Source organism: Pseudomonas sp. NBRC 100443 (assembly GCF_030268185.1).
GTDB classification, from domain to species: Bacteria; Pseudomonadota; Gammaproteobacteria; order Pseudomonadales; family Pseudomonadaceae; genus Pseudomonas; species Pseudomonas citronellolis.
In genome coordinates, this window is sequence record NZ_BSQE01000014.1 from 1 (window position 1) to 111324 (window position 111324).

Here is a 111324-nt window from a genome sequence, read left to right on the forward strand (position 1 = left end):
CGCGAACCCAGGGTTCGCGTTCTCGGGAATGACGAGAGGAGGTAGGCGTTCCGGGATGACTCCGAACTCCCCGCACGCTCCGAACAGCCCCCTCTCCCTTTGGGAGAGGGCTGGGGTGAGGGAGCGAGGCCAGGCTGGCGCACCTTCGCTGAACCACCACATATCGCTTAAGTGAACAGCATTACGCTCCTACGGAGGCCATGCTTCACAGCCGCTGGAACCGTCCTTCCGCAAGCTGCTCCAACGCCGCCTGCCGCTGCGCCGCGGGCAACGCGCCGAGCTTCTCGACCCGCGCATAGAACGCCGGCCAGTTGCCGCCGACCTGGCGCAGCAGGGTGGCGAAGGCCGGCACCCACTGGTCGTAGAGGCCGAAGGGCAGCAGCTTGGCATTGTTCAGCGGGCCGTTCACCCAGGCGTCGTAGGGGCACTTGCCGGCCCATTCGCGCTGGCACAGCTCGCGGTAGTCGCGGCGCAGGCGCTCGAACTCGGCGGCCTTGGCGGCGCGCTTGTCGGCCTCGGGCAGGTCGCGGGCGTAGAGTTCCTTCAGGCGCTCGCGGGTGTCCAGCACCAGGCGGGTGAAGCCTTCGCGCTGGCGCACGCGGCTGGCCTGCTCCGGCGGCAGGCCGCGGAAGGCGCGCCAGCGGCGGCCGCCCTCCTGCTCGACGAAGCTGGCGTAGGACTCGTTGAAGGCGGTGTCGCCCGGCAGGTAGAAGCGCTGGTGGGCCAGCTCGTGGAACAGCGTTTCGGCCAGGCGCTGGTCGTCCCAGCGCAGCATGCTGCTGATGATCGGGTCGTCGAACCAGCCGAGGGTGGAATAGGCCTCCACGCCGCCGACGTAGACGTCCCAGCCCTGCGCCTTCAGGCGCTGCGCCTCGGCCTTGGCGCCGGCCTCGGCGTAGTAGCCGCGGTAGGCCACGCAGCCGGCGATGGGGAAGCAGTGGGTGAGCGGCTGCAGCGACAGCTCCGGCGTGGCGAACACGTTCCACACCACGTAGGGCCGGTGGATGTCGCTGTACAGCCGGTAGCTGCGGTTGTCCGGCAAGGCCAGCTCGGCGCTGGCGAAGGCGCGGGCTTCCTGGGACAGCGCCAGGCGCTGGCGCAGCCTGGCGTCGCGGGCGGGGTCGGCGACCACCTCGGCCACCGGCTCGCGGGCCGCCAGCAACTGCAACTGGCCGTTGCCCAGTTGGCTGTAATAGCCGGCCGTGGAACAACCGCCCAGCAGGAAGAACGCCAGGCAGGGAACCCAGCGGGGCAATCGGCGGTCGAGAAACGCAATACACAGGCGGGCGGGCATGCGCGGCACATTAGCACAGGCCCCTAACCGCCGCTGCCGACACAACAAGACCACCCTGGAGTGTACCCATGCGCCCGCTGCTGCTCGCCACCGGCCTGCTCGTCCTGAGCGGTTGCTCGCTGATCCTGCCGCAACCCGACCCCAACCGTGCCTGGATCGACCTCGACACCAACGGCCAGAGCGACCTCTCGGCCCTGCAGGTGGACGACCAGCCCTGGCACAGCACCCGCTACTTCGAGGTCGACCCCGGCCAGCACGAGCTGCGCGTGCGCTACCAGTTCCAGGTCGAGCCGCAGAACATCGGCTCCGAGGCCGCGGTGTCCGAGGCGATGTGGCGCGACTGCCAGCTGACCCTCAAGTACAAGGACTTCGGCGCCGGCCAGCGCTACCGCCTGGAGACCGGCAGCATCGGTTTCTACCCCTGGGCGCGGCTGTACGACCAGCAGGCCAACGAAATCGCCCGTGGCCGCACCGGGCGCTGCGAGAAGGTCTGAGCGAACGCGCCGCGGCGCCGCCCAGGGCGTATGCTGGGAGGATTCCCCGCTTCGAGCGACACCGCCATGGGCAAACTCCGGCTGCTGTTCCTGCCGGCCCTGCTGAGCGCCTGCGCCGGCCCGCTGCCGGCCCACGACCCGCAGCTGGCCTGGGTCGACCTCTACACCCAGCCGGCCAACACCCTGCTCGCCGAGCGCCTGGACAAGCAGGTGCTGCGCGACGGCCGCTTCTTCCAGGTGCCGCCGGGCAAGCACGAGCTGGAAGTGCGCTACCAGTACGAGATTCCCGGGGGTGGCGGCGGCGGCCTGGCGATGAGCGACAACACCACGCAGATCACCTGCCGCGTATGGCTGACCTACGACAACTTCGCCCCCGGCCAGCGCTACCGCCTGGAAGTGCGCCCGCAACTGCGCAAGGCCCTGGCCCTGCTCACCGATGCCAACGGCCAGCTGGTGGCCAAGACCGATTTCCAGGGGCGGATGGACTGCGGGCTGTTCTGAGCCGGGCGGCTCAGTCGTCGTTCTTCTGGTAGATGATCTTGCGCGTGCCGCCCTCGCAGCTGCCGACCACCATGCTCGGGTCCTTCACCTCGGCGTTGGTGACTATCTCCAGGGTGTAGGCGGTCACCCCGGCGGACTGGATCTTGGTCTCGATCTCCGCCTTGAGTTCCTCGCACGGCTTGGTCTTCGCCTGGGCGGCGCCCGCGCAGGCCAGGGCCAGCATCAGCACGGCGAACTTGCTCACGGTCATGGCATTCCCTCGTCAGCCCCACCACGGGGCGCCCTATCCTAACGAGAGACAGCGCGGCGGCGACAGAGTGCCCAACGACGAAGGGGCGCCAATGGCGCCCCTTCGCGGTCCCGCGGCGGCTTCAGTGCCGCGAATAGACGATCTCCTTGCTGCCGCCCTCGCAGGTGCCGACCACCTGACGAGCGCCACCCGCGCCCTTGTCGACGATCTCCAGGGTATAGCCCGAGACGCCCTTGGCCTGGAGTTTCGCGTCGATCTCGGCCTTGAGCTCCTCGCACGGCTTGCCGGCGGCCAGGGCACTACCCGCCATGGCCAGCAGGCCGGCGGCCAACAACAGGTTCTTCATGGCTGATGCTCTCCGTTGAACGAATGGACGAAGGGCCCCGCTGGGCCCGTGAAACGGCCGCCCCGCGGCGGCCCCCGAAAGCCCCCGGCGCCCCGGCCCGCGGGCGCGCGGCGGCGAATGCCGGTCAGCTGTCGGCGATCTTGAAGCCGACCTTCAGCGTCACCTGGTAATGCCCCACCGCACCGTTCTCGATATGCCCGCGGGTGTCCACCACCTCGAACCATTCCAGGTTCTTCAACGACTTCGAGGCCTCGGCCAGGGCGTTGTTGATGGCGTCCTCGATGCTGGTGCGCGAAGACCCGACCAGCTCGATCTTCTTGTAGGTGTGATGGTTCGACATCGGCTTCTCCTTGGGCGCGCCCGGCGGCGCGCAGTGCTGAATGTCCTCGTAGGACACTAGCCGAGCCCTGGAAGTGCAGCAAATTGCCGCCAGGGGCAACCCTCAGCGCGCGGTCAGTTCCGTTCGCAACCAGCGGGCCAGGCGTTCGGCGCGGGCGTCGCCGCGCCGGGCCGGCACCCACAGCGCCAGGCGCGCGGCGGTTTCGGCGAAGCCCCAGGGCGCGGCGAGGCGGCCGGCGGCGAGGTCGTCGGCCACCAGCGCCTGGGGGGCGATGGCCACGCCCAGGCCGGCCACCGCCGCTTCCAGCAGGTAGTACAGGTGCTCGAAGCCCTGGCCCAGGTGCAGGGCGCCGGCGTCCAGGCCCTGGGCGAGCGCCCATTGCGGCCAGGCCTGGGGCCGCGAGGCGGTGTGCAGCAGCGCCTCGCCCAGCAGCGCCCGGGGCTCGGCCCGCTGCAGTTCGGCGAAGCGCGGGTGGCGCGGGCTGAGCACCGGGCCGATGCGCTCGGCGGCCAGTTCGAACACCTGCATGTCGGCCGGCCATGGCGGCTCGGCGAACAGCAGGGTGGCGTCGACGCCGCCGCGGCGTGGGTCCAGTTCGCCCTCGCTGGCCGACAGCTGCAGGCGCAGTTCCGGCAGCTCGCGGTTGAGGCGGTCCAGGCGCGGGATGAACCAGCGGGCCAGCAGGCTTCCCGGGCAACCGAGCACGAAGGGCGCCTCGCCGCCGGCCTGGCGCAGTTCGGCGCAGACACGGCGCAGGCGCTCGAAGGCGTCGCCGCTGGCCTCGCCCAGGCGGCGCCCGGCATCGGTGAGTTTTACGCCGCGCCCGTCCTTGGCCAGCAGGGCCACGCCGAGGTCTTCCTCCAGTTGCCGCAGCTGCCGGCTCACCGCGCCGTGGGTGACGTGCAGCTCGGCCGCCGCCTGGCTCACGCCGCCGAGACGGGCGACGGCATCGAAGGCGCGCAGGGCGTTGAGCGGGGGAAGGTCGCGGCTCATGGCGTTCAACCTGTGAGTTTTCCTGACATGTCCAGGCGATCTTATCGCTTTTCCCGCCCGGCCGGCAGTCGTATCCTCGGCACATTCCGTAGGAGCAACGGCCTTGCGCCGAGGTGCTCTTCGTAGGATGGGTTGAGCTTGCGAAACCCATGCGGTTGCGCTGATGGGTATCGCTTCGCTCAACGCCATCCTACGAAAAGCCGTGCTTCCCTGGAGGTGTCTCGCCCCCAGGGGCGCTCCTGCCTACCGACACCAGAGGAGCCTTCCCATGTCCACATTGCGCACCGGTCCCGACGCCAAGGGCCTGTTCGGCAGCTTCGGCGGCCAGTACGTCGCCGAGACCCTGATGCCGCTGATCCACGACCTGGCCCGCGAGTACGACAAGGCCAAGGACGATCCGGAGTTCCACAAGGAACTGGCCTACTTCCAGCGCGACTACGTCGGCCGCCCGAGCCCGCTGTACTTCGCCGAGCGCCTGACCGAGCACTGCGGCGGGGCGAAGATCTACCTCAAGCGCGAAGAGCTGAACCACACCGGCGCGCACAAGATCAACAACTGCATCGGCCAGATCCTCCTGGCCAGGCGCATGGGCAAGCAGCGCATCATCGCCGAGACCGGCGCCGGCATGCACGGCGTGGCCACCGCCACCGTGGCGGCGCGCTTCGGCATGAAGTGCGTGGTCTACATGGGCACCACCGACATCGACCGCCAGCAGGCCAACGTCTTCCGCATGCGCCTGCTGGGCGCCGAGGTGATCCCGGTCACCGCCGGCACCGGCACCCTCAAGGACGCCATGAACGAAGCCCTGCGCGACTGGGTGACCAACGTCCACGACACCTTCTACCTGATCGGCACCGTGGCCGGCCCGCACCCCTACCCGGCGATGGTCCGCGACTTCCAGGCGGTGATCGGCAAGGAGACCCGCGAGCAGCTGGCCGAGAAGGAAGGGCGCCTGCCCGACTCGCTGGTCGCCTGCATCGGCGGCGGCTCCAACGCCATGGGCCTGTTCCACCCGTTCCTGGATGACGCCGGGGTGAAGATCATCGGCGTGGAAGCCGCCGGCCACGGCATCGAGACCGGCAAGCACGCGGCCAGCCTGAACGGCGGCGTGCCCGGCGTGCTGCACGGCAACCGCACCTTCCTGCTGCAGGACGAGGACGGCCAGATCATCGACGCCCACTCCATTTCCGCCGGCCTGGACTACCCCGGCATCGGCCCGGAACACGCGTGGCTGCACGACATCGGCCGCGTCGAGTACACCTCGATCACCGACCACGAGGCGCTGCAGGCCTTCCACACCTGCTGCCGCCTGGAAGGCATCATCCCGGCGCTGGAGTCCTCCCACGCCCTGGCCGAGGTGTTCAAGCGCGCGCCCAACCTGCCCAAGGACCACATCATGGTGGTGAACCTGTCCGGTCGTGGCGACAAGGACATGCAGACCGTCATGCACCACATGCAACAGGAGCAGCAAGCATGAGCCGCCTGCAGACCCGCTTCGCCGAACTGAAACAGCAGAACCGTGCCGCTCTGGTGACCTTCATCACCGCCGGCGACCCGGGCTACTCCACCTCGCTGGACATCCTCAAGGGCCTGCCCGAGGCCGGCGCCGACGTGATCGAGCTGGGCATGCCGTTCACCGACCCCATGGCCGACGGCCCGGCGATCCAGCTGGCCAACATCCGCGCCCTGGGCAACGGCCAGAACCTGGCCAGGACGCTGAAGATGGTCCGCGAATTCCGCGCCGGCAACGACAGCACCCCGCTGGTGCTGATGGGCTACTTCAACCCCATCCACTACTACGGCGTCGAGCGCTTCGTCGCCGATGCCAAGGAAGCCGGCGTCGACGGCCTGATCATCGTCGACCTGCCGCCGGAGCATAACGAGGACCTGTGCCAGCCGGCCCAGGCCGCCGGGCTGGACTTCATCCGCCTGACCACCCCGACCACCGACGACGCGCGCCTGCCCACGGTGCTCGCGGGCAGCTCTGGCTTCGTCTACTACGTCTCGGTAGCCGGCGTGACCGGCGCAGGAGCCGCGACCCTGGAGCACGTCGAGCAGGCCGTGGCGCGCCTGCGCCGCCACACCGACCTGCCGGTGGCCATCGGCTTCGGCATCCGCACCCCGGAACACGCCGCCAGCGTCGCGCGCCTGGCCGACGGCGTGGTGGTGGGCTCGGCGCTGGTGGACAAGATCGCCAACGCGGGAAGCTCCGCCGAAGCCGTGCAGGGCGTGCTGGGCCTGTGCCGCGAACTGGCCGAGGGCGTGCGCAAGGCGCGCTGAGGACCGGGTGGACGAGCGAGGCGATATCCAGCGATGGGTATCGCTTCGCTCAACGCCATCCTACGGGGGGGCGGTGGGCAGGCTGCATAATGGGTCGGGTGTTTTTCCGCAGCGGCCCCAGCTCATGAACCTGCACGGCCTCCATCACGTTGCCCTGATCTGCTCCGATTACCCGCGTTCGAAACGCTTCTACACCGAGGTGCTGGGGCTGCGGGTGATCGCCGAGACCTACCGCGCCGAACGCGATTCCTGGAAGCTAGACCTGGCCCTGGGCGAGGTGCAGCTGGAGCTGTTCTCCTTCCCCGACGCGCCGCCGCGGCCGTCCTATCCCGAGGCCCAGGGGCTGCGCCACCTGGCCTTCGCCGTGGAGGACCTGGAAGCGGCGGTGGCCGAGCTGGAAGGCCAGGGCGTGCGTTGCGAGCCGATCCGTTGCGATGGGCTGACCGGCAAGCGCTTTACGTTCTTTGCCGATCCGGATGGGTTGCCGTTGGAGTTGTACGAGCGTTGATGGATAGGCCGCCGGCCTGTCAGGCGGAATCGCGGATGAATCCGCTCCTACCTTACAGGCAGGCACGGCTCCTACGCCCCCCGGCAAACACCGTGCCTCGTAGGATGGCGTTGAGCAAAGCGATACCCATCGCCATGCCGCGAGGCTCGGTCAAGGTCAAGCCGGCATCGCCGCATCGCCCAGGGCGTTGCGCAGGCTGGCCAGGTCGCGCAGCGGCGGGGCGCCGAACAGGCGGCTGTATTCGCGGCTGAACTGCGAGGGGCTCTCGTAGCCCACGCGGTGGCCTGCCACCGCCACTTCCAGGCCCTCGGAGAGCATCAGCCGGCGCGCCTCCTGCAGGCGCAGCTGCTTCTGGTACTGCAGCGGGCTGAGCGCGGTGACTTCCTTGAAGCGGTGGTGCAGGGTCGAGGGGCTGAGGTTGACCTCGCGGGCCAGGTCGTCGATGCGCAGGGCCTTGTCGAAGTTGCGGTTGAGCCATTCGATGGCGCGGGTCACCCGGTGCGTCTGGCTGTCGGTCATCGCCAGGTCGTGCAACAGGTGGCCCTGGGGCCCGCGCAGCAGGCGGTAGAGAATCTCGCGGATGTACAGCGGCGCCAGCATGGCGATGTCGCGCGGGCTGTCGAGCAGGCGCATCAGCCGCAGCAGGGCGTCGAGCACCGAGGTGTCCAGGCGCTGCAGGTAGATGCCGCGGCTGGCCGGGCGCGGGGTGCTGCCGGCCAGGCCGGCGTCGGCGATCAGCCGCGTCAGTTCGCCCGGGTCGATGTCCAGGCGCAGCGACAGGTAGGGCTTGTCCGCCGAGGCGTCGACCACCTGGCCGCACACCGGCAGGGTCACCGAGACCACCAGCAGGTTGAGTTCGTCGTAGCGGTAGATTTCCGGGCCGACGCGGATTTCCTTGCTGCCCTGGGCGATGACGCACAGCGCCGGGCGGTACAGGGTGGGCATGCGGCCTTCGCTGGGCTGCTCCAGGCGCGCCAGCGACAGCGATTCGACGGCGGTGTCGTGGACGCCGGAGACGCCATTGCAGTGGCGCTCGATGATGTCGGCCAGTTCCTGGCGGCTGGCGGCGACGGGGTCGTGGGGTTGCGACATACGGGGGCCTCCGAGAGTGGCGGCGTCCAGCTTACGCCCGGGCACACGCGGGAAGTGTGACAGGGCGACGGACGCTGGAGGATCGGGCAAGCAATCGGCAGGATCGTACAAGCCAATCGCCACGGGAAGCCCCCATCATGCCAGCCAGGCCAGGGAATCCGCCGCTTCGGGCATGGCGGCGCGAATGCCGCAGGATCAGGCAAGAAGCCGGCAGCATCCGTCTACCGCCCGCAGGCGCCCGTCTCCTACTCTGGCACAACCGGGCCGAGCCCCCCTTCCAGCGCCCGGGACAGGAGGAGATCTTTCATGGCCATTCGACAACCGTTCGAACACCACCTGCTGATCCGCTCACGCCCCGGCCACGAGGCCGAGCTGGCGCAGCTGCTCGACCGCCTGATCAGCGCCGCGCACCAGTTGCCCGGCTGCCAGTCCTACGAGGTGCTGCTGCCGGCCACCCGCAGCGACGTCTGGCGCCTGCGCGGCCGCTGGGCCGATGCGCAAAGCCTGCAGGCCTACCTGGAACTGCCGCTGCAACAACTGCTGGGGGAAATCCTCCAGCATCACGCCCTCAGCCTGCACACCCACCTGGACGCGCCGCGCGAGGAATCCCGCGCGGCCTGAGCCCCCTCAGTACTCCATGCGCCAGCCCAGGGTGAAGGTGCGCCCGCGGCCCTGGTAGTCGTACAGGTAGGCCGGCCCGTAGGTCGGCGAATAGAACAGCGTCGCCCGCTGCCCCCACACGGTGCTGTACTCGCGGTCCAGCAGGTTCTGGATGCCCGCGCTGAAGGTGCCGAAACCCGTCTTGCGTTCCCCCATCAGGTCGAAGGTGGTGTAGCCGTCGATCTCGTGGTCGGCGTCGTCCTTCAGGCTCATGGCGTGGTTGGCCTGCAGCCGCGCGCTGTTCAGCTCGTCGTTCCAGCCGACGAAGGCGGTGGCCTTGGACAGCGAGGCGTAGCGCGCGTCGCGCTTGATCCAGTCGCCGTCGGCATCCTCTTCCTCGGAGCGCACCAGGTGCAGGGTGGTGCCGCCCTGCCAGCCGTTCTGGAAGTAGCGCGTCAGCGCGCCCTCGAAGCCGAAGTCGCGGCTCTTCTGGTCGACCACGTCGATGGTCAGGGTGGCCTGGTCGGTGGTGATCATCTTGTTCGACCAGATGTAGTACACCGCCGTCTGCGCCTGCCAGTCCATGTCCGCGTAGCGCCAGCCCAGCTCGACCTGACGGCTCTTGATGCCGGCCAGCGGGTTGTCGTCCACCGAGAGGCCGGGCTTGCCGTAGTACTTGGCCGGGTCGGGCAGGTCGAAGCCTTCGCTGTAGTTGCCCCACAGCTGGTGGCCGTTGTGGAAGTCGTAGATGGCGCCGAGGTTGAACAGGTTGACCTGGTAGTCGTTGTTGCCGCCGGGCACGCCCTTGAAGTCGTCGACCTCGACGTCCATCTTCTGGTGCCGCGCGCCGCCGGAGAGGGTCAGGGCGTCGGTCAGCTTGTAGTCCAGCTGGCCGTAGAACGACAGGCCGTCGACCACGTAGCTGGGGTAGCGCGGCGCGCTGCTGGCGGTGCTCAGGTCGAGGCCGCCGCTTTCCGAGGAGACCAGCTGGTCGAAGGTCTTCTGCTCGGCGTTGAAGCGCTCGTGGTCCAGGTCCACGCCGTAGGTGAGCTTCAGCTTGTCCCACTGCTTGCTGAACAGGCCCTTGAGGCCGCTGACCTCGAAGTTCTGCTGCGAGGCGGCGAAGTACACGCCGGTGCTGCCGGCCGGCTTGCCGGCGTTGTAGTAGGGGAAGGGGTAGAAGTTGTCGTCTTCCTTGCGGTAGTAGGCCTGCAGGTAGAAGTCCTGGTCCAGCAGGTTGGCGTGGTGGTAGTTGGCGTTGAGCAGCAGGCGGCGCGTCTGCGGCTCGAGGTCGGTGTCCATGCCGCTGCGGATCTGCGCGTCATCCAGGTCCGACGGGGCCTTGTAGTTCAGGTGCGGAAAGTAGAGGCCGGTGCTGCCGTCGTTGCCCGAGTCGTAGTACTGGGCCAGCAGGTCCAGGCTCTGCTCGTCGGTGAACTGCGCGGTGAGGTTGCCCATGACGTCGATGGTGCGGTTGTACTGCAGGTCGGTCTGGGTGTTGTCGATGAAGATCTGGTTGCCGGCGCCGTCGTAGAAGGCTTCGTTCTTCTCGGCGGCAACGCCCAGGCGCCCGCTCAGGCGGTCGGTGCCGCCGCTGACCGACTGGGCCAGGCGGGTGGAGAGGTCGTCGCTGTTGTTGAAGCCGCTGCTGGCGCCCAGCTGGCTTTCGAAGCGGGCATCGCCGGGCGCACCCTTCTTGGTGATGATGTTGATGATGCCGCCGGTGGCGCCGCCGCCGTAGATGGCGCTGGCGCCGGAGAGCACTTCGATGCGCTCGACATTGAACGGCGAGATGCTGTCGAACTGCCGCGACAGGCCGCGGGAGCTGTTCTGGCTGACGCCGTCGATCATCACCAGCACGTTGCGCCCGCGCATGTTCTGGCCGTAGTTGGTGCGGCCTTCCGGGGCCAGGTCGAGGCCGGGGACCAGCTTGCCCACCGCTTCCTTGAGGCTGACGCCGGTGTCCAGCTGTTCGCGCAGCTGCGCCTGGTCCACCACCCAGACGGTGCCGGGGATGGAGCTGATGTCGGTGGGCGTGCGCGCGGCCACGCTGATCTGCGTCGGCGCCATGCTCAGCGGCTCGCCGCCGGCGGCCTTCTCGCGCTGCAGCACCACGGTGCGCTCGTCGCTGAAGCTCCAGCGCATGCCGCTGCCGGAAAGCAGCTTGTCCAGCGCCTCCTCGCGGCTGTAGCGGCCGTCCAGGCCGGGGCTCTTCAGGCCCTGGACGTCCTCGGAGTTGAACAGCAGGTGCAGCCCGGCCTGGTCGGCGAACTGCGTCAGGGCGCTGTCCAGGCTGCGCGGCGCGATGTGCAGCTCGACGTCCTCGGCAGCCAGGGCCAGGGGGCTGGCGCCGCCGAGCAGGGCGGCGAGGGCCAGGGCGCGGTACAGCGGGGAGAGGCGGTGATGCATGCGGGGGTTTCCGTTCTTGTGGGCAGGGCGCGTTTGTTGGGAATTCTTCGCGTTCATGCCTACGACGAAACGGGGTGGGGGATCTTGCAGTGGGGGAGGTAAAAATTTTTGCGCGGGGTCTGGTTTTGTATTTTGGAGCGAGCTTGCTCGCGAACGGCGCTTGCCGGCAGCTTCGGTGTGTTGGTTTGACGCCGTTCCCTCTCCCCAGCCCTCTCCCTGAAGGGAGAGGGGGCTTGTCCGTGCCGAGAAAGGATCTGGTGTTAGCCGGATGCTCGGTACCAGCCGGCTAACGCCGAAACATCAGCGCATGCCGAACGGTCCCCTCTCCCTTCAGGGAGAGGGTTAGGGAGAGGGCGCTCTTCAGGACGTGCACCGAACCCAACCGGCACAACCTCACCCCTACGAAGAAACCGGCCTAACCACCACCAACCAGGGCAACCGCGTCACCTGCACCGGCTGCAACCGCTGCAACGTCTGCAACAACGCATCGGGATCGTCCAGATCGAACACCCCGCTCACCTTGTGCCGCCGCAAGCTGGCATCGGTCAGCAGGATGCGCCCCGGCAGGTAGCGCTCCAGTTCCGCCAGCACCTCGCCCAGCGGACGCTGGTTGAAGATCAGCTTGCCGCGCTGCCAGGCGCTGGCGCTGTCCAGGTCCAGGGGTTGCACCGGGCCGGGGGCGGCTTCCCCGCGATAGGCCAGGCGTTCGCCGGCGGCCAGGCGCACCGCCGGTTTGCCGCCGGCCTCCACCCGCACCACGCCCTCGCTGACCGCTACCTGCACTTCCGGGCCGCGGCTGTCGACGTCGAAGCGGGTGCCCACGGCGGTGACTTCGCCGTCGCCAGCATGCACCACGAAGGGCCGTTGCGCGTCCTTGGCCACTTCGAACAGCGCCTCGCCGCCATACAGATGCAGGCTCCGGCGGCTGGCGGAAAAGTTCACCGACAGCGCGCTGGCGCTGTTCAGCCAGACGCGGCTGCCGTCGGCCAGTTCGATCATCCGCCGCTCGCCGGTGCGGGTGGCGTAGTCGGCATACAGGCCCGCCACCGGCGTGGGCAGCGCCAGCGCCACGGCCAGCGCGGCGACGCAGGCGGCCGCCGCCACAGCGGCCAGGCGGCGCGGGCGCAGCAGGCGGTGGCGGCGCGCCGTGCGGGTGGCCGGCAGGGCGCCCCACAGCGCCTCGGCGCTGCGCGCGGCGCTTTCGTGCTCAGGGCTCTGCGCGCGCCACTGGGCGAACGCGCTGCGGCGGCCGGCCTCGACGCGGCCGGAATGCAGTTCCACCAGCCAGTCGATGGCCTGGTTCTCCAAGTCCTGGCGGCTCATGGCTGCGCCTCCCGCTGTTGCAGGTGGTCGCGGCAATGGCGCATGGCCTGGACGATGTACTTGCCCACCATGCTTTCGGAAACGCCGAGGCGGCGGGCGATCTGCGCGTGGGTCAGGCCGTCCAGGCGGTTCATCAGCAGCGCCTGGCGGGCCTTGGGCGGCAGTTGGTCGAGGGCGGCGTCGAGCTGTTCCAGGGCCTCGCGGGCCAGCAGGTTGCGCTCCAGGCCGGCGCCGGGGTCGCTGACCTCGTTGGCCGCCGTCTCCTCCACGTGCAGCTCGGCCAACCGGCCCTCGCGGCGCAGGTTGTCGATGGCCAGGTTGCCGGCCACGCGGAACAGGTAGGCACGCGGGTCCTGCACTTCGGCCTCCGGGGCCTGGTCGGCCAGGCGCAGCCAGGTGTCCTGGGCGACGTCGGCGGCGCGCTGGTTGTCGCCCAGGCGGCGGGCGAGGAAGCGCAGCAGGTCCGCATAGTGCGCCTGGAAGCTCTGCAGGAGGTGGGAGGAGGCGAAACGCCGCATGATGACCGCGATACCCTGGAATACCGGCCCGCCGTGGGCGGGCCGCCGGTAAAGCGGGCAAGCATACACCGAATCGAGAATCATTATCGAATTCAACCGAACAGCGACAGGTCCAGCGGCCGCACCGCTCCCATCCAGATGGCGTGGTCACGGTGGTCGCGCAGGTCGTCGCCGGTGTCCGGGTGGATGAACACCACCAGGCCATCGCGGTGCAGCGCCAGCCAGGGCACCACGGCGGCGAAGGCGTCGTTGCCGAAGGCCAGCTGGCAGCTCCAGTCCGGGTGCGGGCCGACCGGGCGCTGGTGCATGCGGCCCATCTTCACGCCGAACAGGCGCACCGCCTCCTCGCACAGCTGGCGGGCCTGTTCCAGGCTGTCGGCATCGTAGTAGACGTGGGCGTGGTAGCCGTGGATCTCGTTCATGGGTCCTGTTCCAGTTCGGCGCGCAGCCAGTCGACGAAGGGCTGCAGCAGGCGGGCGCGGCGCTTGCGCTCGGGCAGCACGGCGTAATAGCCGTAGCGCGAGGCGGCGCTCTCGCGGATGGGTCGGCACAGTAACCCCTGCTCCAGCAGTTCGTCGACCAGGTGGCGCCAGCCGATGGCCACGCCCTGGCCGGCGATGGCCGCCTGCACCAGCAGCGTGTAGTTGTCGAAGCGTAGCCCGGAAGCCTCTGGCGGGCGCGGCAGCTCCAGGGCGCGGAACAGCCCCGGCCAGTCGAACCAGCGGCTGTGGGCCTCGGGCTTCAGGTGCAGCAGCGGCAGGCGCTGCAGCTCTTCCAGCGGCAGCGGCGCCTGGCGCTCGCCCAGCAGGCGCGGGCTGCACACCGGGAAGACTTCCTCGCCGAACAGCAGCAGCGGCTCGCCATGCTTGAAGCGCCCGTCGCCGAAGGCGATGGCCACGTCCACGTCGCTGCGCAGGCTGCTGGGGCTGCGCTCGCTGCTCAGCAGGCTGACATCCAGTTCCGGGTGCAGTTGGCGGAAGCGCGGCAGGCGCGGCATCAGCCAATAGGCGGCGAAGGCGAAGTCGGTGGCTACCTGCAGCACCTCCTGGGTGCGCCGCGCGCTGACCGCCTCGACCCCGGCCTCCAGCTCCGCCAGCCCGGCCTGCACGTGGCGCAGCAGCAACTGGCCGCTTTCCGTCAGAACGATCCCGCGGTGCACCCGGTCGAACAGACGTGCGCCGAGCAGCTTCTCCAGGCGCTTGATCTGCTGGCTCACCGCCGGCTGGCTGCTGCCCAGTTCGGCGGCCGCCGCGGTGAAGCCCTGCTCGCGGGCCGCGCACTCGAACACGCGGAGCAGCTCCAGGGGCAGGCTCATGGGTTCGCCACCCATAAGCTGGTGTTATCCGAAGCATGTATGGCCATGCGGTTTACCCCCTGTCGGCGCGGCGTGACACTGCTGTCACGCACTATTCCATAACAACCGTGCATAGGATAAGCCTCGCCATGCCACGTCCGAACATTCTCTTCATCATGGCCGACCAGATGGCCGCGCCCCTGCTGCCCCTGCACGACGCCGCCTCGCCGATCCGCATGCCCAACCTGATGCGCCTGGCCGAACAGGCCGTGGTGTTCGATTCGGCCTACTGCAACAGCCCGCTGTGCGCGCCCTCGCGCTTCACCCTGGTCAGCGGCCAGCTGCCGACGAAGATCGGCGCCTGGGACAACGCCGCCGACTTCGCCGCCGACGTCCCCACCTACGCCCACCACCTGCGCCGCCTGGGCTACCGCACGGCACTGTCGGGCAAGATGCACTTCTGCGGCCCGGACCAGCTGCACGGCTACGAGGAACGCCTGACCAGCGACATCTACCCCGCCGACTACGGCTGGGCGGTGAACTGGGACGAGCCGGAAGTGCGCCCGAGCTGGTACCACAACATGTCCTCGGTGCTGCAGGCCGGGCCCTGCGTGCGCACCAACCAGCTGGATTTCGACGACGAAGTGGTGTTCAAGGCGCGCCAGTACCTCTACGACCACATCCGCGAGCACGCCGAGCAGCCGTTCTGCCTGACCGTCTCCATGACCCACCCCCACGACCCCTACACCATCCCCCGCGAGTTCTGGGACCTATACCGCGACGAGGACATCCCCATGCCCAGCGTGGAACTGGCGCAGCACGAGCAGGACCCGCACTCCCAGCGCCTGCTCAAGGTCATCGACCTGTGGGACAAGCCACTGCCGCCGGAGAAGATCCGCGACGCCCGCCGCGCCTACTTCGGCGCCTGCAGCTACGTCGACGCGCAGATCGGCGCGCTGCTCAGGACCCTGGAGGAATGCGACCTGGCCGAGAACACCCTGGTGGTGTTCTCCGGCGACCACGGCGACATGCTTGGCGAGCGCGGCCTCTGGTACAAGATGCATTGGTTCGAGATGGCCGCCCGCGTGCCCATGCTGATCCACGCCCCGGGCCGTTTCGCCGCGCGCCACGTGGCCGAGTCGGTGTCCACCCTCGACCTGCTGCCGACCCTGGTGGAACTGGCCGGCGGCGAGCTGCCGGCGGACCTGGAGCTGGACGGCCGCTCGCTGCTGCCGCACCTGCGGGGCGAGGGCGGGCACGACGAGGTGATCGGCGAGTACACCGCCGAGGGCACCCTCAGCCCGCTGATGATGATCCGCCGCGGCGACTACAAGTTCGTCTATTCCGAACAGGACCCGTGCCTGCTCTACGATCTGAAGAACGACCCGCGCGAGCTGGAGAACCTGGCCGGCTCCGCGGCGCACCGCGAGCTGTTCGACGCCTTCCTGGCCGAGGCCCGGCAGCGCTGGGACATCCCGGCGATCACCGCCCGCGTGCTGGCCAGCCAGCGCCGCCGGCGCTTCGTCGCCGACGCCTTGCAGCGCGGCAAGCTGACCAGCTGGGACCACCAGCCGTTCGTCGATGCCAGCCAGCAGTACATGCGCAACCACATCGACCTGGACGACCTGGAGCGCCGCGCCCGTTACCCCAGACCCTGACCATAAGCACAACCAGAAAAAGCCGAGGGGAGATAAGCATGACCAAGTTAAGTGCATTGCTGCTGGCCACCACCATGGCGCTGGCCGGCCAGGCCGCGCAGGCCGAGGACGAAGCCTGCGCCACGGTGAAACTGGCCGATCCGGGCTGGACCGACATCGCCGTGACCAACGGCGTCGCCAGCTTCCTGCTCGACAGCCTCGGCTACCAGGCCAAGGTCGACACCCTCTCGGTGCCGATCACCTACGGCGGCCTGCGCGACGGCCAGGTGGACGCCTTCCTCGGCAACTGGATGCCGGCGCAGCAGGGCTTCCACGACCAGTTCATCGCCAGCGGCCAGGTCACGCAACTGGCGAAGAACCTGGAGGGCACCGAGTTCACCCTCGCCGTGCCGACCTATGTCTATAACGCCGGGGTGAAGAACTTCGCCGACCTGCAGAAGCACGCCGACCAGTTCAACCACAAGGTCTACGGCATCGGCTCGGGCGCGCCGGCCAACCAGTCGATCCAGAAGATGATCGGCGGCAACGAGTTCGGCCTGGGCGACTGGAAGCTGGTGGAGTCCAGCGAACAGGCGATGCTCGCCGAGGTCGGCCGGGCGGTTAAGCGCGAGCGCTGGATCGTCTTCCTCGGCTGGACGCCGCACCCGATGAACGTGAAGTACGACATGAAGTACCTGGCCGGCGGCGAGAAGTACTTCGGCAGCACCGGCAGCGTCTACACCGTCACCCGCAACGGCTACGCCCAGCAGTGCCCGAACAGCGCGAAGCTGCTGGCCAACCTGAGCTTCGACCTGAAGATGGAGAACGCCATCATGGCCGAGGTGCTGGAGAAGAACGTGAAGAACGCCGACGCAGTGAAGGCCTGGATCAAGGCCAACCCGCAGGTCCTGGGCAAGTGGCTGGACGGGGTGAAGGCCCGCGACGGCGGCGATGCCCTGGCCGCCGTGCAGGCCAAGCTCTGACCGCCGATGGAGCGCCTGTATCGCCTGCTGCCGTTCCTCGCCTGGCTGCCGGGCCTCGGCCCGCGGGCGATGGCGCGGGAAGCCTGGGTCGGCCTGGCCGGCGCTGTGCTGGCCCTGCCGCAGTCCATCGCCTACGCGCTGATCGCCGGGCTGCCGCCGCAGTACGGCCTGTACGCGGCCATGCTGCCGGTGGTGGTGGCCTGCCTGTGGGGCTCATCCAGGCACATGGTCGGCGGGCCCACCGCGGCCATCTCGGTGGTGCTCTACGCCACGGTGGCGCCCCTGGCGCCGCCGGGCAGCGAGACGTTCATCCAGTACGTGCTGCTGCTGACCTTCCTCGCCGGCATCCTGCAATGGGCCCTGGGGGCGATGCGCGCCGGGGTGCTGCTGAACTTCGTCTCGCACTCGGTGATGCTCGGCTTCACCCTGGGCGCGGCGCTGGTCATCGCCCTGGGCCAGTTGCCGTATCTGCTCGGCGTGGAAGTGCACAGCCGCGGCAGCGCCCTGGACGGTACGCGCCTGCTGCTGGCGCGGCTGGGCGAGTGCGAACCGGCGTCCCTGGCCATCGGCCTGCTCAGCCTGGCGGCGAGCCTGCTGTGCCGCTGGCTGCGGCCGCGCTGGCCGGCGTTGATGTTCGGCCTGCTGGTGGCCAGCCTGACGGTCTGGGCGCTGCCCGGGTGGTTCGGCGGCGTGGCGCGGGTACAGGCCTTCGCCAGCGTGCTGCCGCCGCTCAGCCCATTGCAGGTCGACGCGGCCGGCATCGCCGCGCTGCTGCCCGGCGCCCTCGCCTGCGGCCTGCTCGGCCTGGTCACCAGCCTGTCCATCGCCCGCGCCCTGGCCGCGCGCAGCCAGCAGGTGCTGGACGCCAACCAGGAAATCCGCGCCCAGGGCCTGTCCAACCTGGTCGGCCCTTGGTTCTCCGGCAGCCTTTCGGCGGGCTCCTTCACCCGCTCCGGGCTCAACCTCGAAGCCGGCGCGCGCACACCGCTGGCCGGGGTCTTCTCCGCCGCCTGGGTCGCGGTGCTGGCAGTGGCCGGCGCCGGACTGATCACCCACATCCCGCTGCCGGCCATGGCCGGCGGCATCCTGCTGATCGCCTGGGGCCTGGTCGACCGCCCGGCCCTGCGCGCCCTCTGGCGCGGCAGCCGCAGCGAGTTCGCGGTGATGGCCCTGACCGCCGCGGCGACCCTGCTGCTACCGTTGCAGAACGCCATCTACCTGGGCGTGCTGGCCTCGCTGCTGCTCTACCTGCGGCGCACCTCGCAGCCGCGGGTGGAACGCTGGCAGGCCAGCGAGGAAGAAGTGCTGCGGGTGGAAGGCTCGATCTTCTTCGGCGCCTGCGACTACCTGCAACGCCTGATCCAGGCCAGCCAGGGCCGGCGCCTGGTGCTGGATGCCAGGCACGTGAATTTCATCGACTTCGCCGGGGCGCACATGTTGCAGCAGGAAGCCCGCCGGCTGGCCGGCGAGGGCCGCCACCTGGTGCTGCGCCACGCGCGGCCGAGGGTGCGTGAGGAGCTGGCGAAGCAGATCGGTGAAGGCGCGGTATTGCAGGTGGAGTAGGGCGCATAACGCCTAGGGCGTTATCCGCCGATTGGCCGTGGCCCCAGAATGCGCCGGGTTCAGCCTCGGAGTGACGATGAGATCGGTCAAGCGGCGTATAACCGCGAACGGTTATACGCCCTACGTTACCGGTGCTTTTCGTAGGATGGGTTGAGCTTGCGAAACCCATGCGGCCATCGGTGATGGGTATCGCTTCGCTCAACCCATCCTACGGGGCTGCACACCGAAGCCCCTGGCAAGCACCGTTCGCGAGCAAGCTCGCTCCTACAAAAAAGCGGGAGTCAGCCGGCCAACTGCCGCCGCAACTCATCCAGCACCGGCCGCGAATCCGGCCGCACCCCGCGCCACAGCACGAAGGCCTCCGCCGCCTGCTCCACCAGCATGCCCAGGCCATCGATGCAGCGCGCCGCGCCATGCTCGGCGGCCCAGCGGTTGAAGGCGGTCGGCTCCTTGCCGTACATCATGTCGTAGCAGACGGTGTGCCCCGGGCGGATCAGCGCCGCGTCGATGGGCGGCAGCTCGCCGGCCAGGCTGGCCGAGGTGCCGTTGACGATCAGGTCGAAGGGTTCGTCGCGCAGGTCGAAGCCGCCGGCGCGCACCGTGCCCAGGTCGGCGAACTCGCGGGCCAGCTGCTCGGCCTTGGCCGCGGTGCGGTTGAGCACCACCAGCGCCGCCGGGCCCTCGGCCAGGAAGGGTTCGAGGATGCCGCGCACCGCGCCGCCGGCGCCCAGCACCAGCACGCGGCGGCCCTTGAGCGCCACGCCATTGTTCACCACCAGGTCGCGGGTCAGGCCGGTGCCATCGGTGTTGTCGCCCAGCAGGCGGCCGTCGTCGAGCTTCTTCAGCGTGTTCACCGCACCGGCGCGGCGGGCGCGCTCGGTTAGCTCACCGCACAGGCGGTAGGCGTCTTCCTTGAAGGGCACGGTGACGTTGGCGCCCAGGCCCTCGGCGAAGAACGCGCGGGCGGCCCCGGCGAAGTCGTCCAGCGGCGCCAGCTGGGCGTCGTAGATGAGCGCCTGGCCGGTCTGCTCGGCGAACAGGCGATGGATCAGCGGCGACTTGCTGTGGCCGATGGGGTTGCCGAAGACGCAATAACGATTCATAGGCTTTTTGAGCTGGAAGCTGGAAGCTGGAAGCTTGAGGCTTTTTTCTTCCGGCTTCCAGCTTCAGGCTTCCGGCTTCAACCCCAACCAATCACGGTCCTGGAGGAAATACTCGGTCAGCCGTGCCTCTTCGCTGCCCGGCTCGGGCTTCCAGTCGTAGCCCCAGCGCACCTGCGGCGGCAGCGACATGAGGATCGACTCGGTGCGCCCGCCGGACTGCAGGCCGAACAGGGTGCCGCGGTCGTAGACCAGGTTGAACTCCACGTAGCGGCCGCGGCGGAATTCCTGGAACTCGCGCTGCCGCTCGGTCCAGGCCTGGGCCTTGCGCTTGCGCACGATGGGCAGGTAGGCCTCGATGTAGGCGTCGCCTATGGCGCGCAGGAAGGCGAAGCTGGTGTCGAAGTCCCACTGGTTCAGGTCGTCGAAGAACAGGCCGCCGATGCCGCGCGGCTCGTTGCGGTGCTTGAGGTGGAAGTAGCGGTCGCACCACTCCTTGTAGCGCGGGTAGACGTCCTCGCCGAAGGGCGCGCAGGCCTCGCGGGCGACCTTGTGCCAGTGCACGCAGTCTTCCTCGTGGGCGTAGTAGGGCGTCAGGTCGAAGCCGCCGCCGAACCACCACACCGGCTCCTCGCCTTCCTTCTCGGCGATGAAAAAGCGCACGTTGGCGTGGGAGGTCGGCACGTGGGGGTTGCGCGGGTGGATCACCAGCGACACGCCCAGGGCCTGGAAGCCGCGCCCGGCCAGTTCCGGGCGGTGCGCGCTGGCCGATGGCGGCAGGCCGGCGCCGAACACGTGGGAGAAGTTCACCCCGCCCTTCTCGATCAGCGCGCCATCGCCGATCACCCGGGTGCGGCCACCGCCGCCGGCCGGACGCTCCCAGGCATCCTCGATGAAGCGGGCGCCGCCGTCCTCGGCTTCGAGGGCGGAGCAGATGCGGTCTTGCAGGTCGAGCAGGTAGGCCTTCACGGCCTGGATAGGGTCGGTCACGGGATCACCTTGGAGCGGGAAAGCCTTGCGGCGCTTGGGCTGCAGGCCGGGAGAGGAGCGCAAGCATAGCATTCCCGGCCGCCATGCCATGCTTGACGGCGGTCAACAAGGCGGCTTGGATGAAAGACTTTTCCCAACGCGGCGCCGACCCCTCCGGCGCCGCCAGCAGCAGGAGATCGACATGGCCAAGCGCATCCAGTTCGCCCGCACCGGCGGCCCCGAAGTCCTCGAATACCTCGACTACACCCCCGCCGAACCGGGCCCGAAGGAAGTCCGCGTGCGCAACCGCGCCATCGGCCTGAACTTCATCGACAACTACTTCCGCAGCGGCCTCTATCCCGCCCCGGCGCTGCCCTCCGGGCTGGGCACCGAGGGCGCCGGCGAGGTGGAGGCGGTGGGCAGCGAGGTGAGCAACGTCAAGGTCGGCGACCGCGTCGGCTACGCCACCGGCCCGCTGGGCGCCTACAGCGAACTGCACGTGCTGCCGGCGGCCAACGTGGTGAAACTGCCCGACGCCATCGATTTCGAGACCGCCGCCGCGGTGATGCTCAAGGGCCTGACCGTGCAGTACCTGCTGCGTCAGACCTACAACGCCCAGCCCGGCCAGACCGTGCTCTGGCACGCGGCCGCCGGCGGCGTGGGGCTGATCGCCTGCCAGTGGGCCAAGGCCCTGGGGGTGAAGCTGATCGGTACCGTCGGCTCGGCCGCCAAGGCGGAACTGGCCAAGGCCCACGGCGCCTGGGCGACCATCGACTACAGCCAGGAAAACGTGGCGGAGCGCGTGCTGCAGCTCACCGACGGCAAGAAGTGCCCGGTGGTCTACGACTCGGTGGGCAAGGACACCTGGCCGATCTCCCTGGACTGCGCCGCCCCGCGCGGGCTGATCGTCAGCTTCGGCAACGCCTCGGGCCCGGTGGACGGCGTCAACCTGGGCATCCTGGCGCAGAAGGGCTCGCTGTTCGTCACCCGGCCCACGCTGTTCGGCTACGCCAACACCCCGGAGCGCCTGCAGGCGATGGCCGAGGACCTGTTCGGCATGCTCGTCTCGGGCAAGGTCAAGGTGGAGATCAACCAGCGCTACGCCCTGGCCGACGCGGCCAAGGCGCAGACCGAACTGGCGGCGCGGCGGACCACCGGGTCGACCATTCTGTTGCCTTGAGGGAAAGGGCACGGCTTCTCGTAGGAGCGAGCTTGCTCGCGAACCGGATTTGCCGGGGACAGCGGATGTTGGCGTTCAGAGCGCCCCCTCCCTAACCCTCCCCCGCAAGCGGGAGAGGGGACCGTTCGGTGTGCCTGGATGTTCTGGAGTCAGCCGGCAACGCCAAAAGCTACCGGCTGAAACCCTTCCTTCTCTCGGCACGGACAGCCCCCTCTCCCTTCAGGGAGAGGGTTGGGGAGAGGGGACGGAGCCAAACTAAAACACCGAAGTCACAGCTGAGCACTGTTCGCGAGCAAGAGCTAGGCGCCCCCCTCGCTCCTACGAAGAGCCTCTCAGGCCGGGCGCACGGTCCGGCCGGTAACCAGGTCGCGGATCACGCTGGGGTTGCGCCGGCCGCCGAGCTTGCCGTCGAGCACGCCGTCCAGTTCGCCGCGGAAATACTGCTCCACCCGCAGCCGCGAGCGCGCCGCCGGGCGCCCGGCGGGGTTGGCCGAGGTGGACACCAGCGGGCCGGTCAGCGCGCAGAGTTCGCGCACCAGCGGGTGTTCGCTGACGCGCAGGGCCACGCTGTCGTGCTGGCCGGTGATCCACTCCGGCAGGCGCCCCTGGTGCGGCACCAGCCAGGTGTTCGGGCCCGGCCAGGTGGCGCCCAGGCGGTCCTGCCATTCCTGCGGCAGGTCGGCGAGCAGGAAGTCGAACTGGCGGATGTTGTCGGCCACCAGGATCAGGCCCTTCTCCACCGGCCGCGCCTTGATGGCCAGCAGGCGGTAGACGGCATCCTCGTTCCAGGGGTCGCAGCCCAGGCCCCAGACGGCTTCGGTCGGGTAGGCGATGACGCCGCCCTCGCGCACTATCCTGGCCACACGCTGCACACGCCAGCTGCTGATCATCGGCAAACTCCGGGGAAATAACGATTGCGCGGCAGTTTACGTGCTCAGCCGCCGCGATGCACCCAGACGCCGGCCTCGCAGGCCACCTTGCCCTCCAGTTCCAGCTCGGTCAGCGCCGCCAGCACCTGCGGCAGCGCCCAGCCACTGCCGGCGGCCAGCGCCTCGCTGCCCTGCGGGGCGGCGCGCAGCAGGTCCAGCAACGGGTGCGCCTGTGGCAGCGGGGCCGGTTCGCTGACGGGTGCTTCGGCGGTCCAGCCGCTCAGGCCTTCGAGGATGTCGTCGATGCGCTCCACCAGGGTGGCGCCCTGGCGGATCAGCTCGTGGCAGCCGCGGGCGCCGGGATGGTGGATGGAACCGGGAATGGCATAGACCTCGCGGCCCTGCTCGGCGGCCAGCCGCGCGGTGATCAGCGAGCCGCTGGCCGGGCTGGCTTCCACCACCAGCACGCCCAGGGACAGGCCGCTGATGATGCGGTTGCGCCGCGGGAAGTTGTCCGGCCGCGGCGGGCAATCCAGCGGCAGTTCGGACAGCAGCGCGCCGCCGCCCTCGACGATGCGCCGCGCCAGCCCCAGATGCCGCCGCGGGTACAGGCATTGCAGGCCAGTGCCGAGCACCGCCAGGGTGGCGCCACCGGCCTCCAGCGCGCCTTCGTGGGCGGCGCCGTCGATGCCCAGGGCCAGCCCGCTGGTGATGGCGAAGCCGCCGCCGGCCAAGCTGCGGGCGAAGGCACGGGCGGTGTCCAGCCCCGGGCGGCTGGCGCGCCGGCTGCCGACCACCGCCAGTTGCGGCCGCCCCAGGGCCGCGCGGGCGCCCTCGACGAACAGCAGCGGCGGCGCATCGCTCAGCTCCGCCAGCAGCGCGGGGTAGTCCTCGGCGTCCCACATCAGCAGGTGCCGCCCGGGCCCCTCCAGCCAGCGCAGAGCCTCGGCCGCTGCCTGGCGTGTCGTTTCGCTGCGCCGCGCCTCGGCGCTGGCCGCCGGCAGGCCAAGGGAACGCCAGGCCGCGGCGGGCGCGCTGAGGGCGGCGGAGGCGCTACCGAAGGCCGCCAGCAGGGCGGCGAAGCGCCGCGGCCCCAGTTCGGGCAGGGCGTGCAGGCGCAGGCGGGCTTCCAGTTCGGCGGGGGAGAGTTGGCGGGGCATGGCGGCAGTCCTTGGCGCGTTGGCGGGAACCCCGACTATGCCGCGTCCGCCGGCTGACGCCTGCCGGACGCTTCGGAAGATACGGCCGGCAGAAACGAAGAACCCCGCCGTGGCGGGGTTCTTCATACAGGCGCGCCGATCAGGGATTGCGCACCTTGTCCTGCACTTCCAGCGAACGGTTGGCGGTAAGCACCAGGCCGTAGCTGAGACGGTTGTAGGTACGGAAGATCATCACCAGCCCGGAGCGCTCGTCGGGGATCTTCACCAGATCACCGCTGACACGATCCCGCACCGTCTCGCCGAGCTTGTAGATGGCCAGTACGTTGCCTTCCTCCAGACCATCGCGGCTGCCCTTGTCGATGGTCACCACATCGTACTTGCCGATCTGGGTGACGCCGCGCGGCACGTCGATGATGCTGCCCTTGATCGGCGTCTTCGGCTCGCTGGGCATGAAGATCGAGGTCACCGCGCGTTCCTCGGTGGGGAACAGGCGGTCGCCCGGCCGCACTTCCTGGGTGGTGCGCGTCAGGTTGAGGGTGGCGATGTCGTCTTCCTTGGCGATCACCCGGGCGCTGCCGACGTCCATGGCGTCGACGCCGAGGACTTCCTTGGTGTCCGGGTCGGAGTAGATCTTGCCCTGGCGGAAGATGCCGTAGCTGCCTTCCTCGGCCAGGGAGTCGCCGCGGGCGTAGGCGCGGTCGCCGGCGCCGCTGACCACGCGCTCGGCATCGCCGGCGACCATGTAGGGGGCGTTGCTGAAGTCACCCTCGCTGTCGACGATGCGGTTGGACAGCAGGAAGGCGTTGATCTTGTCCAGCGGGATGGTCGGCACCGCCTCGGCCATAGGCGTGCTGCGCACCTTGGGCGACAGCTTGATGGTGCCGTGGGAGGCACCGCGGTTGAGCACCAGGCGCGGCTGGCCGTCGATGTACACCAGGCTGAGGACGTCGCCGGGGTAGATCAGGTGCGGGTTGCGAATCTGCGGATTCACCTGCCAGATCTCCGGCCACTTCCAGGGCTTGCTCAGGAACTTGCCGGAGATGTCCCAGAGGGTGTCGCCCTTGACCACCGTATAGCGGTCCGGGTGGCCGTCCCTGAGTTCCACGGCACCCTGCGCCATGCTTCCTGCCGCCAGCAGCAGCACGGCGAGTAGTGTTTTCCTCATGCGGTGAATCCCTTTATTATGTATACACATGAAACGCTGGAAAGCCGCCCCTACCGGGCCTTCCAGGGTTTTTCGATGCTGCTCGGCATATTAGCAGCCGATTTTTACTTTATTCCACAAGTGCATCACAAACGCATATGGCCATTCTGAACATCCTCGAATTCCCCGATCCGCGCCTGCGCACGATCGCCAAGCCTGTCGAGGTGGTCGACGATAGCGTGCGCCAACTGGTCGACGACATGTTCGAAACCATGTACGAGGCGCCCGGCATCGGCCTGGCCGCCACCCAGGTGAACGTACACAAGCGCGTGGTGGTGATGGACCTGTCCGAGGACAAGTCCGAGCCGCGCGTGTTCATCAACCCGGAACTGGAGCCGCTCACGCAAGAGATGGGCGAATACCAGGAGGGTTGCCTGTCGGTGCCCGGCTTCTACGAGAACGTCGACCGCCCGCTGCGGGTGCGCGTCAAGGCGCTGGACCGCGACGGCAAGGCCTTCGAGGAAATCGCCGAGGGCCTGCTGGCGGTGTGCATCCAGCATGAGTGCGACCACCTGAACGGCAAGCTGTTCGTCGACTACCTGTCCAACCTCAAGCGCGACCGGATCAAGAAGAAGCTGGAAAAGCAGCACCGCCAGCGCGCCTGACACCCTCCTCCCCAAAGGCTTGCCCCGGCAAGCCTTTTTTCTTTAAGCGAGCCTACGCATGAGCCAAGCATTGCGCATCGTCTTCGCCGGGACCCCGGAATTCGCCGCCGAGCACCTCAAGGCCCTGCTCGATACGCCGCACCAGATCGTCGCCGTCTACACCCAGCCGGACCGCCCGGCCGGCCGCGGCCAGAAGCTGATGCCCAGCCCGGTCAAGCAGCTCGCCGTGCAACATGGCCTGCCGGTGCTGCAGCCGCCGACCCTGCGCGCACCCGAAGCCCAGGCCGAACTGGCGGCGCTGCAGCCGGACCTGATGGTGGTGGTCGCCTACGGCCTGATCCTGCCCCAGGCGGTGCTGGACATCCCGCGCCTGGGCTGCATCAACAGCCATGCCTCGCTGCTGCCGCGCTGGCGCGGCGCCGCGCCCATCCAGCGCGCAGTGCAGGCCGGCGATGCGGAAAGCGGCGTAACCGTGATGCAGATGGAAGCGGGCCTGGATACCGGGCCGATGCTGCTCAAGGTCGCCACCCCGATCAGTCCCGAAGACACCGGCGGCAGCCTGCACGACCGCCTGGCGCGCCTGGGCCCGCCGGCGGTGGTCGAGGCCATCGCCGGCCTGGCCGCCGGCACGCTCAAGGGCGAGGTGCAGGACGACGCCCTGGCCACCTACGCGCACAAGCTCAGCAAGGACGAGGCGAAGCTCGACTGGAGCCGCCCGGCCGTGGAGCTGGAGCGCGCCGTGCGCGCCTTCGATCCCTGGCCGGTGTGCCACACCACCCTGAACGGCGAGCCGCTGAAGGTCTGGGCCGCGCGCCTGGGCGAGGGCAAGGGCGAGCCGGGGAAAATCCTCGATGCCAGCCGTGACGGCCTGCTGGTGGGCTGCGGCGAAGGCAGCCTGCTGCTGACCCGCGTGCAGTTGCCCGGCGGCAAGCCGCTGGCCTTCGCCGACCTGTTCAACAGCCGCCGCGAGCAGTTCGCCAGCGGCCTGGTGCTCGGCCAATGAGCCTCAGCCCGCGCCTCGCCGCGGCCCGCGCGCTGGCCGCCGTGCTCGCCGGCCGCGCCTCGCTGGGCGGCTCGCTGCCGCCGCAGCTGGAGCTGGTCGCCCCGCGCGACCGCGGCCTGACCCAGGAGCTGGCCTTCGGCGCCGCGCGCTGGCAGCCGCGCCTGGCGGCCCTGGCCGCGCGCCTGCTGCAGAAGCCGTTCAAGGCCGGCGACCGCGACGTCGAGGCGCTGCTGCTGGTCGGCCTGTACCAGTTGCTCTACACCCGCATTCCGCCCCACGCGGCCATCGGCGAGACCGTCGGCTGCGCCGACAAGCTGAAGAAATCCTGGGCCAAGGGCCTGCTCAACGCTGTGCTGCGCCGCGCCCAGCGCGAGGGCGAGGTGCTGCTGGCCGACGTCGACCGCGACCCGGCCGCGCGCCTGGCCCACCCGCGCTGGCTGCAGAAGGCGCTGAAGCAGGCCTGGCCGGAGCAGTTCGAAGCCGTCTGCGCGGCGAACAACGCCCACCCGCCAATGACCCTGCGGGTGAACCGCCGCCAGGGCAGCCGTGACGCCTACCTGGCGGAGCTGCAGGCCGCCGGCCTCGAGGCCGCGCCCTGCGCCTACAGCCGCGACGGCATCCAGCTGGCCCAGCCCTGCGACGTGCGCGAGCTGCCGGGCTTCGCCGAAGGCCGCGTGAGCGTGCAGGACGAGGCCGCGCAACTGGCCGCCGACCTGCTGGAACTGGCTCCCGGCCAGCGCGTGCTCGACGCCTGCTGCGCCCCCGGCGGCAAGACCTGCCACCTGCTGGAGGCCGAACCGGGCCTGGCCGGCGTGCTGGGCGTGGACCTGGAAGAAAGCCGCCTGGTGCGCGTACGGGAAAATCTGCAGCGCCTGCGGCTAGATGCCACGCTGGTCGCCGCTGATGGACGCGATACCGTCGCCTGGTGGGACGGCAAACCGTTCCAGCGCATCCTGCTGGACGCGCCCTGCTCGGCCACCGGGGTGATCCGCCGGCACCCGGACATCAAGCTGACCCGCGCCGCCGAGGACATCCCGGCCCTGGCGCAGTTGCAGGGCGAGCTGCTCGACGCGCTGTGGCCGACCCTGGAGGTGGGCGGCATCCTGCTCTACGCCACCTGCTCGGTGATGCCCCAGGAGAACCGCGAGTCCATCGCCGCCTTCCTCGCCCGCACCCCCGGCGCCCGCGAGCTGGACCTGGCCGGGCCCTGGGGCCTTAAGCAGGCCCACGGGCGCCAGCTGTTGCCGCAAGAGGGCGGGCACGACGGTTTCTACTATGCCAAGCTCATCAAGATCTCAGCCCGCTAGCACTGCACGGACGAGCGCGACCCCATGAAGATCATCATCCTCGGCGCCGGCCAGGTCGGCGGCACCCTGGCCGAGCACCTGGCCAGCGAAGCCAACGACATCACCGTGGTCGACACCGACGCCCAGCGCCTGCGCGACCTCAACGACCGCCTGGACATCCGCACCGTGCACGGCAAGGCCTCGTTCCCGACGGTGCTGCGCCAGGCCGGCGCCGACGACGCCGACATGCTGGTGGCGGTGACCAACAGCGACGAGGTGAACATGGTCGCCTGCCAGGTGGCCTACACCCTGTTCAACACGCCGACGCGCATCGCCCGGGTGCGCGAGGCGGCCTACCTGACGCGCACCGGCCTGTTCGACAACGAGGCCATCCCGGTGGACGTGCTGATCAGCCCCGAGCAGGTGGTGACCAACTACATCAAGCGCCTGGTCGAGTACCCCGGCTCCCTGCAGGTGATCGACTTCGCCGAGGGCAAGGCCCAGCTGGTGGGCATCAAGGCCCACTACGGCGGCCCGCTGGTGGGTCAGGAGTTGCGCCAGCTGCGCGAGCACATGCCCAACGCGGACACTCGCGTGGCGGCGATCTACCGGCGCAACCGGCCGATCATCCCCCAGGGCGACACCGTCATCGAGGCCGACGACGAGGTGTTCTTCATCGCCGCCAAGGCCCACATCCGCGCGGTGATGGGCGAGATGCGCCGGCTGGAGGAGAACTACAAGCGGATCATCATCGCCGGCGGCGGCAACATCGGCGAACGCCTGGCCGAGGCCATCGAGAACCGCTACCAGGTGAAGATCATCGAGATGAACCCGGCGCGCTGCCGGCACCTGTCGGACAACCTCGACAGCACCATCGTGCTCCAGGGCAGCGCCTCGGACCGCGACCTGCTGCTGGAAGAGAACATCAACGAGACCGACCTGTTCCTGGCCCTGACCAACGACGACGAGGCCAACATCATGTCCTCGCTGCTGGCCAAGCGCCTGGGCGCGCGCAAGGTGATGACGCTGATCAACAACCCGGCCTACGTCGACCTGGTGCAGGGCGGCGAGATCGACATCGCCATCAGCCCGCAGCTGGCCACCATCGGCACCCTGCTGACCCACGTGCGCCGCGGCGACATCGAGAGCGTGCACTCGCTGCGCCGCGGCGCGGCCGAGGCCATCGAGGTGGTGGCCCACGGCGACGCCAAGTCGAGCAAGGTGATCGGCAAGCGCATCGGCGAGGTGCACCTGCCGCCGGGCACCACCATAGGCGCGGTGATCCGCGACGAGGAAGTGCTGATCGCCCACGGCGACACCGTGGTGGAATCCGGCGACCACGTGATCCTCTTCGTGGTCGACAAGAAGCGAATCCGTGACGTCGAGCGGCTGTTCCAGGCCGGGTTGACGTTCTTCTAGGCTGTAGGCTGTAGGCTGTAGGCTGTAGGCTGTAGGCTGTAGGCTGTAGGCTGTAGGCTGTAGGCTGTAGGCTGTAGGCTGTAGGCAAGAGCTTGACATACCACGACGGCACCGCATGCTGTTCGCTTCCAGCTTCCAGCTTCCAGCTTCCAGCTTCCAGCTTCCAGCTTCCAGCCCCCAGCCCCCAGCCCTATGACCGATCCTCAATCCCTCGAAAAACTCCTCGCCAAAGGCATGGACAACCCGCTGCTGCGCTTCGGCCTGGGCAAGGGCTACCTGGACGCCGGCGATGCGGCGAAGGCCGCCGAGCACCTGCGCCGCTGCGTGGAGCAGGACGCAAAGTACTCCGCCGCCTGGAAGCTGCTGGGCAAGGCCCTGCAGGCCCAGGGCGACCTGGACGGCGCCCGCGCCGCCTGGACCGACGGCCTGGCCGCGGCCCAGGCCCATGGCGACAAGCAGGCGGAGAAGGAAATGACCGTGTTCCTGCGCAAGCTGGACAAGGCCAAGGGCGGCTGAATCCGCGACACCTTGTAGGAGCGGGCCCTGCCCGCGATTCGCGCGCAGGGCGCGCTCCTACAGGTGAGGTCAGAGGTGGGCATGGTGTAGGAGCGAGCTTGCTCGCGAACGGTGCCTACCGGCGGCTTCAGTGCAATGGCTTGACTCCGCTCCCTCTCCCCAACCCTCGGCTGCGCGCCCCGCCCTGAAGGGAGAGGGGGCCGTCCGGCACGAACGGGAAGTTCGACATCACCCTGTAGGAGCGGGCCCTGCCCGCGATTCGCGCGCAGGGCGCGCTCCTACAGGTGCAGACGAAACGCCATCGTAGGATGGGTTGAGCGAAGCGATACCCATCACCCCGGCCCGATGGGTTTCGCAAGCTCAACCCATCCTACGAAAAGCAGCTGAGCGTAGGGCGTACAACCGTTCGCGGTTGTACGCCATTGCCATGGCCTCAGAGCACCTCCGCCGCCACCGCGTCCACCGCGGCCTTGGCGATGCCCACCACCTCGTCCGCCTCGGCGCGGCTCAGCACCAGCGGCGGGGCGAAGCCGAGGATATCGCCGTGGGGCATGGCGCGGGCGATCATGCCGCGCTCCAGGCATGCCGCCGAGACCTTCGGGCCCACCTTCAGCGCCGGGTCGAAGGGCGTGCGCGCCTCGCGGTCGGCCATGAACTCCAGCGCCGCCAGCATGCCGTCGCCGCGCACCTCGCCCACCAGCGGGTGGCCCTCGAAGGCCTGGCGCAGCTGCTGGTTGAGATAGCCGCCGACGTCCGCCGCGTTGGCGGTGATGTTCTCGCGCTCGAGGATGTCCAGGTTGGCCAGCGCCGCCGCCGCGCAGATCGGGTGGCCGGAGTAGGTCCAGCCGTGGCCCATGGCGCCTTCGCGGGTGGAGGCGCTGTCGATCACGTCCCAGACCTTTTCGCCGACGATCACCGCGGACAGCGGCGCGTAGGCGCTGGTCAGGCCCTTGGCGGTGGTGATCAGGTCCGGGCGCATGGCATGGCGCTGGCTGCCCATCTTGTCGCCGAGGCGGCCGAAGGCGCAGACCACCTCGTCGGCGATCAGCAGCACGTCGTACTTCGCCAGCACCGCCTGGATCGCCTCCCAGTAGCCCTTGGGCGGGACGATGATGCCGCCGGTGCCCATCACCGGCTCGCCGATGAAGGCCGCCACGGTGTCCGGGCCCTCGGCGAGGATCAGGTTCTCCAGCTCCTGGGCGCAGTGGCGCACGAAGGCCGCCTCGTCCATGCCCGCCGGGGCCTTGTAGAAGTGCGGGCAGAGGGTGTGCTTGACGCCTTCCACCGGCAGGTCGAAGTGCTGGTGGAAGCTGGCCAGGCCGGTGAGGCTGCCGGTGACGATGCCCGAGCCGTGGTAGCCGCGCTGGCGCGAGATGATCTTCTTCTTCTGCGGGCGGCCCAGCACGTTGTTGTAGTAGCGCACCAGCTTGACCTGGGTTTCGTTGGCGTCGGAGCCGGAGAGGCCGTAGTAGACCTTCTTCATGCCCGCCGGCGCCCAGTCGCGGATGATCCGCGCGGACAGCTCGATGATCGCCTCGGACGCGTGGCCGACGTAGGTGTGGTAGTAGGCCAGTTGCTTGGCCTGCTCATGGATGGCGTCGGCCACCTCAAGGCGGCCGTAGCCGATGTTCACGCAGTACAGCCCGGCGAAGGCATCCAGCAGCTCGCGGCCCTGGTGGTCGCGGATGCGCACGCCCGAAGCGCCGGTGATGATGCGCCCAGGCAGGGCGCCGCTGGCGTGGTCGTGGGCGTGGGTGGAGGGGTGCATGAAGTGCGCACGGTCTTCTTCGAACAGCTTGGCGTAGTCGGTCATGGCGGTGTTCTCCTCAGATGGCGCCGTGGTGCAGGCAGAAGTACTTGGTCTCGACGAAGGGCTCGAAGCCCTCGCTGCCGCCCTCGCGGCCCAGGCCCGAGGCCTTCATGCCGCCGAAGGGGATGGGGTGGCCGGTGAACCTGGCGCCGTTCACCGCGACCATGGCGAACTCCAGGCGGCGCATCAGCGGCCACATCTGGTCGAGGCGCTGCCCACAAATGTAGGCGGCCAGGCCGTATTCGCTATCGTTGGCCAGTTCGACGGCCTGCTCCAGGTCGTCGTAGGCCATCACCCCGGCGATGGGCGCGAAGTTCTCCTCGCGCCAGATGCGCATGGCCGGGGTGACGTCGGCCAGCAGCGTCGGCTGGTGGAACCAGCCGCCCAGGGCATGGGGTTCGCCGCCGGCCAGCAGGCGCGCGCCGCGGTCGATGGCGTCGCGCACGCGCTCGCAGGTGGCGTCGAAGGCCGCCTGGTGCATCAGCGGGCCGATGTCGCTGCGCGGGTCGCTGGCCGGGCCCACGCGCAGTTCGCGCACGGCGGCGGCGAAGCGTTTGAGGAAGGGCTCGTAGAGTTCGCGGGCGACCAGCAGGCGGTTGGCCGCGCAGCAGTCCTGGCCGGAGGTCTGGAACTTGGCGTCGACGGCGAATTTCACCGCCTGCTCCAGGTCGGCATCGGGCAGCACGATGAAGGGCGCGTTGCCGCCCAGCTCCAGCGCCACCTTCTTCACGTCCTGGGCGGCGGCCTGCAGCACCAGCTTGCCGACGCGGGTCGAGCCGGTAAAGCTCACCGCGCGCACGCGGCTGTCCCGCACCAGGGTTTCCATGGCCATCTGCGGTTCGCCCAGCACCACGTTGAAGGCGCCGGCGGGCAGCCCGGCCTCCTCGGCCAGCTGGGCCAGGGCGAAGGCCGAGTAGGGCGTCTCGTGGGCCGGCTTGACCACCACCGTGCAGCCGGCGGCCAGGGCGGCGGCGGCCTTGCGGGTGATCATCGCCGAGGGGAAGTTCCAGGGCGTCAGCAGCACGGCCACGCCCACCGGCTCCATCACCGTGCCCAGGTGGGCGCCGGGGATGTGGCTGGGGATGTTGCGGCCGTCCAGGCGCCGGGCCTGTTCGGCGAACCAGGGGATGAAGCTGGCGGCGTAGTCGATCTCGCCGCGGGCCTCGGCCAGGGGCTTGCCCTGTTCCAGGGAAAGGATCTGCGCCAGGTCCTCGCGGTGCTGGCGGATCAGCTCGGCCCAGCGCAGCAGGGGCGCGGCGCGCCGGTCCAGGGACAGCTTGCGCCAGGCCGGGAAGGCTGCGGCGGCGGCATCCACCGCGGCGACTATCTGCTCGCGTTCGAGCAGCGGCACGTGGCCGATGATTTCGCGGTTGGCCGGGTTCTCCACGGCGATGCTGGCGCCGCTGGCGCTGTGCAGCCACTGGCCGTTGACGTAGCACAGCGACTTGAAGAGCAGGGGATGGGCGTAGGACATGACGGCGTCTCCTCGCAGGTGGCATGGGGACCATCCTAGGGGGAGCGCCGTGGCGGTTTTTTCCTAAGGGCGGGGCGGCGGCGGCAATTCTTTCCGCAGATGCGCCGCCGGCTTCGGGTTTTTCGCCCGCCTCAGCAGGCGCTGGCGGAGCGCCGGCCCAGGCCCTGGAGGATGGCGCGCAGCAGCACGCCGTAGAGCGGCACGAAGAGGATCAGCATGACCGCCAGCTTGACGCCGTAGTCCACCGTGGCGATCTCCACCCAGTGCTGCGCCATGAAGGGGTTGTCGCTGCGCCAGAAGGCGATGGAGAAGAAGGCGAAGGTGTCCAGCAGATTGCCGAACAGCGTCGACACCACCGGGGCGATCCACCACTGGCGCAGCCGGCGCAGGCGGTCGAACACCTGGATGTCGAGGAACTGGCCGAGCACGTAGGCCAGGAAGCTGGCCAGGGCGATGCGCGCGACGAAGGTGTTGAACTCGCCCAGCGCGGCGAAGCCGCGGTAGCCGCCATCCTGGAACAGCACCGAGACCCCGTAGGAAGCCAGCAGCGCCGGCAGCATCACCCGGGCGATGACGCGCCGCGCCGGGCTCTTGCCGAGCAGGCGCACGGTGAGGTCGGTGGCCAGGAAGATGAACGGGAAGCTGAATGCGCCCCAGGTGGTCTGCCAGCCGAACAGGGTCATGGGCAGTTGCACCAGGTAGTTGCTGGCGATGATGACGAGGAGGTGGAAGACGACCAGGCCGGCCAATGCGCCGCGCCGAGCCGCCGGGGAAGGCGCCGACATGCTGGATCCTTTTTCGTCGATGGGGTGAGGGAACCCATGCCCGGCCCTGTGCCGAGCGGGGCGCATTCTATAGGAGATTGAACCTGGAGTCAGGTTTTTTTGGGTGTTTTTTGTGCAGGGGGATGGGGGGTTGGTGTAGGAGCGAGCTTGCTCGCGAATGGAGTTTTGCCGGGAGTCGTGGGTGCTGGGATTGAGAACGCCCTCTCCCTAACCCTCTCCCTGAAGGGAGAGGGGACCGTTGGGCAGAAACGGCTGTTCTGGAGTTAGCCGGCAAGCACGTAGTTCAAGGTTGGAACCCTGACCTGTCTCGGCACGGACTAGCCCCCTCTCCCTTCAGGGAGAGGGTTGGGGAGAGGGGACGGAGCCAAGCCATTACACCGAATCCACCGGTAGGCACCCGTTCGCGAGCAAGCTCGCTCCTACGAAAAGAAAACAGCGCAGCATCAGGCGCCTTCCAGCGCCTCCGCCGGCACCGCCGTATCCAACGTCTTGATCACCTTGGTAACGATGTAGGTGAAATACCGCTCGATCCCCAGGTCCTCCAGCAGCAGCTGGTCGATGAAGCGCTGGTAATGATCGATGTCGCGGGCCTGGATCATCGCGATGTAGTCCACCCCGCCGCCGGTGGCGTAGCAGAAGCCCACTTCCGGCGCCTGCTGCAGGCGCTGTTCGAAGCGGCGCATGTCCTGGGCCGTGTGGCGGCCCAGGGTGATTTCCACCAGCACCTGCTGCTGGCGGAACAATGCCGGCCAGTCGATCTGCGCGCGGTAGCCCTTGATCAGGCCGGCCTCCTCCAGCTTGCGCACGCGCTCCCAGGCCGGGCTGACCGAGAGGTTGATGGCCTCGGCCAGGCTGGACTTGGTGATGCGCCCGTCGCCGGCGAGGATGCGCAGGATCTTCAGGTCGTAGCGGTCGAGCTTGGTCATCGCCACCTCCGGCGCCGTGGCGCGCGCATCAGTCCAGGACCTCGGCGACCACCGCCAGGGTGTCGCCGCTCTGCACCAGGCCGGGGAAGTGCCGCGCGGCGAGGATGCCGCTGCGCCTGGCGCGGTACTCCACCGGCGCGGCGCCGGTGCGCAGCAGGTCGTGCACCCGCGCCAGCACCTCGCCGCGCTCCACGCGCTCGCCCAGGTCGCGGCACATCTCCAGCAGGCCGTTGTGTTCGCTGGCGACGAAGCAGTCGCCGTCGGGCATGCCGAGCATCACCGAGGGCGCGTGCTCGACCTCGCCGCGCAGGATGCCGGCCTGCACCAGCACGTTGCGCACGCCGCGGCGGGCGATGGCCACGCTGCGCGCGGTGCTGCTGCCGCCGCCGCCCAGTTCGGTGGTGACGAACAGCTTGCCCTGCTCCTCGGCGGCGCTGTCGTACATGCCCACCGCGTCCAGCTCCAGCATGCGCATGGCGTAGGGCGCGGAAAACGCCCGCATCAGCGCCTCGCAGCCTTCCTGCTGGGCCTTGTCCGGCAGCACGTGGCAGGCGGCGAAGGGCAGGAAGTCGAGGGTGCGGCCGCCGGAGTGGATGTCCAGCACCACGTCGGCCAGCGGCAGCAGGGTGCGCTGGAAGTAGTCGGCGATCTTCTGCGTCACCGTGCCGTCCGGGCGGCCGGGGAAGCTGCGGTTGAGGTTGCCGGCGTCGATCGGCGAGGTGCGCTTGCCGGCGAGGAAGGCCGGGGTGTTCATGAAGGGCACGATGATCACCCGGCCGCGGATGTCCTCGGCGCGCAGTTCCTGGGCCAGGCGGCTGAGCGCCACCGGGCCTTCGTACTCGTCGCCGTGGTTGCCGCCGGTGAGCAGCGCGGTGGGGCCCGCGCCATTCTTCACCACGCAGACGGGGATCATCACCGCGCCCCAGGCCGAGTCGTCGCGGGAGTAGGGCAGCTTGAGGTGGCCGTGCTGCACGCCGTCGCGCTCGAAGTCGACGCTGGCGGCGATGGGGTTGTCGCGCAGCCCTTTATCCAGTGGCAGTGTCATCGCCTCACTCCTTGACGAACAGCTGGCGCGGGTAGTCGCAGAGGGTCTGCACGCCGCCGTCGGTGATCAGGATGCTTTCGGTGATCTCCAGGCCCCAGTCGTCCATCCACAGGCCGGGCATGAAGTGGAAGGTCATGCCCGGTTGCAGCACGCTCTCGTCGCTGGGGCGCAGGCTCATGGTGCGTTCGCCCCAGTCCGGCGGATAGCTGATGCCGATGGGGTAGCCGCAGCGGCTGTCCTTGTGGATGCCGAACTTCTGCAGCACGCCGAAGAAGGCGCGGGCGATGTCGCCGGTGGTGTTGCCCGGCTTGGCCGCCTCCAGCCCCGCGGCTATGCCTTCGACCACGGCCTTTTCCGCGTCGAGGAAGTGCTGCGGCGGCTTGCCCAGGTAGACGGTGCGCGACAGCGGGCAGTGGTAGCGCTTGTAGCAGCCGGCGATCTCGAAGAAGGTGCCGGCGCCGCGCTGGAAGGGCGTGTCGTCCCAGGTCAGGTGCGGCGCGCTGGCGTCGGCGCCGGTGGGCAGCAGCGGGACGATGGCCGGGTAGTCGCCGCCGTGGCCGTCGGCGCCGAGGATGCCGGTGCTGTAGATCTCCGCCACCAGCTCGTTCTTGCGCATGCCCGGCTCGATGCGCTCGAGGATGTGCGCGTGCATCTTCTCGACGATGCGCGCGGCGATGCGCATGTACTCGATCTCGCGCGGGGACTTCAGCGCGCGCTGCCAGTTGACCAGCGCGGTGGCGTCGACGAAGCGCGCCTGCGGCAGGTGGGCCTGCAGCGAGCGGAAGGCGGCGGCGCTGAAGTAGTAGTTGTCCATCTCCACGCCGATGGCCAGCGCGTCCCAGCCCCGCGCGGCGATGACCTCGCGGGCCAGGTAGTCCATCGGGTGGCGCTCGGTGGACTGCACGTAGTGGTCGGGGTAGCCGACGATGTTGTCGGCCTGCATGAACACGGTGCGCCGCGCGCCGTTGGCGTCCTGGCCGCGGCCGAACCACACCGGCTCGCCGTCCAGCGCCAGCAGCACGCACTGGTGCACGTAGAAGGACCAGCCATCGTAGCCGGTGAGCCAGGCCATGTTCGACGGGTCGCTGACCAGCAGCAGCTCGATACCGCGCTGCTGCATGCTGGCGCGGACCTTGGCCAGGCGCTGGGCGTATTCCTCCCGCGCGAAGGGGAGGTTGACGACGATTTCGGGCATGCGGAAATCCTCTGGGTGAAGTCATTGTCGGGCCCTCTCCGGAGAGCCCGTGCCTGTGTTTCCCCCTCACCCCAGCCCTCTCCGGGGGGAGAGGGGGCAGTCCGAGCCGGCTGACGCCATGGCTTCATCCTGCACCGAAGGGTCCCCTCTCCCGCTTGCGGGAGAGGGTTAGGGTGAGGGTGCTCTTCAACTGCTGAAGCGGAACCCCTTGCCCATGCGCTGCGCGCGCTGGAAGGCCAGGCCGGCGATGGCGGTGTCCTGGGCGCCGGTGCCGGTAAGGTCGCAGAGGGTCACGTCCCGGGCGCTGCGGCGGCCCGGGCGCTGGCCGGCGATGACCTGGCCGAGTTCGGCGAAGTCGGTGCCCGCCTCCACCAGCCCGGCTTCGATGGCGTGGTGCAGTTCGCCGAGCACGCGGGTCTGGCTCAGGCGGTCGGCGACGTAGCAGTCCAGCGCCGCCAACGCGTCGGCGGCGATCTCGTTCTTGTGCTCGGCGTCCGAGCCCATGGCGGTGATGTGCAGGCCCGGGCGCAGGTGGCGCTTCCGGATCAGCGGCTCGCGGCTGGGCGTGGTGGTGATGGCGATGTCCGCGCCTTCCAGGGCTTCGTCGACGCTGGAACAGGCGACCACCGGGATGCCCAGGGCGGTGCTCAGTTCGGCGGCGCACTGGCGCGCCTTGGCCGCGTCGCGGGCCCAGAGGCTGGCGCCCTCGATCGGCCGCACCAGGCACAGCGCCTTGAGCTGCAGGCGCGCCTGCTCGCCGGCGCCGAGGATGGCCACCCGGCGGGCGTCCTCGCGGGCCAGCCACTTGGCGGCCACGGCGCCGGCGCAGGCGGTGCGCACGGCGGTGAGGTAGCCGTTGTCCAGCAGCAGGGCGTCGAGCAGGCCGGTGTGCGCCGACAGCAGCATCATCATGCCGTTGAGGCTGGGCAGGCCGAGCTTCGGGTTGTCGAAGAAGCCCGGGCTGACCTTGATGGCGAAGCGCGGCAGGCCCGGCAGGTAGGCGGTCTTCACGTCCACTTCGCCGTTGTGCTCGGGGATGTCCAGGCGCAGGATCGGCGGCATCGCCACCGCCGCCGTGGCCAGCAGGCGGAAGGCCTGCTCGACGGCGTCGAGGCTTTCATGGTCCAGCGCCACGCAGGCGCGCAGGTCGGCTTCGCTGAGCAGGGTGACGTCAGCCATGCAGGTCTTCCTCGATGATGCGTTGATGTTGTTCGATGGCGATGTTGCGGCCGCTGACGACCACCACCACCGGCCCTTCGGCGGCGATGCGGCCTTCCAGCAGCGCGGCGATGCCCACCGCCGCGGCGCCTTCCACCACTTGGCGTTCCTCGCGGTAGGCGTGGCGGATGCCGGCGGCGATGGCGGGCTCGTCGAGCAGGTGCAGCTCGTCGCAGTGGGCGCGGGCGAGGGCGAAGGTGTAGCGGTTGTCCAGGCCGATGCCGCCGCCGAGGGAGTCGGCGAGGGTCGGCAGTTCTTCCACTTCCACGGGCTGGCCGGCTTCCAGGCTGGCGGCCATGGCCGCGCCGCGGCGCATGCTGATGCCGTGCAGGCGGATCGACGGGTCGGCCGCCTTCAGCGCCACAGCCACGCCGCCGAACAATCCGCCGCCGGACAGCGGCACCAGCACCTGGCGCACCTGCGGCAGCTGTTCGAGGATTTCCAGGCCCAGGGTGCCCTGGCCGGCGACGATCTGCGGGTGGTCGAAGGGCGGCAGCAGCGCCGCGCCCTGCTCGCGGGCGATGCGCTCGGCCTCGGCCTGGGCGTCGTCCTGGCTGTTGCCGACGATGCGCACCTCGGCGCCGAGGGCGCGGATCGCCTCGACCTTGTTCGCCGGCACCAACTGTGACAGGCAGATGGTGGCCGGCACGCCCAGCACGCGGGCGGCATGGGCGAGGGCGCGGCCGTGGTTGCCGGTGGAGGCGGCGACCACCCCGCGGGCCTTCCGGGCGTCGTCCAGCTGGGCGATGGCGTTGCTGGCGCCGCGCAACTTGAAGCTGCCGGTAATCTGCTGCGACTCCAGCTTCAGGTACACCGGCGCGCCCAGCAGCGCGGAGAGGCTGGGCGAATGCTCCAGCGGCGTCTGCCGCACCAGGCCGCGGATGCGCTGGCGGGCGCGGTACAGCTCGATCAGGGGGATCTCGTTGGCCATGGCGGCCTCCCGACAATGCAGTCGGGCCGAGTGTATGAGCGGGAAATTGTCGCGATGAATGTACTAGGACGATGTCGTGGAGATTGTCATTCGTCGTGGTAATGGGCGATGGGTATCGCTTCGCTCGACCCATCCTACGGGGCCTCGAACCCACCTACCACCTATAGGAGCGGATCCCATCCGCGAATCGCGCCGGGACGTCCGGCTATCGCGGACAAGGTCCGCTCCTACGGGTAATTTGTAGGAGCGGGCCCTGCCCGCGATTCGCGCGCAGGGCGCGCTCCTACAAGGGGACGGGGCGGCGGCCCGTTCAGAAATCGTGGATCTTCGGGTACTGCTCGAACAGCTCGCGCATGTCGTCCAGGGCCTGGGCCATGCGTTCGTCGCTGCATTCGGCGCCCATGCACAGGCGCACCGCGCGCGGCCGCGGCGTGCCGCGGACCATGAAGGGGTCCGGCGAGGTTACGGCGATGTGCCGGTGGCGCAGCTCGCGCACCAGGCTGTCCAGCTCCCAGTGCTCGGGAATGCCCATCCAGCAGCTCAGGGCCTGCGGCGCATGGCCCAACAGGTGTTCGGCGAAGCGCTCGGCCACCAGCGCCTGGCGCGCCGCCAGCAGGCGCCGCTGGCGCTCCACCAGGGCCTGGGCGTTGCCGTTGTGGATCCAGCGGGTGGCCACTTCGGCCAGCAGCGGCGCGGCCATCCAGCTGTTCACCCGCAGGATGCTCTCGGTGCGCAGGGCCAGGCGCCGCGGCACCACCAGGTAGCCGATGCGCAGGCCGGTGAGCACGCTCTTGGTGAAGCTGGTGCAGTAGAACGACAGCTCCGGCAGGTAGTGGCTCAGCGGCGGCGCGCGGTCCTCGCCCAGCAGCGGGCCGTAGACGTCGTCCTCGATGACGTAGACGCCGAAGCGCTGGGCGATGGCGGCGATCTCCCGGCGCCGGGTGTCGCTCATCAGGCTGGAGGTGGGGTTGTTCAGGTTGGGCGTGCACACCAGCGCGGTGATGCGCTCGTTGGCGCAGAGGTCCTCGAAGTGCTCGGGGTCGATGCCCTCGCGGTCGACCTCCACGCCCTTCAGGGTGAAGCCGAGCACCTGGGAATTGCCGATCACCCCGTGGTCGGTGAGCTGCTCGCAGAGCACCACGTCGTCCGGCCCGGCCAGGGAGGCGAGGGCGATGAAGATGGCGTGGGCGGCGCCGTTGGTGATCAGCAGGTCGTCGCGCTCGCAGCGTAGGCCCTGCTGCGCCAGCCACTGCGCCGCCGCCTCGCGGTGGCCGTCGAAGCCGGCGATCGGCCGGCAGGCGCGCATCCACGGCTGGTCCGTCTCCTGCGCCAGCTGGCGGCAGGTGTCCTGCCACAGGCGGTCGTGCTCGTCGGTGTGGACGATGCTGGCCATGGAGAAGTCCACCAGCGCGCGCTCGGGGTGGTCGAGCATGTAGCGCGACACGCCCTCGGTCATGCGCCGCGAGACGAAGCTGCCGCGGCCCACCTCGCAGCGCACCAGGCCCTGGCGCTCCAGTTCCTTGTAGGCGTTGGTCACCGTCTGCACGCTGATGCCCAGGCCGTCGGCCACCTGGCGCTGCGGCGGCAGGCGCTGGCCGTCGTGCAGGCGGCCCTGTTCGATTTCCGTGGCGATGGCCTGGACCAGCGTCTTGTACTTGGATTCGCCGACCCGCAGGCCGGCCAGCGCGTGGCGCCAGCTTTGCATGATGGGCATTCCCCTTCGACCTCGGCACAGGGTGATGGATCAGGGCATTTCCATGGATTGTCCTAGTGCAATTCCGGCGCCGGAAAGCCTTTTGTATGCTCGGGCCGACCAGCCGCTCATGCCGCCGCCCCCGCGGCACAAGGCCGGCGCAGAAAAAAGCCATGGATGGGCGCGTCGCGACAGGCGGTTTTTTCCGCCGCGACGGCGCCGATCGGGAACAGCCGCAAGGCCGGACGGCTTAGTCTGCAACGCAACCAATGCCCTCTGTCGGGGCAGTACTTCGGAAGGCCCGCCCGGCGGGTCCCAACATAAGAACAACAGTCGCACGACATCGCTACCTGCCATCCACCGCCGCGTCCCAACACCACAACAAGGCCGGCACGAGAAGATCAGGAGATCCGAAGATGAGTACCGCCCCCCGTTCCCTCCATCGCCTGGGCCTGGCCTGTACCCTGCTGGCGGGCCTTGCGGCCAGCTTCGCCAGCCAGGCCGAGACCACCCTGGAACGCATCCAGAGCACCGGCACGGTGCGCATCGGCTACGCCAACGAGGCGCCCTTCGCCTACACCGAGACCTCCGGCAAGGTCACCGGCGAGTCGCCGGAGATCGCCACCAAGGTGTTCACCGCCATGGGCGTGAAGAAGGTCGAACCGGTGCTCACCGAGTGGGGCGCGCTGATCCCCGGGCTGCGCGCCGGGCGCTTCGACGTGATCGCCGCGGGCATGTACATCACCCCGCCGCGCTGCCGGCAGGTGATCTTCACCGACCCGCACTACCAGATCCCCGACACCCTGCTGGTGAAGCGGGGCAACCCGAAGAACCTGCACAGCTACGCCGACGTTGCGAAGAACCCGGACGTGCGCCTGGCGATCATGTCCGGTACCGCCGAGCTGGGCTACGCCCGCGCCGAGGGGGTGAGCGACGAGCAGATCGTCCAGGTCCCGGACACCACCGCGCAGCTGCAGGCGGTGCGCGCCGGCCGCGCCGACGCCAGCGTCGGCACCGCGCTGACCATGAAGGGCCTGGCGGCGAAGGGCGGCGACAGCGTCGAGGCCATCGCCGACTTCAAGGACGACCCGGCGCACATCGGCTACGGCGCCCTGGCCTTCCGCCCGGAAGACAAGGACCTGCGCGACGCGGTGAACCAGCAGCTGAAGAAGTGGCTGGGCAGCGACGAGCACCTGCAGACGGTCAAGCCGTTCGGCTTCGACAAGTCCAACCTGACCGACAAGAGCGCCGCCGAGCTCTGCAAACAGTGACCGCAGGGGGCCCCGCCCCCTCGGCCGTTCCGTCGAACCTGTCGATACGGGATGCGCAACATGGGTGAATTGCTTCCACTGCTGCTGGAGGGCGCCTGGGTCACCGTCCAGGTCACCTTCTTCGGCTCGCTGCTGGCGGTGGCGCTGGCCATCGTCGCCGCCCTCGGCCGCCTGGCGCCGTGGCCGGCGGTGCGCTGGCTGGCCATCGGCTACATCGAGCTGTTCCGCGGCACCTCGCTGCTGGTGCAGCTGTTCTGGCTGTTCTTCGTACTGCCGCTGCCGCCGTTCAACCTGGAACTGGGCGCCTACACGGTGGCCATCCTCGGCCTGGGCCTGCACATCGGCGCCTATGGCGCGGAGGTGATGCGCGGGGCCATCGGCTCGGTGCCCAAGGGGCAGTACGAGGCCGCGCTGGCGCTGAACATGACGCCGTTCACGCGCTTTCGCCGGATCATCCTGCCGCAGGCGCTGCTGTGCGCCATACCGCCGGGCACCAACCTGCTGATCGAGCTGCTGAAGAACACCTCGCTGGTGTCGCTGATCACCCTCTCGGACCTGACCTTCCGCGCCCGCCAGCTGGACCAGGCGACCTTCGAGACGCTGAAGATCTTCACCCTGACCCTGGTGCTGTACTTCGCCATGGCCCAGGCCATCGTCTTCCTCATGCGCCGCCTGGAACGCCGGCTGGGGCATGGGCGCATCCGGGGAGGCCTGTGATGAAGTTGTTCGACTGGCAATTCGCCTGGCAGATCCTGCCGCAGCTACTGCACGCCTCGCTCAAGACCATCGGCATCACCCTGGTCGGCTTCGCCCTGGCGGTGGTCTTCGGCCTGCTCTTCGCCCTGGCCCGACGCAGCCGGCACTTCTGGCTATCGTGGCCGGCGGCCTGGCTGATCGAGTTCATCCGCAGCACGCCGCTGCTGATCCAGGTGTACTTCCTGTTCTACGTGCTGCCCAGCTACGGGCTGAACATGACCTCGCTGGTGGCCGGCACCCTGGGCATCGCCCTGCACTACGCCTGCTACACCGCCGAGGTCTATCGCGCCGGCCTGGAGTCGGTGCCGCGCGGGCAGTGGGAGGCGGTCACGGCGCTGAACTTCTCGCCGTGGCGGGCCTATCGCCAGGTGATCCTGCCCCAGGCCATCCGCCCGGTGCTGCCGGCCCTGGGCAACTACCTGATCGCCATGTTCAAGGACACACCGGTGCTCTCGGCGATCACCGTGGTGGAAATCATGCAGCAGGCCAAGAACATCGGTTCCGACAGCTTCCGCTACCTGGAGCCGATCACCCTGGTCGGGGTGTTCTTCCTGCTCATCAGCATCAGCCTGGCCGGCGTGGTCCGCCAGGTGGAAAAACGCACGGCACTGCCATGAAAGCGCCCACCGGAGGAAACCCCATGACCGTCCTGTCCATGACCACCCGGCCGCTGGCCGACGAGGCCCCGCGGGCACAGACCGCCCAGCCGATGGTGCGCTTCCGCGACGTGTGCAAGAGCTACGGCAGCTTCAGCGTGCTGAACCACCTGAACCTGGAGGTGGGCGCCAACGAGAAGGTCGCCATCATCGGCCCCAGCGGCTCGGGCAAGTCGACCCTGCTGCGCGCCCTGATGACCCTGGAGAGCATCGACAGCGGGGCGATCGAGGTGGATGGCGAGCCGCTCACCCACCAGCTGCGCAACGGCGAGCCGGTGCGCGCCTCGGAAGCCCACGTGCGCCGCGTGCGCGGCAAGATCGGCATGGTGTTCCAGAGCTTCAACCTGTTCCCGCACATGAGCGCGCTGAAGAACGTGATGGAAGCGCCGGTGCAGGTGCTGGGCATGCGCCGCGACGAGGCCCGCGAGCGCGCCGTGGAATTGCTGGAGATGGTCGGCCTGGGCAACAAGCTGGAGCACTACCCCTCGCAGCTCTCCGGCGGCCAGCAGCAGCGCGTGGCCATCGCCCGCGCCCTGGCCATGCGGCCGAAAGTGATGCTGTTCGACGAGGTGACCTCGGCGCTGGACCCGGAGCTGTGCGGCGAAGTGCTCAACGTGGTGCGCCGGCTCGGCACCGAGCACAACCTGACCATGCTGATGGTCACCCACCAGATGGGCTTCGCCCGCGAATTCGCCGACCGGGTATGCTTCTTCCACCAGGGCAGCATCCTGGAACAGGGGACGCCGGAGCAGCTGTTCGGACACCCGCAGCATGAGCGGACGCGGTGTTTCCTGAGCGCGGTGAACGAGGCGAGTTGAGGGGGGCCTGGTTTTTTGTAGGAGCGAGCTTGCTCGCGAACAGTGCTCAACTGTGATTTCGGTGTGTTGGCTTGGCTCCGCTCCCTCTCCCCAACCCTCTCCCTGAAGGGAGAGGGAGCTTGTCCGTGCCGAGAGAAGATTTGGTGTCAGCCGGCAGTCCCTGTGCTAGCCGGCTGACTCCATAACATCAGCGTCTGCCCAACGGTCCCCTCTCCCTTCAGGGAGAGGGTTAGGGAGAGGGCGTTCTTTGGACCCCTGCCAATTCCTGCCGGCGGAACACCCTTCGCGAGCAAGCTCGCTCCTACGAAAAGCCATGCCCATCCACACCGTAGGAGCGGACCTTGTCCGCGATAGCCGGCCGTCCCGGCGCGATTCGCGGATGAGATCCGCCCCTACGGTGTCAGAGAGCAGGTTCCCCAGCCCACCGCAGTAGCCACTATCAGTCGGAATCGACGAAACGCAGGCCGGCGCCTTCAGCGTCGGTGCGCATGACTTCCATCTCCAGCACCGGCGCTTCCATGGGCAGGTCTTGCACCTGGCCGTGCACGCGGGTGCCGGGAGCAAGCCCGGCCAGCGCCGCGTGGCGCACGTAGACGCCGCCGTCGGAGAGGTCACGGGTGTGGCCGATGACCTCGCCGAAGCTGGGGTGGACGATCTTGATCCTGCACTTCATCGGGGTACGCGGGTACTGCCTCTGATTCGCCATGCTCGGCATCCGTCCGGAATGTCAGCGACATAGTCGGCCCGATCCGCCGCCGCCGGTCAAGCGGCCAGTTGCCCCAGCAGCCAGAGGTTGGCGCCGCTGATGACCACGAAAAGCAGCCAGGCCAGCGCGCGGGTCGGCCAGCGGTTGGCGAATTCGCCCATCAGCGCGCGGTCGCTGGTGAAGCGGATCAGCGGCCAGAGCGCGAAGGGCAGCTGCAGGCTGAGCACCACCTGGCTGAACACCAGCAGCTTGCCCACCGCCCTGTCGCCCATCAGCATCACCCCCAGCAGCGCCGGGATCAGCGCCAGGGCGCGGGTGATCAGGCGGCGCTGCCAGCAGGGAATCTTCATCTGCAGGAAGCCTTCCATGATCACCTGGCCGGCGATGGTGCCGGTGAAGGTGGAGCTCTGTCCGGAGGCGAGCAGGGCGACGCCGAAGAGGATGGCGGCCAGGCCGGCGCCGACCAGGGGTTCGAGCAGGCGGTAGGCGTCCTGGATCTCGGTGACGTCGGCGTGCCCGGTCTCGTGAAAGGCCGCGGCGGCGAGGATCAGGATGGCGGCGTTGATCAGCAGCGCCAGGCTCAGCGAGACCACGGTGTCCAGCCGCGCCAGGCGGATCGCCGAGGCCTTGCCCTGGCTGCCGGCCACCGCGCGGGTCTGCACGATGGAGGAGTGCAGGTAGAGGTTGTGCGGCATCACGGTGGCGCCGAGGATGCCGATGGCCAGGTACAGCGGCTCGCGCTGGCTGAGGGTGTCCAGGCTGGGCACGAAGCCGGCGGCGACGTCCGGCCAGTACGGCTTGATCAGCACCAGCTCGACCACGTAGCAGGCGCTGATGGTGACGATCAGCCCCAGCATGATCGCCTCCAGGTGACGGAAGCGCTGGCCCTTGAGGCCGAGGACGATCAGGGTGTCGAGGGCGGTGAGGAGGATGCCGCCGGTGAGGTTCACGCCCAGCAGCAGGTGGAAGGCCAGGGCGCAGCCGAGCACCTCGGCCAGGTCCGTGGCGATGATCGACAGCTCCGCCAGCAGCCACTGGACCTTGGCCATGGCCGGGCTGTAGCGCTGCCGCGAGAGCTGCGCCAGGTCCTGCCCGGTGACGATGCCCAGGCGCATGGCCAGGCACTGCAGGACCATGCCGGCGAGGCTGGACAGCAGCACCACGTAGAGCAGCTGGTAGCCGAAGCCGGAACCGGCCTCGATGGCCGTGGCCCAGTTGCCCGGGTCCATGTAGCCGATGGAGACCAGCAGGCCCGGCCCGGCGAACTGCAGGATGCGCTTCCACAGCGGCGCGCTGGGCGAAACGACGACGCTGCCCCTGACCTCAGAAGGGCAGAAGGGCGCGGTGGCGGTAGTCGGCAATCCCCACATGTCAGTTCAATACCACCTGGCTTCGCCTTCCGGGCGCTTCTTGAAGCGCTTCATGGTCCACATGTACTGGCTCGGGTAGTCGCGCACGTAGCGGGCCAGCTCGCGGCTCAGGGCGGCGACCGAGACTTCCATGTCCTTGTCGTACATGTCCGCCGGCGCGGCTTCGAGGATCACCTTGTAGCCGCTGCCGTCGGGCAGGCGCACCGCGTGGAAGAACACCCCGCGCGCCTTGCCGCGCGACAGCAGCGAGGGCACGAACTTGCTGGTCAGCGCGGTGGTGCCCAGGTAGGGCACGAACAGCCCCGAGCCCAGGTCCGGCTCCGGGTCGCACGGGATGCCGACGCAGCCGCCGCGCCGCACTTCCTTGATCACGCTGATGATGCCTTCCGGGGTCGACGGCGCCACGCGGTTGCCCAGCTGCACGCGCTGCTTCTTCAGCAGCTCGTCCACCGCCTTCAGCTTCGGCGGGCGGTAGAAGATGATCGGCTTGGCGTAGGAGCAGTAGAAGTGGTTGAGCACTTCCCAGTTGCCCAGGTGGCTGGTGATGCCCACCAGGCCGTCGCCGGAGGCCAGGGCCTCTTCCAGCACCTCCATGCCCTCGACCTCGCGGATGTACTGCAGCGACTTCTGCGGCGGCCAGATCCAGGCGCAGGCGCTCTCGGTGAGGGTCCTGCCGATGTCCATCAGGCTCTGGCCCAGCAGCTTGTCCAGCTCCGCGGCGGACAGCTCGGGGAAGCAATGCGAGATATTGATGCGCGCCACCTCGCGGGAGCGGTTGGGCAGCTTCCACATCAGCCAGCCGATGGCGGCCCCCAGCCCCTGCACCGCCCGCCAGGGCAGCATGGCGAACAGGCGCAGCCCACCCACCACCAAGGCACCTTTGAATTTCTCCACGGAATGCTCCTTCAGCCGAATGCGCACATTCTAACCAGCGGGCATGGGCGAAGGCGAAAGGCGCTCGGCAATGGGGGCGATAGAAACAGCCTGAATTCACGCACCGGGTGATCCGGCCATGCCCTTTTCTTTCCATGTAGGAGCGGGCCCTGCGCGCGAATCGCGGGCAGGGCCCGCTCACGATCGTAGGATGGGTGGAGCGAAGCGATACCCATCGCCATGGCCGCATGGGTTTCGCCGAGGCTCAACCCATCCTACGAAGAGCGCGTCGAAGCGAATTCCGTCCGCAGTCAGGACAGCTCGGCGTAGCGGTCGCAATCGGTGGTGTGGTCCATCACCATCCCCGTGGCCTGCATGAAGGCGTAGCAGATGGTCGGCCCAACGAAGGTGAAGCCGGCCTTCTTCAGCGCGCGGCTCATGGCCTCTGCCTCGGGCGTCACCGCCGGGACGTCGCCGCGGCCGCTGAAATGGTTGACCTTCGGCTGGCCGCCGACGAAGGACCAGAGGAATTCCACCGGCTCGGGCAGTTCCAGCCAGGCCCGGGCGTTCTGCCGCGCGGCCTTGAGCTTGGCCAGGTTGCGGATGATGCCCGCATCCTGCATGCGCTGCTCGATCTCCTCGTCGCTCATGCGCGCCAGGCGTTCGGGGTCGAAGCCGAACAGCACCTCGCGGTAGCGCTCGCGCTTGCGCAGCACGGTGATCCACGACAGCCCGGCCTGGGCGCCTTCGAGCACCAGCATTTCGAACAGCGCCTGCGGGTCTCTCTGCGGCACGCCCCACTCGGTGTCGTGGTAGGCGATGTACAGCGGGTCGTCGTTGCACCAGAAGCAGCGGGGCATGGCGGTCGTCCTGACGGGGCGAAGGGAGTCCCACTATAGCCGGAATACTGTATGAAGATACAGTCCAATCCCCGCTTCCCGGCGTTTGCGAATTCATCCGAAAACGTGCGCGCACCCCAAGCGGTGCGCGGCTTCGGGTATACTGCGGGGTTTTCGTCGCATACCCAGCACAGGTGAAATTCGTGAGTCAGACTACGCCCGCCGTGCGCACCTTCCAGGACCTGATCCTCGCCCTGCAACAGTACTGGGCCGACCAGGGCTGCGTGGTGCTGCAGCCCTACGACATGGAAGTTGGCGCCGGCACCTTCCATACCGCCACCTTCCTGCGCGCCATCGGCCCGGAGACCTGGAACGCCGCCTACGTGCAGCCCAGCCGCCGCCCCACCGACGGCCGCTACGGCGAGAACCCGAACCGCCTGCAGCACTACTACCAGTTCCAGGTGGTGCTCAAGCCCAACCCGGAGAACTTCCAGGAGCTCTACCTGGGCTCGCTGAAGGCCATCGGCATCGACCCGCTGGTGCACGACATCCGCTTCGTCGAGGACAACTGGGAATCGCCGACCCTCGGCGCCTGGGGCCTGGGCTGGGAAATCTGGCTGAACGGCATGGAAGTCACCCAGTTCACCTACTTCCAGCAGGTCGGCGGCATCGAGTGCTACCCGGTCACCGGCGAGATCACCTACGGCCTGGAACGCCTGGCCATGTACATCCAGGGCGTCGACTCGGTGTACGACCTGGTGTGGGCCGACGGCCCGTTCGGCAAGGTCACCTATGGCGACGTGTTCCACCAGAACGAGGTGGAGCAGTCGACCTACAACTTCGAGCACGCCAACGTCGAGAAGCTGTTCGAACTGTTCGACTTCTACGAAAGCGAAGCCAACCGCCTGATCGAGCTGCAGCTGCCGCTGCCGACCTACGAGATGGTCCTCAAGGCCTCGCACACCTTCAACCTGCTGGACGCGCGCCGCGCCATCTCGGTGACCGAGCGTCAGCGCTACATCCTGCGCGTGCGCACCCTGGCCCGTAACGTGGCGCAGAGCTACCTGCAGGCGCGCGCGCGCCTGGGCTTCCCGATGGCCACCCCCGCTCTTCGTGATGAAGTGCTGGCGCGTGACGAAGTACTGGCCAAGCTGAAGGAGGCCGAATAATGAGCGCGAAGGATTTCCTCGTCGAACTGGGCACCGAAGAGCTGCCCCCCAAGGCCCTGAAGAGCCTCGGTGAAGCCTTCCTGGCCGGCATCGAGAAGGGCCTTAAGGCCGCAGGCCTGACCTACTCGGCCGCCCGCTACTACGCCGCGCCGCGCCGCCTGGCCGTGCAGATCGACCAGCTCGCCGTGCAGCAGCCCGACCGCACCGTGAACCTTGACGGCCCGCCACTGCAGGCCGCCTTCGACGCCAGCGGCAACCCGACCCAGGCCGCCCTGGGCTTCGCCAAGAAGTGCGGCGTGGACCTGGCGCAGATCGACCAGAGCGGGCCCAAACTGAAGTTCAGCCAGACCATTGCCGGCCAGCCGGCCGTAGGCCTGCTGCCGGGCATCGTCGAAACCTCGCTGAACGACCTGCCGATTCCCAAGCGCATGCGCTGGGCCGCCCGCCGCGAAGAGTTCGTGCGTCCGACGCAGTGGCTGGTGATGCTGTTCGGCGACGAGGTGGTGGAGTGCGAGATCCTCACCCGCAAGGCCGGCCGTGAATCCCGTGGCCACCGCTTCCACAACCCGGACAACGTGCTGATCTCCAGCCCCGCCAACTACCTGGAAGACCTGCGCAGCGCCCACGTGCTGGCCGACTTCGCCGAGCGCCGCGAAATCATCGCCAAGCGCGTCGCCGAGCTTGCCGCCGAGCAGAAGGGCAGCGCCATCGTGCCGCCGGCCCTGCTCGACGAAGTGACCGCCCTGGTCGAATGGCCGGTGCCGCTGGTGTGCTCCTTCGAGGAACGCTTCCTCGCCGTGCCCCAGGAAGCGCTGATCACCACCATGCAGGACAACCAGAAGTACTTCTGCCTGCTGGACGCCAACGGCAAGCTGCTGCCGCGCTTCATCACCGTGGCCAACGTGCAGAGCAAGGCGCCCGAGCACATCGTCTCGGGCAACGAGAAGGTCGTGCGCCCACGCCTGACCGACGCCGAGTTCTTCTTCAAGCAGGACCAGAAGCAGCCGCTGGAGCGCTTCAACGAGCGCCTGAAGAACGTGGTGTTCCAGGCCCAGCTCGGCACCGTGTTCGACAAGGCCGAGCGCGTCTCCGCCCTGGCCGCCTTCATCGCCGAGCGCATTGGCGGTGACGCGAAGAACGCCGCCCGCGCCGGCATCCTCTCCAAGTGCGACCTGGCCACCGAGATGGTCGGCGAGTTCCCGGAGATGCAGGGCATCGCCGGCTACTACTACGCCACTGCCGGTGGTGAAGCCAACGACGTCGCCCTGGCGCTGAACGAGCAGTACATGCCGCGCGGCGCCGGCGCCGAGCTGCCAAGCACCCTGACCGGTGCCGCGGTGGCGGTGGCCGACAAGCTCGACACCCTGGTCGGCATCTTCGGCATCGGCATGCTGCCCACCGGCAGCAAGGACCCGTACGCCCTGCGCCGCGCCGCCCTTGGCGTGCTGCGCATCCTCATCGAGAAGCAGCTGGACCTCGACCTGGGCGAGGCCATCGCCTTCGCCGTCGGCCAGTACGGCGACAAGGTCAAGGCCGAGGGCCTGGCCGCCCAGGTCCAGGACTTCATCTTCGACCGCCTGCGCGCGCGCTACGAGGACGAAGGCGTAGACGTCGCCGTGTACCAGGCCGTGCGCGCCCTGACGCCGACCGCGCCGCTGGACTTCGACCAGCGCGTGCAGGCCGTGCAGGCCTTCCGCCAACTGCCCGAAGCCGAGGCCCTGGCCGCCGCCAACAAGCGCGTGTCCAACATCCTCGCCAAGGCCGAAGGAGAGGTGCCGCAGAGCGTGAATGCCGGCCTGCTCAACGAGGCCGCCGAGAAGGCCCTGGGCAGCGCCGTGGCGGCCGCCGAAGGCGAAGTGGCGCCGCTGGCCCGGGCGCGCGACTACCGCGCCGCCCTGGCCCGCCTGGCGGCACTGCGCGCACCGGTGGACGCCTTCTTCGAGGAAGTCCTGGTCAACGCCGACGACAGCGCCGTGCGCGCCAACCGCTACGCCCTGCTGGCGAAGCTGCGTGGGCTGTTCCTCGGCGTCGCCGATATCTCTCTGTTGGGGTAATGGAGCTGGAAGCTGGAAGCCTGAAGCTGGAATTTTTTCCCGCTTCAAGCTTCCGGCTTCAAGCCTCTGGCTAAAGCTATGAAGTTATTGATCGTCGACCGCGACGGCGTCATCAACCAGGACTCCGACGCGTACATCAAATCCCTCGACGAGTGGATTCCCATTCCCGGCGCCATCGCCGCCATCGCCCGCCTGAGCAAGGCCGGCTGGACGGTCGCGGTGGCCACCAACCAGTCCGGCATCGCCCGCGGCTACTACGACCTGGCGACACTGGAAAGCATGCACGCGCGGCTGCGCGAACTGGTGGCGGAACAGGGCGGCGAACTGGGGCTGATCGTCCATTGCCCCCATGGACCCGACGAAGGCTGCGAGTGCCGCAAGCCGAAGCCGGGTATGCTCAGGCAGATCGCCGCGCACTACGACGTTCCGCTCAAGGGCGTATGGTTCGTCGGCGACACCCGGGGTGACCTGGACGCCGCCCTGGCCGTCGACTGTCAGCCCGTGCTGGTGAAAACCGGCAAGGGCGAACGTACCCTGGCCAAACCGCTGCCCGAAGGCACGCTGGTCTTCGACGACCTGGCCGCCGTCGCCTCCCACCTCTTGCCCTAAGGACCCGCTGACCATGTCGACAGTGCAGGCCACCAGAACCGTTCTTTTCTACCTGCTGCTGTCCGCCAGCGCCTTCCTCTGGGGCACCCTCAGCCTGCTGATCGCGCCCTTCCTGCCGTTCCGCGCGCGCTACCGCTTCGTGGTCCAGCGCTGGTGCCGCTTCGCCGTCTGGCTGGCCTGGCACATGGTCGGCGTGCGCTACCGCCTGAGCGGCCTGGAGAACATCCCGCAGAAGCCCTGTGTGATCCTCTCCAAGCACCAGAGCACCTGGGAAACCTTCTTCCTCTCCGGCTACTTCGAGCCGCTGAGCCAGGTGCTCAAGCGCGAGCTGCTGTTCGTGCCCTTCTTCGGCTGGGCCCTGGCCCTGCTCAGGCCCATCGCCATCGACCGCAGCCAGCCCAAGCTGGCCCTCAAGCAGCTCGCCAAGCAAGGCCACGAGCGCCTGCAGCAGGGCGCCTGGGTGCTGATCTTCCCGGAAGGCACGCGCATCCCCACCGGCGAGCTGGGCAAGTTCTCCCGCGGCGGCGCGGCCCTGGCGGTGAACGCCGGCCTGCCGGTGCTGCCCATCGCCCACAACGCCGGCCACTGCTGGCCGAAGAACGGCTGGGCCAAGCACCCGGGCACCATCGAAGTGGTGTTCGGTCCGGCGATGCACGCCGAAGGCGAGGGCCCGCGCGCCATCGCCGAACTCAACCAGCGCGCCGAGGAATGGGTGGCGCGGACGCTGCGCGAGATGGGCGAGCTGCCGGCGCAGGCAACCCCCAAGGCCGACGTGGCCTGAGGCGGATAACCCAGCTGTAGCGAACAGGGCCCAAAGGGCCCTGTTTTCGCTTCTGGCGCACGATAAGGCGCTACGGCACCATCCCCTGGATTTTGTCCGATACGCCCTCCACGCGCGTCCCAGGCGGCCTATAAGCTCAAGGACAGGCCCCAGGGAAGAGCGCTCGCCATGCCTTCGATCGAACCGCGTCATGCTGCTGCGCAATCCCCAGGCGGCCTTCTGCGGCGGCACCCTGGTGTTCCCCGGCGGCAAGGTGGAACAGGCCGACGGCCATGCGCGGCTCCGTCAGCACTGCCTGGGCGCGGATGCCCTGGACGACGACGAACTGCGTTTCCGCGTGGCGAGGCTGCGCGAACTGTTCGAGGAGAGCGGCATCCTCCTGGCACGGCGCGCGGGTAGCGAGCAGCCTTGGCTGGAGGAAATTGGCGGCATCCGCCATCTGTGCATTCCCGAGGATGCAGGCTACCCCGAGGCGGTCTTTCCGCTAAGGCCTGGTGCGGGGTTCTGAATCCGTTTTCCGCATAAACGCCCTCCTTGGTCGGAGAGCGGCTTCGGAGCAAGCCCAACAATTGCCCTCATGGCGTTTCCTATAGGGAAGAGGCCCTCCGCCCCGACCTCGCCATATCCCGGCGTAGGGCGCATAACGCCTACGGCGTTATCCGCCGAATCACGAACGGAGTCCTACGGAGTCTCCTCGTAGGATGGGTTGAGCGAAGCGATACCCATCACCGCAACCGCATGGGTTTCGCAGGCTCAACCCATCCTACGAAGAGCACCTCGGCACGACCGGCAAGGTTGCTCCTACGGTTCAGGGAAGCACGGGCGTAGGAGCGGACTCCGTCCGCGATTGGCCTCACCAGCCCCGCCGAACGCCCCGGTGGCACGGCCAACGGCGGATAACCGCGAACGGTTATGCGCCCTACGCGCTCCTTCGCTCGCGAGAGTGACGGGGACGATCAGGCGCTTCAGGACGACGCCGAACTCTCCGACTGCTCCGAACAACCCCCTCTCCCTCTGGGAGAGGGCTGGGGTGAGGGAGCGGAACCAGAGCCAGGATGCCTTCGCTGAACCATGGCAGAGCCTAAAAACAGCATTACAACCACCGCTCGGCAATTTGGCTTTATGGTAATGATTTGCCGTCAGGCCCACGACCTGATGGCCGATGAGAGGTCGAAAGAAGGTCGTTTCATTGTGAAGGTCGATAAGGATCAGTTGGAACATTTGCGGGCGGAGAACGCTCGCTTGATCGAGCTACTGGAAGCCCATGGCATCGACTGGCGCCTGCCTGACGGGCGACCGAGCCGTCCCCCGACGCCAACCAAGCATCTCGATACGGACGCAAAGCTGGCGCTCTTCAAACGTCTTTTCCGCGGCAGGGCCGATGTGTTCCCCATACGCTGGGAAAGCAAGGCTGGCAAATCAGGCTACTCGCCTGCCTGTGCCAATGAATGGCGGCCGGGCATATGCCAGAAGCCTCGGATCAAATGCGGAGATTGCTCGCATCGCCAACTACTGCCACTCACCGACCAGGTGCTCTACAGGCATCTGGCCGGAGAGATCGTGATCGGCGTGTATCCACTGCTCCCGGATGACACCTGCCATTTCCTCGCAGTGGATTTTGACGAAGCCGATTGGCGAGACGATGCCCGGGCGTTCGTCCGCTCATGCCAAGAGCTGAACGTACCTGTTGCGTTGGAGGTTTCGCGCTCCGGCAATGGCGCCCACGCCTGGATATTCTTCGAACACAAGGTTCCCGCCCATGAGGCCCGGCAACTCGGCTCGGCCATCATCAGCCACACCTGCGACCGTACCCGCCAATTGACGCTGGCGTCCTACGATCGGTTGTTTCCGAATCAGGACAGCATGCCCAAGGGCGGCTTTGGCAACCTCATCGCCTTACCCCTGCAGAAGCAGGCTCGCGCGCATGGCGGGAGCGTCTTCGTCGACGAAGCACTGGCTCCCTATCCGGATCAATGGGCATTCCTGGCCAGCCTTCAGCCGATGCCCGTGCAAGCCATTGCCGCCACTACGCTACAGGCGACGGAGGGGCGTCATCCCCTGGATGTCATCGAGGTGACGGATGAGGATGAACGCAAACCCTGGCATGAGCCCTCGGCGACACCCAGGAAATTGAGCGTCCCTCTGCCAAGCTCGGTGAATGTGACGCTGGCCAACCAGATCTATTTCGAAAAGACGGAACTCCCTCAGCCGTTGGTCAACAAGCTGATCAGGTTGGCGGCCTTCCAGAACCCCGAGTTCTACAAGGCCCAGGCCATGCGCCTGCCAGTATGGAACAAGCCGCGGATCATCGGTTGCGCAGAGAACTTCCCTCGCCACATTGCCCTGCCTCGGGGCTGCCTCGATGAAGTACGGGCGCTGCTGCACGAGAATGCCATCAACCTCGTGGTTCAGGATGAGCGCTACGCAGGGCAGCCCATCGAAGTCGACTTCGCAGGCAAGCTACGTCCTGACCAGGAAGCCGCCCTCGAAGCCGTAACGCAATACGAGACGGGGGTTCTTTGTGCACCCACCGCATTCGGAAAAACCGTTACCGCCGCGGCCCTGATCGCCAGACGGCGAGTGAACACATTGATACTGGTGCACAGGACCGAACTACTGCAGCAGTGGAAAGAGCGCCTGCAGGCTTTCCTCGGCGTCGACAAGGCCGTTGTCGGCAGTATCGGAGGAGGCAAGGCAAGGCCCACGGGCATCATCGACGTCGCCTTGATGCAGTCGCTATCCCGCAAGGGCGAGGTCGACGAGCAAGTGAAGCGGTACGGGCAAATCATCGTGGATGAATGCCATCACCTGTCGGCCTTTTCGTTCGAGGCCATCCTGAAGAGCGCTCCTGCCAGGTATGTGCTGGGCCTGACAGCCACACCGATACGCCGGGATGGCCAGCAGCCGATTATCTTCATGCAGTGCGGGCCGATACGGCATACGGCGGCCAGGCCCGAAAGCGCCCCTGTCGATCTGCTCGTACTACCGCGGTGGTCGTCCAGGCCGATCGTTACGCAAGAAGGGGCGGGTATCCAGGAAGTCTTCCTGCTGATTGCCAGGGATACGGAGAGGACGGAGCGCATCGTTGCCGAGGTGGTTGCTGCCTTCAACCAGGGGAGGAAGATCCTGGTGCTGACGGAGCGAACGGACCATCTCAATGCGCTCGAGGAAAGATTGCCTGGGCAGATCAAGAATCTGTTCGCACTGCATGGCCGGCTTTCCAGGAAACAGCGTGCAGCCCTCATGGAGGGGTTGGCGGCCCTGCCTGCCGATGCACCCCGGGTAATCCTGGCCACCGGCAAGCTGGTGGGCGAAGGCTTCGATCATCCGCCCCTGGATACGCTCATACTGGCCATGCCGGTCTCCTGGAAGGGAACGCTTCAACAGTATGCGGGGCGGCTCCACCGTGAACATTCGAGCAAGGCTGACGTGCGCATCATCGACTTCGTCGACGCAGGGCACCCTGCCTTGCTTCGGATGTGGGGCAAGCGGGAGGCAGGTTATAGAGCGATGGGCTATCGCTTTGCGGAGGCATCCAGTTCCCTGGAGCTGTTCGGCCCGGCCATAGCCATCGACGACAATAGCGACTAGACAAGCCAAGGCTGCAGAAGCTCGGATGATTCACGCTCGATCACCGAGCAACGCCAATAGCAACCATTCTGGCGACCAGCCATAAAAAACCCCGGCTGACCTTTCGGAGAGCCGGGGTTTTCAAGAGCAGCAGGGCAGTTAACGTCTAGCAGGATATCCGTTCAACGTTGTCAGCCCCCACCCATCACACATCCAGGTTCGACACCGCCAGGGCGTTGCTTTCGATGAAGTCGCGGCGCGGCTCCACGGCATCGCCCATCAGGGTGTTGAAGATCTGGTCGGCGGCGATGGCGTCCTCGATGGTCACCTTCAGCATGCGGCGCACGTTCGGGTCCATGGTGGTTTCCCACAGCTGGTCCGGGTTCATCTCGCCGAGGCCTTTGTATCGCTGGATGCTGTGGCGCTTGGTGCCTTCGGCCATCAGCCATTCCAGGGCTTCCTTGAAGCTGGAGACCGGCCGCTTGCGCTCGCCCTTCTGCACGTAGGCGCCTTCTTCCATCAGGCTGTTCAGCTTGGCGCCCAGCTCGGTGACCGAGCGGTAGTCGTTGCTGGCGAAGAAGTCGCGGTTGAAGGTCACGTAGTTGGACAGGCCGTGGGCGACCATCTCCACCTCGGGCAGCCACAGGTGGCGCTCGCGGTCTTCGCGCAGGCTGGCGGTGTAGGTCAGGCCGGACTTCTCGGAAGTCTTCAGGCGCGCCTGGTACTGCTCCAGCCAGGCCTGCATGGCGGCCTGGTCGCCCAGCTGCTCGACGTCGATGCGCGGCAGGTAGACGAAGTGCTCGGTCAGGTCCTGCGGGTACAGGCGCGACAGGCGGGAGAGGGTACGCATGACGGTGCGGTACTCGTTGACCAGCTTCTCCAGCGCTTCGCCGGACAGGCCCGGGGCGCTTTCGTTGACGTGCACGCTGGCGTCTTCGAGGGCCGACTGGGTCATGTATTCCTCCATGGCCACGTCGTCCTTGATGTACTGCTCCTGCTTGCCTTTCTTCACCTTGTACAGCGGCGGCTGGGCGATGTAGATGTAGCCGCGCTCGACCAGCTCGGGCAGCTGGCGGAAGAAGAAGGTCAGCAGCAGGGTACGGATGTGCGAACCGTCGACGTCAGCATCGGTCATGATGATGATGTTGTGGTAGCGCAGCTTGTCGATGTTGTACTCCTCGCGCCCGATGCCGCAGCCCAGCGCGGTGATCAGGGTGCCGACCTCCTGGGAGGACAGCATCTTGTCGAAGCGAGCCTTCTCGACGTTGAGGATCTTGCCCTTGAGCGGCAGGATCGCCTGGGTCTTGCGGTTACGGCCCTGCTTGGCAGAACCGCCCGCGGAGTCACCTTCCACGATGTACAGCTCGGAGAGGGCGGGGTCCTTCTCCTGGCAGTCGGCGAGCTTGCCCGGCAGGCCGGCGATGTCCAGCGCGCCCTTGCGGCGCGTCATCTCGCGGGCCTTGCGCGCGGCCTCGCGGGCGCGGGCGGCGTCGATCATCTTGCCGACCACGGCCTTGGCCTCGTTGGGGTTCTCCAGCAGGAAGTCGGCGAAGTACTTGCCCATTTCCTGTTCCACCGCGGTCTTCACCTCGGAGGACACCAGCTTGTCCTTGGTCTGCGAGCTGAACTTCGGATCCGGCACCTTCACCGAAATGATCGCGGTCAGGCCTTCACGGGCGTCGTCGCCGGTGGTGGCGATCTTGTATTTCTTCGCCAGGCCTTCCTGCTCGATGTAGTTGTTCAGGTGGCGGGTGAGGGCAGAGCGGAAGCCCGCCAGGTGGGTACCGCCGTCACGCTGCGGAATGTTGTTGGTGAAGCAGAGGATGTTCTCGTTGAAGCTGTCGTTCCACTGCAGGGCGACTTCCACGCCAACGCCGTCTTCTTCGCGCTGGGTGTTGAAGTGGAACACCTGGTTGACGATGTTCTTGTTGGTGTTCAGATACTCGACGAAGGCGCGCAGGCCGCCCTCGTACTTGAACAGCTCTTCCTTGCCGGTGCGTTCGTCGCGCAGCAGGATGCCCACGCCGGAGTTGAGGAAGGACAGCTCGCGGATGCGCTTGGCCAGGATGTCCCAGCTGAAATGGATGCTGGTGAAGGTCTCGTTGGAGGCCTTGAAGTGCACCTCGGTACCCGAGCCATCGGTCTCGCCCACCGGGCGCAGCGGGAACTGCGGCACGCCGTGACGGTAGATCTGCTCCCAGACCTTGCCTTCGCGGCGGATGGTCAGGCGCAGCTCCTCGGAGAGCGCGTTCACCACGGACACACCCACACCGTGCAAGCCACCGGAAACCTTGTAGGAGTTGTCGTCGAACTTACCGCCGGCGTGCAGCACGGTCATGATGACCTCGGCCGCGGAAACCCCTTCTTCCTTGTGGATATCGACCGGAATGCCACGGCCGTTGTCGCGGACGGTGATCGACTCATCGGTGTGGATGGTGACGCTGATCTCGCTGCAGTAGCCAGCCAGGGCCTCGTCGATCGAGTTGTCCAGCACCTCGAACACCATGTGGTGCAGGCCGGTGCCGTCGTCCGTGTCGCCGATGTACATACCAGGACGCTTGCGTACCGCGTCCAGCCCCTTCAGCACCTTGATGCTGTTAGAGTCGTACGTGTTGTTCTCGCTCATTCTTCACTCCCGAGGGTGGTCTGAGAGACATGCCCATGTTCCACGTGGAACATCGCAACCGGCGTATCCGTTCGCCAGCCGTCCTTCAATGGTTCAGGGTCGACGCAGGTGATGAATACCTGGCAACCCAAGTCTTCAAGCAACCGGCACAACGAACGCCGGTGCTTTTCGTCGAGTTCCGAGGGCAGGTCGTCCACCAGGTAGACGCACTGTCCTCGCTTGGCCTGATTGATCAGGTGCCCCTGGGCAATACGCAGGGCGCAGACCACCAGTTTCTGCTGCCCCCGCGACAGGATCTCCGCCGCGTTATGCCCGCCCAGGCGAATTCGTAGATCGGCCCGTTGCGGTCCAGCCTGGGTATGCCCCATCTGCTGGTCGCGCAACAAGCTGCCGTTCAATACCTCGCTCAGCTCGCGATCCTTGTCCCAGCCGCGGTAATAGCTAAGGGTGAGCTGGTCCAACTGGATCAACTCTCCCAGCGTCTGTTCGAAGACCGGTTTGAGGGCCTGGATATAGGACCGCCGATAGCCATCGATTTCGTCGCTGGCAGTACACAATTCGCGATCCCAGGCAGCCTGCGAAGCACCGTCCAGTCTACCATGTCGGAGCCACGAGTTCCGCTGGCGCAGCGCCTTCTGCAGCCGCTGCCAGGCGACCATGAAGCGTTGTTCCACGTGGAACACTCCCCAGTCGAGGAACTGCCGGCGAATCTTCGGCGCGCCTTCCAGCAGGCGGAAGCTGTCCGGGTTGATCAACTGCAACGGCAAGGTTTCCGCCAGCTGCGCAGTGCTGCGCGCATTCTGGCCATCGATGCGAATCTGGAACTCGCCCTGGCGCTCCCGGGAAATACCCAGGTTGCTGGTCATGCCATTGGCAAGCTGAACCTGGCCGAAGACGGTGCAGGCGGCCTGTTCGTACTGGATGACCGGTTGCAGGCGCTGGCTACGGAAGGAGCGGGCGAGGCCGAGCAGGTGGACGGCTTCGAGCACGCTGGTCTTGCCGCTGCCGTTTTCGCCGTAGAGGATGTTGATGCGAGGGGAGGGGGAGAAGGTCACCGGGTGCAGGTTGCGCACCGCGGTGACCGAGACGCGGGTCAGTGACATTCAGTGAAGGTCAGAGACGCATCGGCATGACGACATAGGCGGAGTCGTCGTTGTCGGCTTCCTGCAGCAGGGCGCTGCTGTTGGCGTCGGAGAGGATCATGCGAACCTGCTCGGTGCCCATCACGCCCAGTACGTCCAGCAGGTAGCTGACGTTGAAGCCGATTTCCAGGCTGCTGCCGTTGTAGTCGACCTGCACTTCTTCCTCCGCTTCCTCCTGCTCCGGGTTGTTCGCCTGGATCTTCAGCAGGCCGGAGGTCAGTTGCAGGCGAATGCCGCGGTACTTCTCGTTGGAGAGGATCGCGGTACGGCTGAAGGCCTCGCGCAGCAGTTGGCGGTCGCCGATCACCAGCTTGTCGCCGCCCTTGGGCAGCACGCGCTCATAGTCGGGGAACTTGCCGTCCACCAGCTTGGAAGTGAAGGTGAATTCGCCGGTGGTGGCGCGGATGTGGTGCTGGCCGAGGACGATGTCCACCTGGCCGTCCTGCTCGGTGAGCAGGCGCGCCAGTTCCAGGATGCCCTTGCGCGGCACGATGACCTGGTGGCGGTCCTGGGCTTCCGGCACGCCGCCGGTGAAGGAGCACATGGCCAGGCGATGGCCGTCGGTGGCCACGGCGCGCAGAGTGCCGCTGGAGACTTCCAGCAGCATGCCGTTGAGGTAATAGCGCACGTCCTGCTGGGCCATGGCGAAGCTGGTGCGGTCGATCAGGCGGCGCAGCTTGCTCTGCACCAGGCTGAAGGTCAGCGAGCCCGGGCCTTCCTCCACGGAGGGGAAGTCGTTGGCCGGCAGCGTCGACAGGGAGAAGCGGCTACGGCCGGCCTTCACCAGCAGCTTCTGCTCGTCGACGCGGATGTCGATCAGCGCGTCGCTGGGCAGGCTCTTGCAGATGTCCATGAGCTTGCGCGCCGGAACGGTGATCTCGCCCGGTTCGGCCGGCTCTTCCAGGGTGACGCGGCCAATCAGTTCGACCTCGAGGTCGGTACCGGTCAGCGACAGCTGCTGGCCCTGGACCACCAGCAGTACGTTGGACAGAACCGGCAGCGTCTGGCGGCGTTCGACCACACCAGCGACCAGTTGCAGGGGTTTCAACAGAGCTTCGCGTTGAATGGTGAAATGCATGGTCTAATCCCTTGCCTCGTGGGGCTGCAGCTTGGCCTCAGGTGGTCAGCGTACGCAGCAGGTTCTTGTAGTCCTCGCGGATGTCCGCGTCGGATTCCTTCAGTTGAGCGATCTTACGACAGGCGTGCAGCACCGTGGTGTGGTCCCGACCACCGAAAGCCACGCCGATCTCCGGCAGGCTGTGGTTGGTCAGTTCCTTGGACAGGGCCATGGCCACCTGGCGCGGACGCGCCACCGAGCGCGAACGGCGCTTGGACAGCAGGTCGGCGATCTTGATCTTGTAGTACTCGGCGACGGTGCGCTGGATGTTGTCGATGCTGACCAGCTTATCCTGCAGGGCCAGCAGGTCCTTCAGCGACTCGCGGATCAGCTCGATGGTGATCGGCCGGCCCATGAAGTGGGAGTGGGCGATCACCCTTTTCAGGGCCCCCTCAAGCTCGCGCACGTTGGAGCGGATGCGCTGGGCGATGAAGAAGGCCGCGTCGTGCGGCAACTCCACCTTCGCCTGCTCGGCCTTCTTCATCAGGATGGCCACGCGGGTTTCCAGTTCCGGCGGCTCCACCGCCACCGTCAGGCCCCAGCCGAAGCGCGATTTCAGGCGCTCTTCCAGGCCTTCGATCTCCTTCGGGTAGCGGTCGCTGGTGAGGATCACCTGCTGGCCGCCTTCCAGGAGGGCGTTGAAGGTATGGAAGAACTCTTCCTGGGAACGCTCCTTGCGGGCGAAGAACTGGATGTCGTCGATCAGCAGGGCGTCCACCGAGCGGTAGAAGCGCTTGAACTCGTTGATGGCGTTCAGCTGCAGGGCCTTGACCATGTCCGCGACGAAGCGCTCCGAATGCAGGTACACGACCTTGGCGTTCGGGTTCTTCTTCAGCAGGTGGTTGCCCACGGCGTGCATCAGGTGCGTCTTGCCCAGGCCCACGCCCCCATAAAGGAAGAGCGGGTTGTAGCCGTGCTTGAGGTTGTCCGCCACCTGCCAGGCCGCGGCGCGGGCCAGTTGGTTGGACTTGCCCTCGACGAAGTTCTCGAAGGTGAAGGTGCGGTTCAGATAGCTGGTGTGCTTGAGCGCGCCCTCCACCTGCACGTTGCGCTCGGTGCGTACCGCCGGCGCCGCAGGCATGGCCGCTGCGGCGGCCAGCGGGTCGATGCTCGGGCTGGACTCGTCGATGTCGGGCATCGGCTCCTGCACGTTGAGCTGCATCTGTTGCACGCGGCTGGCCGCTTCGGCCTGGGCCGGTGCCTCGGCCTGGTAGGCCTGGGCCTTGGCTGCGCGCACCTGCGCCGGCGAGGGCGGCGGGGTGATGGTCGGCGCGGGCATCGCGTGGCTCTGCGGCATCAGCGCAGGACGCGGGGCCCGGCTGCGGCGGCTGCCGATGAGCAGCGAGAGGGCGGGAATCTGCCCATTGCCACGCTCACCCAGCAGTTCGAGCAGACGCCCCATGTATTTTTCGTTGACCCAGTCCAACACGAAGCGGTTCGGTGCGTAGACACGCAGCTCCTCGCCCTCGGCCTCGACCTGCAGCGGCCGGATCCAGGTGTTGAATTGCTGGGATGGCAGCTCGTCGCGGAGCAATTCCACGCACTGCTGCCAGAGTTCCACGGACACGGGTATCCCCCAGGAGATTGGAAAGGAATGGAACGAAAAGGAAAGCGCAATTGTAGCCGTGCGCTAGCGACTTATCCACATGAGAAATCAACAAGTGGGCAAGCAAAATCAAGGCCTTAATGATGGCACATGGCAACAGCCGGCGCACCCTGAAAGTTGTGGATAACCCCTGCGCCGATGGGGGATGAACCAGGCTGGAAAGCTGTTGAGAACTTCCGCTGTGGACAAACCGGTCTTTCTTCCCCAGATTATCCACTGCCGCCGCACAGGAGGGTCACCGCTTCTCGACACCTTCGTCAAATCCGCCGTACCGCGGAAACAGTGGCCGGAATTGACTTATCCACAGATCGGACGCTATCTAGTAACAATCGCTTTCACCATCTTTTAAGAAACCTTTTCCTTGCTTTCTATTTCTGCAGAAAGCCGCTGGGCAATTACCGGCTGGTTGGAAATTGACCTGCACCGGTGTTTTCACTAGAATCGCCGGTCTCTTTAAACGGGGTCCCTGCGACCTCAGGTCATCAATCCAGGTACCGAACAATGAAACGTACTTTCCAACCCAGCACTCTCAAGCGCGCTCGCGTCCACGGTTTCCGCGCTCGCATGGCCACCAAGAACGGCCGTCAGGTTCTGTCGCGTCGTCGCGCCAAGGGCCGCAAGCGTCTGACCGTCTGATTCGCCCGGCACAGGTGGTGAGTCGAGGATTCGACCGGGAAAAGCGTCTTCTGACAGCCCGGCACTTCACAGCGGTCTTCGACTCCCCCAGCGCCAAGGTTTCCGGTAAGCACGTCCTGCTGCTGGCGCGCGAAAACGCTCTGGATCACCCCCGCCTCGGCCTAGTGATCGGCAAGAAGAACGTCAAGCTCGCCGTCGAGCGCAACCGCCTCAAACGCCTGATCCGCGAATCGTTCCGGCACAACCAGGAAGCCCTGGCTGGCCTGGACATCGTGGTCATTGCGCGCAAGGGGTTGGGTGAATTGCAGAACCCCGAACTGCACCAGCAATTCGGCAAGCTCTTCAAACGCCTGCTGCGCAACCGACCCCGGCCGGAAAGCGCAACCGAACCTCCGGGGGTCGCCGACAGTTCCCATGCGTAGACTGGCGCTGCTTCTCATCCAGTTTTACCGCTACGCCATCAGCCCCTTGATGGCCAGTCACTGTCGCTTTCACCCCAGCTGCTCCTGCTACGCGTACGAAGCCATCGAACACCATGGCTTCCTGCGCGGCGGCTGGCTGGCCCTGCGTCGCCTGGGCCGCTGCCATCCCTGGCATCCCGGTGGCTATGATCCCGTGCCGCCCGCCACTTCCAAGCACCGCCCATCCTCGACGGCCGAGTAACCATGGACATCAAACGCTCGATCCTCATCGTCGCCCTGGCTATCGTGTCCTATGCGCTGGTTCTCCAGTGGAACAAGGACTACGGTCAGCCTGAACTGCCGGCCCAGACCGCGTCGTTCAATCAGCAGCCCCAAGGCCTTCCGGACACTTCCGTGCCGGCCGGCGGCACTGCCAGCGCCGACGTACCGACCGCCCAGAGCGGCGAAACCGGGCTGCCCAGCGCCCAGCAACCGGCAGCCGCCAACGGCCAGCTGATCCAGGTGAAGACCGACGTCCTCGACCTGGCCATCGACCCGCGCGGTGGCGACGTGGTGCAACTGGGCCTGACCCAGTACCCGATGCGCCAGGATCGCCCGGACCTGCCTTTCGCCCTGTTCGAGCATGGCCAGCGCACCTACCTGGCGCAGAGCGGCCTGACCGGCACCGACGGTCCGGACGCCGCCGTCGCCGGCCGCCCGCTGTACAGCAGCGCCAAGCCCCAGTACCAGCTGGCCGACGGCCAGGACCAACTGGTGGTCGACCTGAACTTCGCCCGCGACGGTGTCAGCTACATCAAGCGCTTCACCTTCCACCGCGGCCTGAAGACCGACTGCAGCGACAAGGAAAAGGCGCAGAAGAAGCTCGACTGCATCAACCCGAACGCCTACCAGATCGACGTCACCTACCTGATCGACAACCAGAGCGCCAAGCCCTGGAGCGCCTCGCTGTTCGCCCAGCTCAAGCGTGACGCCAGCGCCGATCCGTCGTCCACCACCGCCACCGGCGTGTCCACCTACCTGGGCGCCGCGGTCTGGACCCCGGAGAAGCCCTACGTGAAAGTGTCCATGAAGGACATGGACAAGGAGCCCTTCAAGCAGACCCTGCAGGGCGGCTGGGTAGCCTGGCTGCAGCACTACTTCGTCACCGCCTGGGTGCCCGCCAAGGGCGACACCCACAACGTGATGACGCGCAAGGACGCCCAGGGCAACTACATCGTCGGCTTCACCGGCCCGACCCTCAGCGTGCCCGCCGGCGCCAAGGGCGAGACCAGCCTGACCCTGTATGCCGGTCCCAAGCTGCAGAAGTACCTGGGCGAGCTGTCCCCGGGTCTGGAGCTGACCGTCGACTACGGCCCGCTGTGGTTCATCGCCCAGCCGATCTTCTGGCTGCTGCAACATATCCACGGCCTGGTCGGCAACTGGGGCTGGTCGATCATCCTGCTGACCATCGTCATCAAGCTGGCCTTCTTCCCGCTGTCCGCCGCCAGCTACAAGTCGATGGCGCGCATGCGTGCCGTCTCGCCGAAGATGGCCGCGATCAAGGAACAGCACGGCGACGATCGCCAGAAGATGTCCCAGGCGATGATGGAGCTGTACAAGAAGGAGAAGATCAACCCGCTGGGCGGCTGCCTGCCGATCCTGGTGCAGATGCCGGTGTTCCTCTCCCTCTACTGGGTACTGCTGGAAAGCGTCGAGATGCGCCAGGCCCCGTGGCTGGGCTGGATCACCGATCTCTCGGTGAAGGATCCATTCTTCATCCTGCCGATCATCATGGGCGCCACCATGCTGGTCCAGCAGATGCTCAACCCGACCCCGCCGGATCCCATGCAGGCCAAGGTGATGAAGCTGATGCCGATCGTCTTCACCTTCTTCTTCCTGTGGTTCCCGGCCGGCCTGGTGCTGTACTGGGTGGTCAACAACTGCCTGTCCATTGCCCAGCAGTGGTACATTACCCGGCAGATCGAACGCGCCACGAGCAAGGCCAAGGCCGCCTGATCCCCGCGCTGTCGAACCACCTTCAGAACGCCCCCTCGTGGGGCGTTCTGCTATCCGGAGGAAAGCCATGAACGCAGCCCGTGAAACCATCGCCGCCGTCGCCACCGCCCAGGGCCGGGGCGGCGTGGGCATCGTCCGCGTCTCCGGGCCGCGGGCGCTGCCCATCGCCATCAGCCTCAGCGGCCGCGAGCCGCAGCCGCGCTTCGCCCACTACGGGCCCTTCTACGACGACCAGGGCGAGGTGATCGACGAAGGCCTGCTGCTGTTCTTCCGCGGCCCCAATTCCTTCACCGGCGAGGACGTGGTGGAACTGCACGGCCACGGCGGCCCGGTGGTGCTGGACATGCTCCTGCAGCGCTGCCTGGAACTGGGTTCGCGCCAGGCGCGCCCCGGCGAGTTCAGCGAGCGCGCCTTCCTCAACGACAAGCTCGACCTGGCCCAGGCCGAGGCCATCGCCGACCTCATCGAGGCCAGCTCGGCCCAGGCCGCGCGCAACGCCGTGCGCTCGCTGCAGGGCGAGTTCTCGCGGCGCGTGCATCAGCTCACCGAACAACTGATCCAGCTGCGCATCTACGTCGAGGCGGCCATCGACTTCCCCGAGGAGGAAATCGACTTCCTCGCCGATGGCCACGTGCTGTCGCAACTAGACAAGGTCCGCGCGGAACTCGCCGGCGTGCTGCGCGAGGCCGGCCAGGGCGCGCTGCTGCGCGACGGCATGACGGTGGTGATCGCCGGACGCCCCAACGCCGGCAAGTCCAGCCTGCTCAACGCCCTGGCCGGGCGCGAGGCGGCCATCGTCACCGACATCGCCGGCACCACTCGCGACGTGCTGCGCGAACATATCCACATCGACGGCATGCCGCTGCACGTCGTGGACACCGCCGGTCTGCGCGACACCGAGGACCATGTGGAAAAGATCGGCGTGGAACGCGCCCTCAAGGCCATAGGCGAGGCCGACCGGGTGCTGCTGGTGATCGACTCCACCGCGCCGGAGGCCGCCGATCCCTTCGCCCTCTGGCCGGAATTCCTCGACGAACGCCCGGACCCGGCGCGGGTCACCCTGATCCGCAACAAGGCCGACTTATCCACAAGCCCGGTAGGCATCGAGGAAAGCGCCGACGGCCACGTCACCCTGACCCTCTCCGCACGCTCCGGCGACGGCCTGGACCTGCTGCGCGAACACCTGAAGGCCTGCATGGGCTTCGAACAGACCGCCGAAAGCAGCTTCAGCGCCCGCCGCCGCCACCTGGAAGCCCTGCGCCAGGCCGGCCAGCACCTCGACCACGGCCACGCCCAACTGCTGCTCGCCGGCGCCGGCGAACTGCTCGCCGAGGACCTGCGCCACGCCCAGCAGGCCCTGGGCGAGATCACCGGGGCGTTCAGCTCCGATGACCTGCTGGGGCGGATCTTCTCCAGCTTCTGTATCGGGAAGTGAGGCTTGATGATATCGATCGGCCCCGTAAAGTAGAGCGCCTCATCATCCCTCTTTAATCTGCAAATCTTTAAGGATCGTGTATGGCGCGGATGTGGATGGTACGCGGTGAAGGCGGAAGTCTGTATGAAGCCTTCAGAGAACACGGAATTGCAGCGATCGGCTGGCGACAGATCTCGGCGCAAGCTAAACCGGGAATTGCCCGCAAGCAACTGATCGCCTTGTACCAATCGGCCGAGCCGCAAATGAAGCAAGGTTCCGTGATCTCTGGCGCCTCGCAAGTGTGGCGCTTCGTCAATGAGATTCAGGACGGGGACTGGGCCATTACCTATTCCCCAGCCAACCGCACCTACATGGTGGGTCAAGTCAACGGGCCTTCCGAACACCATCCCGAATGGGTCGAGCAAGGCATGCCATTGGCACGCAAAGTGCGCTGGCAACCCCAGGAACTGGCTCGTGACAATCTCAGCGCCAGCACCAAGAACAGCCTGGGCTCGACGCTGACGCTGTTCGAAGTGCCGCCCGCTGCCGCTTCCGAAGTACTGGCGGCGCTGAAGGGTAAGCCGGTGCCGGTAACAGAAGAGGAAACCGAAGAAGCCGTCGTCGACCCGCTGGCCGATATCGACTCCCAAGCCCTGGAGCGCATCAAGGACCGTGTCAACGAGCTCGACTGGGACGACATGCAGCAACTGGTCGCCGGCATTCTGCGCGCCATGGGCTACAAAACCCAGGTCTCGCCGCCTGGTTCCGACCGGGGCAAAGACATAGTCGCCTCGCCCGATGGCTTCGGCTTCGAGCACCCGCGCATCGTCGTGGAGGTCAAGCACCGCAAGGGGCAAATGGGCAGCCAGGAGATTCGCAGCTTCCTGGGCGGCCGCCACAAGGATGATCGCGGGCTATACGTCAGTACCGGCGGTTTCACCAAAGAGGCTCAGTATGAAGCGGAGCGCGCCTCCATCCCGCTGGCAATGTGGACATTGGACCATGTGGTGCGCGCCCTGATCGAACACTATGACGCCACCGACGCCGAAACCAAACGAATCGTACCGCTGAAGCGACTGTACTGGCCTGCCTGAAGCCAGAGGGAACTGGTGCTGAAGCAAGCGGAATCACTGTCGAGCGCTTGGTCGAAGTGATGACTGCATAGGGGGCTTGGTATGAATGGCAAAAAACTGATCCGCAACAGCACGGCCGAGTTCCTGATCTTCACGGGCCAGGCCGGCGAGCAGAGCATCGAGGCCCGCTATGAGGACGAAACCCTGTGGCTGTCGCAGAAGCTGATGGCCGAGTTGTTCGGGGTGGATGTGCGCACCGTCAGCGAGCACCTGAAGAACATCTTTGCCAGTCATGAGCTCGCGCCTGAGGCAACTATCCGGAAATTCCGGATAGTTGCGCCTGAAAACAAACTCTCCAGTGACTTCGCTAACGGGCCGAAGCGATCGCCTCCGCGCGTTCGCAGAGTTCGGCCACGCGACGCCTGGCGGTCCCAGCGCATGGCTCCGCAGCCGCGTCCAGCAGGTCTGGGTCGATCTCGAGGAACTCCACCAGGGCTTGCTGCGCTGTGGATAACTCCGTCAGGCCTGGCGGGACCTCGGGTTCCTCATCCTCAGCTTCCAGGAAAGGCGCATCCGCCAGCCAACCCAGGTAGAGCGGGCGCAGGTCGCCGTCCTGCAATTCCTCCCGCAATGGCAGCAGGCGCGGCATCCACTGCGTGCCATTGTCCACGGCGAAACGATCGAAGTTCTCGGTCTCGTCGAGCATCCAGTTGAAGCACCAATGCGAATCGCTGGCGACGATGGAAAAACTGAAGGGGGCGATGGCGAAGGGCAATACCCGTTCCGCCGGGAGGGCGGACCTGGGCAGCCGCAACGACAGCCGGCAGCTGGCAAAACTGGCGAAATAGACAAAGGCGTCGAAATAGCGCCGCATCCACTCATCCGGGTCGCCGTTGAGATCACCCCAGTTGTAATGGTTGGTGAAAGCGGTCGGAGTAATGACGGCGCGACCGGACCTGGCTCGCAGTTCGGCCATCTCTTGCGGGGTGAGCGGCCGATCGATGGCTGCGAATTCGTAGTACTGGTATTCACTCATGACTGGCTGTCTTGGTTCGGGTGAAGAGTGGCGATGGTACACGCTCGCTTCTGTCCAGGAACTCATTCCCAGGGGTTCGCGAGCAAGCTCGCTCCTACGAAGAGCAGTGCCCGTTCCCCACGTCCTGGTTTGAACACAGGAAGAAATGGCCTGTGGATAGCCCCTTTCCTTGCCCATATCCCTGGCAGCTTGTGGATTGATCTATCGGCGTAAACAACGAAACCACTGTGGAATCTGGCCTGGATCAACCTATTCACATGCCGCCCTGAACCCTGTGGAAAACTACCGTATAGCTACGTAGACAACCCAGTGGTCAAAACCGGGGATAACCGGCCTGTGCATAACCCTGCATTCCATGCACAGGTGTTCAACCGGAAGTGCCCTGCTTCCGGACACCTTCGGCACAGGTTTATCCTTCGCTGTAAATCTCGCTCCAGAAGGCCCCGAAGCACTTATCCACAAAAATTGTCCACACCAAACATAATCACTAGCTCTAAAAAGATTTAAAAATTCCTTCTCTCTTTATTTTGTGAATGAAGCATTCCCTCGTGTGACGCACAAAAGGCCGATTGGCTACTTTTCATACAGGTCCCTTCAATCGGCAGGGCTAAGCCCCTATACTGTGCGGCTCTCTTTTTCTTTCCCTGATCGACAGGCACGAGGTGCGTGGTGGATTTCCCTTCCCGTTTTGACGTGATAGTGATCGGCGGTGGCCATGCCGGCACGGAGGCCGCGCTGGCGGCCGCACGCATGGGCGTGAAGACCCTGCTGCTCACCCACAATGTGGAAACCCTGGGCCAGATGAGCTGCAACCCGGCCATCGGCGGTATCGGCAAGAGCCACCTGGTCAAGGAAATCGATGCCCTGGGCGGCGCCATGGCGCATGCCACCGACAAGGGCGGCATCCAGTTCCGCGTGCTCAACAGCCGCAAGGGCCCAGCCGTGCGCGCCACCCGCGCCCAGGCCGACCGCGTGCTGTACAAGGCCGCGGTACGCGAGATCCTGGAGAACCAGGCGAACCTGTGGATATTCCAGCAGGCCTGCGACGACCTGATCGTCGAACAGGACCAGGTGCGCGGCGTGGTGACTCAGATGGGTCTGAAATTCCACGCGGACCAGGTGGTGTTGACCGCCGGCACCTTCCTCGGCGGACTTATCCACATCGGCCTGGAGAACTACTCCGGCGGCCGCGCCGGTGATCCGCCGGCCATCGCCCTGGCCAGGCGCCTGCGCGAACTGCCGCTGCGCGTCGGCCGCCTGAAGACCGGCACGCCGCCGCGCATCGACGGCCGCAGCGTGGACTTCTCGGTGATGACCGAGCAGCCCGGCGACACCCCGATCCCGGTGATGTCCTTCCTCGGCAGCAAGGAAGAGCACCCGCGCCAGGTCAGCTGCTGGATCACCCACACCAACGCGCGCACCCACGAGATCATCGCCGCCAACCTCGACCGCTCGCCGATGTACTCCGGCGTCATCGAGGGCATCGGCCCGCGCTACTGCCCGTCGATCGAGGACAAGATCCACCGCTTCGCCGATAAGGACAGCCACCAGGTATTCCTCGAACCGGAAGGCCTGACCACCCACGAGCTGTACCCCAACGGCATCTCCACCTCGCTGCCGTTCGACGTGCAGCTGCAGATCGTGCGTTCCATCCGCGGCATGGAGAACGCCCACATCGTGCGCCCGGGCTACGCCATCGAGTACGACTACTTCGACCCGCGCGACCTGAAGTACAGCCTGGAGACGAAAGTCATCGGCGGCCTGTTCTTCGCCGGCCAGATCAACGGCACCACCGGCTACGAAGAGGCCGGCGCCCAGGGCCTGCTCGCCGGCGCCAACGCCGCGCTGCGCGCCCAGGGCCGCGAGGCCTGGTGCCCGCGCCGCGACGAGGCGTACATCGGCGTGCTGGTGGACGACCTGATCACCCTGGGCACCCAGGAGCCCTACCGCATGTTCACTTCGCGCGCCGAATACCGGCTGATCCTGCGCGAGGACAACGCCGACCTGCGCCTGACCGAGAAGGGCCGCGAGCTGGGCCTGGTCGACGACCGCCGCTGGGCGGCCTTCGAGGCCAAGCGCGAAGGCATCGAGCGCGAGGAACAGCGCCTGAAGAGCACCTGGGTGCGGCCGAACACCCCGCAGGGCGACGCCATCGCCGAGCGCTTCGGCACCCCGCTGGCCCACGAGTACAACCTGCTCAACCTGCTGGCCCGCCCGGAAATCGACTACGCCAGCCTGGCCGAAGTGACCGGCGCCGGCGCCGAGGATTCGCAGGTCGCCGAGCAGGTGGAGATCCGCACCAAGTACGCCGGCTACATCGACCGCCAGCAGGAAGAGATCGCCCGCCTGCGCGCCAGCGAGGACACCCGCCTGCCTGTGGATATCGACTACACGGGCATCTCCGGGTTGTCCAAGGAGATCCAGAACAAGCTCGGCCAGGCCCGCCCCGAGACACTCGGTCAGGCCGGGCGCATCCCCGGTGTCACCCCGGCGGCCATCTCGCTGCTGCTGATCCACCTGAAGAAGCGCGCCAGCGGCCGCCAACTGGAGCAGAGCGCCTGATGTCCCAGGTCACCCAAGCCCACGCCGACGAGCTCGTGCGTGGCGCCGCGGCGCTCGGCGTCGAACTCGACGAAGCCGGCCGCCAGGGCCTGCTCGCCTACCTCGCCCTGCTGGCGAAGTGGAACAAGGCCTACAACCTCACCGCGGTGCGCGACATCGACGAGATGGTCTCGCGCCACCTGCTCGACAGCCTCAGCGTCGTCCCGCACTTCCTCGCCGCCGGCGGCGAGCGCTGGCTGGACGTGGGCAGCGGCGGCGGCATGCCCGGCATCCCGCTGGCCATCCTGTTCCCGGACAAGCGCCTGACGCTGCTCGACAGCAACGGCAAGAAGACCCGCTTCCTCACCCAGGTGAAGCTGGAACTGAAGCTGCGCAACCTGGAAGTTATCCACAGCCGGGTCGAGGCCTACCAGCCGGACCGGGCATTCAACGGCATCGTCTCCCGGGCCTTCAGCAGCCTGGAAGACTTCTGCAACTGGACCCGCCACCTCGGCGACGGCGAGACCCGCTGGCTGGCGATGAAAGGCGTGCACCCGGAGCAGGAGCTGACGGCACTCCCGGAAGATTTCCGGGTCGAAGCCGAGCACGCCCTCAGCGTGCCGGGTTGCCAAGGCCAGCGGCATCTGCTGATACTGCGCCGGAGCATGACGGGGACGGGGGAAAACCATGGCTAAGGTATTCGCGATCGCCAACCAGAAGGGCGGTGTCGGCAAGACCACCACCTGCATCAACCTCGCCGCCTCGCTGGTCGCCACCAAGCGCCGCGTGCTGCTGATCGACCTCGATCCACAGGGCAACGCCACCACCGGCAGCGGTGTGGATAAGTTGTCCCTGGAATACTCCATCTACGACGTGCTCACCGGCGAGGCCGACCTGGCCCAGGCCATGCAGTTCTCCGAGCACGGCGGCTACCAGATCCTCCCGGCCAACCGCGACCTCACCGCCGCGGAAGTGGTGCTGCTGGAGATGGACATGAAGGAGCACCGCCTGCGCCAGGCCCTGGCCCCGGTGCGCGAGAACTACGACTACATCCTCATCGACTGCCCGCCGTCGCTGTCGATGCTCACGGTCAACGCCCTGTCCGCCGCCGACGGCGTGATCATCCCCATGCAGTGCGAGTACTACGCGCTGGAAGGCCTGACCGACCTGATGAACAGCATCCAGCGCATCGCCGAGCGTCTGAATCCGACGCTGAGCATCGAGGGCCTGCTGCGGACCATGTACGATCCGCGCATCAGCCTGACCAACGACGTCAGCGCGCAGCTGCAGGAACACTTCGGCGACAAGCTCTACACCACCGTGATCCCGCGCAACGTGCGACTGGCCGAGGCGCCCAGCTTCGGCATGCCGGCGCTGGTCTACGACAAGCAATCGCGCGGGGCCATGGCCTACCTGGCGCTGGCCGGCGAACTCTCGCGCCGACAGCGCGCCGCCCGCAAAGCCGCCACCGCATGACCCATTAAGGAACCCGCATGGCCGTTAAGAAACGAGGTCTCGGACGCGGGCTGGATGCCCTGCTCAGTGGCTCCAGCGCCGCCACCCTGCAGGAAGAGGCCGTCCAGGCGGACAGCAGAGAACTGCAGCACCTGCCGCTGGACCTGATCCAGCGCGGCAAGTACCAGCCGCGCCGCGACATGGACCCCCAGGCTCTGGAAGAGCTGGCCCTGTCCATCAAGGCCCAGGGGGTGATGCAGCCCATCGTGGTGCGCCCCGTCGACAAGGGCCGCTACGAGATCATCGCCGGCGAGCGCCGCTGGCGCGCCACCCAGCAGGCCGGCCTGGACACCATCCCGGCGCTGGTGCGCGAGGTGCCGGACGAAGCCGCCATCGCCATGGCGCTGATCGAGAACATCCAGCGCGAGGACCTCAACCCCCTCGAGGAAGCCGTCGCGCTGCAACGCCTGCAGCAGGAGTTCCAGCTGACCCAGCAACAGGTCGCCGACGCCGTCGGCAAGTCCCGCGTCAGCGTGGCCAACCTGCTGCGCCTGATCGCCCTGCCCGAGGAGATCAAGACGCTGCTTTCCCACGGCGACCTGGAGATGGGCCATGCCCGAGCGCTGCTCGGTTTGCCCGAGGCGCGGCAGGTGGAAGGTGCGCGACATGTTGTCGCACGCGGCCTCACCGTGCGCCAGACCGAGGCACTGGTGCGCCACTGGCTCAACGCCCCCGGCGAACCTGCCAAGGTGGTCAAGTCCGACCCCGACATCAGCCGCCTGGAACAGCGCCTGGCCGAGCGCCTGGGCGCTCCGGTGCAGATTCGCCACGGCCAGAAGGGCAAGGGGCAACTGGTGATCCGCTACAACTCGCTGGACGAGTTGCAAGGGGTTCTGGCCCACATCCGCTAAGACCATCGTCTGTGTAGCGATAGTCGGAAATCACTACCCGGCTGTTGAATGGGTATGCCCGGCCCCCTATACTCTGCGCGCAATTTTGTCGGCACAAAGTATGCCAAGTTGTTGATTTGCGAAGCCGACGCCAGAGGACTTTGAGACAGATGGAACCCAGCAAGCCGAACCGCCTGCCCTTCCATCGCCAACCGGCCTTGCGCCTGTTGCTCGTCCAACTGGCCGTAGTGCTTCTGGGGGCTGCCGTCCTGTTTTTCTCCCGGGGCGTGGTTGCCGGCTATTCTGGTCTGCTCGGCGGACTGATCGCCTGGCTGCCGAACGTTTATTTCGCATACAAGGCGTTCCGCTACAGCGGAGCGCGCTCGGCTCAGATGATCGTCCGCTCCTTCTATGCGGGCGAGGCCGGGAAGCTGGTTTTGACGGCAGTGCTGTTCGCACTGGCGTTCGCAGGCGTGAAGCCGCTGGAGCCCCTGGCTCTGTTCGGCCTCTACCTGCTGACCCTGATGGTCAGCTGGTGCGCACCCCTGCTGATGGGACACACATTTACAAGACCTTAGAGCGATTGAGGCAAACATGGCAGCAGAAAGCGCTTCGGGTTACATCCAGCACCACTTGCAGAACCTGACCTTCGGTCGTCTGCCGGAAGGTGGCTGGGGGTTCGCCCACACAGCCGAACAAGCCAAGGAAATGGGCTTTTGGGCATTCCACATCGACACCCTGGGCTGGTCGGTATTCCTCGGCCTGGTGTTCATCCTGATCTTCCGCATGGCGGCCAAGAAGGCCACCAGCGGTATTCCGGGCGGCCTGCAGAACTTCGTCGAGGTCATGGTCGAGTTCGTCGACGGCAGCGTGAAGGACACCTTCCACGGCCGTAACCCGCTGATCGCACCGCTGGCGCTGACCGTGTTCGTGTGGATCTTCCTGATGAACCTGATCGACCTGGTGCCGGTGGACTTCCTGCCGCTGGCCGCCGCGAAGATCACCGGCAACGAGCACCTGTTCTTCCGCGCCGTGGCCACCACCGACCCGAACGCCACCTTCGGCATGTCCATCGCTGTGTTCGCCCTGATCATCTTCTACAGCATCAAGGTCAAGGGCATCGGCGGCTTCCTCGGCGAACTGACCCTGCACCCGTTCCACAGCAGCAACATGCTGGTGCAGATCATCCTGATCCCGGTGAACTTCCTGCTGGAGTTCGTCACCCTGATCGCCAAGCCGGTTTCCCTGGCCCTGCGTCTGTTCGGCAACATGTACGCCGGCGAGCTGATCTTCATCCTCATCGCCGTCATGTTCGGCTCCGGCATCCTCTGGCTGGGCGGCATGGGCGTGGTGCTGAACTGGGCATGGGCGGTGTTCCACATCCTGATCATCACCCTGCAGGCCTTCATCTTCATGATGCTGACCATCGTCTACCTGTCGATGGCCCACGAAGACAGCCACTGATCCAAAGATTCTGACCGCTCCCCGCCACGTCGGCGGGGGCGGAAGGGAAGTTTCACCACCTTAACTTGCTTCAAAACTTAACCAACACGACAGAAAGTCGGGAGGAAAAATGGAAACTGTAGTTGGACTCACTGCTATCGCCGTCGCTCTGCTGATCGGTCTGGGTGCCCTGGGTACCGCCATCGGTTTCGGCCTGCTGGGCGGTAAATTCCTGGAAGGCGCTGCTCGCCAGCCGGAAATGGTTCCGATGCTGCAGGTGAAAATGTTCATCGTCGCCGGTCTGCTCGACGCCGTGACCATGATCGGTGTTGGTATCGCCCTGTTCTTCACCTTCGCTAACCCGTTCATTGCTCAGGTAGCCCAGTAATTTCCGGATTCCGGAAATTCGTGACTGACAACGAACGAGCGAGGTGTTGGCGTGAACATTAATGCAACTCTGATCGGCCAGGCCATTGCGTTCGCCATCTTCGTCATCTTCTGCATGAAGTTCGTATGGCCTCCGGTCATCGCGGCTCTGCACGAGCGTCAGAAGAAGATCGCCGACGGTCTGGACGCAGCCAACCGTGCTGCTCGTGACCTGGAACTGGCCCACGAGAAAGCGGGCCAGCAACTGCGCGAGGCCAAGGCTCAGGCGGCCGAAATCATCGAGCAGGCGAAGAAAAGCGCCAATCAGATCGTTGATGAAGCCCGTGAGCAGGCCCGTGCCGAAGGCGATCGCATGATCGCCCAGGCCAAGGCCCAGATCGAACAGGAACTGAACAGCGTCAAGGATGCCCTGCGTGCCCAAGTGGGTGCCCTGGCCGTGTCCGGCGCCGAGAAGATCCTGGGTGCTTCGATCGATGCCAACGCGCAAAAGCAGCTGGTTGATCAACTGGCCGCCGAAATCTGAGCGAGGGCGATATGGCAGAACTGACCACGTTGGCTCGTCCTTACGCGAAGGCGGCTTTCGAGTACGCCCAGGCTCATCAGCAATTGGCCGATTGGTCCGCTGCTCTGGGTGTGCTGGCTGCAGTGTCGCAGGACGACACCGTGCGCCAGCTGCTCAAGGAGCCTCAGCTGACCGCGGCGGCCAAGGCCGATGCCCTGATCGACGTCTGTGGCGACAAGCTCAACGCTCCGGCCCAGAACTTCGTGCGGACCGTGGCTGAAAACAAGCGCCTGGACTTGCTGCCGACCATCTCCGAGATGTTCGAGCAGCTCAAGGCCGAGCAGGAAAAGCTGGTCGAGGTAGAAGTCGTGAGCGCCTTCGCCCTGGACCAGGAACAGCAGGACAAACTCGCCAAGGCTCTCAGCGCCCGGCTCAGTCGCGAAGTGCGACTCCATGCGTCGGAAGACGCGAGCCTGATCGGCGGCGTGGTGATCCGCGCCGGTGACTTGGTAATCGATGGCTCGGTGCGCGGCAAGATCGCGAAACTGGCTGAAGCGTTGAAATCTTGAGTTTGAAGGGGCAGCGGCATGCAGCAACTCAATCCTTCCGAAATTAGTGAAATCATCAAGGGGCGCATCGAGAAACTCGATGTCGCCTCGCAAGCGCGCAACGAAGGCACCATCGTTTCCGTATCCGATGGCATCGTGCGCATCTTCGGTCTGGCCGACGTCATGTACGGCGAGATGATCGAATTCCCGGGCGGCGTCTACGGTATGGCGCTGAACCTGGAGCAGGACTCCGTCGGCGCCGTGGTACTGGGTGAATACCAGGACCTCAAAGAAGGCATGAACGCCAAGTGCACCGGCCGCATCCTGGAAGTTCCGGTCGGTCCGGAACTGCTGGGCCGCGTGGTCGACGCGCTGGGCAACCCGATCGACGGCAAAGGCCCGATCGATGCCAAGCTGACCGACGCCGTCGAGAAAGTGGCACCGGGCGTGATCTGGCGTAAGTCGGTAGACCAGCCGGTGCAGACCGGCTACAAGTCGGTCGACGCCATGATCCCGGTAGGCCGTGGCCAGCGCGAGCTGATCATCGGCGACCGTCAGATCGGCAAGACCGCCCTGGCCGTCGACGCCATCATCAACCAGAAAGACAGCGGCATCCGCTGCGTCTACGTGGCCATCGGTCAGAAGCAATCGACCATCGCCAACGTCGTGCGCAAGCTGGAAGAGAACGGCGCCCTGGCCAACACCATCGTGGTGGTTGCCAGCGCTTCCGAATCCGCTGCTCTGCAGTACCTGGCGCCGTACTCCGGCTGCACCATGGGCGAATACTTCCGCGACCGCGGCGAAGACGCCCTGATCGTGTACGACGACCTGTCCAAGCAGGCCGTTGCCTACCGCCAGATCTCCCTGCTGCTGCGCCGTCCGCCGGGCCGCGAAGCCTACCCGGGCGACGTGTTCTATCTCCACAGCCGCCTGCTGGAGCGCGCTTCCCGCGTTTCCGAGGAATACGTCGAGAAGTTCACCAATGGCGCCGTGACTGGCAAGACCGGTTCCCTGACCGCTCTGCCGATCATCGAGACCCAGGCTGGCGACGTGTCCGCGTTCGTTCCGACCAACGTGATCTCCATCACCGACGGTCAGATCTTCCTGGAAACCTCCATGTTCAACTCGGGCATCCGTCCGGCGGTCAACGCCGGTATCTCGGTATCCCGTGTTGGTGGCGCGGCCCAGACCAAGATCATCAAGAAGCTCTCCGGCGGTATCCGTACCGCACTGGCGCAGTACCGCGAACTCGCGGCCTTCGCCCAGTTCGCTTCCGACCTGGACGACGCCACCCGCAAGCAGCTCGAGCACGGTCAGCGCGTTACCGAGCTGATGAAGCAGAAGCAGTATGCGCCGATGTCCATCGCCGAGATGTCGCTGTCCCTGTACGCCGCCGAGCGCGGCTTCCTGCAGGACGTCGAGATCGCCAAGGTGGGCGCCTTCGAACAGGCGTTGATCGCTTACTTCCAGCGCGAGCATGCCGCTCTGCTGGCGAAGATCAACGAGAAGGGTGACTTCAACGACGAAATCGACGCGGGCATCAAGGCCGGCATCGAGAAGTTCAAGGCCACCCAAACCTGGTAAGCCGCAGCGGGGGCCGGTAATGGCCCCCGCCTGCTAACCCGATAGGTGTGAAATGGCAGGCGCAAAAGAGATTCGCAGCAAGATTGCGAGCATCAAAAGCACGCAGAAAATCACCAATGCCATGGAAAAGGTGGCGGTGAGCAAGATGCGCAAGGCACAAATGCGCATGGCGGCCGGCCGTCCCTACGCGGAGCGCATTCGCCAGGTGATCGGCCATCTGGCCAACGCCAACCCGGAGTACCGTCACCCGTTCATGATCGAGCGCCCCGTCAAGCGCGTCGGTTACATCGTGGTGAGCTCCGATCGCGGCCTGGCCGGCGGCCTGAACATCAACCTGTTCAAGGCGCTCGTCAAGGACATGTCCGCCCAGCGTGAAGCCGGCGCGGAGATCGACCTGTGCGTGATCGGTGCCAAGGGCGCATCCTTCTTCAAGAACTATGGCGGCAACGTGGTCGCAGCCATCAGTCACCTGGGCGAAGAGCCGTCGATCAACGATCTGATCGGCAGCGTCAAGGTCATGCTGGATGCCTACCTGGACGGGCGTATCGATCGCCTGTACGTGGTTTCCAACAAGTTCGTCAACACCATGACCCAGAAGCCGACCGTGGAACAGCTGGTTCCGCTGGTGGCCGAGGACAACGAAGACCTGAAACACCACTGGGACTACCTCTACGAGCCCGATGCCAAGGCCCTGCTCGACGGCCTGCTGGTGCGCTACGTGGAATCCCAGGTGTACCAGGCGGTGGTTGAGAACAACGCCTGTGAGCAGGCGGCCCGGATGATTGCAATGAAGAACGCTACCGACAACGCCGGTGACCTGATCAGCGAACTGCAGCTGGTCTACAACAAGGCGCGTCAGGCGGCGATCACCCAGGAAATCTCGGAAATCGTCGGCGGCGCTGCCGCGGTGTAAGAACAGGTTCAAAATTCAGAGGAACCAGACATGAGTAGCGGACGTATCGTTCAAATCATCGGCGCCGTGATCGACGTGGAATTCCCGCGCGATGCCGTGCCGAGCATCTACGAGGCCCTGAAGGTTCAGGGCGTCGACACCACCCTGGAAGTCCAGCAGCAGCTGGGCGACGGCGTGGTCCGTTCCATTGCGATGGGTTCCACCGAAGGCCTCAAGCGTGGCCTGAACGTGGAAAGCACCGGCGCAGCCATCTCCGTCCCGGTCGGTAAAGCGACCCTGGGCCGCATCATGGACGTACTGGGCAACCCGATCGACGAAGCCGGCCCCATCGGCGAGGAAGAGCGCTGGGGTATCCACCGCGAGGCTCCCTCCTACGCTGACCAGGCTGGCGGCAACGAGCTGCTGGAAACCGGCATCAAGGTGATCGACCTGGTCTGCCCGTTCGCCAAGGGCGGCAAGGTAGGCCTGTTCGGTGGCGCCGGCGTCGGCAAGACCGTGAACATGATGGAGCTGATCCGCAACATCGCCATCGAGCACAGCGGTTACTCCGTGTTCGCCGGCGTGGGCGAGCGTACCCGTGAGGGCAACGACTTCTACCACGAGATGAAGGACTCCAACGTTCTCGACAAGGTAGCCCTGGTCTACGGCCAGATGAACGAGCCGCCGGGCAACCGTCTGCGCGTGGCGCTGACCGGCCTGACCATGGCCGAGAAGTTCCGTGACGAAGGCCGCGACGTACTGCTGTTCATCGACAACATCTACCGTTACACCCTCGCCGGTACCGAAGTATCCGCACTGCTGGGCCGTATGCCTTCCGCAGTGGGCTACCAGCCGACCCTGGCCGAGGAAATGGGCGTGCTGCAAGAGCGCATCACCTCCACCAAGCAAGGCTCGATCACCTCGATCCAGGCCGTCTACGTTCCCGCGGACGACCTGACCGACCCGAGCCCGGCGACCACCTTCGCCCACCTCGACGCCACCGTGGTACTGTCCCGCGACATCGCCTCGCTGGGTATCTACCCGGCCGTGGACCCGCTGGACTCCACCTCCCGTCAGCTGGACCCGCTGGTCATCGGCCAGGATCACTACGACACCGCTCGTGGCGTGCAGTACATCCTGCAGCGCTACAAGGAGCTGAAGGACATCATCGCGATCCTCGGCATGGACGAACTGTCCGAGTCCGACAAGCTGCTGGTGGCCCGTGCTCGTAAGATCCAGCGCTTCCTGTCCCAGCCGTTCTTCGTGGCAGAAGTCTTCACCGGCTCGCCGGGCAAGTACGTCTCCCTGAAGGACACCATCGCTGGCTTCAAAGGCATCCTCAACGGCGACTACGACCACCTGCCGGAGCAGGCGTTCTACATGGTCGGCGGCATCGAAGAAGCCATCGAGAAAGCGAAGAAGCTGTAATCCGTGCGCCCGGCAACGGGCGCTTACGTGAGGCAAGGGTATGGCTATTACTGTCCACTGCGACATCGTCAGCGCCGAAGCGGAGATCTTCTCCGGACTGGTCGAGATGGTCGTTGCGCACGGTTCCCTCGGCGATCTGGGTATCGCCCCGGGCCACGCGCCGCTGATCACCGAGCTCAAGCCGGGTCCGATCCGCGTGGTCAAGCAGGGTGGCGAGCAGGAGGTGTACTACATCTCCGGCGGTTTCCTCGAAGTCCAGCCGAACATGGTGAAGGTCCTGGCCGACACCGTGATCCGCGCGGGCGACCTCGACGAAGCGGCCGCTCAGACCGCGCTGAAGGAAGCTGAGAAGGCTCTGCACGCCAAAGGTGCCGAGTTCGACTACAGCTCCGCTGCAGCCCGCCTGGCCGAAGCCGCAGCGCAACTGCGCACGGTCCAGCAGGTTCGCAAGAAGTTCGGCGGCTGAGCCGGCTCGCAACGGCCAGGGCTTTCGGGATCGGCGACGAATCCGGGGCCCGGGCTTTAGCGACCTAGGGGAAAAGGGTAGCCTTGGCTACCCTTTTTCTTTTTCTACATCCAGCGTTACCAGGACGGTCCAACTTCATGTCCCTCGAAATCGTCATCCTCGCCGCCGGCCAGGGCACGCGCATGCGCTCGGCCCTGCCGAAAGTCCTCCATCCGGTCGCCGGCAAACCCATGCTGGCCCACGTGATCGATACCGCCCGGGGCCTCGCCCCGCAGCGCATCCACGTGGTGATCGGGCATGGCGCCGAACGGGTGCGCGAGCGCCTGCAGGCCGATGACCTGAATTTCGTGGTCCAGGAACAACAGCTGGGCACCGGCCACGCCGTGGCCCAGGCCGCGCCCTACCTGAGCGCGGAGCGTGTGCTGATCCTCTACGGCGACGTGCCGCTGATCGAGCTGCCGACCCTCGAACGCTTGCTGCAGCAGGCCAGCGCCGAGCAGCTGGCGCTGCTCACCGTGGAGCTGGACGACCCCACCGGCTACGGCCGGATCATCCGTGGCCAGGACGGCGAGGTGAAGGCCATCGTCGAACAGAAGGACGCAAGCGCCGAGCAGCGCGCCATCCGCGAGGGCAACACCGGCATCCTCTGCGTGCCGCGCCAGCGCCTGGAAGGCTGGCTGGGCCGGCTGTCCAACGCCAACGCCCAGGGCGAGTACTACCTCACCGACGTCATCGCCATGGCGGTGGCCGACGGCCTGCGCGTGGCCACCGCGCAACCCCAGGCGGCCATGGAAGTGCAGGGCGCCAACGACCGCCTGCAGCTGGCCGAGCTGGAGCGCTTCTACCAGCTGCGCATCGCCCGCCGCCTGATGGCCCAGGGCGTGACCCTGCTGGACCCGGCGCGCTTCGACGTGCGCGGCGAGGTCAACGCCGGCCGCGACGTGCAGATCGACGTCAACGTGGTGCTGGAAGGCCGCGTGGACATCGAGGACGAAGTGCAGATCGGCCCGAACTGCACCATCCGCAACAGCGTCCTGCGCCGCGGCGCCATCATCAAGGCCAACAGCCACCTGGAAGGCGCCGACGTCGGCCCCGGCAGCGACGTCGGCCCGTTCGCCCGCCTGCGCCCCGGCAGCGTGCTGGAGAGCCAGGTGCATGTGGGTAACTTCGTCGAGCTGAAGAACGCCCACCTGCACGAGGGCGTGAAGGTCGGCCACCTGACCTACCTGGGCGACAGCGAGGTCGGTGCGCGTACCAACATCGGCGCCGGCACCATCACCTGCAACTACGACGGCGCCAACAAATGGCGCACGGTGATCGGCGAGGACGTGTTCATCGGCTCCAACAACTCCCTGGTGGCGCCTGTGGATATCGGCGCCGGGGCCACGACCGGCGCGGGTTCCACCATCACCGCCGAGGTCCCGGCGCAGACCCTCGCGGTCGGCCGCGCCAAGCAGCGGGTGATCGAGGGCTGGAAGCGCCCGGAGAAGATCAAGAAGTCCTGAGGGGCTGTGGATAAACCGACATCCACACCCGCGCGGCGCCTGCCGTGAAGTTATGCACAGGCGCCCACGGCCGTCGCGTCCCCGGCTGATTCATCCACAGGGACGGCTTTCTGCCCGGCGCCCAGGCGTCGGTTCCTGTTCCTGGAGTTATCCACATGCTCGGCGTCGCCGTCCTGATCTTCCTGATCACCGACCCCTTCGGCAACATCGCGGTGTTCCTCGCCGCCCTCAAGTCGGTACCGGCCGAACGCCGGCTCAAGGTCGCGCTGCGCGAGCTGCTGTTCGCCCTCGGCCTGCTGCTGCTGTTCCTCACCCTGGGCGAGCACATCCTCACCGGCCTGGGCCTGTCCAGGGAGGCCACCGGCATCGCCGGCGGCATCATCCTCTTCGTGGTCGCCATGCGCCTGATCTTCCCCACGCCCCAAGGCGTGCTCGGCGACATGCCCGACAGCGAGCCGCTGCTGGTGCCCCTGGCCACTCCGGCGGTGGCCGGGCCTTCGGCGCTGGCCATGCTGATCACCCTGCGCACCACCTACACTGGTCCGCTATGGGAGCTGTACCTGGCGGTGATCCTGGCCTGGGCCGCCACCGCGCTGATCCTGCTGCAGGCGTCCTTCCTGCAGCGCTTCCTCGGCCCGCGCGGGCTCACCGCCGTAGAGCGCCTGGCCGGCATGCTGCTGATCATGCTCAGCGTCAACATGCTGCTGCAGAACCTGCGTAGCGTGCTGCACATCGTCGGATGACCGTGGAGCCACCATGCGCCACCTGTGCCTGATGTTCGCCACCCTGCTGCTGGCCGCCTGCGCCGGCCGGGGCGGCCTGGAAATCGACCGCGAGCACCCCTCGCGCAACCAGGACAGCCGTGTCCAGTACATCATCATCCACTACACCTCGGCGGACCTGCCGCGCTCGCTGCAGCTGCTCACCCGCGGCGAGGTCAGCGCCCACTACCTGATCGGCGCCAATCCGCCGACCATCTACCAGCTGGTGGACGAGAACCGCCGCGCCTGGCACGCCGGGCAGAGCGAGTGGCAGGGGCGGACCTGGCTGAACTCCACCTCGATCGGCATCGAGCTGGTCAACCCGGGTTACCGCGAGACGCCGGGAGGGCGGGTGTGGACACCTTATCCACAGGGCCAGATCGATGCTCTCATCCTGCTGCTGAAGGACATCGTCAAGCGCCAGGGCATCACCCCCGAGCACATCCTCGGGCACAGCGACATCGCCCCGCAGCGTAAGGTCGACCCGGGCCCGGCCTTCCCCTGGAAGCGCCTGGCCGACGCCGGCCTGATCCCCTGGCCGCAGCCGGGCGACCTGGCGCATCGCCTGGCCGAGCTGAACGGCCAGTTGCCGGCGCCCGGCTGGTTCCAGCAGCAACTGGCGCGGCATGGCTACGCCGTACCGCTCAATGGCCAGTTGGACGAGGCGACACGCAACGTCATCGCCGCCTTCCAGATGCGCTACCGGCCGGCGCGCTTCGACGGCGTGCCGGACCTGGAGACCGCCGCGCTGCTGCTGGCGGTGCCCACCTCCATGGCCGCGCCGGCGGTTCAGACCGGCAGCAGCATGTAGATGCGCGTGCCCTGGCCGGGCTGCGAGCGCACGCCGATGCGCCCGCCGTGCAGCTGCACGATCTCCTTGCACAGGGCCAGGCCCAGGCCGGCCCCGCCGCTGCGCCGGCCCACCTGCACGAAGGGCTCGAAGATGCGCGCCTGCTGGCTGTAGGCGATGCCCTCACCGGAGTCCTCCACCGCCAGCATCAGCCATTGGCTCTGGCGCTGGGCGAGCAGCTGCACGCTGCCGCCCTTCGGGGTGTGGCGCAGGGCGTTGCCCAGCAGGTTGTCCAGCACGCGCTCCAGGCGCAGGCGGTCGACGCTGAGGACCGGCAACTGGTCCTCCAGCACTATCCCCAGGCCGATGCCCTGGGCCTGGGCGCGGGCGAGGAAGCGCTGGCGCGCCTGTTCCAGCAACTCGCCCACCGTGCAGGGCTGGCGGTCGAGCTTCTGCTGGCCGTCCTGGTAGCGGGAGAAGTTCAGCAGGTCGTCGATCAGCCGCACCAGGCGCTGCATTTCCTCGTCGACGGTATCGGCCAGCTCGCGCTCGCGGCTGCCCTCGGGCAGCGCCAGGCGTTCGCGCAGCAGGGCGAAGGCCATGTGCAGGCCGGTGACCGGGGTGCGCAGCTCGTGGGAGGCGCGCAGCACGAATTCGCTGCGCACCCGCTCGAAAGCGCGCAGCTCGGTGACGTCGCGCAGCACCAGCACCGCGCCCATGTTGCGCCCGTCGTCATGGGTGACCGGGGCCAGGGTCCAGGCCAGCAGGCGATTTTCGCCGCCGATCTCGACCTGCAGGTCCTGGGGCGTATCGTCGCCCATCGACTCGCCCTGCAGCACCAGGCCGGTGGCCTGCAGCAGCTCCTGGTTGTCGATCAGCTCGCCCAGCAGCTGGCCATGGGGGTCGGCCCGGGAGAACAGCTGGCGGCTGGCCACCGGGTTGGCGTGCTCGATGCGGCTGCGCCGGTCGATGATCACCAGGCCGTCGTCGATGCTGTCGAGCACCGCCTGCAGGCGCCGCTGGCTGGCCAGCACCGCCTCGATGTTGGTTGCCTTGTACTCGGCCAGGGCCTGGGCCATCAGGCCGAAACGCCGGCTCAGCGAGGCCATCTCGGCTTCCCGCGAGACCGGCAGGCTGACCTCGAAGTCGCCCTTGCCGATGCGGTCGGCGGCCTGCGCCAGGGCCTCGATGGGGGCGCCGAAGCGGCGGGCGATGCCGTGGGCGGTGACGAAGCCGATCACCAGCATGGCCACGCCCACCAGCCCCAGCAGGCTGGCGATCAGCCAGGCGTGGCGGCGCGAGCTGCGCTCCGCGTCGCTGATGGTCTGGATGGCGTGGTTGTGCAGCGCCAGCAGGTACTGGTGCAGGGAGGTGAAGGTGCGGCTGAAGTCGCTCTCCACCACCAGGCTCCAGCGGTTGCTGCCGGAGGAGCTGACCTGGCCCTGGAACTCCTGGTTGGCCTGGTCGATGCGCTCGTAGAGGGTGCGCTCGACGTCGCTGGCGGCTTTCGCCCGGCCTTCGGCGAGGTAGCGGTCGAACTGCTCGCGCAGCCGCGCCAGGCGCTGCGCGTCGGGGCTGTCGCTGAGCAGCTGGGCCAACTGGTCGTCCAGCGACTGGCGCAGCTGCTGGCTGCTGGCGATGGTGGCGAAGTTGTGCGAGATCAGCCGCTCCTGTTCGCGGCCCATCAGCATCACGCTGAACACCCCCAGCAGCAGGCCGATCAGGGCCAGGGTGATCAGCGCCGAGATGCTGAGGAACATCCGCGAGCGCAGGGTCAGCGCGCGCTTCACAGGTTGTACTGCTTGCGCTTGCGGTACAGGGTGGAGGCGTCGATGCCGAGGATCTTCGCCGCCTGGTCGAGGGTCGGGGCGCTGGCCATCACCGAGGCGATGTGGGCCTTCTCCAGTTCCTCCAGGCTCAGCGCCTCGCCGACCCGCGGCACGGCGGCGGCGCCGCTCTGTTCGCCGAGCCCCAGGTGCTCGGGCTCCACCAGTTCCTGGTTGCAGATGATGCTGGCGCGCTCGATCACGTTGCGCAGCTCGCGCACGTTGCCCGGCCAGGCGTACTGCCGCAGCAGCGCGGCCGAGGCCGGGCTGAAGCCGCGGGCCGGGCGCCCGTAGTCCTTGACGAAGCGGGCGAGGAAGCGCTCGGCCAGGCCCTGGATGTCCTCGGCGCGCTCGCGCAGCGGCGGCAGGTTGAGGACGATGACGTTGAGGCGGTAGAGCAGGTCCTCGCGGAACGCCCCCTGGGCCACCATGCCGGCCAGGTCGCGGTTGGTGGCGGCGAGGATGCGCACGTCGGCGCGGCGCGTGACCGGGTCGCCGACGCGCTCGTATTCCTTGTCCTGGATGAAACGCAGCAGCTTGGCCTGCAGCGGCAGCGGGAAGTCGCCGATCTCGTCGAGGAACAGGGTGCCGCCGTCGGCCTGGCTGATCCGCCCCTGGGTGCTCTCGCTGGCGCCGGTGAAGGCCCCGCGGTTGTGGCCGAACAGCTCGCTCTCCATCAGCTCGGCGTTCAGCGACGGGCAGTTGATGGTCACGCAGGATTTCTTCGCGCGCTTGCTCCAGGCGTGAATGGCGCGGGCCAGCTCGCCCTTGCCGGAGCCGGATTCGCCGAGGATGAGGATGTTGGCGTCGGTGGCGGCTACCTGGCGCGCGGTCTCCAGCACCGCGGTCATCGCCGGGCTGTGGGATTCGAGCTGCTCGGCCTGGCTGGCCTGGGCGCCCTCCAGGGCCTCCAGGCGTGCGGTGAGCTGGCGCACCTCCAACTGCTTGGCCGCGGCCAGGCGCAGCTGCTCGGGGCTGCAGGGCTTGACCAGGTAGTCGGCGGCGCCGGCCTGCATGGCGTCCACGGCGGTGTCCACGGCGGAATGCGCGGTGACGATCACCACGCGCATCCAGGGCGCCTGCAGGCGCATCTGGGCCAGCACGTCCAGGCCGTTGTCCTCGCCCAGGCGCAGGTCGAGGAAGCACAGGTCGAAGACCTGGCGTTGCAGCAGGGCATCGGCCTGGGCCGCGCTGGATGCAGTGGCCACGCTGTAGCCCTGGTCCTCCAGGCAATAGCGGAAGGTGCGCAGGATGGCGGGTTCGTCGTCGACCAGCAGGATTCGGCCAAGCGTCTCCGGAGTGGGGTCCATTCGGGGTGCCTCGTAGTAGGAAATTCCTTTCGCGTATGCGTCTTTTAGTCCAGGAAATTTCTTGCAAGTTGCAATGAAAGTTAGACGCATCTCTGAAGGACACCGGCGCCTCTGGCGAAGGAAAGCGGACGGGAAGGGGAACGACCTGCCGGGTCCCGTGCAAAACGCACGGCCGGAACCGGCCTGTCGTGCAGGATGCGCGCTGCCGGCGGCCCGCTGATTTTTACAAGCCATTGTTTTAAAAGGGATTAGTCAAAGTCATCGACCTGGCACGCGGCGTGCGAGACAGGTTGCGGGAGGCCCGGTGCACCCGCGCCGGCCGATCACCAATCCTTCGGGAGGAGCACGTCGATGAACGCTGATGGAGCCAAGGGGGATTCGCTGGGGCGGCTGCTGTTGCTGGCCGTCGCCGTGGTCGTACTGCTGGACCGTTGGTATCCGGTCGCTCCACAGCCTTCCGCCGCGCCGGTGCAGGAACCTGTGTCCAGCGCTTTCCTCGGACAGCCGTCGAGGCTGCAGGACGAACGAATGGCCATCACGGAAGAGGCCGCCAGCACCGCGGTGGTCCGCCAGACCTCGCGGGTGAGCTGGGTGTTCTGAGGGGCGCGCACCGCCTTTCCATGACAGAGGAGACATTCCATGCTGAGCTGGGCTCTCACATTCCTGATCATCGCCATCATCGCCGGGGTACTCGGCTTCGGTGGCATCGCCGGCGCCGCGACCAGTATCGCCAAGATTCTCTTCGTGCTGTTCCTGGTGCTCTTCGTCATCTCCTTCTTCGTCGGGCGGCGCCGTGGCTGAGCCGCGCCCGCTGCGTCGGTTCCTGCTCGCGCTGCCGCTGCTGGCGGCCGGGCAGGGGTGGGCGGCCGACAACGACGCCATCTACCGCCTCAACGAGCTGCTGGACAGCGACCCGCAGTACCGCGAGACCTGGCAGGACCTGGTGAAGAAGGAAGAACGGCTGCCCGACTGGGTGATGAACCTGGACGGCACCGCCACACCCATGCAGGTAGAAGAGGAGGACGGCGACAAATACCTGGTGGGCGAGCTGTGCAAGGCCCACGACTGCGCGGCCAACCGCCTCTACGTGGCCTTCAGCTGGAACAAGAAGGATGCCTACGCGCTCTACGTGCAGGTGCCGGAAAACCTGCCGCCGGACAAGTCGCCCAGCCGCCACGCCAGCTTCCGCTGGCTGGGCGAGCCGGACGCCGGCATGCAGCAGCTGCTCGACGAGCAGCTCAAGGCCGATCCGAACTGGTACTGAATCCGCGCCGGCGACGGCGCATGACCAGGGGGCCGGGATGCTGGGGGGAGTGGTGAGCCCGCAGCGACCCAGGGGTACAGGGAGTGCCTCCGACGAGGGCCGGGTCAGGTGTGAGGCTGTGAGGGGGAGCTTCGATGGCTTCTGTGGAGCTTGTGGAAGTTATGGAGCTTGTGGAGCTTGAAGAGCCCCTCTCCCCAGCCCTCGGCTGCACGCCCCGCCCTGAAGGGAGAGGGGCAGTCCGCTGGCTGAAAGTTAAGGTTTCGGCCGGAAACCTTCGGAGTTGCCGGCTAACTCAGGAATACCCACGCACTCCGAACGGTCCCCTCTCCCTTCAGGGAGAGGGTTAGGGAGAGGGCGCTCTTGAACGGAGAGGGCGCTCTTAAGGCCCCATCACCCACCTCCAACTTCCCTGATATCAATCAACCCCGACCCACCCCCCTGGCCCCCTAAAATATCACCGCCGCGCCAGGTCACCCGGACGACCATCCATCGCGAACTACAGGCCCCCACGCCTGCGTCACGGCAGCGCACCAGCGGCAGGGAAAGCGAATGCCTCCCCGGGACTCGCTTTCCACCCACAGGGTTCGAAAAAAGCGGCCATCACGGCTTTTTCAGCCCCAATCCCATGCAAAAAGCAATGGCCCGTGGGCCTGGAACACCCGTTCCATTTGCTTTTCCCCATTCCGATTGTGCATGGGGTAGCCGTTTCCGGCATTAGACGCGAAGAAGGGGGGTGGGAATCATGCGCCCTTTTTTTCGCCACCCCGGCCATCCCGGCGGCGGGCGAAACCCCCGACTTCCACAAGAACCAAGGGTGAACACACTATGGGCAAAGCCAAGCTCAGCCTCGCCTGGCAGATCGTCATCGGTCTGGCACTGGGCATCGCCATGGGTACCGTGCTGAACCACTTCAGCGCGGAAAAGGCCTGGTGGATCAGCAACATCCTGCAGCCGGCGGGCGACATCTTCATCCGCCTGATCAAGATGATCGTGGTACCGATCGTCATCTCCTCGCTGATCGTCGGCATCGCCGGCATGGGCGACGCCAAGAAGCTCGGGCGCATCGGCCTGAAGACCATCGTCTACTTCGAGATCATCACCACGGTGGCCATCGTCGTCGGCCTGGTGCTGGCCAACCTGTTCCAGCCCGGCGCCGGCATCGACATGAGCACCCTGGGCACGGTGGACATCTCCAAGTACGCGCAGACCGCCAAGGAAGTGGAACACCACCACGCGTTCATCGAGACCATCCTCAACCTGATCCCGTCGAACATCTTCGCCGCCATGGCCCGCGGCGAGATGCTGCCGATCATCTTCTTCTCGGTGATGTTCGGCCTGGGCCTGTCGTCGCTGCCGGCGCCCACTCGCGAGCCGCTGGTGAAGATGTTCCAGGGCGTGGCCGAGGCCATGTTCCGCGTCACCCACATGATCATGCTCTACGCGCCGGTCGGCGTGTTCGCGCTGATCGCCGTGACCGTCGCCAGCTTCGGCTTCGCCTCGCTGCTGCCGCTGGCCAAGCTGGTGCTGCTGGTGTACTTCGCCATCGCCTTCTTCGCCTTCATGGTGCTGGGCCTGGTGGCGCGGCTGTTCGGCTTCTCGATCATCAAGCTGATGCGCATCTTCAAGGACGAGCTGGTCCTGGCCTATTCCACCGCCAGCTCCGAGACCGTGCTGCCGCGCATCATCGAGAAGATGGAGGCCTACGGCGCGCCCAAGGCGGTGAGCAGCTTCGTGGTTCCCACCGGCTACTCGTTCAACCTCGACGGCTCGACGCTCTACCAGAGCATCGCGGCGATCTTCATCGCCCAGCTCTACGGCATCGACCTGTCCATCGGCCAGCAGCTGATGCTGGTGCTGACGCTGATGGTCACCTCCAAGGGCATCGCCGGCGTGCCGGGGGTGTCCTTCGTGGTGCTGCTGGCCACCCTGGGCAGCGTCGGCATTCCCCTGGAAGGCCTGGCCTTCATCGCCGGCGTCGACCGCATCATGGACATGGCGCGCACCGCGCTGAACGTCATCGGCAACGCCCTGGCGGTGCTGGTGATCTCCAAGTGGGAAGGCATCTACGACGGCAAGCAGGGCGCGCTCTACTGGCAGGCGGTGGAACAGGGCCGCGGCGAAGAGCTGCTGAGCGACGCCCGGCAGAGCACCGCGCGCTGAGCCAGGTCGAACGGCGGATAACGCTTCGCATTATTCGCCCTACACCCAACCCACCATTGACGTAGGGCGAATAACCGTTCGCGGTTATCCGCCGTTACACCGGGCGCATGCCCGGCTTCGGGATCGAGCCCGGAGGCGCTTTGCGGCCTTGGCGTTTCTGGTAGCGATGGACGCGCGCCGTTATCATCGCGGCCAACGTCCTTGGGGGGATACTCATGCTCAACGGCCTCTGGCTCGGCTTTTTCCTGGTCGCGGCGGTCACCGCGCTGTCGCGCTGGCTGCTCGGCGGCCAGGCCGACGTGTTCGCCGCCATGGTCGAGAGCCTGTTCGCCATGGCCAAGCTGTCGGTGGAGGTCATGGTCCTGCTGTTCGGCACCCTGACGCTCTGGCTGGGCTTCCTGCGCATCGCCGAGAAGGCCGGCCTGGTGGAGCGCCTGGCCTGGCTGCTGGGCCCGTTGTTCCGCCGGCTGATGCCCGAGGTGCCGGCCGGGCACCCGGCCATCGGCCTGATCACCCTGAACTTCGCCGCCAACGGCCTGGGCCTGGACAACGCCGCTACCCCCATCGGCCTCAAGGCGATGAAGGCGCTGCAGGAACTTAACCCCAGCAGCACCACGGCGAGCAACGCGCAGATCCTCTTCCTGGTGCTCAACGCCTCCTCGCTGACGCTGCTGCCGGTGACCATCTTCATGTACCGCGCGCAGCAGGGCGCGGCCGACCCGACCCTGGTGTTCCTGCCGATCCTCCTGGCCACCAGCGCCTCGACCCTGGTCGGCCTGCTCTCGGTGGCGGTCATGCAGCGCCTGCGCCTGTGGGACCCGCTGGTGCTCGCCTACCTGATCCCCGGCGCCCTCGCCCTGGGCGCCTTCATGGCGCTGCTGGCCGGGCTTTCCGCCACGGCGCTGGCGCAGCTCTCGTCGCTGCTGGGCAACCTCACCCTGTTCGGCCTGATCGTGCTGTTCCTGGTGCTCGGCTGGCTGAAGAAGGTGCCGGTCTACGAAACCTTCGTCGAAGGGGCGAAGGAAGGCTTCGACGTGGCCAAGAACCTGCTGCCCTACCTGGTGGCGATGCTCTGCGCCGTCGGCGTGCTGCGCGCCTCCGGGGCCCTGGAGATGGTGCTCGGCGGCATCCGCTGGACGGTCGAGGGCCTGGGCTGGGACACCCGCTTCGTCGACGCCCTGCCCACCGCGCTGGTCAAGCCGTTCTCCGGCAGCGCGGCGCGCGCCATGCTGCTGGAGACCATGCAGAGCCAGGGCGTGGACAGCTTTGCCGCGCGCCTGGCGGCCACCGTGCAGGGCAGCACCGAGACCACCTTCTACGTGCTGGCGGTGTACTTCGGCTCGGTGGGCATCCAGCGCGCCCGCCACGCCGTGGGCTGCGCCCTGCTGGCGGACCTGGCCGGGGTACTGGCGTCCATCGGCGTGTGCTACTGGTTCTTCGGTTGAAGCCCGGTCGTTTAATTAACAAAAGCGGAAAATATTTAAATATCCTTATTCTTCTGAAGTTTCTTTCAGAAACAATTAGGTAATTGGATTTTTAATTAAGGATTCGCGCCACTTAACAGGGTTAATTTTTCATAAGAACTTTCCTTTAATCGAAATTAGATTTTCCTCAAATCAAATTAAGGAAAATCGCAATGAGAGGGAAAGTGAGTTGCCTGGCGCTGTGCGCCCTGCTGGCCGGCTGCAACGGCTGGGTGAAGCCGGAAGTCGATGACCAGCTCAATTCGCGTTATTTCACGGTGTTGTCCGGCCTGCCGGCGCCGGGGCTGATGGTGGCTTCGGCGGTGCAGTGGAACGCCGACTATGCGGTGACCGCTGCCCACGTGCCCTACCTGTCGGACCTGGCCTATTCCTGCAGCACCCGCTGCGACCTGGTGTTCATCCGCCGCAAGGCCGACGGGCCGCTGCCGCACTGGCGCGCGCCGCGCAACGGCGAGGCGGTGACGGCGCTGGGCAGCAGCACCCTGCTGCTGCCGGTGAGCTCCCGCGGGCGGGTGTGGCCGGTGCCCTACCGCAACCTCAACGAGCCCAACGAAGAGCTGTACGGCATCCATGACGCGGCCCTGGCCCAGGGGATGTCCGGCGGGCCGCTGGTGGCGGCCGACGGCAGCGTGCTGGGCATGAACATCGGCTACAAGGGCACGGCCTGGGGCGGCGTGCAGCACCCGGGGCTCAAGGGCGCCAAACGCATCAGCGTGTTCGTGCCCTACGCGGTGATCGAGCGCGAATGGAAGCTGTTCCAGGTGAAGCTGGCGCGGGAACGGGAAGCGGAAATGGGGCGCCGGTTGCAGGCGAGCAATCCATAGGCAGGAATGACGCTTGCCATACCTGCCAATCTTTTGTGAATTTTCCGACGAGCTGTCACGAAGCTTTCGCCAGCCTTTCAAACCCTTGTAATTCGGGCCTTTCAGCCATTTTTCATTTGATCTCGGGTAGTTTTTACACATAGGGTTACAAATATCTTCCCGGCCGCTGCCTGCCTGCTCGCATCCGGGAAGGGCCCCGTGATCGTCAGAATGGTGTTTCCCATGGCTTCCAAGAATTCCAAGGCCAAGGCCGTGTTCCGCGTGGTCAGCGGCAACTTCCTCGAGATGTACGACTTCATGGTGTATGGCTTCTACGCCACCGCCATCGCCAAGACCTTCTTCCCCGGCGACGACCCCTTCGCCTCGCTGATGCTGTCGCTGGCCACCTTCGGCGCCGGCTTCCTGATGCGCCCATTGGGGGCCATCTTCCTCGGCGCCTACATCGACCGCCACGGCCGCCGCCAGGGCCTGATCATCACCCTGGCGCTGATGGCCATGGGCACCCTACTGATCGCCTTCGTCCCCGGCTATTCCACCCTCGGCGCGTTGGCGCCGCTGCTGGTGCTGCTCGGTCGCCTGCTGCAGGGCTTCTCCGCCGGTGTCGAGCTGGGCGGCGTGTCGGTGTACCTGGCGGAGATCGCCACCCCCGGCAAGCGCGGCTTCTTCGTCAGCTGGCAGTCCGCCAGCCAGCAGGTGGCGGTGGTCTTCGCCGGGCTGCTGGGGGTCATCCTCAACCATTGGCTGAGCCCCGCGCAGATGGGCGAGTGGGGCTGGCGCGTGCCCTTCTTCGTCGGCTGCATGATCGTCCCGGCGCTGTTCGTCATCCGCCGCTCCCTGGAGGAGACCGAGGCCTTCCAGCAACGCAAGCACCACCCGCGCCTGGGCGAGGTGCTGCGCTCCATCGGGCAGAACTTCGGCCTGGTGCTGGCCGGCACCGCCATGGTGGTGATGACCACCGTTTCCTTCTACCTGATCACCGCCTACACCCCGACCTTCGGCAGGAACGAACTGCACCTGTCGGACTTCGACGCCTTGCTGGTGACCATGTGCATCGGCCTGTCGAACTTCTTCTGGCTGCCGGTGATGGGCGCGCTGTCCGACCGCGTCGGCCGCCGCCCGCTGCTGCTCGCCGCCACCGTGCTGGCGCTGCTGACCGCCTACCCGACGCTGTCCTGGCTGGTGGCCGAGCCCAGCTTCGCCCGCCTGCTGACGGTGGAACTGTGGCTGTCGTTCCTCTACGGCAGCTACAACGGCGCCATGGTGGTGGCGCTGACCGAGGTGATGCCGGCGGACGTGCGCACCACCGGCTTCTCCCTGGCCTACAGCCTGGCCACCGCCACCTTCGGCGGCTTCACCCCGGCGGCCTGTACCTGGCTCATCCACGCCCTGGACAACAAGGCCGCCCCCGGCCTGTGGCTGAGCGGCGCGGCGCTGCTGGGCCTGGCCGCCACCCTGGTGCTGTTCCGCCGCCGCGGCCGCGCGGCCACTTCCGGCGGCGCGCTGGCCGGCGCCTGAGGGGCTGCGGCGCTTTGCCACTGGCCGCCCCCGGCCGGCCTTGACCTCGGTCAAGGGTGGCCGGGGGCGGCAGGAGAAGGATAGGTCAATGACATTTCCTTCTTCTCCTCGGAGACAACGCCATGCCCACCCCCCTGCACCAGCAAGCCGCGGCGCTCGCCGCCGGCGGCCATGACCACTGGATCGAGACGCTCGACGACGGCAGCCACGTGCTGATCCGCCCGCTGCGCGCGGAAGACCGCGAGTTGGAGCGCAACTTCCTCGAACGCCTGTCGCCGATGACGCGCAAGCTGCGTTTCCACGGCGAAGTGAAGATCAGCGACGCGCTGCTCGACAGCCTGATGGACGTGGATTACCAGGACAACATGGCGTTCGTCGCCCTGGTGCACGATGACGGCGAACTGCGCGAAATCGGCATCAGCCGCTACGCCAAGGTGGACGCGAACCAGTGCGAATGCGCCCTGACCACCGCCGACGACTGGAAGCGCCGGGGTCTGGGCAAGGCGCTGATGCGCCACCTGATCGACGTGGCGCGGCGCAACGGCTTCACCCAGATGTACAGCATCGACCAGGCCATCGACCGCGACATGCGCGACCTCGCCGTGGAACTGGGCTTCCGCGCCCAGCGCGACCCGGACGACGCCACCCGGGTGATCCGCCGCCTGGCGCTGTAAGGCTCAGCGCTTGCGCCGGCGGCACCACAGCCACAGTGCCGCCGGCGGCAGCAGCACCAACAGCACCGCGCCGGCGGCCAGCGGGTAGACCATGTCGTCGTCCAGCAGCGGCTTCTCGATGCGCAGGTAGCCTTCGTCCTTGAACAGCTGGCGCGCCGTGTCGTTGGCCCGTTGCAGGCTGACCTTGGCCAGGCGCCGGTCCTCGTTGGGGAACTGGCTGCCGTCGTAGTCGCCCAGCGCGCCCCAGTAGTAGTCGGCGAGGCTGGCGTTGCTCGGCGTGCTCCAGGCCAACTGCGCCCGCTGCACCCGCTGTATGCGGGCGAAGCGCTGGGCGTCCAGGCCGTGCTGGCGGATGTTCTCCACCACCTCGCGCAGGGCCTTCAGGGTGGCGTCCTCATCCTCCCGGGCGATGTCCGCGTTGAGGCTGAGGAAACCCTGGTTGGCGTAGGAGGTGCGCTCGCTCCAGGGCCCGTAGGACAGCTCGCGATGGACCCGCAGGTCGGCATAGAGGGCGTCGCTCAGGTAGGCCTGCAGCAGGTCTAGAGCGGCGCCGTCGGCCTCGGCCGGCTCGGGGAAGATCCAGTGCACCACCGCGCCCTCGCCGAACAGGCCGCTGTCCAGCGTCCGCTGGCGCGCCGCCGGGCCCTGCATTTCCGGCAGTTCGCGGCGTTCCGGCGTAGCCCGGTCGGGCAGGCTGCCGAAGGTGTGGCTGAGGTAGGCGGGCAGGCGCGGGTCGAGGTCGCCGACCACGATCAGCGTCATGTTGGCCGGCACGTACCAGTCGCTGCGCAGCTGCTCCAGCTGGGCCTGGGTCAGGTGCGCCACCTGCGGGCGCTCGGCGCAGGCCAGGCCGAGTTCCACGGCCAGCTGTTCCTGGCCCGGGCGGCTGGTGTTCTGGTGGTCGAGGAAGCGCTGCAGGTGCGAGTAGTGGCCGCCGTCCTCGCGGATCAGCACCTGCTTGGTGGCCTCCACCTTGGCCTTGTCCAGTTGCGTGCGGGTCAGCACTTCCAGCAGCAGGTCGAGCACCTGGCGCTGGGTGGCCGCCGGCGCCTCGATGACGAAGGTGGTGTCGCCCTCGCTGGTGTAGGCGTTCCACTGGCCGCCCAGGGCCTGCATGCGCGCTTCCAGGCCGGCCTCGTCGCCGCCGTCCAGGCCGCTGAAGAACAGGTGTTCCAGCAGGTGCGGCAGTTGCCGGTCATGGCAGCTGAAGTCGGAGAAGCCGACGCCCACCACCAGGCGGATGGACACCGAGCCGCGCTGGCTGGTCGGCTTGAACAGCACGCCCATGCCGTTCTGCAACTGGTAGCCCTCCACGGTCGAGCGCGAATCGGCCAACGACCAGCCGCCGCCGAGCAGGAACAGGAGGGGGAGGAACAACCAACGCATGGGCCAAGCCTGGAAAAAAGCAAAGCCAGGAGAATAGCGGATTGCCGCCGATCCACCTACCCATGGGCGGCACCCTTGGCGACGGGCTGCGACCTGCCCCGGCCCGGTCTATCATCAGGCGTGGCGCGATGGGTGATTGATGGCCTTTCGCTAGCGGCAACGCCCTGCCGTATCGTCCAACGCGGAGGCCGCTCCCATGCGCGTCCTGATCACCGGTGCGGCCGGCCACATCGGCCAGAACCTGCTCAACGAACTGGCGGTCCAGCACCGCGACTGGACGCTGGTGGCCGCCGACGTGCGCAGCCTGCCGACGCAGCACCTGCGGCCGAACATCGAGCCGGTGCAGCTGGACATCGGCCACCCCAGGCAGGTCCGCGAGTGCGTGCGACAGTGGCGCCCGCAGGCCATCGTGCACCTGGCCTCGGTGGTCAACCCGCCGCCGCAGATGTCCGCCACCCGCCTGCACACCATCGAGGTCGGCGGCAGCCGTGCGCTGTTCGAGGCGGCGGTGGAGCACGAGGTGGGCCAACTGGTGGTGGCCAGTTCCGCCGCGGCCTACGGCTTCCACCCGGACAACGCCGAGCTGATCGACGAGAACCACCCCCTGCGCGGCCAGTCGCAGTTCCCCTACGCCCGCCACAAGCACGAGATCGAACAGCTGCTGGCCGGCCTGCGGCAGAGTTGTCCACAGCTGCGCCAGCTGGTGCTGCGCCCCGGCACCATCCTCGGGAGGGGTGTGCACAACCCGGTCACCGACCTGTTCATGGGGCGTTCGGTGCTGGGGATAAGTGGGCGCTGCAGCCGCTTCGTATTCATCTGGGACCAGGACGTGGTGAACATCATCCGCCAGGGCCTGGAGCAGGGCAGCGAAGGCATCTACAACCTGGCCGGCGACGGCGCGCTGAGCCTGCGCGAGATCGCCGGGCTGTTGCGCAAACCCTACCGCACCCTGCCGGCGCCGCTGCTGCGCGGCGCGCTGGCCATGCTGCGGCCGCTGGGCCTGGCGCCCTTCGGCCCGGAGCAGGTGGACTTCATGCGCTACCGGCCGGTGCTGGACAATGCGAGGTTGAAGCGGGAGTTCGGGTATCAGCCGCGGTATTCGAGCCGGGAGGCGTTTCTGGCGTTCATCGCGGCGCGGGGGTTGCGGGCGGGGTAGGGGGGCTTTTCGTAGGAGCGAGCTTGCTCGCGAACGGGGCTCAGCGGTGATTTCGGTGTTTTGGTTTGGCTCCGTCCCCTCTCCCCAGCCCTCTCCCTGAAGGGAGAGGGGGCTTGTCCGTGCCGAGAAGGGATTTGGTGTCAGCCGGGTACTCGGTACAAGCCGGCTAACGCCGAAATATCAGCATCTGCCCAACGGTCCCCTCTCCCTTCAGGGAGAGGGTTAGGGAGAGGGCGCTCTGAACCCCAGCACCTGCAGCTCCCAGGAAACCCCATTCGCGAGCAAGCTCGCTCCTACGAAGAGCAGCGCCCTCATTCAGGCATTGCGCCGCCCCTCCCAGAAATGCCCCGCCATCATCCTCAACCCCGCCGCCAACTCCGCCACCCGCGCCGCACTGGCCTGGCTATGGCTCGCACTGGCGGCATTGCCGTCGGCCGACTCCCGGATGGCCAGCAGGCTGCGTTCGATCTCCTCGCTGGCGCAGCCCTGTTCCTCGATGGCGCCGGCGATCTCCAGGCTCATGCGCTGGATCGCCGAGACCTGCCCGGCGATCTCCTCCAGCGCGCCGGCGGCGCGGCCGGCCTGGTCGAGGCTGGTGTGGGCCTGTTCGCAGCTGTGGCGCAGGGCCTGCACCGAGGCGTCGGCGCCGCGTTGCAAGTCGCCCACCAGCCTGTGGATATCCAATGCCGAGTCGGCGGTGCGCGAGGCCAGCGCGCGCACTTCGTCGGCGACCACGGCGAAGCCGCGCCCGGCCTCGCCGGCGCGGGCCGCCTCGATGGCGGCGTTGAGCGCCAGCAGGTTGGTCTGCCCGGCGACTTCCTGGATCACCTGCAGCATCCGCGAGATGCCCTCGCTGTGCCCGTGCAGTTGCTCCACCGCCTCGCTGGCGCGGCGCACCGCGTCCTCCAGGGCGGCGAGCTGGCCGCGGGTGGCCTGCACCTCGCCCTGGCCGGCCTGGGTCACCCGCTCGCTGCACTGCGCCGCCACCGCGCTGTGCTGGGCGTGGCGCGCCACTTCCTGGACGCTCTGCGCCAGCTGCTGCATGGCGCTGGCCACCTGGTCGGTCTCCTGCTGCTGGCGGCGCGTGCCGGCGCTGCTGTCGGCCACGGTGCCGGCCAACTGCCCGGCGTGTTCGGCGAGCTGGCGCGAGGCCTCGGCCATGCGCCCGACCACCGCGCCGGTCTCGGCTTCGAGCATGCGCAGGGCGAAGTCCAGCTCGCCGAATTCGTCGTTGCGGCCGCTGTACAGGCGCTGGCTCAGCGGGTTGTCGGCGACCTGCCGGGCGCGCGCCAGCAGGGGCCGCAGCGGCTGCAACTGGTGCGCCAGCCAGGCGCCGGAAAGCAGCAGGGCCAGGCCGAAGGCCAAGGGTGCGGGCGCCAGATATGCCAGCAGCGCGCCCAGGGCCTGCGCCAGGCCCAGGCCTACTAGCAGCCGCGGCAGCAGGCCCAGGCGCGGCCGGCGTGGTAGCCAGCCGGCGCGCATGCGCGCGTACAGCTGCTCGGCGGCCTCGACCTCGGCGGCGCTGGCGCGGGTGCGCACCGACTGGTACTCCACCACCTTGCCGTCGTGGCGGATCGGCGTGACGAAGGCGCTCACCCAGTAGTGGTCGCCGTTCTTGCAGCGGTTCTTCACCAGGCCCATCCAGCTGCGCCCGGCCTGCAGCGTCCGCCACAGGTGGGCGAAGGCGGCCGGCGGCATGTCCGGGTGGCGCACGCGGTTGTGGTTGTGCCCCAGCAGCTCCTCGGCGCTGAAGCCGCTGATGGCCAGGAAGTCCGGGTTGACGTGGCTGACCGCGCCCTTGAGGTCGGTGGTGGAGAGGATGTTGGCGCTGGCGGGCACTTCGACCTGGCGCCCGCTGACCGGCAGGTTGAGCTTCATCGGTGGGTCTCCATGGGCGCGGGGTGCAGGATGTGGGGCGGCAGCGGCGGGCTGAACAGGAAGCCCTGGGCGAAGCGGCAGCCTTCCTTGCGCAGGAATTCCAGGTGCTCGGGGTGCTCGACGCCCTCGGCCACCACCTCCAGGCCGAGGCTGCGGCCCAGGCCGACGATGGCGCGGCAGATGGCGCTCAGCTCGGGGTCGTCGGGGACCTTGCCGATGAAGCTGCGGTCGACCTTCAGCAGGTCCAGCGGGAAGCGCTTGAGGTAGCCCAGGGACGAATAGCCGGTGCCGAAGTCGTCCAGCGCCAGGCGCACGCCGTGGGCGGCCAGCTCGCGCAGGCAGGCGAGGGTCTCGGCGCCGTCCTGCATCATCAGGCTCTCGGTGATCTCCAGCACCAGGCTCTGCGGCGCCAGGCCGGTCTCGGCGAGGATCTGCCGCACCCGCTCGGTGAAGCCCGGCTGCTGCAGCTGGCGGATGGACAGATTCACCGAGCAATACAGCCAGGGTTGGCCGTCGCGCTGCCAGGCGCGGGTCTGCCGGCAGGCCTCGCGCAGCACCCAGTCGCCGACGCGGACGATCTCGCCGGATTCCTCCAGCGCCGGGATGAACTGCAGCGGGGAGACCGGCTGGCCGTCGCGCTGCCAGCGCAGCAGCACTTCCACCGCGATGGGCCGCGGCGGGTCGACGTCGATGCGCAGGATCGGCTGGTAGTGCAGGCTGAATTCGCCGCGCTCCAGCGCCTGGCCCAGCGCGCTCTCCAGCTCCAGGCGGCGCTGCGCGGCGGCCTGCAGCTCACTGGAGAAGCGCGCGTACTGCGCCTTGCCGGCCTCCTTGGCGCGGTACAGGGCCAGGTCCGCGGCCTGCAGGGTGTCGATCGCCTGGCCCTCGGCGATCAGCCCGGTGATGCCGATGCTGGCGCTGACCACCAGGGTGCGGCCGTCCAGGTGCAGCGGCTGGTGCAGGCAGTCGAGCATGCGCTGGGCGACCTGTTCGGCGTCGGCCAGGTTGGCCATGTCGTCCAGCAGCACCACGAACTCGTCGCCGCCGAAGCGCGCCAGGTGGTCGCCGGGGCGCAGGCAGCGCAGCAGGCGCTGGGCCACTTCCACCAGCACGCGGTCGCCGACGGCGTGGCCGAGGCTGTCGTTGATCAGTTTGAAGCGGTCCAGGTCGATGAACAGCAGGCCGGCCTCGCGCGCGCCGGGGCGGCCCTGGCGTTGCAGGGCCTGCTGCAGCAACTCGTCCAGGCGCAGGCGGTTGGCCAGGCCGGTCAGCGGGTCGTGGCGCGCGGCATGGCTGAGCTGGTGCTCGCTGGCCTTGCGCTGGCTGATGTCGCTCTGCGAGCCGGCCATGCGCCCGTCGGTGATCACCCCGCGGGCCTGCACCCAGAGGTAGCCGCCGTCGCGCTGGCGGATGCGGTACTCGTGGTTGAGCAGGGCGGCGCTGCCGCGCAGGTGGGCGTCGATGGCCTGGCGCAGGCCGGGCAGGTCGTCGGGGTGCACGCGGGCGAACCAGCTGGCGCTGCCCTCGCCGAGGCTGTCGCGGTTCAGCCCGAGCATGCGCGCCCAGCGCTCGGAAACGTACAGCCGGTCGTTGGCCAGGTCCCAGTCCCAGATGCCGTCGTTGGCCCCGCGCAGGGCCCGGGCGAAGCGCGCCTCGCTGTCCTCCAGGGCCTGGCGCTGGGCGGCGCCGTAGGTGTCGATGGCCAGCGACATGTCGAAGAACACCCGCTTGAGCAGGCTGGCGAAGGTCTGCGCCTGCGGCGCGTCGCCGAGCAGTTCGTCGAGCATGTGCTGCAGGTACAGGCGGTAGGCGCCCAGGTACCACTTCAGCTCCACCCCCACCTGCTGGTGGACCAGGCCGATGCGCAGGCGGTCGCGCACGTAGCCGCCGTCCTGCGGGGCCTCCCAGAGCTGCTCGTAGTACTGCGCCTGGCTGCGCTTGAGGCGCTGCAGGGTGGCCGGCTCGGAGAGGATGGCCGCCAGCGGCGGGAACTGGCCGAGGTGCGCGTAGAGCTGGTCGATGAAGCGCGCGTGGCTGTCGCCGCGCTCGGCGGCGGCCTGCTGCAGGCGCTGTTCGTCGGCTGGCTGCCAGTGCAGGTAGCGCAGGCGCTGGTCGATCTCCGCCGGCGACAGGCCGATGCGGTCGAGCATGTGGTCGAGCTTCGGTCCCAGGCCCATGCTTGCCTCCTTGTTTTTCTGCGGGCATGAAAAAAGCGCCGCGCCCGTCGCACGATGAATTCGGCGACAGGCGCGGCGCTTTGTCTTGCAGGCCCTTGGCGTCCTGCCCGGCAAAGCCGGCTTCCGCGGTAGCGGAACGTTGGTCGGGGGTTTTTACACCATCGGCGGGGAGGCGGACAACTCCCGCAACGCGGCCTCCAGGCGCAGGCGCAGTTGCCCCAGCTCGCGCGAGCGGAAGGCGTGGCGGCTGCGTTCGAGCACGCCGACGGCGTCGGCCAGCAGGGCGTGCAGGCGCGCGGTATCGCTCAGCGCGGCATCCTTGAACCAGCGGCACAGCGGAGCCTGCTCGCAGTCGCCGGGGCCGGCGAGTACCGCGCAGGGCACCTGGTAGACCGTGAGCAGGGCGCGCACCTGGCGCGCCACGCTCTCGTCCTGGGAGGTCACCAATAACTGGGCCGGAAGCCGGCTAAGGGTCATGGCGTCATGCTCGTGGCTGGCAAAGTGCCACTACCCTAGCCGAACGCCATGCCCGGGCATTGACGCGGATCAGTCCCGCGGCGAGCTGCCGCACGCCGGGACCTCAGCCGGCCGCGCTGGAGCCTGGCGGCACGCCGTGGCCCGGCGGTTGGGTGGCGTCTTCCAGGGCCTGCTCGACGTAGTCGTCCTCGGCCTCCTCGCCGCTGCCGGCCTCGGGGTTGTCGAGGACGGCATAGGCGATGGCGCAGAACAGCGAGTTCAGGCGCTTCATGTCGGCGATCAGGTCCAGGTGCAGCGAGCTGGTCTCGATGCTCTGCACCACCTGCTGGCGCAGGCGGTCGACGTGGGCGTGGGCGTAGCGGCGCTCCTGCAGGCGGAAGCGCTGCTTGGCCCGGCGCAGGCGCCGCGCGCCTTCCTGGTCGCCGTTGAGGAACACCGACAGGCTCAGGCGCAGGTTGACCAGCAACTGGCTGTGCAGCGCGGTGATCTCGGCCAGGCCGTTGTCCGAGAACGAGCGGCTGCGCGAGGTCTTCTTGTCCTGCACGGCGCTGAGCATGTGCTCGATGATGTCGCCGGCCTGCTCCAGGTTGATGGCCAGCTCGATGACCTCGGCCCAGCGCCGGCTGTCGCGCTCGCTCAAATCCTCGCGGGGCATGCGCGCCAGGTACAGCTTGATCGCCGTGTAGAGCGCGTCGACGTCGTCGTCGAGCTTGCGGATCTCCTTGCCCAGCAGAGGGTCGCCGCCGCGGGTCACCTGCAGAAGGTTGATCAGCATCTGCTCGACGATGTCGCCCATGCGCAGCGTCTCGCGCACCGCGTTGACCAGCGCCAGGCTCGGCGTGTCCAGCGCCGCCGGGTCGAGGTGGCGCGGGCGCACGCGGTCCTCGGGGGTGGCGCGGTCGGGCATGATGCGCGTGCAGAAGGCGGCCATCTGGGTGGTCAGCGGCAGGCAGGCGAGGCAGCGCACCGAGTTGTAGAGCACGTGGAAGGCGATCACCAGCTCCTGGGTGCGGAACGGCCAGCCGTCCACCCACTGCGCCAGCGGGCCGATCAGCGGCAGCACCAGCACGCAGCCGGCGACCTTGAACAGCAGGCTGCCCAGGGCCACCCGGCGGCCGGCGGCGTTCTGCGAGGTGGAACCGATCAGGGCGAGGATGCCGGTGCCCAGGTTGGCGCCCACCACCAGGCACAGCGCGACCTTCAGCGAGATCACCTTGGAGGTGGCGAGGGTCGCGGTGAGCAGCACGGCGGCCAGGCTGGAGTAGGAGATCATGGCGAACAGCGCGCCGGTCAGGGCATCGAGCATGACGTCGCCGGTGAGGCTGGAGAACAGCACCTTCACGCCCTTGGCCTGGGTCATGGGTTCGGCGGCCTCGACGATCAGCTGCAGCGCCAGGATGATCAGGCCCAGGCCGATGAACACCCGGCCCAGCTGGCCCAGGCGCGTCTGCTTGCGGGTGAGGAAGAAGATCACCCCGAAGAAGATCAGCAGCGGCGACAGCCACGACAGGTCGAGGGTCAGCACCCGCGCCATCAGCGCCGTCCCGACGTCGGCGCCGAGCATGATCGCCAGCGCCGGGGCCAGCGCCATCAGCCCGCTGGCGACGAAGGAAGTGGCCAGCAGCGCGGTGGCGTTGCTGCTCTGCACCAATGCGGTGACGCCGATGCCGGCGGCGAAGGCCAGCGGCCGTTTCTGCACGCTGCGGCTGAGAATGCGCCGCAGGTCGCTGCCGTACACCCGGAGGATGCCGGTGCGCACGATGTGCGTGCCCCACACCAGCAAGGCGACGGCGGAAAGCAGGTTGAGCAGTGTCAGCATGGCGGCCCCCCTCGTTACTGCATGGCCGCCCAGGCGTGACTGCGCTGTGGGACGACTCTGGCCGATTTTTCTGTCATCTAATTGTCATGGTAGACCCCTGCGGTCCCTCGGGGGTTCGACAAGATGCTGATTCGTCGGGGTGTTTACCTTGAGTAAAGCCGTTGGGGCGGGGTTTTGCAGGGCGGTCCGGAAAATCGCGATCGTAGGACCTTGTCCGCGATAGCCGGAAATATCGGCGCGATTCGCGGATAAGATCCTACGGTTCCAGGAAGCACGGCTTTTCGTAGGATGGCGTTGAGCGAAGCGATACCCATCAGCGCAACTGCGCCACCCGCACCATTTCCCTGTAGGAGCGCGCCCTGCGCGCGAATCGCGGGCAGGGCCCGCTCCTACAAGGGGTATCCGAACCACGGTTTCTCCCGGCCACCGCCGCGGGCTAGACTGCCCCGGACACATCGCCAGCGGAAACTCCAATGCCCAAGCGCCTTCTCGCCACCCTGCGCCTGTTCCTCGCCCTCGGCCTGATCCTGGGCCTGGGCGCCTGCGCCAGCCTGTTCGGCAACGACCCGCTGAAGATCGACCTGGTGGGCCTGGAGCCCCTGGCCGGGCAGGGCATGGAAGCGCGCTTCGCGGTCAAGCTGCGGGTGCAGAACCCCAACGACCGCGACATCGACTACGACGGCGTGGCCCTGGACCTGAGCATCAACGGCCGCCCGCTGGCCAGCGGGGTGAGCGACCAGCGCGGGCAGGTGCCGCGCTTCGGCGAGGCGGTGCTCAGCGTGCCGGTGAGCATCTCCGCCTTCCGCCTGGTGCGCCAGGCCTGGGGCCTGGGCAACGCGCCGCCGCGCCAGGGCATGCCCTACGAAATCAGCGGCAAGCTCGGCGGCGGCCTGTTCGGCACCGCTCGCTTCAGCGACAAGGGCACCCTGGAGTGGCCGGCCGGGGCGCCCTTGCCGACGCTCTAGGGCCTCCAGCCCTGGTCGAAGTAGATGCCGTGCTCGATGGACAGGGTCGGCGCCACCAGCTTGTAGCCTTCCTCGCCGCGCAGTTTGAGCAGCTTCACCCGTTCGACCTGGGGCTGGGTGAGGTCTTCCAGCTTCGCCCGGCTGGCCTTGCCCAGCAGCTCCGGGTTCTTGACCCAGTCCTGGACGTTGCGCGGGGTGATCTCGAAGGTGACCAGCCAGCCCTTTTCCACCGCCGGGCCGAAGTCGTCCTTGTCCAGCTCGGAGACATCCTTGATCTCGTTGCTGAACCCATCGCTGTAGCAGAAGCCCTTGCGTTCGGGCTGGTAGGCGGCCTTGCCGGCGTCGGTGAGGCTGTAGGTCAGTCCATCCTTGCGCAGCAGGCCGACCTTGACGAAGGCGTCGAAGACGTCGGCGTTGCTGCTGTCGGGGGTGCCGGGCGTGCCGAGGGTCAGCGGGAACTGGCCGAACATTCCGGTGGCGCAGTGCGGCTGGTCGAGTTTCAGCGTCGCCAGCTTCTTCTCGATCTCGTCGTGGGAGGGAGTACCGCCGGAGCAGCCGGCGAGCAGGGCCAGCAGGACGCCGCCCGCGGGGAGTTTGCGGAGCATGGGTTTTCCTCTTCCATGGAAAGTGAAACGGCCCCGTTCAGGGGCCGTGCGGATCATACCAGGGTCCCGGCCGTCACTGGCCGGGAATGTCCCGGCGCAGTTGCACCGGCTCGACCGGTTTGCGCCCGCGCGCCGTGCGCATGCGGATGTTCAGCGCTTCCACCGCCAGCGAGAAGGCCATGGCGAAGTAGACGTAGCCCTTGGGTACGTGGACCTCGAAGGCTTCGGCGATGAGCACGGTGCCGACCACGATGAGGAACGACAGCGCCAGCATCTTCAGCGACGGGTGCTTGTCGATGAAGTCGCTGATGGCCCCGGAGGCGAGCATCATCACCAGCACCGCGACGACGATGGCGGCGACCATCACCGGCACGTTGGAGACCATGCCCACCGCGGTGATCACCGAGTCCAGCGAGAACACGATGTCGATGATGGCGATCTGCACGATGGTGCCGAGGAAGCCGCCGAGCAGGCTCTTGGGCTGCTGCTCGGTCTCGTCCTCGCCTTCCAGGCCGTGGTAGATCTCGCTGCTGCTCTTCCACAGCAGGAACAGGCCGCCGAAGAACAGGATCAGGTCACGCCCGGAAATGCCCTGCTCGAACACCGTGAAGAGGTCGGCGGTCAGGCGCATCACCCAGGTGATCGACAGCAGCAGGAGGATGCGCGTGACCATCGCCAGGGCCAGGCCGAACAGCCGCGTGCGCGCCTGCATGGCCTTGGGCATGCGCCCCACCAGGATGGAGATCATGATGATGTTGTCGATGCCCAGGACGATCTCCAGGGCGGTCAGGGTGAGGAGCGCGACCCAGATTTCCGGGTTGGTCAGCCATTCCATTTACGGTTTTACCAGTCGTCAGTCGTTGAACAGGGGGAACAGCCCCAGCAGCAGGGCGGCGGCGAGGATAGCGAGACAGACCAGCACTGCCCAGCGCAGGGTGAAACGCTGGTGGTCGCCGAAGTCCACCTTGGCCAGCCCCACCAGCAGGTAGGTGGAGGGCACCAGCGGGCTGAGCAGGTGCACCGGCTGGCCGACGATCGAGGCGCGGGCCATTTCCACCGGGGTGATGCCGTACTGCGCGGCGGCCTGGGTCAGCACCGGCAGCACGCCGTAGTAGAAGGCGTCGTTGGACATGAAGAAGGTGAACGGCAGGCTGACCAGCGCGGTGATGGTCGCAAGATACGGCCCCAGCGCCGGCGGGATCACCGCCAGCAGGCTCTTCGACATGGCCTCGACCATCCCGGTTCCGGAGAGGATGCCGGTGAACACGCCGGCGGCGAAGATCAGCGAGACCACCGCCAGCACGTTCTCGGCGTGGGCGCCGATGCGCTTCTTCTGCTCCAGGATGCACGGGTAGTTGACGATCATGGCGATGCTGAAGGCGATCATGAACAGCACCGGCATCGGCAGCAGCCCGGCGATCAGCGTGCCCATCAGCACCAGCGTCAGCGCGCCGTTGAACCACAGGAGCTTCGGCCGCCGCGCCTCGGGGTACTGCGAGACGCTGACCTCGGCCGCGTCCAGGTGCTCGCCGGGCAGGTGCAGCTGGCCCAGGCGCGCGCGCTCGCGCTTGCCGTAGGCCCAGGCGATGGCGAACACCGTCGCCAGGCCCGCGACCATCGCCGGGATCATCGGCACGAAGATGTCCGCCGGGTCCACGTGCAGGGCGCTGGCGGCGCGGGCTGTGGGGCCGCCCCAGGGGGTCATGTTGAGCACGCCGCTGGAGAGCATGATCAGGCAGGCCATCAGCAGCGGGCTCATGCCCAGGCGCTGGTACAGCGGCAGCACCGCGGCCACGCAGATCATGTAGGTGGTGGAGCCGTCGCCATCCAGGGAGACGATCATCGCCAGCGCGGCGGTGCCCATCGACACCTTAAGCGGGTCGCCCTTGACCAGCCGCAGGATCTTGCGCACCGCCGGGTCGAACAGCCCCGAGTCGATCATGATGGCGAAGTAGAGGATGGCGAACATCAGCATCACCCCGGTCGGCGCCAGGGTGCGGATGCCGTCGAGCATCATCGGCCCGAGGCCCGCGGCGAAGCCGCCGAGCAGGGCGAAGGCGATGGGCACCAGGATCAGCGCGATGAGCGCCGAGAGGCGCCGCGTCATGATCAGGAGCATGAAGGTCGCCACCATGGCGAAGGCGAGCAGGGTCAGCATCGGGAGGGCCTCCGTCGGGGTCAGCGCGGCGGCTGGCCGGGCAGGGACGGGGCGGGTCGGCGGTTCAAGCGTGTCATGGCATCACCCGTGTTGTTCTTGTGCGGATAACCCGCCGCCGGGCAGCGGAGGGGAGGGCGGATGCTAGGGGCTCAAGCTTTCAGCAGCCTTTCTTGGGAAAAACCGGCGATCGTCGGCGAAGGGCTGGTGTTTCTGGATGTTTCAGAACGGGCTCTTCGTAGGATGGGTTGAGCCTTGGCGAAACCCATGCGGGCGTGGCGATGGGTATCGCTGCGCTCAACCCATCCTACGTCGGCGTTCCTCATGCCCCTGTGGGGCATTCCCCCGCCCCGTTGCGGTGCACCGCGGGAAAAACGCCGGATTCGCTTGAATCCCCCGCCCTGCCTGGGTTATCCATGCTTCGCCCTTTCGCTGAAGCCATGGATACGCCGTATGACTTTCCCAGTGCCAGCCCACCTTGCCGAAGGCGCCGACAAGCCCGCCGGCCGCATTCGCCAGAAGAACGAGGAAGTCATCCTCGCCGCCGCCGAAGAAGAGTTCGCCCGCCACGGCTTCAAGGGCACCAGCATGAACGCCATCGCCCTGCGCGCCGACCTGCCCAAGGCCAACCTGCACTACTACTTCAGCAACAAGCTGGGGCTCTACACCGCGGTGCTGGGCAACATCCTCGACCTCTGGGACAGCACCTTCAACCACCTGTCCGCCGAGGACGACCCGGCCACCGCCCTGGCCGGCTACATCCGCGCCAAGATGGAGTTCTCCCGCCGCCACCCGCTGGCCTCGCGCATCTTCGCCATGGAGATCATCAGCGGCGGGCAGTGCCTGAGCAGCCACTTCAACCAGGACTACCGCGCCTGGTTCCGCGGCCGCGCCGCGGTGTTCGAGGCCTGGATCGCCGCCGGCAAGATGGACCCGGTGGACCCGGTCAACCTGATCTTCCTGCTCTGGGGCAGCACCCAGCATTACGCCGACTTCGCCACCCAGATCGCCTTCGTCACCGGGCGCAAGCGCATGTCCCGGCAGGACTTCAACGACGCCGCCGACAACCTCATCCGCATCATCCTCAAGGGCTGCGGGCTGACGCCGCCGGCCACGGCATGAGCTTCACCCTCGCCGGCCCGGCCAGCTACGCCGAGGAAATCCGCAAGAGCCGCTTCACCTGCCTGGCCGCGCCCATCGCCAGCGAGGCCGAGGCCCAGGCCTTCCTCGCCGCCCACCGCGACGCCAGCGCCGGGCACAACTGCTGGGCCTGGAAGCTCGGCGCGCAATACCGCTTCAGCGACGACGGCGAACCCGGCGGCACCGCCGGGCGGCCGATGCTCGCGGCCATCGAGGGCCAGGCCATGGACCGCGTGGTGGTGCTGGTCAGCCGCTGGTTCGGCGGCATCAAGCTCGGCACCGGCGGCCTGGCCCGCGCCTACGGCGGCTGCGCGGCCAAGTGCCTGCAGGACGCCGCGCGCATCGAACTGGTGCCCAGCAGCCGCCTGGCCTTCGCCTGCGGCTTCGCCGAGCACGCGCTGCTCAAGGCGCGCATCCTCGCCCTGGGCGCCGGCATCGAGGACGAGGCCTACGGCGCCGAGGGTGTGGATATCCGCCTGAGCCTGCCCGATGCGAAGGTTGAGGAGTTGCAACGCCTGCTCGGCGACCTCAGCCGCGGCCGCATCCAGGCCACCCGCCTCGACGACTGAAGGCAATTATCCCCAGGGCTTTTCCAGCGGACGCGGGTTTTTGTCCCCGGTTCCTGTGCGGCATCCTGTGGACAAACTGTGCCCCCTCCTTTCCAGGCCACGCCAGCCGTGGCCTGCATGGCATTGCGCAGAATTTGTGCAAACGGTGGAAAAGGCCGTTTTCGGCTATCCCCGGATAGCGTGGGCAAGGCTGTGGAAAAACTGTCGATGAAGGCCCCGGAAGCAGGCATTCCGGGGGCTGCGCGAGGCTGTACGTTTTTTGTTCTGTAACGGGCTGAAAGCCGCGCCAATCAAGGGCTTAAGCCAGGTCTTGAAGCCTCGGAAAAGGGGCCTGGACAAGTCCGGTATAAGCCCTTGGCAAGCTGTGAATATCCTGGTGGAAAACTGTGCCATGGGCGGCACTTATGCAGGGCAGGGGAAGGAGCGGAGAGAAGCCGGTGGAATCGGGGTTTTCCACGGATGGGCGAATGGATTGCTCACAGAGGCCGTGGACAGTGTTGTGGATATCCTCTGGGGAAAACTTCCCATGCCAGAACCGCCGCCGGCTGGCAAAAACTGTACGTTATTTGAGCAAAAGTCCCCGGAATTGCTGGGCTGCAGAAGGGTATCCACAAATCGGCGTCGCCAAAACGCGCCCCTGGAGGCTCCCTGTGGAAGCCTGCCGCCTGTGGACAGCGAAAACCGCTTTTCAACAGTGGATAACAGGAACGTAGGGCGAATAACCGTTCGCGGTTATCCGCCGCTACACCGTCCTCATGCCCGGCCTCTGGTCCGAACCCGAAGCGCCCCTGGACAGGCGCTCCGAATCCAAATCCGAGGCGCGCCTGGCGCCAAGGTCAAACGGCGTATAACGCGGAGCGTTATACGCCCTACGTCGTTACAACCGGAACTGCCCCATCTGCCGCTGCAGGTCGTCGGCCAGGCCGCGCAGGGCCTGGCATTGTTCGCGGCCCTGGTGCACTTCGCCAGCGGTGGCGCGGGCCAGGTCGGCGATGCCCTGGACGTTGCGGTTGATCTCCTCGGTGACCGCGCTCTGCTCCTCGGTGGCGGCGGCGACCTGGTGGTTGATGTCGCTGATGCGCTCCACCTGGTCGGCGATGGCGCCCAGCGAGGCGCCGGCGCGCTGGCTGGCGGCCAGGCCCTCGCCGGTGGCCGCCTGGCCGGACTGCATGGAGCCGACCGCCTGCTCGGCGCCCTGCTTGAGGCGCTGGATCATCGCCTGGATCTCGTCGGTGGAACCCTGGGTGCGCCCGGCCAGGGTGCGCACCTCGTCGGCCACCACGGCGAAGCCGCGGCCCAGCTCGCCGGCGCGGGCGGCCTCGATGGCGGCGTTGAGCGCTAACAGATTGGTCTGCTCGGAAATGCCGCGGATCACCGCCAGCACCTGGTCGATGGT

The 111324-nt window shown here is 67.3% G+C and carries 105 protein-coding genes (1 of these 105 only partly in view); 59 read left to right on the forward strand and 46 right to left on the reverse strand.

Translation table 11 applies throughout. From position 1 onward, the window contains the following. Window positions 1-205 precede the first annotated feature (205 nt). Window positions 206-1294 carry an aminopeptidase gene (locus tag QSJ95_RS18520; RefSeq protein ID WP_285644423.1) on the reverse strand — a complete coding sequence of 363 codons (1089 nt, stop codon included), beginning with the start codon at window positions 1292-1294 and terminating at the stop codon, window positions 206-208. A gap of 68 nt (window positions 1295-1362) precedes the next feature. Here QSJ95_RS18520 and QSJ95_RS18525 point away from each other — a divergent pair, with 68 nt between their 5' ends. Further along, on the forward strand, window positions 1363-1788 hold the full coding sequence (locus QSJ95_RS18525) for a PA0061/PA0062 family lipoprotein (protein WP_043270085.1): 426 nt from the start codon (window positions 1363-1365) through the stop codon (window positions 1786-1788). 66 nt (window positions 1789-1854) lie between these two features. Beyond that, a complete protein-coding gene (locus QSJ95_RS18530; protein ID WP_285644426.1) occupies window positions 1855-2289 on the forward strand; it encodes a PA0061/PA0062 family lipoprotein in 435 nt (144 codons plus the stop codon). 10 nt (window positions 2290-2299) lie between these two features. On the opposite strand, the gene QSJ95_RS18535 is transcribed toward QSJ95_RS18530, so the two are convergent. The 4 genes from QSJ95_RS18535 to QSJ95_RS18550 all read right to left on the reverse strand — a co-directional run bounded on the left by QSJ95_RS18535 (window position 2300) and on the right by QSJ95_RS18550 (window position 4218). Continuing rightward, a complete protein-coding gene (locus tag QSJ95_RS18535; protein WP_099049091.1) occupies window positions 2300-2512 on the reverse strand; it encodes a DUF1161 domain-containing protein in 213 nt (70 codons plus the stop codon). 148 nt (window positions 2513-2660) lie between these two features. Continuing rightward, on the reverse strand, window positions 2661-2885 hold the full coding sequence (locus QSJ95_RS18540) for a DUF1161 domain-containing protein (RefSeq protein WP_009614517.1): 225 nt from the start codon (window positions 2883-2885) through the stop codon (window positions 2661-2663). Between the two features lie 124 nt (window positions 2886-3009). After that, window positions 3010-3225, reverse strand: a complete 216-nt coding sequence (locus tag QSJ95_RS18545; RefSeq protein WP_009614515.1) for a dodecin — start codon at window positions 3223-3225, stop codon at window positions 3010-3012. A 102-nt stretch (window positions 3226-3327) separates the two neighbouring features. Continuing rightward, entirely contained in the window at window positions 3328-4218 is an 891-nt protein-coding gene (locus QSJ95_RS18550; protein WP_285644432.1) for a LysR family transcriptional regulator, read from the reverse strand. Window positions 4219-4486: 268 nt separating this feature from the next. On the opposite strand from QSJ95_RS18550, the gene trpB reads away from it, so the two are divergent. The 3 genes from trpB (at window position 4487) to gloA2 (ending at window position 7006) form a co-directional block, all read left to right on the forward strand. Beyond that, window positions 4487-5695, forward strand: coding sequence for a tryptophan synthase subunit beta (gene trpB / locus QSJ95_RS18555; RefSeq protein ID WP_256513594.1), 1209 nt, complete (start codon window positions 4487-4489; stop codon window positions 5693-5695). Continuing rightward, window positions 5692-6498: a tryptophan synthase subunit alpha gene (gene trpA / locus QSJ95_RS18560; RefSeq protein WP_043318466.1), complete on the forward strand. Its 807-nt coding sequence runs from the start codon at window positions 5692-5694 to the stop codon at window positions 6496-6498. Before trpB ends, trpA begins: the two co-directional genes overlap by 4 nt. A 124-nt stretch (window positions 6499-6622) precedes the next feature. Further along, window positions 6623-7006 (forward strand): SMU1112c/YaeR family gloxylase I-like metalloprotein, encoded by a 384-nt coding sequence (gene gloA2, locus QSJ95_RS18565; protein WP_285644436.1) that lies wholly within the window; start codon window positions 6623-6625, stop codon window positions 7004-7006. A 156-nt stretch (window positions 7007-7162) separates the two neighbouring features. On the opposite strand, the gene QSJ95_RS18570 is transcribed toward gloA2, so the two are convergent. After that, on the reverse strand, window positions 7163-8098 hold the full coding sequence (locus QSJ95_RS18570; RefSeq protein WP_009614506.1) for an AraC family transcriptional regulator: 936 nt from the start codon (window positions 8096-8098) through the stop codon (window positions 7163-7165). Between the two features lie 306 nt (window positions 8099-8404). Between QSJ95_RS18570 and QSJ95_RS18575 the strand changes: the two genes are divergently transcribed. Next, window positions 8405-8719: a putative quinol monooxygenase gene (locus QSJ95_RS18575; RefSeq protein ID WP_285644439.1), complete on the forward strand. Its 315-nt coding sequence runs from the start codon at window positions 8405-8407 to the stop codon at window positions 8717-8719. Between the two features lie 6 nt (window positions 8720-8725). On the opposite strand, the gene QSJ95_RS18580 is transcribed toward QSJ95_RS18575, so the two are convergent. The 5 genes from QSJ95_RS18580 to QSJ95_RS18600 all read right to left on the reverse strand — a co-directional run bounded on the left by QSJ95_RS18580 (window position 8726) and on the right by QSJ95_RS18600 (window position 14263). Beyond that, window positions 8726-11107 (reverse strand): TonB-dependent receptor, encoded by a 2382-nt coding sequence (locus QSJ95_RS18580; RefSeq protein ID WP_285644441.1) that lies wholly within the window; start codon window positions 11105-11107, stop codon window positions 8726-8728. A gap of 399 nt (window positions 11108-11506) precedes the next feature. Further along, window positions 11507-12430 (reverse strand): FecR family protein, encoded by a 924-nt coding sequence (locus tag QSJ95_RS18585; RefSeq protein WP_285644443.1) that lies wholly within the window; start codon window positions 12428-12430, stop codon window positions 11507-11509. Continuing rightward, complete coding sequence (locus tag QSJ95_RS18590; protein WP_024128852.1) at window positions 12427-12948, reverse strand: sigma-70 family RNA polymerase sigma factor; 522 nt, start codon at window positions 12946-12948, stop codon at window positions 12427-12429. The genes QSJ95_RS18585 and QSJ95_RS18590 overlap by 4 nt, the downstream gene beginning before the upstream one ends. A gap of 92 nt (window positions 12949-13040) precedes the next feature. Then, window positions 13041-13370, reverse strand: a complete 330-nt coding sequence (locus QSJ95_RS18595) for a DOPA 4,5-dioxygenase family protein (protein WP_043313885.1) — start codon at window positions 13368-13370, stop codon at window positions 13041-13043. Next, window positions 13367-14263, reverse strand: coding sequence for a choline sulfate utilization transcriptional regulator (locus QSJ95_RS18600; RefSeq protein ID WP_074980822.1), 897 nt, complete (start codon window positions 14261-14263; stop codon window positions 13367-13369). Before QSJ95_RS18600 ends, QSJ95_RS18595 begins: the two co-directional genes overlap by 4 nt. A gap of 128 nt (window positions 14264-14391) precedes the next feature. Between QSJ95_RS18600 and betC the strand changes: the two genes are divergently transcribed. Genes betC through QSJ95_RS18615 form a run of 3 tightly spaced genes read left to right on the forward strand, consistent with a single transcriptional unit; the run spans window position 14392 to window position 18425 of the window. Then, window positions 14392-15900 carry a choline-sulfatase gene (gene betC / locus QSJ95_RS18605; RefSeq protein ID WP_285644449.1) on the forward strand — a complete coding sequence of 503 codons (1509 nt, stop codon included), beginning with the start codon at window positions 14392-14394 and terminating at the stop codon, window positions 15898-15900. 38 nt (window positions 15901-15938) lie between these two features. Continuing rightward, window positions 15939-16862, forward strand: a complete 924-nt coding sequence (locus QSJ95_RS18610) for a choline ABC transporter substrate-binding protein (RefSeq protein ID WP_285644451.1) — start codon at window positions 15939-15941, stop codon at window positions 16860-16862. Between the two features lie 6 nt (window positions 16863-16868). After that, window positions 16869-18425, forward strand: a complete 1557-nt coding sequence (locus QSJ95_RS18615; RefSeq protein ID WP_285644453.1) for a SulP family inorganic anion transporter — start codon at window positions 16869-16871, stop codon at window positions 18423-18425. A 281-nt stretch (window positions 18426-18706) separates the two neighbouring features. On the opposite strand, the gene aroE is transcribed toward QSJ95_RS18615, so the two are convergent. Both aroE and hemF read right to left on the reverse strand, forming a co-directional pair. Further along, window positions 18707-19528: a shikimate dehydrogenase gene (gene aroE, locus QSJ95_RS18620; RefSeq protein WP_285644455.1), complete on the reverse strand. Its 822-nt coding sequence runs from the start codon at window positions 19526-19528 to the stop codon at window positions 18707-18709. Between the two features lie 63 nt (window positions 19529-19591). Beyond that, window positions 19592-20515, reverse strand: a complete 924-nt coding sequence (gene hemF / locus QSJ95_RS18625) for an oxygen-dependent coproporphyrinogen oxidase (protein ID WP_058071057.1) — start codon at window positions 20513-20515, stop codon at window positions 19592-19594. A gap of 181 nt (window positions 20516-20696) precedes the next feature. Between hemF and QSJ95_RS18630 the strand changes: the two genes are divergently transcribed. Further along, the gene (locus tag QSJ95_RS18630) at window positions 20697-21674 is read left to right on the forward strand and encodes a quinone oxidoreductase family protein (protein ID WP_058071056.1); all 978 of its coding nucleotides are present in this window, start codon (window positions 20697-20699) and stop codon (window positions 21672-21674) included. A gap of 332 nt (window positions 21675-22006) precedes the next feature. Here QSJ95_RS18630 and tsaC read toward each other — a convergent pair whose 3' ends face one another. The 3 genes from tsaC to QSJ95_RS18645 form a co-directional block, all read right to left on the reverse strand. Beyond that, entirely contained in the window at window positions 22007-22564 is a 558-nt protein-coding gene (gene tsaC / locus QSJ95_RS18635; RefSeq protein WP_009614490.1) for an L-threonylcarbamoyladenylate synthase type 1 TsaC, read from the reverse strand. A gap of 44 nt (window positions 22565-22608) precedes the next feature. Beyond that, window positions 22609-23703, reverse strand: a complete 1095-nt coding sequence (gene dprA / locus QSJ95_RS18640) for a DNA-processing protein DprA (protein WP_285644459.1) — start codon at window positions 23701-23703, stop codon at window positions 22609-22611. Window positions 23704-23842: 139 nt separating this feature from the next. Continuing rightward, window positions 23843-24868, reverse strand: coding sequence for a LysM peptidoglycan-binding domain-containing protein (locus QSJ95_RS18645; RefSeq protein WP_009614488.1), 1026 nt, complete (start codon window positions 24866-24868; stop codon window positions 23843-23845). Between the two features lie 137 nt (window positions 24869-25005). Here QSJ95_RS18645 and def point away from each other — a divergent pair, with 137 nt between their 5' ends. The 5 genes from def (at window position 25006) to QSJ95_RS18670 (ending at window position 29736) form a co-directional block, all read left to right on the forward strand. Next, window positions 25006-25512 carry a peptide deformylase gene (gene def, locus QSJ95_RS18650; RefSeq protein WP_009614487.1) on the forward strand — a complete coding sequence of 169 codons (507 nt, stop codon included), beginning with the start codon at window positions 25006-25008 and terminating at the stop codon, window positions 25510-25512. 58 nt (window positions 25513-25570) lie between these two features. After that, window positions 25571-26515 (forward strand): methionyl-tRNA formyltransferase, encoded by a 945-nt coding sequence (gene fmt, locus QSJ95_RS18655; RefSeq protein ID WP_285644471.1) that lies wholly within the window; start codon window positions 25571-25573, stop codon window positions 26513-26515. Further along, the gene (gene rsmB, locus QSJ95_RS18660) at window positions 26512-27822 is read left to right on the forward strand and encodes a 16S rRNA (cytosine(967)-C(5))-methyltransferase RsmB (protein ID WP_285644473.1); all 1311 of its coding nucleotides are present in this window, start codon (window positions 26512-26514) and stop codon (window positions 27820-27822) included. The genes fmt and rsmB overlap by 4 nt, the downstream gene beginning before the upstream one ends. A gap of 24 nt (window positions 27823-27846) precedes the next feature. Next, window positions 27847-29220: a Trk system potassium transporter TrkA gene (gene trkA, locus QSJ95_RS18665; protein ID WP_009614484.1), complete on the forward strand. Its 1374-nt coding sequence runs from the start codon at window positions 27847-27849 to the stop codon at window positions 29218-29220. A 192-nt stretch (window positions 29221-29412) separates the two neighbouring features. Further along, on the forward strand, window positions 29413-29736 hold the full coding sequence (locus QSJ95_RS18670; protein WP_058487933.1) for a tetratricopeptide repeat protein: 324 nt from the start codon (window positions 29413-29415) through the stop codon (window positions 29734-29736). A 433-nt stretch (window positions 29737-30169) separates the two neighbouring features. On the opposite strand, the gene QSJ95_RS18675 is transcribed toward QSJ95_RS18670, so the two are convergent. From QSJ95_RS18675 to ehuR, 9 genes are all read right to left on the reverse strand, one after another. After that, a complete protein-coding gene (locus QSJ95_RS18675; protein ID WP_285644475.1) occupies window positions 30170-31549 on the reverse strand; it encodes an aspartate aminotransferase family protein in 1380 nt (459 codons plus the stop codon). 13 nt (window positions 31550-31562) lie between these two features. Then, entirely contained in the window at window positions 31563-33020 is a 1458-nt protein-coding gene (locus QSJ95_RS18680; RefSeq protein WP_285644476.1) for an NAD-dependent succinate-semialdehyde dehydrogenase, read from the reverse strand. Window positions 33021-33151: 131 nt separating this feature from the next. Further along, window positions 33152-33805 carry a 7-cyano-7-deazaguanine/7-aminomethyl-7-deazaguanine transporter gene (locus QSJ95_RS18685; protein ID WP_285644477.1) on the reverse strand — a complete coding sequence of 218 codons (654 nt, stop codon included), beginning with the start codon at window positions 33803-33805 and terminating at the stop codon, window positions 33152-33154. A 443-nt stretch (window positions 33806-34248) separates the two neighbouring features. Further along, window positions 34249-34731: an Lrp/AsnC family transcriptional regulator gene (locus QSJ95_RS18690; protein WP_064581512.1), complete on the reverse strand. Its 483-nt coding sequence runs from the start codon at window positions 34729-34731 to the stop codon at window positions 34249-34251. A 28-nt stretch (window positions 34732-34759) separates the two neighbouring features. Further along, window positions 34760-35776, reverse strand: a complete 1017-nt coding sequence (doeB, locus tag QSJ95_RS18695) for a N(2)-acetyl-L-2,4-diaminobutanoate deacetylase DoeB (protein WP_285644479.1) — start codon at window positions 35774-35776, stop codon at window positions 34760-34762. A 4-nt stretch (window positions 35777-35780) separates the two neighbouring features. After that, window positions 35781-36971, reverse strand: a complete 1191-nt coding sequence (gene doeA, locus QSJ95_RS18700; protein ID WP_285644481.1) for an ectoine hydrolase DoeA — start codon at window positions 36969-36971, stop codon at window positions 35781-35783. Window positions 36972-37157: 186 nt separating this feature from the next. Continuing rightward, a complete protein-coding gene (locus QSJ95_RS18705; RefSeq protein ID WP_285644482.1) occupies window positions 37158-38150 on the reverse strand; it encodes a cyclodeaminase in 993 nt (330 codons plus the stop codon). Next, entirely contained in the window at window positions 38143-39120 is a 978-nt protein-coding gene (gene eutB / locus QSJ95_RS18710; RefSeq protein ID WP_285644483.1) for a hydroxyectoine utilization dehydratase EutB, read from the reverse strand. Before eutB ends, QSJ95_RS18705 begins: the two co-directional genes overlap by 8 nt. Before the next feature lie 310 nt (window positions 39121-39430). Continuing rightward, the gene (ehuR, locus tag QSJ95_RS18715) at window positions 39431-40825 is read right to left on the reverse strand and encodes a MocR-like ectoine utilization transcription factor EhuR (RefSeq protein ID WP_043313951.1); all 1395 of its coding nucleotides are present in this window, start codon (window positions 40823-40825) and stop codon (window positions 39431-39433) included. 404 nt (window positions 40826-41229) lie between these two features. Here ehuR and ehuB point away from each other — a divergent pair, with 404 nt between their 5' ends. From ehuB to ehuA, 4 genes are read left to right on the forward strand one after another with little or no spacing between them, the layout of a single operon-like run. After that, the gene (gene ehuB, locus QSJ95_RS18720) at window positions 41230-42084 is read left to right on the forward strand and encodes an ectoine/hydroxyectoine ABC transporter substrate-binding protein EhuB (RefSeq protein WP_061560274.1); all 855 of its coding nucleotides are present in this window, start codon (window positions 41230-41232) and stop codon (window positions 42082-42084) included. Window positions 42085-42144: 60 nt separating this feature from the next. Next, complete coding sequence (ehuC, locus tag QSJ95_RS18725; protein ID WP_009614465.1) at window positions 42145-42801, forward strand: ectoine/hydroxyectoine ABC transporter permease subunit EhuC; 657 nt, start codon at window positions 42145-42147, stop codon at window positions 42799-42801. After that, window positions 42801-43457 carry an ectoine/hydroxyectoine ABC transporter permease subunit EhuD gene (gene ehuD, locus QSJ95_RS18730; protein ID WP_009614464.1) on the forward strand — a complete coding sequence of 219 codons (657 nt, stop codon included), beginning with the start codon at window positions 42801-42803 and terminating at the stop codon, window positions 43455-43457. Before ehuC ends, ehuD begins: the two co-directional genes overlap by 1 nt. A 23-nt stretch (window positions 43458-43480) precedes the next feature. Continuing rightward, window positions 43481-44314, forward strand: a complete 834-nt coding sequence (gene ehuA, locus QSJ95_RS18735) for an ectoine/hydroxyectoine ABC transporter ATP-binding protein EhuA (RefSeq protein ID WP_058487941.1) — start codon at window positions 43481-43483, stop codon at window positions 44312-44314. Between the two features lie 439 nt (window positions 44315-44753). On the opposite strand, the gene QSJ95_RS18740 is transcribed toward ehuA, so the two are convergent. From QSJ95_RS18740 to QSJ95_RS18755, 4 genes are all read right to left on the reverse strand, one after another. After that, window positions 44754-45020 (reverse strand): PilZ domain-containing protein, encoded by a 267-nt coding sequence (locus QSJ95_RS18740; RefSeq protein WP_009614462.1) that lies wholly within the window; start codon window positions 45018-45020, stop codon window positions 44754-44756. A 56-nt stretch (window positions 45021-45076) separates the two neighbouring features. Continuing rightward, complete coding sequence (locus QSJ95_RS18745; protein WP_281687811.1) at window positions 45077-46390, reverse strand: Nramp family divalent metal transporter; 1314 nt, start codon at window positions 46388-46390, stop codon at window positions 45077-45079. A 6-nt stretch (window positions 46391-46396) separates the two neighbouring features. Continuing rightward, complete coding sequence (locus QSJ95_RS18750) at window positions 46397-47284, reverse strand: lysophospholipid acyltransferase (protein WP_009614460.1); 888 nt, start codon at window positions 47282-47284, stop codon at window positions 46397-46399. Window positions 47285-47574: 290 nt separating this feature from the next. After that, window positions 47575-48123 (reverse strand): DNA-3-methyladenine glycosylase I, encoded by a 549-nt coding sequence (locus tag QSJ95_RS18755; RefSeq protein ID WP_069862874.1) that lies wholly within the window; start codon window positions 48121-48123, stop codon window positions 47575-47577. A 182-nt stretch (window positions 48124-48305) separates the two neighbouring features. On the opposite strand from QSJ95_RS18755, the gene glyQ reads away from it, so the two are divergent. From glyQ to QSJ95_RS18785, 6 genes are all read left to right on the forward strand, one after another. Continuing rightward, a complete protein-coding gene (glyQ, locus tag QSJ95_RS18760) occupies window positions 48306-49271 on the forward strand; it encodes a glycine--tRNA ligase subunit alpha (protein WP_009614458.1) in 966 nt (321 codons plus the stop codon). Then, a complete protein-coding gene (gene glyS, locus QSJ95_RS18765) occupies window positions 49271-51325 on the forward strand; it encodes a glycine--tRNA ligase subunit beta (RefSeq protein WP_285644492.1) in 2055 nt (684 codons plus the stop codon). Before glyQ ends, glyS begins: the two co-directional genes overlap by 1 nt. Window positions 51326-51403: 78 nt before the next feature. Continuing rightward, complete coding sequence (gmhB, locus tag QSJ95_RS18770) at window positions 51404-51934, forward strand: D-glycero-beta-D-manno-heptose 1,7-bisphosphate 7-phosphatase (RefSeq protein ID WP_043313928.1); 531 nt, start codon at window positions 51404-51406, stop codon at window positions 51932-51934. A 13-nt stretch (window positions 51935-51947) separates the two neighbouring features. Further along, window positions 51948-52715: a lysophospholipid acyltransferase family protein gene (locus QSJ95_RS18775; protein WP_009614452.1), complete on the forward strand. Its 768-nt coding sequence runs from the start codon at window positions 51948-51950 to the stop codon at window positions 52713-52715. 190 nt (window positions 52716-52905) lie between these two features. After that, a complete protein-coding gene (locus QSJ95_RS18780; protein WP_043313931.1) occupies window positions 52906-53223 on the forward strand; it encodes an NUDIX hydrolase in 318 nt (105 codons plus the stop codon). 647 nt (window positions 53224-53870) lie between these two features. Then, entirely contained in the window at window positions 53871-56306 is a 2436-nt protein-coding gene (locus QSJ95_RS18785; protein WP_285644644.1) for a TOTE conflict system archaeo-eukaryotic primase domain-containing protein, read from the forward strand. A 184-nt stretch (window positions 56307-56490) separates the two neighbouring features. Here the strand turns inward: QSJ95_RS18785 and gyrB are convergent, their stop codons facing one another. Genes gyrB through dnaA form a run of 4 tightly spaced genes read right to left on the reverse strand, consistent with a single transcriptional unit; the run spans window position 56491 to window position 62737 of the window. Beyond that, window positions 56491-58911 (reverse strand): DNA topoisomerase (ATP-hydrolyzing) subunit B, encoded by a 2421-nt coding sequence (gene gyrB / locus QSJ95_RS18790; RefSeq protein WP_043313934.1) that lies wholly within the window; start codon window positions 58909-58911, stop codon window positions 56491-56493. Then, window positions 58908-60014 (reverse strand): DNA replication/repair protein RecF, encoded by a 1107-nt coding sequence (recF, locus tag QSJ95_RS18795; protein ID WP_043313936.1) that lies wholly within the window; start codon window positions 60012-60014, stop codon window positions 58908-58910. Before recF ends, gyrB begins: the two co-directional genes overlap by 4 nt. 10 nt (window positions 60015-60024) lie before the next feature. Further along, on the reverse strand, window positions 60025-61131 hold the full coding sequence (dnaN, locus tag QSJ95_RS18800) for a DNA polymerase III subunit beta (protein ID WP_043313938.1): 1107 nt from the start codon (window positions 61129-61131) through the stop codon (window positions 60025-60027). A gap of 37 nt (window positions 61132-61168) precedes the next feature. Continuing rightward, window positions 61169-62737, reverse strand: coding sequence for a chromosomal replication initiator protein DnaA (dnaA, locus tag QSJ95_RS18805; RefSeq protein ID WP_009614445.1), 1569 nt, complete (start codon window positions 62735-62737; stop codon window positions 61169-61171). 540 nt (window positions 62738-63277) lie between these two features. On the opposite strand from dnaA, the gene rpmH reads away from it, so the two are divergent. The 6 genes from rpmH (at window position 63278) to QSJ95_RS18835 (ending at window position 68337) form a co-directional block, all read left to right on the forward strand. Then, window positions 63278-63412 (forward strand): 50S ribosomal protein L34, encoded by a 135-nt coding sequence (gene rpmH / locus QSJ95_RS18810; protein WP_003100258.1) that lies wholly within the window; start codon window positions 63278-63280, stop codon window positions 63410-63412. A gap of 14 nt (window positions 63413-63426) precedes the next feature. Continuing rightward, window positions 63427-63834, forward strand: coding sequence for a ribonuclease P protein component (gene rnpA / locus QSJ95_RS18815; RefSeq protein WP_009614437.1), 408 nt, complete (start codon window positions 63427-63429; stop codon window positions 63832-63834). Further along, complete coding sequence (yidD, locus tag QSJ95_RS18820) at window positions 63827-64075, forward strand: membrane protein insertion efficiency factor YidD (protein ID WP_043270141.1); 249 nt, start codon at window positions 63827-63829, stop codon at window positions 64073-64075. The genes rnpA and yidD overlap by 8 nt, the downstream gene beginning before the upstream one ends. Before the next feature lie 2 nt (window positions 64076-64077). Beyond that, the gene (gene yidC / locus QSJ95_RS18825) at window positions 64078-65829 is read left to right on the forward strand and encodes a membrane protein insertase YidC (RefSeq protein ID WP_009614436.1); all 1752 of its coding nucleotides are present in this window, start codon (window positions 64078-64080) and stop codon (window positions 65827-65829) included. Between the two features lie 67 nt (window positions 65830-65896). After that, window positions 65897-67264 carry a tRNA uridine-5-carboxymethylaminomethyl(34) synthesis GTPase MnmE gene (mnmE, locus tag QSJ95_RS18830; protein WP_043313939.1) on the forward strand — a complete coding sequence of 456 codons (1368 nt, stop codon included), beginning with the start codon at window positions 65897-65899 and terminating at the stop codon, window positions 67262-67264. 80 nt (window positions 67265-67344) lie between these two features. After that, entirely contained in the window at window positions 67345-68337 is a 993-nt protein-coding gene (locus QSJ95_RS18835; protein WP_009614434.1) for a restriction endonuclease, read from the forward strand. A gap of 33 nt (window positions 68338-68370) precedes the next feature. Here QSJ95_RS18835 and QSJ95_RS18840 read toward each other — a convergent pair whose 3' ends face one another. Together QSJ95_RS18840 and QSJ95_RS18845 are read right to left on the reverse strand one after the other, a co-directional pair. Then, the gene (locus QSJ95_RS18840) at window positions 68371-68610 is read right to left on the reverse strand and encodes a hypothetical protein (protein ID WP_285644501.1); all 240 of its coding nucleotides are present in this window, start codon (window positions 68608-68610) and stop codon (window positions 68371-68373) included. 73 nt (window positions 68611-68683) lie between these two features. Then, entirely contained in the window at window positions 68684-69352 is a 669-nt protein-coding gene (locus QSJ95_RS18845; RefSeq protein ID WP_285644502.1) for a hypothetical protein, read from the reverse strand. Between the two features lie 669 nt (window positions 69353-70021). Between QSJ95_RS18845 and mnmG the strand changes: the two genes are divergently transcribed. The 16 genes from mnmG to QSJ95_RS18925 all read left to right on the forward strand — a co-directional run bounded on the left by mnmG (window position 70022) and on the right by QSJ95_RS18925 (window position 84565). After that, window positions 70022-71914: a tRNA uridine-5-carboxymethylaminomethyl(34) synthesis enzyme MnmG gene (mnmG, locus tag QSJ95_RS18850; RefSeq protein WP_285644504.1), complete on the forward strand. Its 1893-nt coding sequence runs from the start codon at window positions 70022-70024 to the stop codon at window positions 71912-71914. Then, a complete protein-coding gene (gene rsmG, locus QSJ95_RS18855; protein ID WP_285644505.1) occupies window positions 71914-72588 on the forward strand; it encodes a 16S rRNA (guanine(527)-N(7))-methyltransferase RsmG in 675 nt (224 codons plus the stop codon). The genes mnmG and rsmG overlap by 1 nt, the downstream gene beginning before the upstream one ends. Beyond that, window positions 72581-73369, forward strand: coding sequence for a ParA family protein (locus QSJ95_RS18860; RefSeq protein ID WP_074980755.1), 789 nt, complete (start codon window positions 72581-72583; stop codon window positions 73367-73369). Before rsmG ends, QSJ95_RS18860 begins: the two co-directional genes overlap by 8 nt. 17 nt (window positions 73370-73386) lie before the next feature. Beyond that, window positions 73387-74259 (forward strand): ParB/RepB/Spo0J family partition protein, encoded by an 873-nt coding sequence (locus QSJ95_RS18865; protein ID WP_285644507.1) that lies wholly within the window; start codon window positions 73387-73389, stop codon window positions 74257-74259. A gap of 149 nt (window positions 74260-74408) precedes the next feature. Next, complete coding sequence (locus QSJ95_RS18870) at window positions 74409-74816, forward strand: F0F1 ATP synthase subunit I (RefSeq protein WP_009614423.1); 408 nt, start codon at window positions 74409-74411, stop codon at window positions 74814-74816. Window positions 74817-74832: 16 nt separating this feature from the next. Next, entirely contained in the window at window positions 74833-75702 is an 870-nt protein-coding gene (gene atpB / locus QSJ95_RS18875; RefSeq protein WP_009614414.1) for a F0F1 ATP synthase subunit A, read from the forward strand. A gap of 109 nt (window positions 75703-75811) precedes the next feature. After that, a complete protein-coding gene (gene atpE / locus QSJ95_RS18880) occupies window positions 75812-76069 on the forward strand; it encodes a F0F1 ATP synthase subunit C (protein WP_003457994.1) in 258 nt (85 codons plus the stop codon). A gap of 51 nt (window positions 76070-76120) precedes the next feature. Then, the gene (locus tag QSJ95_RS18885; protein ID WP_009614410.1) at window positions 76121-76591 is read left to right on the forward strand and encodes a F0F1 ATP synthase subunit B; all 471 of its coding nucleotides are present in this window, start codon (window positions 76121-76123) and stop codon (window positions 76589-76591) included. An 11-nt stretch (window positions 76592-76602) separates the two neighbouring features. Then, the gene (locus QSJ95_RS18890; RefSeq protein ID WP_009614408.1) at window positions 76603-77139 is read left to right on the forward strand and encodes a F0F1 ATP synthase subunit delta; all 537 of its coding nucleotides are present in this window, start codon (window positions 76603-76605) and stop codon (window positions 77137-77139) included. Between the two features lie 18 nt (window positions 77140-77157). Continuing rightward, window positions 77158-78702 (forward strand): F0F1 ATP synthase subunit alpha, encoded by a 1545-nt coding sequence (atpA, locus tag QSJ95_RS18895; RefSeq protein WP_043270154.1) that lies wholly within the window; start codon window positions 77158-77160, stop codon window positions 78700-78702. A gap of 52 nt (window positions 78703-78754) precedes the next feature. Beyond that, a complete protein-coding gene (atpG, locus tag QSJ95_RS18900; RefSeq protein ID WP_009614400.1) occupies window positions 78755-79615 on the forward strand; it encodes a F0F1 ATP synthase subunit gamma in 861 nt (286 codons plus the stop codon). A gap of 30 nt (window positions 79616-79645) precedes the next feature. Next, entirely contained in the window at window positions 79646-81022 is a 1377-nt protein-coding gene (gene atpD / locus QSJ95_RS18905; protein WP_009614399.1) for a F0F1 ATP synthase subunit beta, read from the forward strand. Between the two features lie 40 nt (window positions 81023-81062). Next, the gene (locus QSJ95_RS18910; protein WP_009614398.1) at window positions 81063-81488 is read left to right on the forward strand and encodes a F0F1 ATP synthase subunit epsilon; all 426 of its coding nucleotides are present in this window, start codon (window positions 81063-81065) and stop codon (window positions 81486-81488) included. A gap of 137 nt (window positions 81489-81625) precedes the next feature. Further along, entirely contained in the window at window positions 81626-82993 is a 1368-nt protein-coding gene (gene glmU / locus QSJ95_RS18915) for a bifunctional UDP-N-acetylglucosamine diphosphorylase/glucosamine-1-phosphate N-acetyltransferase GlmU (protein WP_043270156.1), read from the forward strand. A 149-nt stretch (window positions 82994-83142) separates the two neighbouring features. Beyond that, window positions 83143-83736 carry a MarC family protein gene (locus QSJ95_RS18920; protein ID WP_024128857.1) on the forward strand — a complete coding sequence of 198 codons (594 nt, stop codon included), beginning with the start codon at window positions 83143-83145 and terminating at the stop codon, window positions 83734-83736. A gap of 13 nt (window positions 83737-83749) precedes the next feature. Further along, entirely contained in the window at window positions 83750-84565 is an 816-nt protein-coding gene (locus QSJ95_RS18925; RefSeq protein ID WP_285644532.1) for an N-acetylmuramoyl-L-alanine amidase, read from the forward strand. Here QSJ95_RS18925 and QSJ95_RS18930 read toward each other — a convergent pair. Beyond that, on the reverse strand, window positions 84544-86304 hold the full coding sequence (locus QSJ95_RS18930) for an ATP-binding protein (protein WP_134163492.1): 1761 nt from the start codon (window positions 86302-86304) through the stop codon (window positions 84544-84546). The genes QSJ95_RS18925 and QSJ95_RS18930 overlap by 22 nt on opposite strands. Window positions 86305-86330: 26 nt before the next feature. Beyond that, window positions 86331-87680, reverse strand: a complete 1350-nt coding sequence (gene algB, locus QSJ95_RS18935; protein WP_009614393.1) for a sigma-54-dependent response regulator transcription factor AlgB — start codon at window positions 87678-87680, stop codon at window positions 86331-86333. 351 nt (window positions 87681-88031) lie between these two features. On the opposite strand from algB, the gene QSJ95_RS18940 reads away from it, so the two are divergent. The 8 genes from QSJ95_RS18940 (at window position 88032) to QSJ95_RS18975 (ending at window position 95601) form a co-directional block, all read left to right on the forward strand. Continuing rightward, window positions 88032-88280, forward strand: coding sequence for a hypothetical protein (locus tag QSJ95_RS18940; protein ID WP_009614391.1), 249 nt, complete (start codon window positions 88032-88034; stop codon window positions 88278-88280). A 39-nt stretch (window positions 88281-88319) separates the two neighbouring features. After that, window positions 88320-88481, forward strand: a complete 162-nt coding sequence (locus QSJ95_RS18945; RefSeq protein ID WP_009614390.1) for a DUF1328 domain-containing protein — start codon at window positions 88320-88322, stop codon at window positions 88479-88481. Further along, the gene (locus tag QSJ95_RS18950) at window positions 88474-88944 is read left to right on the forward strand and encodes an inhibitor of vertebrate lysozyme family protein (RefSeq protein ID WP_009614389.1); all 471 of its coding nucleotides are present in this window, start codon (window positions 88474-88476) and stop codon (window positions 88942-88944) included. The genes QSJ95_RS18945 and QSJ95_RS18950 overlap by 8 nt, the downstream gene beginning before the upstream one ends. 825 nt (window positions 88945-89769) lie before the next feature. Beyond that, complete coding sequence (gltP, locus tag QSJ95_RS18955; RefSeq protein WP_285644535.1) at window positions 89770-91104, forward strand: glutamate/aspartate:proton symporter GltP; 1335 nt, start codon at window positions 89770-89772, stop codon at window positions 91102-91104. Between the two features lie 215 nt (window positions 91105-91319). Beyond that, window positions 91320-92549: a spore maturation protein gene (locus tag QSJ95_RS18960; RefSeq protein ID WP_285644539.1), complete on the forward strand. Its 1230-nt coding sequence runs from the start codon at window positions 91320-91322 to the stop codon at window positions 92547-92549. A 191-nt stretch (window positions 92550-92740) separates the two neighbouring features. Continuing rightward, on the forward strand, window positions 92741-93412 hold the full coding sequence (locus QSJ95_RS18965) for a serine protease family protein (protein WP_285644541.1): 672 nt from the start codon (window positions 92741-92743) through the stop codon (window positions 93410-93412). A 222-nt stretch (window positions 93413-93634) separates the two neighbouring features. After that, complete coding sequence (locus tag QSJ95_RS18970; RefSeq protein ID WP_269961993.1) at window positions 93635-94927, forward strand: MFS transporter; 1293 nt, start codon at window positions 93635-93637, stop codon at window positions 94925-94927. A gap of 122 nt (window positions 94928-95049) precedes the next feature. Continuing rightward, window positions 95050-95601, forward strand: coding sequence for a GNAT family N-acetyltransferase (locus QSJ95_RS18975; protein ID WP_009614384.1), 552 nt, complete (start codon window positions 95050-95052; stop codon window positions 95599-95601). Window positions 95602-95604: 3 nt separating this feature from the next. Here the strand turns inward: QSJ95_RS18975 and QSJ95_RS18980 are convergent, their stop codons facing one another. Beyond that, on the reverse strand, window positions 95605-96987 hold the full coding sequence (locus QSJ95_RS18980) for a M16 family metallopeptidase (protein WP_058487965.1): 1383 nt from the start codon (window positions 96985-96987) through the stop codon (window positions 95605-95607). A 196-nt stretch (window positions 96988-97183) separates the two neighbouring features. Here QSJ95_RS18980 and QSJ95_RS18985 point away from each other — a divergent pair, with 196 nt between their 5' ends. After that, a complete protein-coding gene (locus QSJ95_RS18985) occupies window positions 97184-98143 on the forward strand; it encodes an NAD-dependent epimerase/dehydratase family protein (RefSeq protein WP_276214366.1) in 960 nt (319 codons plus the stop codon). A 315-nt stretch (window positions 98144-98458) separates the two neighbouring features. Here the strand turns inward: QSJ95_RS18985 and QSJ95_RS18990 are convergent, their stop codons facing one another. From QSJ95_RS18990 to QSJ95_RS19005, 4 genes are all read right to left on the reverse strand, one after another. Further along, window positions 98459-100021, reverse strand: coding sequence for a methyl-accepting chemotaxis protein (locus QSJ95_RS18990; protein WP_285644546.1), 1563 nt, complete (start codon window positions 100019-100021; stop codon window positions 98459-98461). Further along, the gene (locus tag QSJ95_RS18995) at window positions 100018-102198 is read right to left on the reverse strand and encodes a putative bifunctional diguanylate cyclase/phosphodiesterase (RefSeq protein ID WP_285644548.1); all 2181 of its coding nucleotides are present in this window, start codon (window positions 102196-102198) and stop codon (window positions 100018-100020) included. Before QSJ95_RS18995 ends, QSJ95_RS18990 begins: the two co-directional genes overlap by 4 nt. Window positions 102199-102351: 153 nt before the next feature. Then, window positions 102352-102675: a hypothetical protein gene (locus QSJ95_RS19000; RefSeq protein ID WP_009614372.1), complete on the reverse strand. Its 324-nt coding sequence runs from the start codon at window positions 102673-102675 to the stop codon at window positions 102352-102354. Between the two features lie 103 nt (window positions 102676-102778). Continuing rightward, complete coding sequence (locus QSJ95_RS19005) at window positions 102779-104494, reverse strand: Na/Pi cotransporter family protein (RefSeq protein WP_285644551.1); 1716 nt, start codon at window positions 104492-104494, stop codon at window positions 102779-102781. A 473-nt stretch (window positions 104495-104967) separates the two neighbouring features. Here QSJ95_RS19005 and QSJ95_RS19010 point away from each other — a divergent pair, with 473 nt between their 5' ends. Beyond that, window positions 104968-105459, forward strand: coding sequence for an LEA/WHy family protein (locus QSJ95_RS19010; RefSeq protein ID WP_009614369.1), 492 nt, complete (start codon window positions 104968-104970; stop codon window positions 105457-105459). Here QSJ95_RS19010 and QSJ95_RS19015 read toward each other — a convergent pair. The 3 genes from QSJ95_RS19015 to QSJ95_RS19025 all read right to left on the reverse strand — a co-directional run bounded on the left by QSJ95_RS19015 (window position 105456) and on the right by QSJ95_RS19025 (window position 108222). Then, window positions 105456-106064 carry an SEN1982 family lipoprotein gene (locus QSJ95_RS19015; RefSeq protein ID WP_285644553.1) on the reverse strand — a complete coding sequence of 203 codons (609 nt, stop codon included), beginning with the start codon at window positions 106062-106064 and terminating at the stop codon, window positions 105456-105458. The two genes, QSJ95_RS19010 and QSJ95_RS19015, sit on opposite strands and share 4 nt — an antisense overlap. Window positions 106065-106137: 73 nt before the next feature. Continuing rightward, window positions 106138-106899 (reverse strand): TerC family protein, encoded by a 762-nt coding sequence (locus tag QSJ95_RS19020; RefSeq protein ID WP_009614365.1) that lies wholly within the window; start codon window positions 106897-106899, stop codon window positions 106138-106140. Between the two features lie 18 nt (window positions 106900-106917). Further along, complete coding sequence (locus QSJ95_RS19025; protein ID WP_009614363.1) at window positions 106918-108222, reverse strand: CitMHS family transporter; 1305 nt, start codon at window positions 108220-108222, stop codon at window positions 106918-106920. Between the two features lie 450 nt (window positions 108223-108672). On the opposite strand from QSJ95_RS19025, the gene QSJ95_RS19030 reads away from it, so the two are divergent. Continuing rightward, window positions 108673-109341 (forward strand): TetR/AcrR family transcriptional regulator, encoded by a 669-nt coding sequence (locus QSJ95_RS19030; protein ID WP_009614361.1) that lies wholly within the window; start codon window positions 108673-108675, stop codon window positions 109339-109341. Beyond that, window positions 109338-109928, forward strand: coding sequence for an IMPACT family protein (locus QSJ95_RS19035; protein WP_058072275.1), 591 nt, complete (start codon window positions 109338-109340; stop codon window positions 109926-109928). The genes QSJ95_RS19030 and QSJ95_RS19035 overlap by 4 nt, the downstream gene beginning before the upstream one ends. Before the next feature lie 877 nt (window positions 109929-110805). Here QSJ95_RS19035 and QSJ95_RS33025 read toward each other — a convergent pair. Further along, window positions 110806-111324, reverse strand: partial view of a methyl-accepting chemotaxis protein gene (locus QSJ95_RS33025; RefSeq protein ID WP_371857803.1) — the 3' portion only. The gene runs 219 nt beyond the window's last position; the window shows 519 of its 738 coding nt (coding positions 220-738); its start codon lies beyond the right edge, outside the window — the gene reads right to left on this strand; the stop codon is at window positions 110806-110808.

Bases quoted from the DNA above. Each gene is read 5' to 3' on its own strand.
- QSJ95_RS18960 (WP_285644539.1), top strand. From the start codon at position 91,320: ATGCTCAACGGCCTCTGGCTCGGCTTTTTCCTGGTCGCGGCGGTCACC.
- mnmE (WP_043313939.1), top strand. From the start codon at position 65,897: ATGAACGCAGCCCGTGAAACCATCGCCGCCGTCGCCACCGCCCAGGGC.
- QSJ95_RS19015 (WP_285644553.1), bottom strand. From the start codon at position 106,064: ATGCTCCGCAAACTCCCCGCGGGCGGCGTCCTGCTGGCCCTGCTCGCC.
- QSJ95_RS19010 (WP_009614369.1), top strand. From the start codon at position 104,968: ATGCCCAAGCGCCTTCTCGCCACCCTGCGCCTGTTCCTCGCCCTCGGC.
- atpB (WP_009614414.1), top strand. From the start codon at position 74,833: ATGGCAGCAGAAAGCGCTTCGGGTTACATCCAGCACCACTTGCAGAAC.
- gyrB (WP_043313934.1), bottom strand. From the start codon at position 58,911: ATGAGCGAGAACAACACGTACGACTCTAACAGCATCAAGGTGCTGAAG.
- QSJ95_RS18745 (WP_281687811.1), bottom strand. From the start codon at position 46,390: ATGTGGGGATTGCCGACTACCGCCACCGCGCCCTTCTGCCCTTCTGAG.
- QSJ95_RS18690 (WP_064581512.1), bottom strand. From the start codon at position 34,731: ATGACCAAGCTCGACCGCTACGACCTGAAGATCCTGCGCATCCTCGCC.
- aroE (WP_285644455.1), bottom strand. From the start codon at position 19,528: ATGAATCGTTATTGCGTCTTCGGCAACCCCATCGGCCACAGCAAGTCG.
- QSJ95_RS18535 (WP_099049091.1), bottom strand. From the start codon at position 2,512: ATGCTGGCCCTGGCCTGCGCGGGCGCCGCCCAGGCGAAGACCAAGCCG.
- betC (WP_285644449.1), top strand. From the start codon at position 14,392: ATGCCACGTCCGAACATTCTCTTCATCATGGCCGACCAGATGGCCGCG.
- atpG (WP_009614400.1), top strand. From the start codon at position 78,755: ATGGCAGGCGCAAAAGAGATTCGCAGCAAGATTGCGAGCATCAAAAGC.
- QSJ95_RS18685 (WP_285644477.1), bottom strand. From the start codon at position 33,805: ATGTCGGCGCCTTCCCCGGCGGCTCGGCGCGGCGCATTGGCCGGCCTG.
- QSJ95_RS18525 (WP_043270085.1), top strand. From the start codon at position 1,363: ATGCGCCCGCTGCTGCTCGCCACCGGCCTGCTCGTCCTGAGCGGTTGC.
- QSJ95_RS18520 (WP_285644423.1), bottom strand. From the start codon at position 1,294: ATGCCCGCCCGCCTGTGTATTGCGTTTCTCGACCGCCGATTGCCCCGC.
- QSJ95_RS18975 (WP_009614384.1), top strand. From the start codon at position 95,050: ATGCCCACCCCCCTGCACCAGCAAGCCGCGGCGCTCGCCGCCGGCGGC.
- dprA (WP_285644459.1), bottom strand. From the start codon at position 23,703: ATGCCCCGCCAACTCTCCCCCGCCGAACTGGAAGCCCGCCTGCGCCTG.
- QSJ95_RS19005 (WP_285644551.1), bottom strand. From the start codon at position 104,494: ATGCTGACACTGCTCAACCTGCTTTCCGCCGTCGCCTTGCTGGTGTGG.
- QSJ95_RS18545 (WP_009614515.1), bottom strand. From the start codon at position 3,225: ATGTCGAACCATCACACCTACAAGAAGATCGAGCTGGTCGGGTCTTCG.
- tsaC (WP_009614490.1), bottom strand. From the start codon at position 22,564: ATGATCAGCAGCTGGCGTGTGCAGCGTGTGGCCAGGATAGTGCGCGAG.
- rpmH (WP_003100258.1), top strand. From the start codon at position 63,278: ATGAAACGTACTTTCCAACCCAGCACTCTCAAGCGCGCTCGCGTCCAC.
- QSJ95_RS18600 (WP_074980822.1), bottom strand. From the start codon at position 14,263: ATGAGCCTGCCCCTGGAGCTGCTCCGCGTGTTCGAGTGCGCGGCCCGC.
- doeA (WP_285644481.1), bottom strand. From the start codon at position 36,971: ATGCCCGAAATCGTCGTCAACCTCCCCTTCGCGCGGGAGGAATACGCC.
- recF (WP_043313936.1), bottom strand. From the start codon at position 60,014: ATGTCACTGACCCGCGTCTCGGTCACCGCGGTGCGCAACCTGCACCCG.
- QSJ95_RS18845 (WP_285644502.1), bottom strand. From the start codon at position 69,352: ATGAGTGAATACCAGTACTACGAATTCGCAGCCATCGATCGGCCGCTC.
- QSJ95_RS18990 (WP_285644546.1), bottom strand. From the start codon at position 100,021: ATGAAGCTCAACCTGCCGGTCAGCGGGCGCCAGGTCGAAGTGCCCGCC.
- yidD (WP_043270141.1), top strand. From the start codon at position 63,827: ATGCGTAGACTGGCGCTGCTTCTCATCCAGTTTTACCGCTACGCCATC.
- trkA (WP_009614484.1), top strand. From the start codon at position 27,847: ATGAAGATCATCATCCTCGGCGCCGGCCAGGTCGGCGGCACCCTGGCC.
- QSJ95_RS18550 (WP_285644432.1), bottom strand. From the start codon at position 4,218: ATGAGCCGCGACCTTCCCCCGCTCAACGCCCTGCGCGCCTTCGATGCC.
- QSJ95_RS18970 (WP_269961993.1), top strand. From the start codon at position 93,635: ATGGCTTCCAAGAATTCCAAGGCCAAGGCCGTGTTCCGCGTGGTCAGC.
- atpD (WP_009614399.1), top strand. From the start codon at position 79,646: ATGAGTAGCGGACGTATCGTTCAAATCATCGGCGCCGTGATCGACGTG.
- QSJ95_RS18595 (WP_043313885.1), bottom strand. From the start codon at position 13,370: ATGAACGAGATCCACGGCTACCACGCCCACGTCTACTACGATGCCGAC.
- QSJ95_RS18910 (WP_009614398.1), top strand. From the start codon at position 81,063: ATGGCTATTACTGTCCACTGCGACATCGTCAGCGCCGAAGCGGAGATC.
- QSJ95_RS18755 (WP_069862874.1), bottom strand. From the start codon at position 48,123: ATGCCCCGCTGCTTCTGGTGCAACGACGACCCGCTGTACATCGCCTAC.
- QSJ95_RS18575 (WP_285644439.1), top strand. From the start codon at position 8,405: ATGGCCATTCGACAACCGTTCGAACACCACCTGCTGATCCGCTCACGC.
- ehuD (WP_009614464.1), top strand. From the start codon at position 42,801: ATGAAGTTGTTCGACTGGCAATTCGCCTGGCAGATCCTGCCGCAGCTA.
- QSJ95_RS18590 (WP_024128852.1), bottom strand. From the start codon at position 12,948: ATGCGGCGTTTCGCCTCCTCCCACCTCCTGCAGAGCTTCCAGGCGCAC.
- QSJ95_RS18840 (WP_285644501.1), bottom strand. From the start codon at position 68,610: ATGACTGGCAAAGATGTTCTTCAGGTGCTCGCTGACGGTGCGCACATC.
- gloA2 (WP_285644436.1), top strand. From the start codon at position 6,623: ATGAACCTGCACGGCCTCCATCACGTTGCCCTGATCTGCTCCGATTAC.
- QSJ95_RS18980 (WP_058487965.1), bottom strand. From the start codon at position 96,987: ATGCGTTGGTTGTTCCTCCCCCTCCTGTTCCTGCTCGGCGGCGGCTGG.
- QSJ95_RS18860 (WP_074980755.1), top strand. From the start codon at position 72,581: ATGGCTAAGGTATTCGCGATCGCCAACCAGAAGGGCGGTGTCGGCAAG.
- QSJ95_RS18965 (WP_285644541.1), top strand. From the start codon at position 92,741: ATGAGAGGGAAAGTGAGTTGCCTGGCGCTGTGCGCCCTGCTGGCCGGC.
- doeB (WP_285644479.1), bottom strand. From the start codon at position 35,776: ATGACACTGCCACTGGATAAAGGGCTGCGCGACAACCCCATCGCCGCC.
- QSJ95_RS18985 (WP_276214366.1), top strand. From the start codon at position 97,184: ATGCGCGTCCTGATCACCGGTGCGGCCGGCCACATCGGCCAGAACCTG.
- rsmB (WP_285644473.1), top strand. From the start codon at position 26,512: ATGAGCCTCAGCCCGCGCCTCGCCGCGGCCCGCGCGCTGGCCGCCGTG.
- ehuC (WP_009614465.1), top strand. From the start codon at position 42,145: ATGGGTGAATTGCTTCCACTGCTGCTGGAGGGCGCCTGGGTCACCGTC.
- QSJ95_RS18675 (WP_285644475.1), bottom strand. From the start codon at position 31,549: ATGACCGACTACGCCAAGCTGTTCGAAGAAGACCGTGCGCACTTCATG.
- QSJ95_RS18645 (WP_009614488.1), bottom strand. From the start codon at position 24,868: ATGAGGAAAACACTACTCGCCGTGCTGCTGCTGGCGGCAGGAAGCATG.
- QSJ95_RS18890 (WP_009614408.1), top strand. From the start codon at position 76,603: ATGGCAGAACTGACCACGTTGGCTCGTCCTTACGCGAAGGCGGCTTTC.
- QSJ95_RS19000 (WP_009614372.1), bottom strand. From the start codon at position 102,675: ATGACCCTTAGCCGGCTTCCGGCCCAGTTATTGGTGACCTCCCAGGAC.
- QSJ95_RS18580 (WP_285644441.1), bottom strand. From the start codon at position 11,107: ATGCATCACCGCCTCTCCCCGCTGTACCGCGCCCTGGCCCTCGCCGCC.
- QSJ95_RS18865 (WP_285644507.1), top strand. From the start codon at position 73,387: ATGGCCGTTAAGAAACGAGGTCTCGGACGCGGGCTGGATGCCCTGCTC.
- QSJ95_RS18995 (WP_285644548.1), bottom strand. From the start codon at position 102,198: ATGGGCCTGGGACCGAAGCTCGACCACATGCTCGACCGCATCGGCCTG.
- QSJ95_RS18705 (WP_285644482.1), bottom strand. From the start codon at position 38,150: ATGGCTGACGTCACCCTGCTCAGCGAAGCCGACCTGCGCGCCTGCGTG.
- ehuR (WP_043313951.1), bottom strand. From the start codon at position 40,825: ATGCAAAGCTGGCGCCACGCGCTGGCCGGCCTGCGGGTCGGCGAATCC.
- QSJ95_RS18940 (WP_009614391.1), top strand. From the start codon at position 88,032: ATGAACGCTGATGGAGCCAAGGGGGATTCGCTGGGGCGGCTGCTGTTG.
- gmhB (WP_043313928.1), top strand. From the start codon at position 51,404: ATGAAGTTATTGATCGTCGACCGCGACGGCGTCATCAACCAGGACTCC.
- QSJ95_RS18780 (WP_043313931.1), top strand. From the start codon at position 52,906: ATGCTGCTGCGCAATCCCCAGGCGGCCTTCTGCGGCGGCACCCTGGTG.
- glyS (WP_285644492.1), top strand. From the start codon at position 49,271: ATGAGCGCGAAGGATTTCCTCGTCGAACTGGGCACCGAAGAGCTGCCC.
- def (WP_009614487.1), top strand. From the start codon at position 25,006: ATGGCCATTCTGAACATCCTCGAATTCCCCGATCCGCGCCTGCGCACG.
- QSJ95_RS19020 (WP_009614365.1), bottom strand. From the start codon at position 106,899: ATGGAATGGCTGACCAACCCGGAAATCTGGGTCGCGCTCCTCACCCTG.
- algB (WP_009614393.1), bottom strand. From the start codon at position 87,680: ATGGACCCCACTCCGGAGACGCTTGGCCGAATCCTGCTGGTCGACGAC.
- atpA (WP_043270154.1), top strand. From the start codon at position 77,158: ATGCAGCAACTCAATCCTTCCGAAATTAGTGAAATCATCAAGGGGCGC.
- QSJ95_RS18835 (WP_009614434.1), top strand. From the start codon at position 67,345: ATGGCGCGGATGTGGATGGTACGCGGTGAAGGCGGAAGTCTGTATGAA.
- dnaN (WP_043313938.1), bottom strand. From the start codon at position 61,131: ATGCATTTCACCATTCAACGCGAAGCTCTGTTGAAACCCCTGCAACTG.
- ehuA (WP_058487941.1), top strand. From the start codon at position 43,481: ATGACCGTCCTGTCCATGACCACCCGGCCGCTGGCCGACGAGGCCCCG.
- rsmG (WP_285644505.1), top strand. From the start codon at position 71,914: ATGTCCCAGGTCACCCAAGCCCACGCCGACGAGCTCGTGCGTGGCGCC.
- eutB (WP_285644483.1), bottom strand. From the start codon at position 39,120: ATGGCCAACGAGATCCCCCTGATCGAGCTGTACCGCGCCCGCCAGCGC.
- QSJ95_RS18945 (WP_009614390.1), top strand. From the start codon at position 88,320: ATGCTGAGCTGGGCTCTCACATTCCTGATCATCGCCATCATCGCCGGG.
- QSJ95_RS18925 (WP_285644532.1), top strand. From the start codon at position 83,750: ATGCGCCACCTGTGCCTGATGTTCGCCACCCTGCTGCTGGCCGCCTGC.
- ehuB (WP_061560274.1), top strand. From the start codon at position 41,230: ATGAGTACCGCCCCCCGTTCCCTCCATCGCCTGGGCCTGGCCTGTACC.
- trpB (WP_256513594.1), top strand. From the start codon at position 4,487: ATGTCCACATTGCGCACCGGTCCCGACGCCAAGGGCCTGTTCGGCAGC.
- QSJ95_RS18610 (WP_285644451.1), top strand. From the start codon at position 15,939: ATGACCAAGTTAAGTGCATTGCTGCTGGCCACCACCATGGCGCTGGCC.
- QSJ95_RS18530 (WP_285644426.1), top strand. From the start codon at position 1,855: ATGGGCAAACTCCGGCTGCTGTTCCTGCCGGCCCTGCTGAGCGCCTGC.
- QSJ95_RS18680 (WP_285644476.1), bottom strand. From the start codon at position 33,020: ATGTCCTACGCCCATCCCCTGCTCTTCAAGTCGCTGTGCTACGTCAAC.
- QSJ95_RS18870 (WP_009614423.1), top strand. From the start codon at position 74,409: ATGGAACCCAGCAAGCCGAACCGCCTGCCCTTCCATCGCCAACCGGCC.
- QSJ95_RS18740 (WP_009614462.1), bottom strand. From the start codon at position 45,020: ATGGCGAATCAGAGGCAGTACCCGCGTACCCCGATGAAGTGCAGGATC.
- QSJ95_RS18785 (WP_285644644.1), top strand. From the start codon at position 53,871: ATGGCCGATGAGAGGTCGAAAGAAGGTCGTTTCATTGTGAAGGTCGAT.
- QSJ95_RS18570 (WP_009614506.1), bottom strand. From the start codon at position 8,098: ATGTCGCAACCCCACGACCCCGTCGCCGCCAGCCGCCAGGAACTGGCC.
- QSJ95_RS18930 (WP_134163492.1), bottom strand. From the start codon at position 86,304: ATGTTCCTCAGCATCTCGGCGCTGATCACCCTGGCCCTGATCGGCCTG.
- fmt (WP_285644471.1), top strand. From the start codon at position 25,571: ATGAGCCAAGCATTGCGCATCGTCTTCGCCGGGACCCCGGAATTCGCC.
- QSJ95_RS18775 (WP_009614452.1), top strand. From the start codon at position 51,948: ATGTCGACAGTGCAGGCCACCAGAACCGTTCTTTTCTACCTGCTGCTG.
- QSJ95_RS18540 (WP_009614517.1), bottom strand. From the start codon at position 2,885: ATGAAGAACCTGTTGTTGGCCGCCGGCCTGCTGGCCATGGCGGGTAGT.
- yidC (WP_009614436.1), top strand. From the start codon at position 64,078: ATGGACATCAAACGCTCGATCCTCATCGTCGCCCTGGCTATCGTGTCC.
- QSJ95_RS18630 (WP_058071056.1), top strand. From the start codon at position 20,697: ATGGCCAAGCGCATCCAGTTCGCCCGCACCGGCGGCCCCGAAGTCCTC.
- QSJ95_RS19035 (WP_058072275.1), top strand. From the start codon at position 109,338: ATGAGCTTCACCCTCGCCGGCCCGGCCAGCTACGCCGAGGAAATCCGC.
- QSJ95_RS18670 (WP_058487933.1), top strand. From the start codon at position 29,413: ATGACCGATCCTCAATCCCTCGAAAAACTCCTCGCCAAAGGCATGGAC.
- QSJ95_RS19030 (WP_009614361.1), top strand. From the start codon at position 108,673: ATGACTTTCCCAGTGCCAGCCCACCTTGCCGAAGGCGCCGACAAGCCC.
- QSJ95_RS18615 (WP_285644453.1), top strand. From the start codon at position 16,869: ATGGAGCGCCTGTATCGCCTGCTGCCGTTCCTCGCCTGGCTGCCGGGC.
- QSJ95_RS18585 (WP_285644443.1), bottom strand. From the start codon at position 12,430: ATGAGCCGCCAGGACTTGGAGAACCAGGCCATCGACTGGCTGGTGGAA.
- gltP (WP_285644535.1), top strand. From the start codon at position 89,770: ATGGGCAAAGCCAAGCTCAGCCTCGCCTGGCAGATCGTCATCGGTCTG.
- trpA (WP_043318466.1), top strand. From the start codon at position 5,692: ATGAGCCGCCTGCAGACCCGCTTCGCCGAACTGAAACAGCAGAACCGT.
- glmU (WP_043270156.1), top strand. From the start codon at position 81,626: ATGTCCCTCGAAATCGTCATCCTCGCCGCCGGCCAGGGCACGCGCATG.
- QSJ95_RS19025 (WP_009614363.1), bottom strand. From the start codon at position 108,222: ATGCTGACCCTGCTCGCCTTCGCCATGGTGGCGACCTTCATGCTCCTG.
- atpE (WP_003457994.1), top strand. From the start codon at position 75,812: ATGGAAACTGTAGTTGGACTCACTGCTATCGCCGTCGCTCTGCTGATC.